Genomic DNA, 115343 nt, shown 5'->3' on the forward strand with positions numbered 1-115343 from the left:
TTAAGTTTGGTAATGCCATCCTTTATTACATTAATCGCGCGGCGCGGTATAGGCGATTCCGATAACGTTCTTAAATTAGCTGGTGTCCGCTTTGGTGATGGCTGGTTACTCCCCTTATTCATCATGATACCGAACGGGAACGGGTAGCTTTCCGTCTGTCGATCAGGTTCGTTCTTTGGTCTTCCTGCTGCCAGCCAGTTAATTAGCCACTGTCTTACACCCAAGTCTTTACCTCCTTTCTGACGCAACAAAAAAGGAGGTCAGGAAATTTTTCCTGCCTCCAGTATTCGTTCATATTTCTATGTCTAAATAATATCATTGGTTTTATTCGGTGTTACTACGGATTATCAGGATTATATTTTTTGTAGAGGAGCAAACCAAGATAATAACCTTTTAATTCTAAAGGGATTTGTAAATTCCACTATGATTTCCTGATCCCTTCCTGATCCCTTAGCGCTTTTAACAATGCCTATCCCCCATTTTTTATGATACACTTGATCATCAACACTGTAGTTCTCATATTCTTTAGTCGTCTTCACTCTAGGGTAGAACGCATACTCTTCAGCCTCTTGCAAAATTTCTTCTTCCGTGTCCTCACCATCAAGACTATTGTTAATTTCAAACTGATTGAAATGTTTGAGGTTTTGAGCTTCTTTTATAGCTTCTTCATCAATTTGTTGATTCAAGAACTTTTGAGCAAATTCAATAAATCTATATGATTCGTACATGTAGAATTTTTGTTTTGTACACTGAGTGAATTCGTCAGTTAATTCTACTCTAGGTCCAATTGTCCTTCCGGACTCTCTTTGCCACCAGTCCTCTTTATTGTCATCAGTAATCAAAATAACTGATTTATTTTTTTGTTCTGCCATGTCTAATATTTGCTTCCAAACAATTAGATCCCCATACTGGCTTTCAATTATTAATCCTTTGTGAAATCTTCGCTGATCTTTCTTCTCACTCATATCTTTGTAACCTGGTGGTCGTTTTATTTTATATCTTTGCTCTCCTTCTTTATAAATTCCACTTAACTCAGTTTCACTATAGGGCGTTCCTATCTTTCCGGCAAAATGTTTATCTATAAAATTTCTTATTTTGTCGTCTTCATTATAGTTTGGATGGTTCAATTCTTGTTCTTCAAGTTCATTAATTACTTCACTTTGTAAGTTTTCAATTTTTGTTGTTATATTTCCTATTTCTATAATAGGATGTCTTTTATGATATTTTTTCAAACCAATACTTAAGCGATCTAACATTTCATCAAACTCTTTACTAACTACATTCTTTACTTGTGCGTAGGCTTCCTTTTGTTCATATATAACTTTTTGCCTATTTGCTTGATATTCGAGAGCCACTTGGTAAGGAATCCATAATCTATCTGAAAGACGATCCATTATGTTCAAAATTAAATCAGATGTTTTTATGGAATATCTGTATAAGTTCAATAAAACATTAGCATCGAAGACAATAATACTTTCTTTCCACATTTCGTTAAACTCTTCCTTATCAGGAGCATAGTACATCGGAAAAATATCTTTCAATTTCATCTCTCCTAAATCAGCTTTAAATGATATAATTCGACATGAAATAAATTAAACCTTTTATTGTTTGCTAATAAGCTAAGCTCCCAAAAGAAAATCCTGATCCAGAGCAAACTTTCGCAAAAGCCAAAACAAAAGCATCAGCACGGTCTGGTGACTGCAAACCCCGTTTTTTCATATCCTCTTTACGTTCTAAGAATATCTTCCCATTACTCCCCATTCGCCATTTCCTAGATGTAAGCTGTGTTATCAGTTTCTCATCATCTGGCAATTGCAGTTCACCTGGCTTGCCGAGCACATAGTTACTCATATTAGCCTCAAGCAATTCTTTGACATGTCCCCACTGTTCAGCCCCTAGATTCCCATAATGACCGTCTTCTGCTGCTGATCCATTGTTAACTGGAATAATGGTGTAACCCAATCCCTTCTCTCCATTAATCTCATTCAATCTATCTGTTACAGCTCCACCTATTCCGCTATCATCAATTCTTATTTCTACTTCATCCACTTCTGAATGTTCGACCTTCACATCATCAACCAGGCGCAATACCCATCCTGTAGTTGTCATAGTGTCCTGCTTGTGGTGGAAATGAGTCTTAACCACCTTGCCGCCCATACGTGCATACATGGTTGTCTCATCATCTCCAAAACGTGCAACGTCAACGCCAACAAATAGCTTTGTTCCAGAAGGTTCAATTTTAACTTCATCTTTGGCAAATTCAGCAGCTTCCAGAGAGATGAATGTATCAGATTCACCACGGGGAAACTCGCCTTCTACACGGACACGCCATACATCGCTTCCCTCTCCATATTTCCGCTTAAGCATAGCGATGTTTTCTTTACTTGTTCTAGGACTGTCCAAACAGGATACCTTACGTGTTTTATAATCGGATCTATCCTTATTGTGCGAATCATAAAAAACACCCGACGTTTTTGTCGGGTTTCCACACATTAGTATTTTATTAAACTCACCAGACAACGTACCTAAAATGGCTTCCATGATTGGATCAGCAACACCCGATGCCTCATCCACAATAAATAACATGTAGTCCTCATGGAAGCCCTGCATGTTCTCAGGCTTGGTTGCTGTCCGAGCTGTTGCGAACCAGCGTTCCTCATAGTTCTTCATGTATATTTTAGTCTTTGTCCACTTAAGAATTCGTTTCAGCACCGGACTTTTAGATTGCCATTTATTAATCTCAGCCCATAACACGTCATGTAGCTGCTGTCTTGTAGGAGCTGTACAAATCACTTTTGGATATGGGAAACAGGACAGAAACCAAAGGGCCGTTGCTGCTTCTAGCCCGGTTTTCCCTACGCCCTGACCTGAACGTACTGAAACGCGCGGATTATTAGCTAAATCCATTAGAGTGCTTGCCTGCCAATCATCAGGATAGAACTTAAGCATCTCTTGGCAAAACAATATTGGATTCTTACGATACTCAGGAATCCGTTTCTTGAATGCTTGCGCCCGCCGTCTCGTTTCCGGTGAATCCTTCGTCTTCATCGCCAACCACCGCCTCTACCCAATCGTCCATTAAATCATCTTCTGTATTGCCTTCTCCCGTGACCTTTGCCTTTTCAAGCTCAAGTTTTTCACGCTGCATCTTGAGTTTTTCGTCTTCAAGCATACGTTTATGTTTGTCTGGAAGCAGATCCATGTATTTAGTCAGCACGTCCAATGCCTTAGTTTTATCGTGTAGTTTAACACTTACGCCATCCTTGCCCTGCTTCACCTCTGAAACAAGCGTGCCGTCAATTTCATCACTGTTCTTGAAAGCAACAAAATTATATCTATATTTCTTCGTGTCTCCAGTGTCTGGATCAAAGACCGGTTCTCCTTCTAATCCAAGAACATCTTCTTCCTTTTGACCAAATTCCACGTAATCTGTAATGTCTGCAAAAGCAATTTTCATGTACTCCATCAGTACGCGCTGAGCATTCAATCCTACCTCATCAATCATAGATTCCTTGTGCTGTCGAATAATGTTTTGAATTTCAACTTTCTTCAACAGAGCGAACCCAATCTGATAGGCAGTTTTCTTGCTGTATCCCGCCGCAATCGCTGACCTGGTAGCATTGAAGTCTCGAAGGTATTCATAAGTGAATATCCTTTGCTTAGGCGTTAATCCGTCCTCATCGGGAATTTCTGGTTCAGGTTCTTCAACAGTCGCTGGAGCGCTCTGTACTTTTTTGGAACGTTCCATACTACTGGAGCGTTCCGATACCTTTTTCGGAGCGTTCCGTATTTCTGGATCAACTTTTATCTCTTTAGCGAGTGCGTCAACTGTAAGCAGGGTAGCATATACCTCTCTTGGCTTATCACCTTTATATGTACCAATGAATTTACGCCGCTCCATTTCATCAATCAGTCGGGCCGCTCTGCTATAACCTATCCTCATTCTTCGCTGCAATAAAGAAACCGAGGCTTGTTTGGCCTCGGCTACAATTTGGACAGCTTTTAGAAAAAGCTCATCAGGATATGATGTTGTATCTTCATCTTCCTTTGGAGGTTCCTTTTTTTGATCAGTTTCACCTTCATCGGAATGTTCCGTATGTTTCACTTCTCCAGCAATTAAACTCTCCCACTTATCTTTTGCCTTCCATCCTCTTACCGTACCTTCAGATACACTAAGTTGAGAGGCTATATCTGTGAGACGTATATTGCCGGAACTGGCTTTGTATAAATCGAATGCTTCGTCCCGTTTCGGATCTCTCTTTCGTCCCATATTTTTCTATTCACCCCTTTTGATAATGTATCTAAAGCTAAGGAAAAGTTTCCTGAACAAGAAATAAGAAGCCGCAAATTCATTGGCCTCTTATTCTATAGATTCAATATATGACTGTTTTGATTAGTTGTTACTGCGGTTTATCCATGCGTTTACATGCATATATCCTAAATGGAACTAATAACTGAGTGTCGTCTAACATAATTGCCATCCGCTCTCTCCATCCCCAGTTATGCTATTTTAGGTAATTGATAAGCTATCGTTAGAATACAAAAAGCCGCATCAATATGGCATTAAAAAGGTTGTTCTTGTCATCTTACAAGTACCCTTGTTTTTGCTGCCCATTTAACCATTCTTCACTACATTTGCAGCACCCGGTGTTCGCCTGGCTCTGCTCGATCAGATCATATATTTAGCGCCTGCGCCGAGAAGCATCCAGCCATTCCGGCGTCCAAGCAGCATCCTGGTCGTCCGTTTTTCTTCCAGGAGGAACGATCACATCTATGGCGTCAAGCAGATCGGGGCTAAGCGTCAAATCAGCTCCGGTTAAATATTGACTCAATTGTTCCGATGTGCGCGGCCCCACGATGATTGAAGTGACGGCTGGATGGCTCCTGGCAAACGCGACAGCCATATGCGCCAGCGTCATACCCGCCTGATCTGCAACTTGCTGCAGCTGATTAATGACCGCAAACTTTTGCGCATTTTCCGGCAATTCCGGATCGAGCATGCGGGCAACAGGCCCTTTTAAAAGCGCCGCGCGCGACCCACTGTCCGCTGCCCGACCGGACGCATACTTGCCCGTCAGCAGCCCGCCTGCCAGCGGGCTGTAAGTCAACAAAGCGAGATCGTGGTGCCGAGCGACTTCAGCAATATCCATCTCGATGCTTCGGTTAAGAATCGAGTACGGAGATTGCTCGCTAACAAACCGCTGCAAATAACGACGTTCGCTCACTGCCTGTGCATCTGCTAGCTGCCAAGCCTGGTGATTGGAAGTGCCGATATAATGGATCTTGCCTTCTTGGACCAGATCGCTCAGCACGCCCAGAATTTCTTCGAAAGCAACGTCCCCAAACGGGCGATGCAGCTGATATAGATCGATATAATCCGTTTGCAACCGCTGCAAGCTTTGTTCGACCGCTTGCCGAACCCAGCGGCGGGAAGCACCGCCTTGATTTCGCCCGCCATTCGGCTCAGCCCCAAATTTCGTTGCCAGGATTACCTCGTCCCGTCTACCCTTGATCGCTTCACCGATGATTCTCTCCGATTCTCCGTCCCCATAACGGTTGGAAGTATCGATCAGATTGATGCCGGCATCCAGCGCCTTCTGAATGATTCGGATCCCCTCTTCTTCACCGGCGAGTGATCCAAATACGCCCCCTCCCAGGGCATATTGACTCACCCTAACGCCCGTGCGCACGAAATCCCGATATTGCATGAATATCCATCTCCTTTTTAATGAACAGGTGTTGATAAGGTTCATGGAATTCATTATAATAAGGCCAATCATTCAGAACAATCAACAATCTAGGCGAATTGTTCAATAAAAAACACGAAAAGAACACTGTCCATGATGTTTAGCTATCGAAAGGAGTACGGATGATGGAGAGAAGTACGGATCTGCGAGCAGTCCGAAGCCGTAAGCTCATCGAGCAGGCGCTGACGGACATCTTGAGCAATCAAGGGATCAAGGAGTTAACCGTTAAAAATCTGGCGCAAAAAGCCGGCATTAACCGCGGCACCTTTTATTTGCATTACAAAGATATTTTCGACCTAGTCGAACAAACCGAGTGGATGCGTGGCTTGCTTGAAATATTCGAGCCCATTCGGCTGGGAGATCTGATGAAGCATTCGGATGAGAAATCTCCTTTCCCGGCTATCGCTGAAGCCTTTCGATATATGCATCGTCATGCTTCTATTTTTAGGGCTGTCTTTCATTCCTCGGCTCCCGTCGAATTCAGAGAGCGGCTGCAGTACCTGGTCGGAACCCGTTTGTACGAAAATCTGAAGCAGGATCAACCCGATTCTAGTTGGTCCGTTCAGCCCGCCGGTTATATCATCGCATATTTAGGTTCTGGTCAGTTCGGATTGATTCAGCATTGGTTCATGACCGGTCGAACACTCTCCCCGGACGAAATTGCCTTGATGCTGACTCGGTTTATCCGTAATTCCCCCTGTCTCTCCCATCATTTTTGGAGTTCTGACAGCAAAAAATCGCGGATCGAAATGACGTAAAAATTGTAACGATAGTGATTGGGGTAGTCATTTACCGTCTCAGTACCACCCCGACAAAGTGCGTCTCTCTTCCGCCACCACGTTCATTAATTACAGAAGTTCTGCTGCAAGCTTTGTAGCGCTGGCGGCGTTGTGATCAACTTACCATCCGCTTTATTGCCTTTGACGTAAGCTTTACCCTCACGGGCATAGAAAACAACGCCTTGGCCTTCAATAACTGGATAGCCGCTTTCATCATCCGTCAATGATGTCGGTACATACTTCCCATGCTGCTTGGCGTGCTCCTCATCGTGGAGATGCAAGATACCATCCGAGCTTAAAAATGCAAAACGTGGTTGTGTAGACATAATTCATGTTCCTCCTAAAATGGGTTTGATTTGTTCCTGAATAAAGTGTAAATCCTTTCTACTCCGTACCTACTACGGATTTTTCTTACCCTACATAACAAATAAAGACTGCAAAGGCTTTTAAGCCCTTACGGTCTAATTTACTTCTGGCATCCTCAGCCCAATTTCTCCTTCTTGGTTTCGTCCCCGACCATAGTCGATGGTGACAAAATCTAATGTACGGTTTGTTTTTAGGCTATTTGCTATGTTAACAATAGCCCTGCGCCGTTTATCTGCAAATGTAGTTGCTGAGATAGGTGGAATGTCCTTGCGATAACCTTTTTCCAGATATTGTTGAGCTTTGAGGTATTTCATACCATCCAAAAATAACAACTTTGCTATCAACCCCTCGTGCTTATCACGCATATTATTTATTGCAAACTTAATGTTATTCGTAAGGAATTGATAGAATTTATAATTTAGATGACGCTGGTCTTTCAATAGAACGGCATTAGCTGTCACATCTGCTGTCAATTCTTGTCCCGAAACTCGTTTAGCAACCGATCCCTCTGCCGAAAGCAAATCATATGCAGCCATACCGTTTTCCAACTGCTGGAGAGAATATTCGTAGTTTTTTATTACATCAATTAAGTCAGTATATTTGTTCAATAGCCACTTTGTTTTTCTAATATCATCCTGTTCGATGTCGTCAAAAAAATTCACTTGAATAATTTTTCGTGTATCGGCAGCATCTTCTATTCTTTCAACGAAGATTACTGTTTGATTGTCCATGACCGTTCAGTCCTCCCGTAACTTAATGTGTCCGGTTCTATATGTTTAATAATAATATGTTGGTCAACCTGCACTACACCTACAAATAACAACACCGCCAATAATATAGACCCAAAGGCGCGTGTCATTTGTCTACACCCCATATCTGTATATAACACTTCTCGCAAACCTTAATTTTGATGCCAGTTATTCGGTTTTTCATGATGAGTACGGGCTTTCCTACTTCGCACAACGAACAATGTGGTTTATCTGTCATTGTTGTTCCTCCCCATCCTCTTCGCCTTCATATTCGTCATCCAAAGATTCTACGTACCGTGTATGATCATCTTCCGATCCGCCTACATACTCGTCGTTAATGTAATAGCTGTACGATGTGTATGGATGGGCTTTGACGCAATCCGTGCAGTATACTTCATCATTAATTTCATAATGCGCCGTTTCTGGGGGCAGGTCTGTTTTACAGTTGTAGCAAACTCTTACCATATCTATATATCCTCCCTCAAAACGGGTATGGTTATTGGCGTCCAATGCGTATGATAATTCGGCCAGTCTGCGTCTAATGGAGTACCGCAATATGGTGGTTCCTCAATCGGGAATTTCCACCAAAGAACGTCTCCATGATCCTCATGCCACTCGTCAAGCGGTCTCGGGGTTTCTGCTAACCGATTATTCCACACCGCAACGGCTGCCTTTTCTCCGTTTTCGATTTGGGTTGTGCACCCGCAACTTCTGCATTTAATACTTGTCCCAGTGGCACTATGCCATCGGTTGATGTATGGTGTTCCTCCACAAAAAGGGCATGCTTTCATCAATATTTCCTCCCAGTTCATTTCGTCGTCTTACTTTTCTTATAAAGGTAGTTCCAACAATTGCTACATACGAACCTCTTATCGCCTGGAATTGGAGACTGTATCAATTCATATCTTTCACGACTACATTTATCGCGTTGACATTTTTGCTTAACCTCATCTGGATGGTTTTTCATCTATATCCTCCCTTAGTGGGTGTAGGTCCTACACCCTGTATTGGTTTAATCCTAGTCAATACGCTCGTAATCAGTGCATTCTGCTTCCATATACTCCGGCGAATCTGTGCTTTGGTCGAATCCATTTGGATTGGTAATCCCATGTGGTTTTAAAGCATAAATAAACTCATCTACTCCACCAAAATGCTGCTCAGCCTTGCTAAGTGCTCTATTAAGCTGTTCGTCTGTCATTTCATCTGGAATCTCAACTTCGATTTCACGTTCATATTTCAATGTCTCCATAACAGTAAGTAATACCTTTTTCATATCTATCATCCTTCCAACGCTCCGTCAGAGTGTAGGAGCGTATTGTATTGGTGGTTACTCCCCTAACTCGTTAGTAAGCCAGGTTATTTTGCGGTCCCTTTCTTCCAGCGCCTTACGTAGTCCAGCTGCCTCGACCACCATTTTATCTATGGTACGATTCCAGTCGTGTACATTATCCTTGTGTATCTCTATGGCAACATTGAGTTGTTCTATTGTCTGGTCCTTCTCTGCCATCTGCTGCTGGAGTGAGTCTACCAGTCCATACACGTCATAGATTGCTTCTACCAGTTTCGGATGATGTGGACCACCTTTGGTCAACAGCTTCAGTGTTTCGTTCAAAGTTGGTGTATTACTCACCTTTACCGCCTCCTTGGGGCTGTAGCAGCTCCGGGTTATCGTGTATGTTGCCGATTACCACAGCATTTTCGTTTTCAAAGTAGAGCAATGTCGTCCCAAACGGATGGTGACCTATCATTTCAGCGTAAAATCCACCTTTCTTGTAGGTCACCTTGTAATGTCGTTTGACTATTTCGCCAGACATAGGGTTTTTGTAGCTACCATCCAAAATATAGTCTTCGTAAATGTCCTCGCCTTCCCGATCAGGCAGACCAGCATATTGACCTACTGTTTCAGGGTCTACCGGATATGATTGCGCTCTATGATCTACAATGTCCACCCTGCCGTTGTGCTGCCAGATATCTCCGAATACCCATTCGCCGTTATCCAGTCGTTTACCACGGAATTTAATATCTCTCATATCTATTCACTCTCCTTCCAATTCTTCCACTTCACATCTACCATCTATTTTTTTGTTCAGCTTGGCGGCTGCGTTTTCGGCACGTTTTCGGCTGGTATATCTTTTTGCTTCGTCCTTGCTTGCGTAAATGGGGAATACGCCGCCCTGGTATATATATGTCTTCCCTGCGTAAAACTCAGAACTGAGCTGATATCCAGAGTGGATGACTATAACAAATGACATGCTTATCGCTCCTTATATAGGGGTATAGGGTAAGAAAACTACTTTCGGTACGCTCTAATGGGTTATATAGAGGCACGTAGACCCCTGGGTAGGGTAAGAGGCTGTTATGCCTCATCCCTCAAATCTATTATTTTGCCCCAGTGACTAACACGTTGAAGATCCTTGACGTTGTTGTCACCGAAAGCGATCAAGACTGACGGCGCGCCCGCATTTGCTGCAGCTCGTTCTCCAGTAACATGATGGAAATACAGTCGCCCTCGGAAGAACAACAACGCATCTGCTTTACCCCAAACGTGTTCAAAGAACATTTCCGTTTCGGTCCGGGCGAATATCAAAGCGATGCCGTTCCCGTGTTCACCAAGCTTATGCAGCCATTCAGCGGCTTCTCGCCCATAAGGAGGATTCAACCACACCCTGCCTTCCCACGGTTGCTGCAAACCATCTTCCAGCGTCGTATAGTGCTTGGATGCTGTCGCCCACGGCCTGCTGATCGGTGAACAAGGGTCGAGATCAAAAGGCCCGAGCTCCTGAACAATTTCTGGTGGTGTGAGCCATTCATCCTTCAACATGCGCGCCGACTGGTGCCCTCCCATTCCGCTCGTCCGTATACTCACGTTATCTCTCCCTTGATATATAGGTAGTAGGGGGTGTATCCCCTTTAAAATAGGGTTAATTGACGATTGTCAAAATTCATTAGCAATAGTTCCTGGGCCGTGTTGTTATTGCCATTGACCACCTGACGTGCAGCCTGAAATGTTTCCCGGCTCCAATCCGGGTACAGCTCGAGTAACAGCGGATCGTCATAGTAAGAGATTATTGCCTTGCCTTTGATATTATTGAGTATCGTGGCCATGTCTCGGTGATCCTGCTCGTTGAATCCTCCGGCATAATACTTTTCTCTGCCAATGTACGGCGGATCAATGTAAAACAGTGTGTCTGGACCGTCATAAACCCGGATAATGTCCCTAAAGTCCCGATTGTCGATCATTACGCTGCTCATACGCTTCGAAAATGCCGGGATAATGTCTGTAGCTGATCGGTACGTCCGGGCCGTATTATGCTCCCTGCTGTGCCGCCATCCGGTATCCGTGGAAAATGCAGAATCAGAATTACCTTTGGCTATGCCGCTACGGTTTACATAGAAGAACCGGACAGCCCGTTCAAAATCATCGTCTGGCGCCTTACTACGTTTCCACTGCTCGTACAGTTGACGGCTATATGGCAAAGCATCACAAGCTTGCTGTAATCTCTCCGGCTCATTGATGGCCACCAGCAGAAAATTCACTACCTCGCCGTCGATATCGTTGTAAACTTCCGAATATACTGGGGGCTTTTGCGCAATCACATGAGCTGCCCCACCGAACGGCTCCACGTAGCACGTATGCGGTGGCATCTTACTAATAATGTGCTGCGCGACCCTGCTCTTGCCCCCGAACCAAATCAATGGGCTGCGTACTCCTTGCATTGTGTCTCTCCCCCTTATGGAGGGCTGTTCCCTCCTTCTTATCCCCTATGGGGCCGTGCTGCTGTTTAATCCTCAAACCGTTCTCCATAACCATATGAAGGAACTGGTTTGCTAAAATTGTTTAAGGCATCAGATATCATGGTGGTAAATACGCTCATCTGTTTAGCGTCCATTGCCTCTAACAATCGAATCTCTTTTACTTTCAAGGAGCGCCCCGCCGCTGAAGCTATTAACTCCACGATCGGCTTTATAGACTCCAAACGTTCCTTCTTCTCAGCTTCTATGCGCTCCATAGCCGCCTGCTTGCGGTTGAACTCTTCCCAATCTTGCTCGTCAAACCAAAATCTAGGACCATGAATCAGAGAGTATGTTGATATCCATCCTTGAAGCTCTTCCTCGTTTGTCTGGATACGATCATGACAGGCATCGCAGACACGCATGGCATTGGTCTTAACACCACGTCCGCTCCGACCTCTCGGCATTACGTGGTGAGTTTGTGTTGCATTTCGTCCGCAGTTGCACTGGCATAACCCATCCGTTTCCTCAATCAGTTCCTTAACAACCTCTGGCGGAAACTCGGCTCGATCAGCCCGGGATGGACGTGACTGGTGGTGAGCAAAGATGTCTTTCTTCCAATCTGGAATCGGTTTTTTGCTTTTCTTTCGCTGTCCAAGGCTGCTAAACGACTTTTTCTCTTTAACTTTTTTCTCCGGTTTCCAGAATGTTTGATGAGACATTCTCCCTCGCCACCTTTCCAACAAGATTGATTCGTAATCCCTTTGCTTATGCTTATATTTTGAGCCTAAACCACTACGGCTCCACTACGGATTTTAGAGGTTCAAGCAGTCCTGCATCCTCTAAAACAGAATAATGTTTAACCTTTCTTCCGTTGTTACACGCATTTTATTTATTGTATGTGATGTGTAGAAGGCTACAGCCTGCTGGACCTCAATCGGCTCGTCTTCGATCTTGTTTAAGTCGAGCTTTTTCACAAGCCCCCCTCCCTTATGCGGCGATTATATTTCTCTTGAAAATCACCCTTTATTTTAGGCGGTAAGGTATCAATTACCTCATCCCATACGTTTAATAATTCACTGTTAAGTGAAGCAATCTTTTGTATATCCACGTAACGTTCCACCAATGCTGTAGTGAACTCATCCATTTCTTGTTCTGTCATACACCATGCCTCCATTACGTTTTTTTGGTTCCAGTACAATGTTGCTCGTTCGGATACAATGTAGAGCGTAGGAAAAGTTTCCTGAGTTGATCATTTGGCTTGTATCAATCTCACCTGAGAATATCGCAATGCTGTGGACTTGATACGTTATTCTATATCGTATATCGAATTGTAGTTCTTGACCTAATAATATACGATATCGAATATAGAGTCAATGCATGTTGCTAATAAATATTCGGTATCGTATAATTCGACTGAGAGGTGAATTGCATTGCTTAAAGTGAAACCGAATTTGACGCCTTTGTTAAAAAAGAAAGGTATCATTCAAATGGAATTGTCTGAAATGACTGGAATTCCACAAGGTTCAATTAGTAGATTTGATAAAAATAGTCGCCATGAAGCCTGGCATTTATTTGCTATCGCTAAAGCGCTAGATGTTACCATTGAAGATTTGTTTATTACTGAGGAGCAAGAGGATTAATTAAGAACCCTCTATGCTCCTTTTGTTTTAGCCTAGATCGGATTAAGAAGTCTTTCGAGCCGCATAACCTCTTTCTGGAGATACTGAATCAAATCAGTTGCCTCCTCCAGCGCCATGAGCTTCCAGTCATAGGCCATATCTGATACCTGGTCTATAGTTGTTCCGTATTTCTTAAGACCTTTCTCATTTTGCTTGTCCAGCAATTCTATGATCCGCTGTGTTACTTCCGGACGTTTAATTTCATTTTGAGAGCGCTTCATTTAATTTCCTCCTCCGTTCTCGGTAGAATAAGCGTACCACCGTAATACTCCATCTCTGCCTGATTAGGATCACTCACCGGACCCCAATGGTTATTGGTTTGCATGATATGAACAATATCAGTGGCATATGGTTCGTCTGTGTTAACTACCAGATACGTATTAAGTGGAGGCTTTCCATCCAGAAGCCGCAGCTCCTGAACCTTCCACAAAATACGAGATAGATCACTTTTCTCACGTTCATCAAGGTATTTATTGATATCCTCATTTTTTAATACGGTGAATTTTACTTGCATTCCGGCTAGTCCTGACATTTTTCCTCTCTCCTTCTGCTTGTTTTAAAAGTTTATTGATAGCTCGTTTCCGATCCGCTTTTTCTTTCTTGAACTGCTTGATCGGAATGAATTCTCCTCGTTTTTTAGTGAGTATATCTATAGGTAAAGTCGGATATTTTGCTTGGAATAATTTCAATTTGACACGGAATGTCGATGTCTCTACACCCTTGATATCTATTACTCGCTGAGTATCGTCCAGATTAGTGACCAGAAAATCAGCAATGTAGGTCACTTTTGGCTTCTCCTGTAGTATAAATACAGGGTGGCACTTGAAGTCTTTGATTTCTCCATACTTGCGCTGACGAAGGAGTTCTTGGCAATACTCTCCCTCTGCTTTGCTATCAAAGAGAGTACCTATCACATCTAGTTCATACCTTTTTACAATCCATTCCTCAAATAACGTTCCGTCCTCCGTGACAATGACCTTTTTGGCATTATATTTACTCATCTTATCCAGCCACCCTATAAGGAAGAACAATGTAGAAACTGGACTCGTCACTCCGAAGAGTGAGAGGCTTTAAAGAACCAGTGTACCCGAGTATAATTACATCGTTTTCTAAGACCTTCAATGCATCCAGCACATATTTTGCATTCAACGTCAGGTTGAAATTTTCTCCGTTGAAACTGATTGGTGTTATGCTTTCTGTTGCCTTACCCGTTTCCTTTCCCTTACCTCGAATGTTAATTTCTTTTTCTGTAACTGAGAATGTAACAGCGTTGTTTTTTTCTTCTTTCGCCAATGTAAAAATAAGCTCCAATGATTCAATCAGTTCTTTCCGATTCACTTGTATTTCGGTAACTGCTTTAATATCCATAGCATGGGTTGTATCAGGGTAAATCCCTTCTAGAACACGAGAATAAAATATAAATCTTTCTGTTCGTGCGAACGCATATATTACTTCTCCGCCAGAAGACTTGGAAAAACCGAATTCTACTTCATCGTTGTCATTTACGATCTTCTGTAATTCAATTATTCCTCTAGCTTCAATAACAGCCGTGCCGATATTTCCTATATCAAATTCTCTTTCGGCATGGGCCAGTCGGTGTCGGTTCGTTGCCACCATTTGAATTTTCCCGGTCTGAAGGATAACGTTTACCCCTGTAATGATAGGCAATGATTTTCCGTCTATATCAGCCGCGAAAACTGTCTTTTTGATCAGATTTTTTAAGTCTTTTCCCTTAATCTCAACAAACTCATTTTCATTTATCTCTGGAGGAGCAGGATATTCTTCTGGAGGCATTCCAGTAATCTCAATCTCCTTATTCCGTGACTTTATGGTGACTTGATCCCCATTTTTAACTTGCAGTTCTATTTTCCCATTGATCTTCTGGAGAATATCCAATAGAACTTTGGGCAGCGCCGCGGAACCAGTCTCTTTGATGTCTATGTTTTCCTCGACAAATGATTGGATAGTTGCTCGGTCATCGGTACCAGTAACGGTTACCCTGTCCTCCGTTGCTTCGATCAAAAAGCAACTCAATATTGGGATTATTACTTTTGTTGAAATCGCCTTACTGGCATCTTCCAATGCCTCAGCTAATAGAGCGCTGTCCACTACTATATTCATAAGCTCTGACCTCCTCTTTTACGACTTCCTTCTTAGCATTTGGGTTGCATTCTGGACATGGCCCCAATGCCATCATGGAGCCGAGAAACTGATACGCTACCTTATTGCCCCCACATGTTCTGCACATATGTTTACCCCCTACGTCTATTCCGTCCGCCTACTGGCAGTATTTTTACAAATGGTTCTATTCGCTCAATGATCCGGGCCGCTTTTTTGTCATTCTGTTTCTGTTCGCTCGGCTTGCTGTCTTTGACATTCGCCAAGTGCTGTTTTAACTCACTCATGGTTAAATTAGATGTGTAGATCGTCGTTAAGCGTTCCATACGCCGCTGAAGTATCGGTCCCAGCACTTCATCCCTTGTCCATGTTGTAAGCGACTCAGCTCCAATATCATCTAAAATTAAGACCGTAGCAGTCCTCAATGCATCCAATTTGCTTTCTACGGTTTCTGTTTTGGAGGCAATGGCATCCTTAACTTCCAGCAGGAAATCAGGCACATAAACCATTAGCACACTAACGTCACGCTTTGCCAGTTCTTGTGCGATGGCTCCCACGATTCTGCTTTTACCTACGCCCATTTGACCGTAAAAGTATAGTCCTGTTGTTGTTTCTCCGGGAATAAATTCATCACAGAAGCTTATTGCCGCTGCAATTGCAGATATCCGCTGCGGGTCAGGTTCAATGTCTTCGAAGGTGGCATTCAGGATGTGAGCCGGGATGTAATGGCTCTTGATCCTCTGACCTATTCCTTGTTCTCTTTCGTGAGCGACCAACAATGGGCATTTCCGAAGTCGGAAGACCAGTTCATCATCTTTGGTCGGGTTAGGCTCCGCAACGCTTGCATGCCCCTTCTGTTCGTTCTGGCAAGCAAGCAACCCTGGACACTCGCTGCATTTATCGCAATAGGATATATGCTGTGACAGATCTCTATATCGTTTTGGTTCGGTCAGATCCTCGGTTCGATCAGGAAATTCACTTTTTAATCGCTTAACCTCAGGATGGTTCGCTAGGCGTTCCAGCACCGCAGCCTGCCTTTTAGCAAAACCAGCGGGTATTAATGCCTTTAGTTCTTTGCCGAAGCTCTCCATGTGGCATCAACCTCCCTGTTTAGCCCTTAGTTTTGCAAGCATGCTTTGAATGTCCGACTCGGTGTATTCGCTTGGTGGCACATCTATTTGTGACTCAGGCTTACAAGGCAAAGCACTTTCGGTACTCTCCCCCTTACCAATATCTTCTCGTAAGGCGTGTAAGGAGAAAATAATAGTCGCACAGTAACTCAAACTCCGTATCCCATCGCGCTTATGCTTAGGTTTAAATTTGTCAAAGGACTGATCAATTCCGTCCAAAGCGGTTTGAAGCGGTACACCAGCGGCTAGCAATTCATCAATGCTCGTTTCGTCAGCTGCTGTAATGTATAATCCCTTCCCCCTGCGCTGTAGGTACTTGTCGGCAACGGCATTGTGATAATCGATATCAGAAGATGATATTTCATCCTGTCCAGAGTCGGCATCTGTTTCAGGAGTGACAGGAACGGCATCCTGTCGGGTGAACGGTATCCCCTCATCTTCGAATTTGATTTCAGTCTCGGGCGTTAAACAACAACTACTTTCTTTTTCTTTAGTCTTACTTCTTACTTCTAAGGGCGTGACATCACCGGGACTGTCCGGGACATTTCCGGGACTAGGTTCAGCAAGCTGTAACTGTTTTCGTTTAGCCCTTTGTTCAGCTTTTCGTTTTCGCTCGTACTCTCGCACCTTTTCAAGAGATTCTGTATTCTGGTGCTTTTCCCAATTCGGAAGGAAGAAAGCTCCTTGTTCAGATATTTCCAACATTCCAAATCTCTCAAAAATAGATAGAGCCATTTTTATGACAGGAAACGGCCTCTTAATCACTGAAATCAACATATCCTCTGTGTAAGGAATGGATTCTGTCAGCATAATATAACCGCCCATATTTGATCGGCCTGTCATAGTCATTAATTTGAGCCATATAACAATGATCGTGTCAGCTTCGGGCATATCTTCGATGATTTTAATTTTTTCGTCGTCAAACATGCCAGTACTGAGCTTGATCCATTTTATTTCTGCCATGTTTCAACCTCTTCTCAGCTTTTGAATCATAAACCTACCTGTTTGCGCTGGCGTTGTTTCCGAACTCCGCTAGCAGAACCTTGAGGCTGTATTTTAAAGAGTTTATTACCTGGTCATTACTTTCCACAGCATTATTCCAGCGGACTTTATCAGCTTCTGCATCTGCTTCTTGAATGCGAAGTTCAATTACCGCCAATTCCGCACGCTGCTCCCTTAGGTTCTTTGCTGCAATATACGCTTCAGCATAAACGCGCTTCCTCTCAGCATATTTCTTCTTATAATCCCTTACGGCCTCAGCTGCCTTGCGTCCCAGGAGAATCTGGACTTCGGTCAGCAATTCAATCTTACGTGCCAGTGTAGCAGGGTAATCATGGCTGCATTGATCCGCAAGACTATAAAGCTCTCCGAGCGTATATTGTTTTTGTAGAGACAATGCAGCCACTCCTTTTTTATACATGCGCTCCTATATGGAGTAATCGTTCTCTAACCTCAGGCCAAAGGTATGCTTGTCCACCTTCGCCATTTCCATCCTGGCAGAACCATTTTGAAATAGTTGGCTTACCGCCTGTGACGTAATCCCGTAAACCTTTAACCCAGGACGATTCTGTACTCGACATAGCCAGTGAACGAGTGTAGAGAGACATAATTCGAGGTGGATCATACTTTTTCTCACCCAGTCTGTGGCCCAAGAAGTATGGGTTCCCTTCGGTTTCCATCAGACCAAGCCGACCATTATCTTTTTTAAAGAACTGAAATTTACGAGAGGTCCAGTTGATTTCATATAAGTAATCCAGCACGCTATTCGCTAGCTTAATTCTTCCGTCTTTCCCAGCTTTTTTAGCTGCTGTATTCCACTCCTTTAAATTAGCCTCACTAGGAATGAATCTGGATTTTGGGTTGTGACGACCCGATCTCTTCGTCAGTTTTCTAAGACTGTTTTCGGGTTTTGTAGCAAGGTCAAACAATTCGAAACTTGCCAGATTGGTATAGTAGTCTTTATTAACTATGACCCACCACATATTATTGATATTGTGGTAGACAGTTCCGCGCATCAACGTTCCTTTTCTGCCTCTGAAATACTTCACCTCGCCGTTATTAATCCGTATCCCATCTTTATCGAGAGCGTTATAATCAGGAAGATTTTCTGAACTCCAGTGTCTGCTTGGCGAATTAAGCTCATGGAATACCTTATCGTATGACGTTTTTAGTACTGGTTCAGAGTCACAAGTAAATCCTTCCTCCAGTAAAAAATGTTCCATATATCTGACTTCAACTAGAAACCGCTTTTGGAGTAGATAAGGCATCTTTTCAAATTTGTTAAAGTCATATCTACCGCCGTTTGGGTTCTCTACATTAATTTCTTGATAGAATTCAAGTTTTGCACCACAATTATATTTTTCACCAACAAACAGAAGTTCTCCCTTGTTGCCAGCAAAACGATCCTTCGAAAGGATAGGATAGTCACGGTCTATTCGTGGATCTGATCCAACGACAAAACCTCTATTTCTCATCATGTCTAACATCCGTAAAAAGGTAGGATGAGATATTTCTTTATCTCCTCTTACGGCTATGCTAGTATTCCAAATGCTAAAATCCTTGTCTCCTCTCACAAGACAGGCCTCCTGTTTTCATTTTCAAAATCTTGTGTTATACTTCCGTTGAATTGTTTCTTAAATGATCGTGTTGGTAGCACGATTGTTTGTCAGGGCTTCTCTGTCTTTTCTTTTGCGGTATAACTTACGGCAATAGTAATTACAGAAAAGTCCTTCTTCGTTTGGAGCAGGGTGTTTCTGACCATCGAATACCTCTTTCTCACAATGATTGCAGCAACCTATTCCTTTACCGGATATCTTGTATCCTGATGCCTTAGGAGCCTCTAGCCCTTCATATTCTTCATTTTTAAATTCCTCAAGTTCACTTAATTCAGTAGTAAGCAAATCTATTTGAGCATGAATTTCGTCAGTCGGCAATCCGAATTTAACAGCGTCAATGCTGTCCTCATATAACTCACGTAATTGCGCTCTAAGCACCCTAGATTGTTTATGCTCGTCCAAGTCCAACTCTCTCAGCTCCATATCTCCGCTTCAAGTTCGGATATTTTAGCTTTCAAACGTCTTTCTTGTTCCTTAAAATGTTTCATCTTCTGAATACAAACGTGATTAGGCCACGGACTATCTGTAATAGCATATTGAGTTTTATAAATGGCCTGAAGCTTTTGTTCAGTAAGTTCTTTTTCCTTTTGAAGAGAAAGCTTTTCCTTATCCTGCTCTGTTAGCTCTAGCATCTCAATATCTACTGAATGTTGACAATTCAACCAGCGATGCATAAGTAATACAGCGGCTATAAGTGAGTCTGCTGGTTGATCTAATGTAAACTTGATGCCTTCATCATCCAAGATTGGAATTGAATAAGTGGTTGAAGTTTGGTAACTCATTTTGCCTTCGCCTCACGCTGGATATTACGAACGATAATGGCGTGCTGCAAAGAATTTTTAGACCACAACTCAGCCAATTCTTTAAGCGTCATAGCCAACACCCCTTTAAATGTAGTCTTCTGGACGAAACTCTTTAACGAAGTAAATGGAATCATCAAAATCTATGCGCCGGATGTGACTGTACTTTGCAACTGAGAACAAAACTTTCAACTTACTCCAAATCATGCGGCGATATTTCCCGACCGTTTCGTTAAATTTTCCATCTGTCTCCTTGTAACGATCTTTTGTGAGAGTGATGGACCTGATTCTTACTGCGTTCTGTAACTGATAGCATTCGGCATCTGTGAGCGTAACACTGTCACGAACCTCCTGGACCATCATCTGGACTTCCTCAACTTTTCCAGTAACATCCTCCTGCATCTTCTTCATTCCGTCCCACAGGCCGCGAATGGCAACTCCTTGAGACTCTGTAAGTTGGAGTTGCTTTTCCACCAGCATCATATAATCCGGTTGTTCATTATTGTTTATCAATGTCATATACTTCTACCACCTTTCTGCCGTTTACGGCTGGTCTAACTTGGTCTATAAAACGTTGCAACATATCAAGGCTTTCCCCCAAGCGCTTTTTCTCCCCCATGTTTGCAGCCCCAATTGCACCTAGCATGAATGAAGTGATTCCGACCGTTTCAAGAAATCTTTTTACATGGGTATTCAGTTGTAAGGCGTTGATATTAGACTCAGAGCGAAGCTTCCTCATTTTCAATTCCGCTTGCTGCTCGTCAAAATCATCTGTCTTCTGCAATTTCATCGCTTCCAACTCTTCTTTTTTCTGTTGGTAGCCTAATTTCAATTGTTCGATTTTCAAACGTTCTTTTTCCAAATCTTCAGTGATTTTGTTTTTCCAGTATTCATCACGTTGTTTAAGCTGCACCTCAGCTTCTTTTTCCTTCTGCCGGATAAATACAGTGGTTTCTTCCTCATGACGCTCTACAGCAGCAGATACTGCATCTTCAAGTTGATCAGCAGGAATGGCATCTTTGTACTGTCTTTGTAACTCAAGCTTGTCCCGCTCTGCCTGTTCTGCTCTTTCCTCTGCCTCACGCACAGCAGCTTCGAGCCTAGCTTTGGTTTCTACAAATGCCTTGTGAGTGCTAATCAAGCCTTCATCAAGCTGCTGAATGATTTCAGGAGTAGCATTTTCCGCAATAAACTTCGCTTTGTCGTACTGCCTGCCAGAGCCAAAGCCTGCCTGATCCGCTACAATATCCCGAACTTGTCCGGTAGGTTGGTCAGGAAAATTTTCCGTACCTCCAGCCATGCGCTCTTTGGCCTTCAAGCGTTCGACCTCTTCAAGTCGCCGCGCCCATTCTACTCGCTCGGAAAAAGTGAACTCCTTACGATGTTCATTCTCGGAAATCTCAAGCTGAAGTTGATGCTCAAAATCCTTGATTTCCATAACTCTTACCGTCACTTCTGAGCGTCCAAGGAACTGATGCGCTCTCAAACGCCGCTCTCCGGCAATAAGCTGATAATCCGGTGTTACTACTATAGGATTAATGAGTCCGTTTTGTTCTATATCCTGGGCCAGTTCTTCGATGCCGCCAAAGTCCTTGCGGATACGATCACTGACTTTGATTTTGTTAATGTCAATTTGCAAGTTAAATCTCCTTTCTAAAGGGTTTTCTTTCTCCATACCGAATTTCAAAGTAATGATAAATTACAATGAGAGGACATGTGATCATGAAGTTAAACAAAGACTGCATAAGAGATTTACTTTTAGCCGTAGAATCTGAACCATTTGGTAACGAAGTAACTAAACATACATTCAATAGCAATCCTTTTACTGAGCCATATTCGTTTGAAGAAATAATTTATACAACTCAAAGATTAATTGAAGCAAATTACATTAACGCCCAAGTTCAGTATGCTGGCGATGAGGTGCATAATTTTTATATCTCAAGCCTGACTTGGGAAGGACACCAATTCTTAGATAACATCCGAGACAATGGTGTTTGGAAAAAATCTAAGGACATTGCTAGCAGGTTCTCCAGCGTTTCAATCTCCATGCTTTCTAGCATTGCTTCAAATGTTATTGCTCAAATTATTAAGAAGCAGATAGGCTATTGATAGTTATCATTCAAAAAATGCTGAAACTTGTTCAAGAACGCCTCATATTTAGCTGGGCTAAAATCATTGCTAGTAAACTCCAATTCAATAGTCAATTTACTTTCGACCATTTTTGATGGAATATCCGACTTGGTTGGTTGGTTGATAGAATATCCCGATACGGTAACATGAATCGCTGCGTTCTCTCTTTTTATAGGGTGATGGTAAAAGGGCATTCAGTTTACCTCCTTTAGTTTCCACTTTGGTTATGCAGTTCTTTTATCTAACGTCGTTCAACTCCCTTCTTGCATATTTAACTCAAAAGAAAAATTGGTTTCTTACCCATTTAGTTGAGCGTATTCTTTGACGTATTCTTTCGCTTGTTCGAGAATGCGATCTGCTTTCAAATACGATACTTTATGCTTGTTGAGTAAACGAAGAATGTCATATGCAAGATCGTCACCTTCTGGAAACTCTTGTGTTGTCATGACCGTAATACGCTTACCCTTGATTACATCTATATTGGGTGTAGTCATACTGTTTCTCCTTTCTTATTGCTGACATTTCTATGTTTCGGACGATTCAAGTGATGGAAGTACTTGTCCAAGAAAGCCTTCATTTCCTGTGCCCTAATCATCCAACGTCCTCCCTCACAACCATTCGTTATTTGAGACATTTCTTGTTTGTAATTTGGATTAAGAAGTATATTTTCAAGCAACCAGTCTCTTTTCCGGCATGTTTCAAACTCAAGGCGTTTCATGTCCCACCAAGACCCGCTTTCAAATCCTTCAAGTGCTTTTTTAATTTCTTTTTCTACAAGTTGGTAAATGAACTCAGGATCGACAACTACCTTGAAAGCTTGGGACTCCATTTTCCTCCTCCTCGACTATTTCAGATTCATGATCAATGTCCGTTGAAAAAAGATATTCAATTTCACATTCAGGAAAAAACCTACTTTTTATCATTTGTGCCTCGTCATAATAAAATCTGAAACGCCCATGCACTTTATCACTTATCGTTCCTCTCCTCATTTTTAAATCACGGGAAATATCCGAAATTGTTACTCCTCTTTTTTTCATTTCTGAACGGAGATTTCTATATAGCATCGCCTACCCTCCTTTTTCGTGAACGATATTTCGTTCGCCTTGCTTTGAACTATAAACGATATTTCGTTCATGGTCAAGTATTTAAAATATTATCCGCACTAAATTTCGTTCAAAGTTTATTTACAACGTTACATTCTTAATGTAATATGTAGTCATGTACGAAATATCGTACAAAAAATACATGGAGGTTAGGGTTACTGTGAAGAGAGCTGAAGTGATATCACGTTTGATTGAGGAAAAAGGGTACAGTAGACGAGCTTTCGCAGAATTAGTAGGCATCCCATCAACCACACTCCAGTCAATGTTAACTCGTGGAGTTGGTGGGGCTGCAATTGATAATGTATTGAAGGTTACTAAAGGACTTGGAATTACAATAGATGAACTTGAGAAACTTGCATCAGGTGAGGGTGAAAATTTGTCCTTGGAGGCAGCTGAAATAGCTGAGTTTGAGGCATTTATTAAGAATCCAGAGCACGGTATATTTTTTAAGGATTACTTAGAAGCGCCAGAGTCACGAAAGCGGGAATTAATGCAGTTTTGGAAATTCATTCAAGAGAAAGAAAAAGACCGCAAACTGGGTGATCGCCAAGAAGAATAGCAATTTCATTCATATAACAAACAATTACCTTGTGGCCTAAGTCGTAAGACTGGCTTCTTTTACTCATACATACGAACGTACATTCCTATTACCTGGAGGAACGACATGATTTCCCATTATCAACCTACATACTTAGAACACTATATTGAAAATATGTATTTAAAAAATGGTATTACTGAACCTCAACATGTAACTACCGAAAGAATTGCAGTTGCTTTGAATATCTGGATTTACTCGTCTGCCCAAAGAAGCAAGGCTTATGAATCAGCGGCCGGTTTACGTAGTGTGCTTTTAGATAATCGGTTGCCCTTAAGGGAACAACGTATTGAGTTGCTTCATGAAGTGGGTCATTTACTAAGGCACGCAGGTAATCAAGCAATTATGCCTAAGGCATTTATAGAACTCCAAGAGGCAGATGCAGATCAATTCGTTCTCTATGCTTCAATGCCTTTTTTTATGCTGTCTAGGCTTAAGCTGCCGAGGTTATTTAACGATGCCCTTTTATATCTATCTGATACATTTGAAGTCCCTATTTATCTAGCTAGAAAAAGATTAAACCAAATAATGCGGAGAAATTATGAAGGACAAATACGGACAAGCATTGAACAGCAATGCAATTCCGCGAAAGGGGTGATGCCTAAGAAATTACCACAGGTTTGTGAACCAACAATTTACGCGTATTACGATCCGTCTTTTACTTATGAGGGTCCATCTCAGCTGATATTTCATGTAGATGAAATTACGCTTTCTCAAAAAAGAGAAATTCCGATTCCTTTGGATGGCCCTTTTAAGCAAATCGAAACTGAGGATCTACTACAGTTTGAAGGGGTGAAAATTCTTCAGCATGACATTGTTTATTTCGAACCTGGAAATATAAAACTCATGCTAGGCCGAATAAGTCGCAGATACGGTGTAGGTGCAAAAACTTTACTACTGCAAATGAAAGACTTAGAAGAAGTTATAAATCGGGGTAGAATTTATTGATTCTTGGAGGTATGTATTATGGCAAGCTTTCAGAGGTACACAACAAAAAAGGACGGAAATATGTGGCTGTATAAGTATTACACTGGTGAAATCAACCCAGTAACAGGGAAGAAAAAACCATCTACCAAACGTGGTTTTAAAACCAAAGCAGAAGCAAAATTGGACGCAGCCCAAACTGAAAAGGAAGTAAAAGACGGTAAGTTCATTATACAAGATAAATCAATTACTTTCGAAGAGGTCTATGAGAAGTGGTATGAAACCAATTATAAAAGATTTAAGCTTCCAACCAGAAAAACAGTTCGCTCATGTTTCAAAGGTCAAATCCTTCCGCACTTCGGTAATATAAAAATAAAAGATATAACTCGTTCATATTGCCAAGATGTGATTAACAAAATTGCAGAAGATATTAAATCAGTGGGAAACATGAAGATGTATGCCAATCAAGTTTTCGAGTTTGCAGTCCTGATGGAAATAATCAAGAGCAATCCAATGGAGGTAGGTGTCATCATACCAAAAAAAGAAAGTGATCAATTAGCGGGGGAACAAAAAATGAGAAATTATTGGGAAAAACACGAAATCAAAAAATTCCTTGGAATAGCCAAGCAAGCATATAGCTATCGTGATCAATTGATGTTTCACCTATTAATTTATACTGGTGCGAGAAAAGGGGAAGTTCTGGCCTTACGTTGGAACGATATAGATTTTAGAGAAAAAACAATTAATCTTGATAAGACATTGTTTTTTGATAAAAAAACTTTCACGCCTTTGACCTCCAAAACGCATGCTTCCAGACGTGTTCTTAGTTTAGATGATACAACCCTTGCCTTACTAAAAAAACACCGTACAGAGCAAAGCAGAGGCATTGTGCAGCCAATAGGTCCTAACGATGACAGAATGGTTTTTACACGTGAGGATGGAACACCAATTCGCTTAGCTTATCCAAACGACAAACTGAATGAAATCATTCGCTCTAACAACTTACACAAAATAACCGTACATGGCTTAAGACACACCCATGCATCACTTTTGTTTGAAGCTGGGGCCAGCATTAAAGAAGTTCAGGAACGTCTTGGACATTCAGATATTAAAATGACTATGAACATTTACACGCATGTAACAAAAGCAGTAAAAGAAAAAACTGCTGATCGGTTTGAAAAATTCATGGAGTTTGAATCTCCAATCGCTGGTTCAGACGTGGTCACGAATGATCAGGAATAATAAAAATGGTCAAAATATGGTCACGGCACTTTCTAACTCAAAATTAAAGCCCCTGACCAGTGAAGGCCAAGGGCTGAAATTCCTTGATACACAAGGGATATTAACGTTTCGAAAACTGTGGTGCACGACGAGCGGCTTTGAAGCCGTATTTTTTAGGGTCAATGATACGCTCCCTCTTTAAATTGTCCCCAATTATATTTATCATACTTCAAATAAAACGCCGCCTCCCATACCTATTTTTTTCATTCTACCACCTTATCTAGAATGGGAAAAGATGTAATTATATAGACGAATGCAACAATCCATGAATTACAATTTTAAAGTTTTTTCAGATCCCCTTTAAAGTTAATGAAGTAAGTAACGATGTAGCAATATATATCCGATCTTTTCCATCTATTTGTTTTAAATATAAGAAACAAACCACTCCAGAAATAAGATACATTCAAGACATGAGTGCAGCCTCCTGATGTGTTATGCGCAAATTATATTCCGAGTACAAAAAATAAGCTCCATATCATTGGAGGTTTAATACAGCGCGTATTTCCATACGAGAAAATGTAATGATCTTTGGGGCACCATTCCAGCCCTCTATGATTACAATATAGAGCGTATATCGCTCTTGTTGTCCCCCTCTTCCAAAGCCAGCAGACGCGCCTTTATGTCCACTACACTGCTACCTGTTTTCAACTCCAGTTCCTTCATGTTGGGCCCACGTCATTGCTCAGTAGAATAACTGTAAAGTATTGGTAGTAGCGTTTTGATATCGGGTAACAAAGCGCTTAACTTCTTTGTTACCTGTCGTTTTCCGTATACTATACAGATCAGAACAATGAACGATAAAAGAGGATACAACTATTGCGCAACAATAGCGGATTAGACGGTTGCCAAAGCGACACTGAACTTTTGCAGAAGTTTACGATGGTGTACGTGAAGCCATGGAAAGAATATGGGGGCGATATTCCTGAGCCAGTAGGATAAGACAAGAACTAGCAGTAAACTTAATGTGTGTATTCCTAAAAGCCTGTGTCATCCAATGTTAAAAAGGGCTGCCGCAAATGTTTCCTTGAACCAGTATTGTCTTTAAAAACCTGAGCAAATGAGAAATTTACAATAAAATCCAGAGTTCACAACTCCGTTAACCCAGCCTAAACAGACGTATCCCAGCTAGTACCAGCCTCAAACAGCAGGTCATTCACCAGATTGATGCCAAGATGCCAAAGGCTGAGGATAGCTGCCACTTCCGTAAAACAGTTTCCAATTAAGCGTACAATCGCAGCACGTTAGATACATTTAAACTAATCAGGAAATTATCCAAGTAGGGGGAAATAACCATGGCATTTGAAGGTTATAGAGAAGACAAACGAGGACATTGGTTTGACTGGCCATTCCCCTTGTCGGTATCAATACTGTATGTAGATGCGGATGTAGACGTAGATGTAGATGAAACAGAAACGAAATGGTACCTCATTGTCGAAGAAGAAAAACATTTGATCCGAATTAGGGATGAAAAGCAAATTGAACTGCTTCATCACTGCATGTATGGAATCTTGTTAAATGACGAGAAGATCAACTGGATTATTGATAAAAATGGCGGTAGATTTACCTATCACGACAGTGTGCAAGATTTCATCAAATTCCAGAAAGAATACCTGGATATATTCTAAAAGCCTTGAACAGTTAAAAGCTCTGCAGACCAATTAAGGTAACAGAGCTTTTCGATTTATTTAAAATATTCACTTACTTCAAACGTTAAGAATACGATCGTATAGCATGTAATCCTTGCGGTTGCTGAATGATCCTTTATTGTTATCGTGCTTATTGATGGCATATGAAGCCGATCCAGATCCAGCCTGCTTGCTTTCGTACCATGTGATAAATTCATTGACCTCTTTCAGCTCAGATCGAATTCTTTCTCCAATCCTGTTGTCATTCCATGAGTGTCGAAGTTAGGGGGAATTTGTCCTGCAAAAAAAGATTCTATCAAACTTTGGCAGATAGGATCTTTTTCCGTTATTTAACAATTAATTAAACAACTGTCAAAAAAGGGTTATGGACATGTAAAGATTAAAGTTCGGAATGAAGGAACATCAAATCTCACTTGGAGTTTGCTTGGAGTTTGCAGGGTAACGGGAGAGAATATGTCTATAAAACTGTTGGCAAAGAAGACACATTAACGTGGACTAGTCTTAATTCATTCCCTAATGGGATGCCTTCAGGGGAATACGTAATTCAATTCAGAGCCAACGGTAACAAAGTTGAAGGCGAAGCTTGGGGTACTACTGGTCAGTACCCAGGAGACATTAACTAACCGTTACTACAAGCAGGGGAGCGTCTTGGAGTTAAATCCAAGGCGCTTTATGTATTCAAGTTGCCTTACTCAGTGTCTAACAAAAGCCCCGCCGACCAATTAAGGTTAGCAGGCCTTTTTGTATACTCTAAATTCAAACTGATTCCGCATATTATACACTCCGGCAATCTTAATCGTATCGGGAGAAAACTTCTACGGATCCTCCATAGTCTATAACCGATACCCAATCCTCGCCCAACGACTGAACAACGTACACCTTTACCTGGCTTAATGCAGCTGCAAATAGTTTTATATCCGACTTTAACACTCTATATGTATGGTTCATGCTGATCACCTCAATAATTTATTCGGTCAAAGGTATGGTAATCCCTTCAACGAAATAAGCTCTGCCAACCAATTAGGTTAGCAGAGCTTTTAGATTGTACGTTAGACAAAATTGTGGTTTCCCGTTTAATTAGTAACTACTATTCCAGTAGATAACTTAGGCATCAAACTGTCTTGCCTGTATAATAAAATTCATATATGCTCCGTACGTGTTACTGACTACTACCGTGTATTTAGTTTGTCTAGTGCTATAACCCGATATAGTTCTTTGCTCCCCGGCTGGTATTTTTTGAGTTGTACTAAGACCACCAGATAATATAAGTATAATATCTGTCGAACCATTATTCACTACATTAATATTAAACGATTCACCATTTGAAGGGACTAGTTCAAATGTAGTTTGATAATCATCATACCCGCGAAAGTTTGTGTATTGTATAGGAACCGAGCTGAAGGGTGTGATAATTGAGTGTGTGTCTCCTGGATTTTCCTCCAATTCACCAACTCCTGTTACCACCTCTGGTTCATTGTCAAAACTTGCCGCAGAAGTTATTGGGCTTAAAGATAAAAAAAGAGTTGCAACCAATCCTAGTCCAATAATTTTTTTCATGATAACTTGCCTCCACTTTTTGTATTTGTATTTACAGTTTATATTATACACCTTATTCCATTATTGGTTTTCTATTGGACAAATAAACTAGTATTTCGACATAAAAATGATTCTGTAGTTCTATTATTTATAGGATTTACCAGAAGATTTTAGTAATATGCTCCGTCCTACCTATACGGTAAGAGGGGTGTTTGCTATTTTATGATAAATTCCACTCGGGTACCATCTTCGTAGTCATCCAACTTGTGACCAACCCACGATCCAGCTCCACGATTATCCTTTGGACTTATGTACTTAATGTCTGCATCCTCTCCACCTTCGGAACACATCGCCATAGGCCATTCATCCCTATCCTTGCCCTTCTTGGTGGGCGCGCCCTTTAGGGACAACTCACGATTATGGTCGGCTCCATCACGGACTATGGTGCATACTGGTGATTTTCCCGCCTGAATGGCTTCCTTAATATGCTGTGCCGTTTCGTGATAACGGTCTTACGGAAATTCCAGCTTAACCGTGTCTGCCGATACCTGTGATATTGGAACGGCTACAGGGTCGCTCTTAGTAGGCTTTACAACATCTTGTTGTACGCTGCAGCCAGCTATTAGGATTGTAATTAGTACGGTGAATATCCATTTAAACATATGTATTCCTCCCCATAACGTAAAAAAACACCCAACCAGCGTGTCCAGTAGAGTATCACCTATACTTTATGGTCATTCTATAGAATAAATTTCGCTCCCTCTAAATATTTTAAAGTTTATCTATAAACTCTTAGGCTAAACGCTTTGAAGTAAATCTAGGACAGCCTACAATATTTATCATTAGCCCTAATACTCCAGATATGATTGCAATCACAACAGAAGCACCTAAATTCTCAAATAAATAGTCACCTATCATCCAGCCCGCTACACCACAAGCTAGACCAAATACAACAGTCATAATTAGACATGTTACAGGAACAAAAAGAAGAAGTAGGCACACGATAAAAACCCAAGCACCAACCCACCATTCTCCCTCTGGCCACCAAGTTCTATTAGCCCATCTACCAGCGACTACAGACACCATCAGGATTTCGCATAGAACAAATATTTCTGCTAAACCCGCAGTTTTGTAATCTCTAATATCCTCCGCTACTTCTCTTCTAATACTCAATACAATCACCCTTACGCATGTTAATATTAAACATACAATATTGCTTTCACACACTTGAAAACACCCCACCAGCTTAGCCAGTAGGGTGTGACATCCTTTTAAGCTACCTTTGTCTAAACCGTTCTGCCTCTCGATCATCTAAATATTTTTCCAGTCTAGACATCACACGTTTATACTTTTCTGCTTCATCTTTCTCTTTTTCAATATTCTCAGAAATTTTGTGCAAATCAACGCTATAAATTACAGATAAGTTAATACCGAGCCTTAAAGATGTAAGAAGCATGTAAAAAACAAATAAGAAGAAAAAAAACAATTTTATAAACTCATTAGTAATCAAAATGGCGAAAAAGGAGTAAAAAACAACAACAAAAGAAGCGATCAATCCAGTAATAATATATTTAATAATCTTTTTCAAAAGATTATCACTCAGTAACGCCATAACTGAATTAGCTTTAATACTACCAAGTACAGATAAAACCGTAATATAGATGCCCACAAAGATTGAAGCAATCGTTGTAATCGTTCCGATATTAGGTTCTATAATCAAGTCATAACTATGATAAAGAAATTTTTCCAGTGAATAAAGCCCATAACTCATATTAAAAAGAATTAATAGCTTGTTACCTAGAAATATCAAAACAAAAAGAGAGCACACTATCCAGATTAGCCCTTTTTCAAGAAACCATCCAATTCGATCGGCCCAACGAGATGTTCTCATTAAAATCAGTTCACTCTCATAGCTTCATAACTAATTATTAAGCTGACTGTTCATCTTCATCTCTTTGACCTTGCTGAATTGGTACAAAATATTTTTCCCCTGGCAAAGGCACCAAAGCAGGCATATTTGCTTCTTCATCATAAGGCATTCTTCGGATTGCGATAGAGCCCTGTCTACCCTTTTCAATATAACGCTCTAAAATTTTATCTCCTATGAATTCCCAGCCATGATTAGCTTTGTCTCCTTCGAGAACTGAATCGCTTTTCACGCCTATATTTTTCAGTTCCAGTTCTTGAGTTTTTTTGCTTTGCGGAGTTTTATACTTTACTTTACAAGATAAGATTGAATCGTTCTCATTGATTTGCAGTAGATCAATGAGCCTTAAAATCTCCACACTATCTAGATCAACTTTTCTTTTACGGCCCTTTCCAAAACTAAGCTCCACTATGGGCGCGTCAGTTTCCTCATTAATTGTACCAGCTAGATTCATTAATCCACCGAACACAGAGCTACTTTGTGATGGATTTTGAGAGCGAAGTAACGTCGCAGCAAAATCTTCATCTTCAGCATTCATTTTTAAAGTTACGCTTTTGATGTCATTAGATCTTCTAATGTCAGCTAAACTAAGTTCAGAGTCAACTGGCAGGAAACTAACCGCCCATTGTTTCCTTGGATTATCCATAGGGAAAAATGAATTAAGATAATCTTCAATATCCTGTACTTTTACTCCAAAATAATTAAACTCTACTAATACAGTCCTTACCAGTGGTATCGTAACCAAAGTAACCATCTCAATGATATCTTTGTCAATCATACTCGCTTGATCAGAATTAATATCACCAGCATATGGTTTAATTGACTGTCTATACTTTCCAATGCAAGCCACTCTGCAGGTCTGATCCAAATCGTGATGTGGCATCTTAACATGAAACAAGGCAGTAGGGTGAAATTTAATCTTTCTAAGACGATTATGCCAATCAATATTCATAACTGCTTCAAGAAAATCAGAAAAATATAAAGTAGTTGCGGTTCCGTTTAGTGTTATTACGACATTATAATAATGAAACTTTCTTGCCATCTTCAATTGCCTCCGTCCTGTAACCTAGGAAATTTATACTATTTTCATAGTTCTATGATCCCTGATTATGGAACGTTTGGCAATTGGAACAAATGTTCTTCAGTAGAACGTATGTTCCCTATATATTATTATATATAATATACCTATATAAATCTAGTCATTTATTCCACTGCTAAACCCGTTACAGTCGCCCGTTCTGCTGGAGCGGTTTCTTGCAACGACTTAGGCACCGCGCTTTCCGTCACTTCTGGTCCTGTAGCCTGTGTAAGTATCTCCGTTACCTTTGCTGCCAAAGAAGATACAGCTTCCTTAGCAGCCGCTTGAGTAGCTTCTTCACTCTGCTGTGCTTCGGTAGCAAACATTGTTTTTGTCTTAGCCTTATACTCTAGATATGCCTTTTCAATCGCGGACCTTAGCTCTACTTGGGATACTACGATACCTTGACTAGAAAGAGTAAGTGAAACATACTGCAAAGCCTCCTGAAGCTTTCGTTCACCGTCAGCCTGCTTGACAGCTGTTTGAGCAAAGGCAAAGCCCTCTCCAGCAATCTTATGGATTACTTCTCTCTGTGCCGCCGTAGTACGCGCCTCAAGCCATGCGTTTGCTTTACCTTTAACTGTGTTCAGTCCAGCCAAAACGAATGTCGTGAGTATACCTATGGCGGCTGTAGCAATAGTGGTCACATACGGTTGTACACCTTCGATTAATGTTTGCATGATTATTTATCTCCTTTCGTCTTCAGACCAGCAATTCTATTCTTAGAATCCCATGAAACTTCGGCTCCATAAGATTCTGCGATTGGCCGAAGTTGAACGTAAGCGATACCTTCCACAAGCTGCACAGATTGCAATTTACGATTATTTAAATATGCCACCTTTTTAGAATTGTCCCAACGTAAAGGGATACCAAGAGCATTCGCCAGCACGCGCAACGGAACGTGAGTCTTTCCATCAAACAGCAGAGCTTTACCCACATTCTCTCCGTTGATCTGGAATGATCCATCCGCAACAGTCGCAGGCTCTTCTTTGGGTACGGATGTCTTCTTCCTAAACCGTGTCCGAAGCTCATCTGCCGTACCGTCAAATTCATTCAAATCGACCGGACCCGCTATGCCAGCCACCTTACGTGTGCCGGACGGCAATGTGCCACCAGCCGAGCCGTCGCTATACTGCCAGAAATCCCAGCGTGACCAACCAGATGCGCCAGCCGGGACCTGTGTGGCGCTGTACCGGGCAATCCACAATGGGTAATCTGATAAACCGCTGAAATTACCGATGAACGAAGGATATGTGTACACGATTGGTCGTACTCCAGTAAGCCGCTCAACTTCCGCCAGAAATGTCTTGGCTACGGCTGTAAGAGCCGCTTTGCTTAAGCCGGACTTATTGGACTCATAATCCATTACTGGTGGTAGATCGAAAGCCGTGATGCCTCCGGCTGAATCAATGGCGCTCACGAAGTTTGCAGCTTCCTTTCGGGCATCCTCTGGCGTTTTCGCAGAGTCGTCTACATAGTGATAAGCTCCTACTAGGACTCCGACAGCTCGTGTAGCCTGTGCATTACCGATGAATGTTTTGTCGCGGTATGACTTCCCTTGACTAGCCTTGGTGAAGGCAAACGATAAACCGTCTTCCTTCACTGCCTTCCAATCAATCTTTCGTTGATATCGGGATACGTCAATCCCTTGAGCATTACGGCTGTTCGTTGTTGCATCCTCTTTCTCTCCTTCCTTACCACTTTTACTTTTCAAAACTTCTACGGCCTGTCGGATCACAGGCGGGATAGGGGCTCCGAGTCTGCCGCCATTCTCCAAAATGGACAGCAGCTCATTTGCCATATAAAAATAGGCGACCGCATCCCGGAATAGGTGCGAATCGCCTAAGATTCCATCAATTAGATGGGATACTGCTACCATTGCAAAAATAAATACCTTTCGAGCGATACCGATGAGACCAATCTTGCTTTTTAAACCGGGTCCAGTTCCCTTCTTACCTTCTGCGCCAGCAGCAAATAATCCGGTCACATAATCAATTATGACCAGCGCAAGTAACACCCCCAATACTCCCGACCACCCACCGTAAAAATACGTCACAGCGCTACTACCTAAAGCTGCGCTGAACTTAAAAATCTCCCACTTATCCAACCTTCTTTCCCCCGTCTCTCCGTTCAGGAAACTTTTCCTGAGCTATCATTGTCTGTTTTCTGATCTTCTTGCGCCTGTATCTCTGCTAATGTATCTCCTATTGCTATATCCAATCCTTTAAGTATTTCTTTCCGGCGCGCTGGTTGCGTAGAAATGACAGCAGAAATGACCTCAGTCAATTCTTCAACTGGCCTTGTTAGATCTATTTGTATATCCAATGCGGATTTTATTTTTGCCACGGGTTTCATCACCTCCTTGGACAACAAAAAAGACATCTTTAACTTATAGATGCCCTTGATTGTTCCTTATTATAAATTTTCAAAAGCCATTCACGACCTAACTGAGTAAATCTACGGTGATAGATCACTTTTCCGTTATCAAGAACTTCTTGTTTGATTTCAACATAACCACAATCTGCGTATCTGCTGTACAGTAGCCATGTATCATTCTGTCTGAATTGAATCTTTCGATTGCCTAAATCATGGTTAAGAGCAATTGCTGACTTAAATCCGAGTTCCTTGGCAATCTCCGTAGCCGTATACGTTTTGTTTACATGCATTAGGATTGCATTTGTCCTTTCCGCCTGTACTCTGGCAGCGCGTTCTTCCTTGAGCTTAGTCAGTAGTTCAATTCCAAAGTCAGGATTATTAAGGATATTATCAATCACATTGTCCGTAGCATATATTCCATGCTTCCTGATTGACGGCAGTATTTCATCAGCTACCTTGGCCTGAAATGCTTCAGCTACTTCGTTTCTTGCCTTCATCGCCAAGCGGTAAAAGATGTTTTCAGGAATATAATCCCCTTTCCCAGCTTGTTGGGAAGAATCAGCGTCCCCACTTGAGCGGATGAACCTAAATTCCGACAAGTGTTTATTTACTCTCTCCCAGCGCACAACCTCATTTCCACTCGCAGCTCTTTGAGTAAAACCCAACCCGCGAGAAACATCTTCTAAATTCAATTGCGCCGTGCCGTTACCATCAATAAATCCTCTTACTCCGTGAATTGTAAGTATATCCATTACTGATCTCACCTTTCTTTGTACGCAAAATAAGCCCCTGAGTTATCAGAGGCTTCTATACTTATATCTTAAATTGGTACTGTTGCTGTAACGCTGCGGATTTTAAAGGGAAACATTGTTCAGTGAAAATAAAGTTGTAAACAGACCATACGTTTCCAAGCTAACAGGCAGTACAGTTCCAATTATGGTAATATGGGGGATAATCTTTTATTTGAGTTAGGAGCGAGTTACCCATGGATCTACTCATAATTATTTTAGTGATCGGTTTTATAATCATAGTAAGTTATCTCAGGGCAATTCATATTTCTCTTCAGCGAATTATAGAATATAAGCGTAAAGAAAATGAATAGCTATTTTGGGTGTGCCAAAGTGTTGGGTGACATAGTTAAACCAACATAGAGATGATTGTTACATACGTGTTGGCTTAATCAACGACATATGGAGGTTAATTAGGCAATGGATAACTGGAATGATAAAAATACTTGGGAACAGAGTGAGATTCATATTGACCAACTAACAGGCGAAATTGATCAGATTCTACACGAGATAATTAACGGGCTAGGGGATCTAGGTATAGCATGCGGTATCATTAGGGAATTTAGTTATAATCCTGAGGAACACGAACCTGGACTATTAGTATTGAGAACTCTATAACCGTGCTCACCTTGGATATCTTATTCCAATATATGAGACAGTATAGAAAAATCAAGGATGCGTTGAATCATTTTACGCGTGATCACTTTCCATACATTACTTAATCAGGCATCAATGGTGAAGGTTATTCACAGATAGGTTAGACTCAATATGTTGTAATATATTGGTGTATAGCTACATTATAACTATTCGACTTTCTTAGCTTAGGAGGTTCTAAAGAATGCCTTATCCAATGGTCCATTTTGCTATAGCTTTAGAACTTTGCTCACGTACTCCATCTTCTAATTTCTTAATTGGGAGTATTGCTCCAGATGCTGTCCATGTAAGGGGAGATGTGACAAGAAGCGAAAAGGGTATTACACATTTTGTTTGTGAAGATAGATTCCCTAGTAGTGAGGTGCTTAAGGAAAGATGCCAGTATTATTTAAATCTTAATGTTGAGACTAACTGGACAGATTACATACTAGGGTATTTTGCTCATATCTATGCGGACATAAGATGGACGGAAACAGTCTATTCGAATTTTGAACGTGAGTACCAAGGAGAAAAAGATGAAATAAGAAAAATCTATAATATGGAGGCAAACCAGGTAGAATTTAATTTAATCAAAAGAGAAGAATGGGCAGAAGATGTTCTCAACAAGCTCTATGTAGGAAATGCCTATAGTATTGAACCATTGTTAACACAAATTGAAGTAAGTCAGTACCGAGATATAAAACTACAATGGCTACGTAATAAGGACAATGAACCCCAGATAACCCCAATTTATTTAAAAGAAGATGTGGTTAAGGGGTTTGTTACAAAGACATCGCATGAGCTTAACGACTTATATAAAAAATGGGGAATCGAGTCTCTCTAAGTAAGACTTGTTTAAGCTATCGGGACACGGCAGTTTAATATCGCCCATTGTTGAGCAGACACATAAGTCTGCTCTTTGGGTATTAGCGCTAATTTGACTATTTTTAAAATTGAGTTGTTTATCATTTTAAAGCATTATAAGATGGTTTCAGACATCGATGTACTTTAAAAGAAAGAGAAGAAAATATGAAGGCTGAAATTGAAAAAATACCGTCTTGTAGAATTGCATACATGAGACAGATTGGTCCTTATGGGATTACAAATTCACAACTAATGGATAAATTTAAATGTTGGGTTAAATCGAATAATTTATTTAATAATACGTCTATTATCCTTGGTATTGCTCAAGATAATCCTGCATTTGTGAAGCCGGTAAATTGTCGCTACGATGCATGTTTGGTTCTTCCTGATGATTACTGTGTTAATACTGATGAAGTAAGTCTAAGCAACATTAGTGGAGGAAGATACGCGGTTTTTAAGATAAATCATACAGCAGAAGCTGTTCAAAAGGCTTGGTCTGAAATATTCCTGGAGTTGGAAAATCAAAGGTTCAGCTTAGATGAAACCAAACCCATTTTGGAGCGATATACAGTTGAACTTATTAATAATCATTATTGCGAAATTTGCGTTCCGATTCAATAGACCTATTAAGATATAGTTTGTTTCTTTATTGAAAACAGTCTAAAAACCTTCCCTTATATAAGAGTAAAAGCCCTCTGTTTAAGAGGGCTTTTCAGAGTGTCGAGAAAGTCCAGAGGACTTTTCGACAATTCTATTTTTATATGGGGAGACGCATCTTTTAAAACAAAAATCGATTTAAAACGATCTGAGGACCCTAGTTTTTAGACCACTAAGACAGTTTTAAACCCCCTGCAAAAAAACAGGGGGTTTCTCGACAGCCTGAAAAGCCCTCTGTTTAAGAGGGCTTTTGTGTATACAGTATATAATTTTTGTTTGCTACTAGATTACTACATATTTATTTAGTAGCTAATGCTGCTTTAAGTTGTTCTAGCTCTTTTTTATGCTCTAATAAACTGTCTTTGGATTCTTGTAATTCCTTTTTTGTCTTAGTGGCGCTTTTTTTCAATGCGCTCAATAAGTCTTTGATCGTCGCCTGCCGCACCTATTTTTCTATCGATGTCAGTCAATGACTTTTCATATTTTTTAATATTATTATTAAGTATTTCGATCAATTCTTCCACTGTTCCAATGTGCTTTACAATTAGTTCCTTGGACCAATTGGTATATGGGTTATCTTTCAAAGCTATTGCTTGTGACTGCTCTTTAACAACCACATTAGAAGAAGGAGTTCCTGTTGCAATTTCAATAGTTCTCCCCTTCACCGCTAAGTTCGCCCCCAAAGATTCTGAGATCGAGTGCAAAGGTACATACGCTGTACCATCGACGGCAATAGCGTTTTCAGACAATGTTGTTCCATATACTCTCACATTGTATTCCCCTGCAACAGTCTTCCCAACTAGTGATTTCACTTGATCTGCCGCAGCTCCACCAGAAGTAGCTAGCAGTACTCCAAGTAAAGCACCTATAAACATATACATCTTTTTATTCATCTAATGCCTCCGCTAATGGTCTATTCGTTCTCATATTACCATTGGAAGATATTGTCGTAAACATTTATGTTGAACATGAACTGCTACTCCCACCTACAGGACTTCTACGACCCAAGAGCATTAAGCTACCACCCGAACCTCTTCGACCTAAAGAAATGGTCTCTTGTCCTGTTAAGGCATAAGCCACAGGTCCGAATGAATCAACCTTAATTCTTCGACCTGTCTTACCTGTAAGATGATTTCAACTGCCAGACAAAACTATTAGGCCCTGGTGGAGGTATATATCCCGGAGAAAATTGTAATTTCTAATCAAGCCGAGGTAGTTAGGAACTTTGTTGAAACCACTTATTATAGTTACAAGAAGAAAATTATTCTACGTTACGATTAAATCTTTCCATAGAGGACTTTGCGTATTGAGCAAAATGAATCTGTTCATTTATAAGCACATACATGTATGCCAGTAAGATCAATGAAAAAAGTAAAATCAATCCGCTTATATGGAAACCACATACGGATAAAATAGCGAGTGCTGGCAGCAGTGATATCAATAAAAAAACTCCGATTCGTTTCATCATATTATTTCCTTTTCTCATGTCATTTTCGCAATCTGAGATATACATATATTAGGCTTGCACTGGCCCCCAATTGGCTCCTTTCATTCGTACAAAAGTAAAAACCTCTCCAAGTGTGATATGTTCCTCTCATAGTAGACAGAAAAGAGCAAGCCATCTAATCTGTCTATTATGGAGGGGATTTTTCTATGGGAGAAAGTTGATCTGTACCTCAAAAAGGGAATCGGATATAAAAACGTGGCACGAGAAATGGAGATTGACGCTTCGCTGGTTCGCCGATGGGCGAGACACTTCAAAGCCGAGGGAATGAAAGATCTAGAGGAAAACGATACATAGCAAAAGGGCCTGGCATCGGCAGACCTCGAACACGACCCCCGAAGATCCGGAGGTCAAGCTGAAACGCCTCGAAGCAGAAAATGAAATGCTAAAAAAGCTCTTGCAGATGTCAAAGGAGGAATGAAGGCTGTACCCAAGAGTAAAAAGTTTGCGGTGATCCAAGAATTGCTTAGTAAGGGACATAGCTTCGTACTACTATGTAAACTGGACCGAGTGTCCAAAAGTGGTTTTTATAAGTGGATAACATGGAAGATGTTGTTTCACCCAAACAGCGGGAAGATGAAGCTATGAAGCTAAAAATCATGGCATGTGACGAGGAACTGAAGGGAATACACGGTTACCGCAGGATAAAGGTTTAATTGAATCAAATCTACAGCATACATATGAATCATAAGCGCGTACGGAGACTTATAAGTGAACTGGGGATCAAGGCGATCATTCGTAGGAAAAGACCCTACTATGCCAAGAAAGAACCCTAGGTCATTTCTGGCAATCATCTGAACTGGGAGTTTAAGGCTGACCTGCCGAATAAGAAGTGGGTAATAGACATCATTTACCTCATGTTCAATGGACAGAGACTCTACCCTTCCGCGATTCAGGATCTTTTTAACAACGTAATTGTTGCCTAACAGATCAGCCGCAGAAACGATTTGAGCCTGGTGTTAGATACGGTGAAAAAGGCAAGGAAGCGACAGGATGCTCGAGGTGTTCTACTGTATAGCGACCAAGGATTTCAATATACCTCTCGCCAATATACCAACCTGCTCAAGCGAGACGGAATACAGGCCGACATGTCCCGAAAAAGAAACTGCAGGGACAAGGCATGTATAGAGAACTTCTTCAGTCATTTTAAAACCGAGTGTTTCTATCTCCACTCCTTCCATTAGCTCAACAGGTGGAGCATGCCGTTCAAAAGTATATTCATTTCTACAACCAGGAACGCTTTCAAGAGAAACTAAACAACCTGACTCCTTCTCAGGCTGCTTAATTATTGCTTTTTGATAGCTGTTTTCTTGACAGGGGTCACTTCATGTTTGCGGATGCTTCTCAATTTACTTTGCGAAGAAACCAAGATCAGATAGCGACTTGACCTTCTTCGGCTTTTTATTTTCCACCTTACCACCGTGGAGAATGATTTCGAATTCCCGGTTTCTGTTCTTGGTCTTCATGAGCGCTCTAATCTTTGGAATGGTCATATTAGTCCATTCTGAATCAGAAATACCATTACTCACGCATAGAGCCAAAGTTCTATCCAGTTTATTTTCCGATCATCCTCAGGAACCTCTTGGTCTTCTTCGTCGAAGGTTCATAAACTTCATCAGGTGGAAACAACTCCTTATAGAAATCGTTCTAAGAGGCCGTCCAACTGCGTAATCCCCTCTTCGTCTACTTTCTCATATTCTTCCTCTGTCAATCCTTCACCAACACAAAATTAAAGCCTTCCTTATGAAATGCCTCAACTTTAGGCCAATCGACCTCGACCCGTTCTTCTGTAGCTTCCCATTTTTCGCGACTAATCAAAAAGAAAATTTATATTGATTGCAGCTCATGAGTTGTCGTACCTGACATATCAAAGCAATAGTTCCGATTTGTCACAACAAAAAAGAAGGTGGGAAAAGTTTCCCGACCTTCTTAGCATTCATATTTCTATGTCTGAATAATATCATCTTTTTTACAAAGTTATCCATTTCAACTTTGAAGATAGGCTTTGGAGTAGTGGTAGTGTTTAATGGATCTTATTACTGCCACTACGTTCTCTTGCCATGCTACACAATCTCCTCATAAATGCGTCTGCTTACTATGAGTGTAATTAGACAAACTGACGATGGAAATCGTACAGTCTTTTCTAAGGCGGCTACATATAATGTTCCATATATCATTAAGAATGGCTTAAACAGTCAACTTTAATATAGTAAGAGTGGTATTGGTAAAGTTATGAAGTTGGGCTGGGGTTGCATTTGCATTTACCAATTGAATAGTTGTAGGAACGACCCCTACAGTAATAATGACTTCTGCCGAAATTGGTCCGCCACCGTTACCCGTGAAGGGAACAGGGGTAACAGGGATTCCATTTACGGTAAGGTTAAAGTTAGCATCACCTTGGTTATGAATTGTAAAATCTATTAGATAGCTCCCCGTTTCATTGATTGTTATCGTTGTAGATGGAGGAGTGAAAGTAAATGCACCACCAACATTAGCTAAAACTCCTGTAAAGGTAATTGGTGAGTTACCCGGAACTGTGTCAGTTCCCGTACCAGGATCTGCTCGGAAAACACTTAAGAAGTCTGTTATCCCGGCGCCTGCAGGCCCTGCCGCCCCCGTTGCTCCTGCTGGTCCTGCTGGTCCTGCTGGACCTACCGCTCCTGCCGGCCCCACTGGTCCTGCTGGACCTACCGCTCCTGCCGGCCCCACTGGTCCTGCTGGCCCTACTGCTCCTGCTGGTCCTGTTGGTCCGAGAATTCCTTGAAAACCTTGTAGCCCTTGCTGGCCTTGAGCGCCTGGAACTCCCTGTGGACCCGGCAGTCCCTGAGGTCCTTGAGGTCCTTGAGGTCCTTGAGGTCCTTGAGGTCCTTGAGGTCCTTGAGGTCCTTGAGGTCCTCGGATCCCTTTAACAATAACTTTCGGTAACACTTTGACTTTTTTAACTACACATCTTCTAAATTTTCTCCGATGCATATTCTTCTGCCAACAATAATGTCGAAACATAATTAATGGTCACCTCCAAAGTCTAGTCAAAGTAGCATATTGTGCAATTAACCAAAAAGATTGGGCTGTTGACTTCATCTCGGGAAAATAGGCATAGGTCTGACCCTATCGTGTTAGCATTATTACAGCTCATCCTTCTGAAGCTTAATATCCAGTTCAATCAACCGGTCCAAATCCTACACTGTCAGTATTTTTATATTTCCAGCTTGCAAATCCTTTACCCAAAAAGGGAGATGAGATAATGACTAGATTGTTAGATGCTCGAACATCACAAAACGCAAGTTACGGTAATACAATCTCTATTCCCTTGCCAGCCAATACACCCGTTGCCATTGCTGAGCTTGGCTTAGATGTAACGGGCGCAGGGGAAAACATGCGTGTACAATTATCCGGGATAGCTGAGCTTGCATTTCCTACCCCTCCACCATTCGACTCCGTTATTTCTTTTTCCATTGTTAGAGGCAATTTCGATTCGCTTGTTGCTTACGCCCTTTACTCTGTAAGTGTCTCCGAAGCAAACCCAAACGCTGTACAGGTCGTCACCATAGATGCTTCCGATTACAATATCCCTCTACCACCTTCAAATGAATTGGTGTATACCTTATATCTATTTTGCACAGCAGATGCTACCCGAATAGGAATAGAAAGTTTTAATGCTGTTGCCTACTCAGATTAAAATTGAACCATCCCATGGAGGGCAAAGCCCTCTTATTTTTCTTCTATCTGTCCTTGAGAGACGATGCTTTCCATCTGTCGTTCTTTTTTGGTATAGTTTACTTAAAGGGGCTGATCAAATGGGATTCATGCTTATTTTTATTGCGATTATTTTTTTCTCACTTGGTATTTTAAGTAAACGAAATCCCACTTGGGGATGGCGTGCAAACGAAGCCTGGAAGATCAAAGGTGACTCTGAACCAAGTGATGCTTACATTGATGACATGAAATTTAGAGGCTCTGTTTCGATACTCTTTGGGTTCTTCTTTTTAACATGTGGACTTTTAGTTATATTCCTGTAAATTCTACTATCTGTTTTCAATCCTCAAAATACCCTTATCCAAAAGACACTTGCTGTTTAGCTGAAGCTCCTAAAATATCATTTAGCATATTTTCAAAAACAGAAATCTGTCTCTTATCCATAGTTTCCACTAATCGAACTTCCTTAATCTTAGACCGGCCTGCCGCTGTAATAAGTAGTAAAGATCATTTTTCTCCCATTGTATTTACTCATCTAACCAGTCACCCTATAAGGAAGAACAATGCAGAAACTCGACTCGTCACTCTTTTCACAGCCGACACTTATCCACACACCTCCAAAAAAATAGAGATGAATAGCATGGAGAACTATGAGTCTGTTACTGAAAATTTATTCTGATAATAAAATTTTTGGGGGCAACTAGGGGGCAATTATAAATAAACTTAATAATTTTTTTTACCTACCACAAATAAAAAAATCCCTCAACGCTTAGAGCGCTAAGGGATTTCCCATTTTAGTAAAGAGTTAGATATTGATCGCGTTCCCATTGATGTACTTGGGTGCGATACATATCCCATTCAATTTCCTTAAGCTCATAGAAGTAGGCCAGAGCATGGTCGCCCAGTGCGTCAGAGATAACTTCGCTCCGAATAAGCTCAGACAAAGCTTCTTTCAAGTCTGCTGGCAGACTTGGAATGCCTTCTTCAATCCGCTCTTCCTCAGACATTACGTAAATGTTACGATCAATCGGAGCTGGCAGAGCTAACTGACGTTTGATACCATCCAAACCTGCTCTCAGCATCACTGCCAAGGCCAAATAAGGATTCGCTGCCGGGTCAGGGTTACGAACTTCGACGCGAGTGCTCAGACCACGGGACGCGGGAATCCGAATCATTGGACTGCGATTGCTTGCAGACCAAGCCACATAACAAGGCGCTTCATAACCTGGTACGAGACGTTTGTAGGAATTTACCGTTGGATTCGTGATCGCTGCCATTGCACGTGCATGTTTAAGAATACCAGCCATGTAGTGGCGGGCCGTCTGGCTTAATCCGAGTTCGTCCGTTTCATCATAAAATACGTTTTCATTGTCCTTAAACAACGATTGATTGCAGTGCATACCGGAGCCATTTACACCAAACAAAGGTTTTGGCATAAAGGTAGCATGCAAACCATGCTGACGAGCAATCGTCTTAACAACGAGCTTGAACGTTTGAATCTGGTCGGCAGCTTTAATCGCATCTGCATATTTAAAGTCAATTTCATGCTGACCAGGTGCAACTTCATGATGAGATGCTTCAATTTCGAAGCCCATCTCTTCAAGCTTAAGTACAATTTCACGACGGCAGTTTTCACCCAGATCCATCGGAGCCAGGTCAAAATACCCGCCTTGGTCATTCAGTTCTGTAGTTGGCTCGCCTTTTTCATCCGTTTTGAACAAGAAGAATTCAGGCTCTGGTCCGACATTCATCGAAGTGTATCCCAACTCTTCTGCTTCCTTAAGTACACGTTTCAAGATGCCCCGCGGGTCACCTGCAAACGGAACTCCATCCGGCTTATAAATATCGCAGATTAAACGAGCTACACGATCCGAGGTTACCCAAGGGAATACCACCCAAGTGTCCAAATCCGGATATAAATACATGTCAGATTCTTCAATACGCACATAACCTTCTATGGAAGAACCGTCAAACATCATTTTATTATCCAATGCCTTTTCCAGTTGACTAACCGGAATTTCAACGTTCTTAATAGTGCCCAGCAAATCTGTAAATTGCAAACGAATAAAGCGTACATTTTCTTCTTTCGCAATCCGAAGGATATCTTCTCTGCTATAACTCACTCTAACCTCTCCCTTTCTGTAACGACTATATACGAATCAGTTGTTCTATAAATTACTTAAATGATGAGACCTGGTTTTAAAGTAAGGCGACCTTATACCAAGAGGTAAGTCAAAGCATTATCTCTTATTGAAGAACCGTGATAATTCGCCTTGGATTAGGGAGACCTGTCCTGGTCTTTTGCCTGCAACAAGTTGTTGTTTCAGTAAGCGGTGAAGCTGAGTATCGGACATTTCACGGCGTTTGACTTCCGTATCTGCAGTAATAACCGTAGCTTCCTCCGATTCCTTGGTAACCGGATTCATGACTTGTTTAATTCCCGCAATGTTAACACCCTTCTCGATCAACGCCTTAATTTCAAGCAGACGCTCTACGTCATTAAAAGAAAAAAGACGTTGGTTTCCCGATGTACGGGCAGGAACTATCAAGTTATGCTGTTCATAATAACGAATCTGACGTGCTGACAAGTCCGTTAGCTTCATGACAATACCTATTGGAAATAAGGCCATATTTCTGCGAATTTCGTCGCCCATTTGTCATCAACCTTCCAGTGATCTATTATTCACCTTATTGTACATTTAGCTGATGCAAAGTGTCAATGACATGTTAGAAAAACTCACAATAATTTACGTTCTTTCATCGTTTGCAGAGCCATAAGCACTCCAAATTTAACATGAGAGTAGGTTAAGCCCCCTTGCATGTAACCAATATAAGGCTCACGAATCGGAGCATCTGCAGATAGTTCCAAACTTCCCCCTTGTATGAACGTACCTGCTGCCATGATAACTGGATGCTCATAACCCGGCATATCCCACGGCTCCGGCACCACATGGCTATCCACGGCAGCCGCACGCTGAATGCCCTGTACAAAAGCAATTAGATGCTCTGGTCCGCTAAAAGAAATAGCCTGAATCAAATCCGTACGCTCTTCATGCCAGGCAGGTTTGGTCTCAAATCCCATCTCCTCAAAGACCGCAGCTGCGAATACACTCCCTTTAACCGCTTGCCCAACCAGTGTTGGAGCAAGGAATAGTCCCTGAAATATGCCTCGTGTAGTACCTAACATGGCACCTACTTCTCCACCGATTCCAGGTGCAGTTAATCGGTAGGATGCCAGTTCTACATACTTTTGTTTGCCGCAGATATATCCACCCGTTTCTGCAATGCCACCACCGGGATTTTTAATCAACGAACCTGCCATCAAATCGACACCGACCTGAGTAGGTTCCAACTTCTCGGTAAATTCACCGTAGCAATTGTCAACAAAGACAATGACGTCAGGTTTTATTTCCTTCACACGTGCTGTCATTTCTTCAATATCTGCTACACTAAACGAAGCTCTCCAATCATAACCGCGTGAACGCTGAATACCGATTACTTTGGTATTGGCATGGATCGCAGCCTCCACCGCTTCCCAGTCCACTTTACCTTCCGCTGTCAGTGCGGTTTCTCCATAAGTAACGCCAAAATCTTGCAATGATCCTGTCCCGTCGCCGGGCTTACCAATCACTTTGTGCAGGGTATCATAAGGCCTCCCGGTAATGTATAACAGTTCATCCCCTGGACGCAGCACACCAAATAAAGCAGTGGCAATTGTATGAGTACCCGAGGCAAAATGCGGACGCACCAATGCTGCCTCCGCACCGAGCACATCCGCATAGACTTCTTCCAGCACCTCACGTCCCCGGTCATTGTAAGCATATCCCGTAGAACCCGCAAAATGAAAATCACTCACTTGCTTCCGCTGGAATGCCTGAATTACCTTCCACTGATTTGAATCTACAATATGATCTATGTGCTGTATACGTTCTTGTATTTTATGTTCTGCCGTTTCCTGAATTTGCTGAATTTCTGGACTAAAAACTACCATTTACCTTCTTGACCCTCTCTCTTACGCAGCCTTAGGCTATTCATGTTATATTATTGTTCACTTTGAACGATGAGTATTATCATTTTATTGACCCAAAAACATCATTACATGTTAACCTTCTGTGAACTCGCTGAGTGCATGACCATACTTTTCGTACTCGCCTCTTTGAATTTCAACCTCATAAATGACATCATTTCCATCATACTCTGTCAGCAGTACATCTCCGATTCGATAAAGCACCGAGGTTAAATCCCCTCGTTCCGCAGGAATGCGGAATCTCAGCGTATCACCGCTCAAATGCTCTTGAATCAGTTCACGAATGCGCAGCAAATCGCCTTCATCAAAAGCGCTAATTTTCAAATAGCCCTCCCCAGAAGGAAGCATTTCCAGTTGCTCAGGGGTACAGGCATCTTTTTTGTTAAATAATACGATCTGAGGCTTGTCCGCAGCCCCTAGCTGTTGTAAGATCGTCTCTACAACTTTCATCTGTTCGTCTCGCATATCCGAAGACGCGTCTACGACATGCAAAATGAGATGAGCCTCATTCGCCTCCTCCAAAGTAGCACGGAAGGAAGCAACCAAATCATGAGGGAGATTTTGGATAAAACCGACCGTATCCGTAAGAATAACTTCTTTTCCACTCGGTAGCTCCATTGTTCTGGAAGTAGGATCCAGCGTCGCAAACAGTTGATTCTCAATATATACATCGGCTGCGGTCAGTTGCTTCAACAGCGTCGATTTACCCGCATTGGTATAGCCAACAAGTGCCACCTGAACAATGCCGCTCTTTTGCCTGCGCTCCCTGTGCAAATACCGGTGGCGGGTCACTTCCTCCAGTTGGCGTTTCAGATCACTGATTCGATCACGAATATGACGGCGGTCTGTCTCCAGCTTGCTTTCACCAGGACCACGTGTCCCGATTCCACCACCGAGACGCGAGAGATTTTTGCCATGTCCAGACAAACGTGGGAGTAAATATGACAACTGCGCCAGTTCAACCTGAATAATACCTTCCCGTGTTTTTGCACGTTGTGCAAAAATGTCCAGAATCAATTGTGTGCGGTCAATAATTTTGAGATCCAGACTTTCTTCCAGATTACGTACTTGGGCCCCCGAGAGCTCCTGATCAAAAATAGCTGTATTCGCTCCCAATTCTTCAGCAACTGCGCGCAATTCCTCTACTTTTCCTTTACCAATAAACCATTTTGAATCCTTAGCTTCCTTATTCTGTGTCAGGACGCTCAGTACTTCAACTCCCGCTGTCTCAGCCAGTTTCACCAGCTCATCCAACGAGTATTCCGTATTGATGCCAGATCGTTTGACTTCATCCGTAATTAGACTGACCAGTACCGCCTTGTCCTGCATTTCGGTTTGTGTATCATGAGTGGAGTTCGCCATATTGTTTGCTCCTTTATTTTCATGTCAACTCTCGAACAGAGACCGACCTGATGTTCAGGCCGGCCCCCGCTCGATGTCATACCATTCGATGTGATTCAGATTCCTATTATCGCCTATCTTTTGTCCATTTTCAAATCCTCTGGACGCAGCGTCATCAATTCCTGTTTGCCAGGTTGCCCGCTCCGGTACTGATTGAGCAACCTGACAGCTTGGTGCCGAATCGCTTTTTCAATCACGTTACGAACATATCGTGCATTACTAAATGCATGAAGACTGTCATTACGCTCGTTTAGCAAATGCTCCTTCATTTTAATTATGGACTGAGGCATGAGAATATAATCCCGCTCCTTGGCCATCATCTCGGAAATTTGGATAAGCTGATCCACAGTATAATCAGGAAAATCCAACTGGATTGGAAAGCGAGAAGGAAGACCAGGATTTGTTCGTAGAAAAAAGTCCATTTCCCCCGAGTATCCAGCGAGAATCAGAATAAATTGATTTTTTTGGTCTTCCATGGACTTTACCAAGGTATCAATCGCTTCTTTTCCAAAATCCTTTTCCCCTCCGCGTGCCAAACTGTAAGCCTCATCAATGAACAACACGCCGCCAAGAGATTTCTTTACCAGATCTCGCGTTTTTTGTGCCGTATGGCCAATATACTCACCGACCAGATCAGCCCTCTCTACCTCAATCAGATGACCTTTGCTCAGTACACCCATTTTTTGCAGCATTTTAGCGATAATGCGGGCTACTGTCGTTTTCCCTGTACCTGGATTTCCTTTGAAAATCATGTGATATACGTGTGCATTGCTCAATAATCCCGCATCCGTGCGCATATGGGCGATTTGCAAAAAGGCATATACCTCAAATACCAGGTCTTTGATGTTATCCAAGCCGACGAGATGATCGAGTTCTTTCTGAATTTCCTGATAAAGACTGAGATACTGCGGTAGCGCCTGTGACTTGGTTGAAGCCACTGCTTCCGTCTCGTCCACAGTCACCGAAGCTATCGGCTCCGGGCTACGCAGCACGACATTAATTTGTCTGGAAGGTCTCTCCTCCGACCGCTTGCCCGCGGCGATTCCCCGTCCGTTCATGCATCCATCACCTCAACATTTCTTCAGGCACAGCTTACCCTATTAATGTATTCGGTCTGGCATGTCCTTATTAGCATAAAAGCACCGTGAACGTGCACAAAGCCTTTTCTTTAATTCAGGCAACCCAAGTTTGAACGCTGATCCACCACCGTTGCAGCGTCCATTTAGCGTATGCCAATACTTCTCTTGATTGATGAATTGGCATATTCAGCACTTTGGATTCCGTCAGTGCCATCTGAGGATGATCAAATTTCAAGAATTGAGCAATCTCCATCGCCCGAGGGCCATGATAGCTATGTGTGATGATCACGGTGGAGGTCCATCCATATTCATTCATGATGCGCTGGCTATAGAGCAGATTTTCGTAAGTACTGGTCGCATGGTTTTCCAACACAATATGCTGTACAGGGACCCCCCTATCTACTAAATAGCGTTGCATGCCCTCAGCCTCCGTATACGGAAAATCTGGTTTATCCAGTCCCCCACTTACAATTAGACGCTGTACCGTCCCGTTGCGGTATAAGCGCAATGCTTCTTCCAGCCTTTCCTTCAATCCAGGACTGGGCACAGCCCCCCACATAGAAGCACCTAGTACGATTCCAATTTGCACTTGCTTGAGCGGAGTGGTAGAGGCGGCTGTATTCATGTCCCACACTCGGATACCTGCCCATACCAATCCGACCAAAATGAAAATCATCAAACAAAGTACAAGACGCTTGGATACCATAGATATCTTCTTAAGGCGACTCTGCCCGCTTTTCAACTCAGGGCGTTTGGGCCTAGTGTCTTTAATCCACTGCAAAACTTTCACCGTTCTCTCTTGAAATCACCGTTGTGAAACCATTCTGCCCGGTGTTTCAGCGACATTTTAAAATAGGGGAACACGTGGGCATCTATCTGATGTAACACATCAGCCGCTGTACGGTTAGCCAATTCTGCCTCTTGCGTTGAGATATGCCCCCGTTGTAACGCCTCCTCCAATTCATCCTCATCCACTAGGAAGATTTCACCGTTTTTAAGCACCACAACATCCAAATACAAATCGTCAAACCATGGGACTCCTTGATCGGTCACACCCTGATTTCGGCAGGTATCAATGTACCATTCAACGATTTGCTCCCGGTTGTCAAACATAGCAGTCACCACATAGTGCTCACCTTTTGGATAATATTGTAGCCAGGAATATCCTTTATCCGCTATGCAAAACGTATGACCACCGTAACTTTTCCATAACGGCTCCTTGAGACTCAAAATTGTATACAGGGTCACATATCCTGTAAACGCGTCACTTTCTACATACCGGCAAGCAAACTTGCGATTGGTGATTCTGCGCCAGTTGGCCCGGTCTCCGAATTTGCGCTTCATAAATGATGTTCCTCTCCAACATTGGTAAAACCAGCTTACCATATTTAAACTGTACACTCAAAAAGAACCCCTTTACCAAAGCAAAAAAAGGTATTCTCAGACCGTGAAACGGTCCGAAAATACCTTTGATTTGAAGCAAATTCAACTTACATAAAGCATTACTTGCTAATCCCGATTGTGACGTCCACGATTGGAGTTCGAATGACCGTTGGAATTGCCTTCTTGAGTTCCATCCGTTGTGACTTCAGTCGTAGATGCATCCGTATTTTCTGGATTTACCATAGTATCTTCATCAGAAATACCTGCATCCGGTGTAGTAGTCTGACCATTTCCCTGATTTGTATCGTTTCCATTGCCGGAATTGCTATTATTGTTACCTGTGCCTCCAGCACCATTCCCACTAGTATCTCCAGGAGATGCCGGAACCTGACCTGAGCCATTATTGTTGTCGATACCGCCAGGAGCTGTATTTCCCTGATCTGTACCATTTTGTCCGTCTGTAGCCCCGCCATTATCCGGTAAGGTTCCATTCTCGTTTGGATCAGTCCCTTGTTGTGGATCAACCGGAGTAGTCTCTGCCGGAATTTCCACACGGATCGTATTAGAAGCCTCGGATTCTTTACCATCCGCTCCATAAGCCACTACATAATATTCATACGTGTTTCCAGCTATAGGAGACGTATCTTCACCACTCGTGCCCTTCATGGCCTCCATGATTGTTGCAAAGCCTGCATCAGAAGTCCCTTTGCGATACACACGGTATTGTACATTATCCCCCGTCGCCGCAGTCCAGGACAACGATACAATTTGGGTGTCCTGACTATAAGACCCGCTCAGCCCGCTTGGAGCGGTAGCCTGAACCGGCTCTTCTGGCTTCTGCTCAACTGGTGGTTCATATCCCTTCGGCTCGCTGAATTGCGTAACCGGATGCCCCTTGAGAGCTTCACCCATGACCCTTCCGAAAAAGGCTGCCGACTGCCCACTGTAGTTTCTGAGCATATGTTTGCTGTCCGGCTTATCATAACCCATCCATACTGCTCCGGTATATTCTGGCGTATAGCCGACAAACCAGATGTCCCGGTTACCACTGTTACCGCTAATTCCACTTTGGGTCGTACCCGTTTTACCAGCTACAGGCCAGTCAATACGTGCTTTGCGACCTGTGCCGCTATTGACTACATTTTGCATCATTTGTGTCATTTCATAAGCCGTTTTTTCACTCATTACAGATTTAGTATCCTCTTCATGAGTATAAACAACTTGATCATCACTATTGTTAATTTGCTTAATAGAATAAGCTTTTTGGAATTGTCCTTTATTGGCAAAAGCGCTGTAGGCCTGCGCCATTTCAAGGGTATTCGTTCCTTTGCTTAATCCACCCAATGCGATAGCAAGTGAGTGATCATTTTTGTCCATCGGAATGCCTACGCTCTCGGCAAATTGAACCCCTTTTTCCACACCGATTTGGTTCAGCAACCATACAGGCGGAATATTTTCAGACTTCGTAATGGCATCGAGCATGCTAATGGTTGATGAGTAACCATGCAAGTTTTTCGGACTGTATCCGTTAAAACTCTGGCGTTCGTTACTCAAAGGGGTATCCATCGTAAATTTACCGGATTCAAGAGCTGGCGCATAGGCTACAATCGGCTTGAAAGCCGATCCTGGCTGTCTGCGGCTCTGTGTCGCACGATTGAAGGTTCCCTTTTTATAATCTCGTCCGGGTGCCATTGCGGCAATTCCACCTGTTTGGTTGTTAATAATGACCATCGAGGCTTGAACAGGCTGATCGTCAGGACTTTTTTCGAACATGTCATCATCTGCCATCGCCTGATCCAGCGCATTTTGGGCCTGGGCATCCATTGTCGTATGAATCTTATAACCACCAATAATCAAATCATTGCCGCTAACTCCTGGCAGTGCATCCTCTGCCTCATCCATGACGTATTCCATAAAATTTTGATACTTTTGAACTTTTTCTGGTTGTTTGTAATCGTAATTTACAGCCTTGGCCTCTTCCATCTCTTGCTTTCCAATCATCCCCTGCTCAAACATCAGCTGGAGAACCACCGCACGTCGTGCCTTCGAGTTTTCCGGGTTACTGATTGGATTATACTTGGATGGCCCTTTCGGAATAGCTGCCAGTGTAGCGACCTGCCACAACTTTAAGTCATTTAAATTTGTCACTCCAAAATAGCCTTCCGATGCTGCTTTAATACCGGAATATGAACGTCCAAACCAAATCCGGTTCAGATATAGCGTAATAATTTGATCTTTATTCAAATTTCGCTCCAAGGCCATTGCAATGGATACCTCAGTCGCCTTACGGAAAAAGGTTTTGTCACGTGTCAAAAACAAGTTTTTGGCCAGCTGCTGAGTCAGCGTACTGCCGCCCTCCACTGCCGAACGAGCTATAATATCCTTAACAGCCGCCCGACCGATAGACCAAATATCAACACCCTGATGCTCATAAAACCGTTTATCCTCTGTTGCCACAAAAGCTTTTTTCAGCAGATCTGGTATTTCTTCGCTTTTAACAGGATCGCTTTTTTGCACAGACAACTCACCCATGAGCACACCGTTGCGGTCATAAACCTTCGATGTCTCGTTCACTGTAATTTTGTCTTTGTTGGCTTTGTAAATTTTTTCGCCATTAACCATGACAAATAAATATCCACCAAGTGCACAGAATATGGCTAAGGCCGCTGTAATAAATAGCGTCCACCCCACTCGCTTACCTGTTATTTTCTTTTTCTTGCCCTTCGGCTTCTCTTTAGATGTGTTTCTATTGCGATTGCCGGATCTGGACAATGAATCGTTTGGCATTCCCCTGACTCCCTTTCGCGAATAATCATATGATACCTAACATAAGCTTAAAGCTTGCTGTCGGCAGCATGAAAGTAAACGGAATGAAAAGAACAACCCTGATCAGGTTGCTCCCGGTCACATTCCTATACAGTTAGACGAGACGGACGCCTGAAAAGTTTCATGAACCCGGACGACCGTCAAGCCGTAATCAGTTATCGCTAGCGTTATCCTGTTGCTGTACAAGCGATACATTGCGTTGCGGTGTAAAGGTGGAGATGGCATGCTTGTAAATCAGCTGTTGCTTTCCATCCGAGTCGATAACAATCGTAAAATTGTCAAATGCTTTAATCGTCCCTCGCACCTGAAATCCATTGATGAGGTATACCGTTACAGGTATAGAATCCTTGCGCAATTGATTCAGAAACGTATCTTGGATATTAATGGACTTGTTCATTTTAGCCGTACCCCCAATAATCATTTGGATTGTTTTGAAGTATATTCAAGGTCTGTCCGGAACTTTCCTGCTATAATTTCGTGTATTCGGGCTGCATGAGCAGAAAAATTTCCGAAATCAGTGACATCTACCCACTGGATATCCTTCATATGGCGAAACCACGAGAGCTGTCGCTTCGCAAAATGACGCGTATCCCGTTTTAGCCAAGTCACCGCCTCTTCCAAAGACACCTCTCCCCGCAGGTAGGAGGATATCTCTTTATAGCCTAGACCTTGCATGGAGATGGCATCGCTTCGCACTCCCCGTTCCATTAAGGAGGTTACCTCAGCAACAAGCCCTTGATCGAGCATCCCGTCAATTCGGTCTTCAATACGTTTATATAGCATTTGCCTATCCATTGTCAAACCTACGATGCAGAGTTGGTAGGGAGATTCCTTTTTTTGACTGGCAAGTTGAGAGCTAAGTGTCGTTCCGCTAACATGGTAAATTTCCAGTGCCCGAACGACACGACGACGATCATTAGGATGCAGACGAAGTGCACTTTCGGGATCAACCGCCTGTAGTCGCGCATGAAGCGCGTCAGCTCCAAACTGTTCGGCATAGTCAAGCTGTTCCTGACGAAAAGCTTCGTCAGCCCCCACCTCGGAAAACTGGTATTCATAGCAGACTGATTCTACATATAAACCTGTTCCGCCTACGATAAACGGTAGCTTTCCTCTAGATTGAATATCAGGTATGAGACGACGACAGTCTTCCTGAAATTGAGCTACTGAATATGGGTATTCAGGCTCATGAATATCAATTAAATGGTGCTTGATTCCTTCCATTTCCTGTTCGGAAATTTTGGCAGTTCCAACGTCCATATGACGGTATACCTGCATGGAATCCCCGGAAATAATTTCCGCGTCAAATTGTCGAGCCATCTCGATGCTTAGTTTCGTCTTGCCAACCGCAGTCGGGCCAACAAGAACAAGTAATTTAGGCTTAGGTGCCACTGTCAATATCAATCACTCCGTACACTGTTTTCGTTGTGCCCCGCTGCTCCACACGGAAGCCGAGGCGGGCAAATTCCCCGCTACCCCGTTTTTCTTTTAATACAATTGTTTTTCGTGCAATCCGTTTCGCATGAATAATACTTTCCTCACTCAACGCGTCTGGGTTAGCCAACCCTCTCAATGGACCGATTGCGCTGGAATCGAGTAATGGATCACGGAACATAGGGTCAAAGTAAATAATATCTATACTGCGATCCGGCAAACTACGCAAATAGTCCAAATGATGACCAAAACGAACATCAATGTTGGAAAAGGCCTGATCTACTTCAGCGTTGCCGGAACGGTAATGCCTCATTCCATCCTTGATTAAAGCATAGACGGGGAAAGAACTCTCCACAGCCGTGACTTGTCCAGAGCTTCCCGTTCCAATTGAAAATAGAAGAGAATCCGTACCAAGTCCTGCGGTGCAATCCAGCACAGTATCACCCGGGACGATCCGGGCAGCCGTCAACATCGGGTCAGGTTCACCCTTTAATACCCGTTTGGCGCGAATGAAGCCCATACTCGGGTGAAAAACCATCGGTGATTGTTCTGGACTAATCAGCCTCACTCCGCCCTGCACCAGAACCAATGCTTGGCGGACTCTGTGAGCCGCGATTAGCTTAGCTACCGATATGCCACGACGAGGGGCATACAACACCTCTAACTCGGCTGCAAGCAGCTTCGCTCGCTCCACAACCTCAGCCGAGGGGGAATCCCCTGTCGTGACCAGTAATTCGACTTTCTTCTCCCGTAGCCTCGACCGCTCTTCTTCATGGTTTTCCCGATCCTGCAACATATATATACTCCCTTACATTACTCTTTTAAACAGCTTCTCTAAATCATATGTGGAAAAGGAAACCACAATAGGTCGCCCATGAGGGCAAGTATATGGTTGTTTGCACGCTGCCAAACGCTCTAGCAGCACGCTAGCCTGTCGGTCAGTCAGCTTCTGGTTTGCCTTAATCGAAGCCCGGCAGGAGCACATGATCGAGGCTGCTTCCCGCAGCTTTGCAAGATCAATGGCTCTTTCCTCGAGCACCCATCCGGCCATTTCCTCAATAACATCCGCTTCTTCCCCTTGGGGAAGCCAGTACGGGTAAGAGCTGACACGGAAAGTTTGACCGCCAAAATGCTCCAAATACACCCCCGCCTGCTCAAACCAGTGCAGCCTTGTTTTCAACTTTTCTGTCTCGGAAGGCGTAAAATCCAGTGTAATTGGCAGTAGCAATTCCTGCGATACTGACTCGGGATTACCGAATTTTTCATAATAAAATTCATAATTGACTCGTTCATGTGCGGCATGTTGATCAATTAAATACAAGCCCTGGTCGTTCTGTGCAATCAGATATGTCCCGTGGTGCTGACCGATTAAATTCAGTTCAGGAAAAGTGGGCAGCTCTGGAACTTCTCCCGACACCGCTGCCAATTGCTCTGCATTCAGACGTTGCTGGCGAGGCTTCTGATCCGCGAAATGACGGGAATCCGTAGCGTGTCCTGCAATCGGCGGCACAGAAGATGGGTAAGCAGCAGAAGCAGCCGTTTCCTTTATCCCTCCACTGTATAAAGAAGATGTGCCTATTGCAGCATTATCTCCTTCGGACGACTGTACAGTCGCTCCATCAGGGAGCGGCACGTCCCCTCTAACTTCACTCCCGTTGTTTTCTTCCACAAAATCTGCATCCAGTTCATCATCACTAATACTTTTACCTGAAAGGTTGTTTGCCCGTCCAATGGCTGAGAGGCTATCCCTGCTCGGACGTTGCTCACGCTCCTGGCTACCTCTGTTATTCTCTTCGTTTCTGTTCAAGTGATTGGATTGGCCCGGTACCTGGTTCTCCGGCGAGGTCACGGAAAGTGGCAGTGCTCCCCCCCGGTCTTTGTCGGAAGGAGCATCCCCTTCCGCACCATTTCCCTTCGAGAAGTGAAACTGCTCCTGCACAAACGAGCCACTGTCCTTGCCACCGATCTCGCGCTTGACTGCCTTCGGAATCAGCACTTGCTGCCCTAAAACAGCTTTTACCGAATCCTCGACCAACTGAAACAGTTCAGCTTCCTTGCTAAATCTTACCTCCAGCTTGGCAGGATGAACGTTAACATCCACCAAAGAAGGATGCATTTCCAGTTGGATCACAGCCAGCGGAAAACGATTGATCGGCAATAAGGTATGATACGCCTTGAGCAACGCCTGATTAAGCCCGTAGCTACGCACAAAACGTCCATTCACTACCGTCGATATCGCATTCCGATTCGATCTGGTCCACTCTGGGCGGCTGATATAGCCGCTAATTCGGTAATCGAGGCTCTCTCCTTCCAGCAGCAGCATGGACTTCGCCGCAGAAGTTCCATAAATAGCGGCAATCACCTGGAGCAAATCACCATTACCCAGCGTTTGCAACAATGTATTGCCATTATGCCGCAATGTGAAGGCAACCTCAGGGTGCGAAAGCGCCATTCGGTACAATACATCCGAAATGTGTCCCAGCTCGGTCTGGATTGTTTTCATATATTTCAGCCGTGCAGGTGTATTATAGAACAGCTCCCGTACGGTAAAATCCGTCCCTTGCCTACTAGCGGCATCCTCGTGAAGCACCAGCTTACCGCCCTCAATCACCAATTTACGGGCACGCCCGTCATCTCCGGCTGCTGTAAGCAACTCTACTTTCGATACAGCCGCTATACTTGGCAACGCCTCTCCCCGAAAGCCGAGACTTGTGATCTGAAACAGGTCGCGACCATGTCCAATTTTGCTTGTCGCGTGCCGATAGAATGCCGTCTCCACATCCTCAGGCTCAATGCCACTTCCATTATCCGTCACCCGGATACTTTGCAGACCGCCTTCTTCTACCCATACGTCCACCCGCGTACCGCCTGCATCAATCGCATTTTCCACCAGCTCCTTCACGACGGAGGCTGGACGTTCCACGACCTCACCGGCAGCAATCTGGTTCGCAATATGTTCATCCAGTACCCGAATTTTAGACATCCTTTTAACCTCCTCCTGACTTCAAAGTGTGATGAAAAATAGGAATAAATGTCACTTATTTTAACTACAGGCCATTGGCCTTGTTTTTAAGATCATTTAACAGCTGCATTGCCTGTAAAGGAGTCATATTCATGACATCAGCATTTTTCACCTTGCGCAAAATTTGGCGCACAATCGGATTAGCCTCTACTGTCTCTGCATGGGGCTTGGAGGCGGCAAGCTCCTGCTCTCCGAAAATGGACAGCTGTACCACTTCGGTTGCTCCTTGCTCCAACTTGCTGGAATCCTCCACAGTCTGTAGAGTATCTTCTTTTACCAGGGTGGCCTGCTGTGATAAAGACTGAGTTGATGATGCAGTTTCTCCGCTTTCTCGCAATGTCTGGCCTGAATTATATTCGGTCAAAGAAGAAATATCTTCCGTCCCTGAAACTGTACGAAGATCAGTCCCTTCCTTCCCTCCTACTACTATCTCGGTACCTGCCGTTACTTGAGCTGCTGCCTGTTCAAAACCATTCAGCAGTCCATTCGCTCGCTCAATAATGTTATTGGGCAAGCCTGCAAGCCGAGCACAATAAATGCCATAGCTACTGCTAGCCGCTCCCGGTATGAGCTTGCGGAGGAAATTCACCTTGTCGCCGCTTTCCTGCACGGCCATAGAGTAATTTCGCAGCGAAGACAGGCCTTGCTCCAAATGCGCCAGCTCATGGAAATGCGTGGATACCAGCGCCTTACAGCCGATCGTGTCATGGACAAATTCGATGACTGCCTGTGCAATTGCCATCCCTTCACTAGTGGACGTACCTCGTCCCAGTTCATCAATAATGATCAAGCTTCGCGGAGTTGCCTTGTCCGTCATTACTTGGATATCTGCCATTTCGACCATAAACGTACTCTGCCCGCCGATGAGATCATCCGCCGCGCCGATCCGTGTAAAAATGCGATCCAGCATCGGCACCTTGGCACGTGCAGCTGGGACAAAGCAGCCAATTTGAGCCATAATTGCAATAAGCGCAACCTGACGCATATACGTACTTTTCCCAGCCATGTTCGGCCCGGTGATAAGTAGAATATGCGCATCGCCTTCCTCCAACACCGTGCTGTTGGCGATAAAACCGCCATCTTTCATTACAGCTTCCACCACGGGATGGCGCCCCTGCTCCACTACGAAATCATATCCTGTAGTCAGCTCAGGTTTCACGAATCCCCGTTCCGCACTAACCGATGCCAGCGACTGATACACGTCAATTTCAGCCACTTGCTCTGCCAGCTTTTGCAAACGGGGAATTTCAGCGTTCAGTTTACTGCGAAGCTCTGTAAAAAGCGTGTACTCCAGATCAACCATTTTATCCTCGGCTTCCAGAATTAGAGATTCCTTTTCCTTCAACTCCGGTGTGATATACCGTTCCGCATTCGCCAACGTCTGTTTGCGTTCATATCGACCTTCTGGTAATGAAGCCAAATTGGATTTGGTCACCTCGATATAATAACCAAATACTTTGTTGTATCCAATTTTAAGTGACCGAATGCCGGTTGCTGCACGTTCCTTGGCCTCTAGCTCAGCGATCCAACGTTTACCGTTCACACTCGCCTCGCGCAGTTCGTCCAGACGCTGATGGTAGCCTTCCTTAATAAGACCTCCATCCCTTACGGAAATTGGCGGTTCATCCGCCACCGCTTCCTCAATCAACGCACACAGGTCTGTACAGCTATCCAGCGTTTGTGCAATCCGTCTCAGCGTCTTCGAAGGAGATTCAGCGCACAGCTCGCGTAAAGAAGGAATTTGGGCCAGCGACAGCTTGAGGGCGATCAGATCACGTGCATTAGCACTACCAAAGGCGATCCGCCCAACTAGACGCTCCAGATCGTAAATCTCTTTAAGCTGAGCACGTACATCCTCTCGGAAAATAAACTGGTGGTATAGCTTGTCCACCGCCTCCAAGCGTTCCTCAATAAGACTGCTGCTCAACAGTGGCTTGTCAATCCAACGACGCAACAGACGGGCTCCCATGGAAGTCTCTGTGCGGTCCAACAGCCACAGCAACGAGCCTTTCTTGGAGCGTTCCCGTACCGTCTCCACCAGTTCCAGATTCCTGCGGGTAAATGGATCCAGAATCATAAAATGGTTTGGCTCATATACCGAGATTTGGGTCAATTGGCCTAACGATCTTTTTTGCGTTTCATTCAAATAGGAAATCAAGCGCGATACGCACCGTCTGCGTTCCTCCGTAAGCCTTGCCCACGTGGCTTCCCCAAATTGATCCCGAACCAAATCATCCTTGGATTTGTCCCAGGCTGTATACACAACACGCCGTCCAACGGGGGACATACGGGATGTCACAAAATCCAGCAGATGACCATCTCCCAACATTTCGGAAGGCTCATAAATGTTAATTTCATCTAGTAGCCATTCTTTCGAATCAGGCACAGAGGTCACATACAATTCACCTGTTGACAAGTCGCACGCCGCAAGCGCCAGCATCCCGTCCGTCTCTGTGACACATACCATGTAGTTGTTGGATTTGTCACCCAGCACCTTGCCTTCCATTACCGTTCCCGGGGTCACAACGCGGACAATATCCCGCCGCACCATCCCCTTCGTAGCTGAGGCTTCCTCCATTTGCTCACAGATGGCCACCTTATAACCCTTCTCAATGAGGCGCTGTATGTAATTTTCAGCTGAATGATAAGGCACGCCGCACATCGGAATTTTTTCCGTGGCGCCACCCTCACGACCCGTAAGTGTAATTTCCAGCTCCTTGGATGCAAGAATTGCATCATCGAAAAACATTTCGTAAAAATCTCCCAGACGGAAAAACAAAAATGCATCTTTAGCCTGCTCTTTTATGGATAAATACTGCTCAATCATCGGTGTATATTTGGACATACCGTTCACTAACCCCCACACTTTGTTCCGTTTAAACTTATAATTATCTCTCATTATATCAAAAATGACAGTCGATAACATGAAACCGTTCCTGGTGTCGACACTTGATTTTACGTAAGCTTCCAATACGGCCGCAAATCCCGTGATTCATCCCACTGTTTCTCCTTGCGGAGGCTGTCCAGCAATGGGCTTATATAAGCCTCATATTGCGAGTATATTTCCAGTGAAACCATGTCCAAAATAAGAGGTTCCATATACTCCTTAAGCACAGATTGATTTCCTTCATAAAAGGCTCTGTGAGCCTCCTCCTGACCCAGCGGCCTACGTTGCAAACGCGGATATTGAGAAGCAATGAGAAACGCCATTCCAATCACACCTTTCGCCAGCTGTGGCGAAATAAGAAAACTGGGCAGTGTACGATATTCAAAGCCTCCATACGACTGACGGCGAAAATCACCCAAATTGCCATAATGCGGTCTGCGCCGGGCCGCACGCTTGTCTTCCAGTAGCGCCAAAGGCAGTGCCAAATAGTTATCCAGTGCCCGGAGCAAGGCACCGTTTAGCGAAACCCCGCTAAAATGCAGATGTCCGCCCAGCGGAAAACCCGGTTGCGGCATCCCCCCCGCCTGCCAGATGAGTGTGCGGTCAGCAATGCGCCGGGCTGCGGTTGCAAAAGCTTGACGCAGATGCTTCAGCAGACGGGCCGGATCTCCACTTGGCGCAGGACGAAGCTCAGCGACTGGATACAGTGTTCGTCCTCGACGAGTAACAGCATCGCAGCCGGCTATGCCGAGACGACCCAAATATCTTGAGGCCGGAATGACCCGTCCCTCTGGCATACGAACCAGCACAAATTCGGGGTCCATTCCGATGAGTAGTCGATCTCTCCCTCGTTCCACTGAAAGATTCTCACCCTCAATATCCCCTTCACGCGCAGCAATTTCATATAACGTGGCCAAACGTCTATCGTTCAGCCATGGCTGTGCCGAGACTTCGCGCACCTGACAGCTGCGCTCCCCCAGCGGCGTCAGTACCACCTCACCACTGTCCAAACCCAGTGTGTACAACGCACGTACAGCCAGCCGCTCCATCCGGACATAGAGCAGTGAACGTTGATCCAGCTCAGATAGATCGTGTGCGCGGACTTTGGAAGGTCCCTCGATGGCACGTCTACGAATTTCCAGCACTCGCAGTTGATGGATTTGCACCGCGTAGCCTATCGCAAAATCTGCAAGGCTGCTATCCATCCACTGCACCGCTATGCCTGAACGCTCCAGTCTACGCTTTTTTTCATCATTTGGCATCTGTCTGAAGCGTATGAGCGCCTGTCCCGGCTGCTGCATCATATTCCCCCCTACGGACTACGTACGGATTTCACCCCAATTTCAACCCAAACAATAAAAAAGGAGGGCCTTTGCCCCCTGCGCAGAATCAGCCGGCGCAAAGAGTAAAGCGGCCCTCTTTTTGGTTACTTCTGTCAGAGCTCGTCGTCAATGAGGTCGGGGTCGAGCTCCTCATAGTCCCCCTCTTCCGCTCCAAAATCAAAGTCTTTTTCAAAATCATCGCTGCTACCATTCGGGAATACTTCTACAACAATCTTCGTTTCCGCCACCAGCTCCACCGCAAATTCCCGCTCGACCCGGATCATTACGCTGCCACCTCCAGAAGACACACTGGCCTCGACGCAACTCGGCTCCTGTGTAGCTTCGGCGGATACTTCCACTGTAGACGCCCGGTGCTTCGGATCAAGATACGAGAGCGGCACATTTTCTACGTACGACACCGTTTCCTTGGCCACATCGGTCTGCGAGTTTTTATCGTATGAGTACCAAATATTGATATCATACGTCCCGACGACCTCAATGCCGTCCCCCGCCGCCACAGCTTCATACTGGTGGTTAATAATCCATGCCCCTAAAATGCTCGTTGGATTATTCGGCGGAGTTACGGTATGGGTTACGGTAGAGAATCTGCGACCTTTACCACAGATCGCTTTGGTAATAATCTCTCTACGATTTTTATGACTTAATGCCATTCTTGAACCTCCTCCATACAATCAATCATTCCATACATATGTATGCAGGTTGTGGGCGAATGTTGAGTGAATAGGCGAAAAGGAAAAAATATTATTTGTATAAGCATATGCCGCGATGGCTTGAACTCATGCACGCCAATGTGTTACATGCTGCTCAACGATCTGTAAAAATTCGCTAAGAGCCGGAGATTTCCACTTTTTCGTGTGATAAGCGACCTGAGTAGCCACCTGCTGTTCACTGTCATCCCAGGCTAAACGCGCCATTTTACCTTCTCGCAGCTCATTTTGTACCGTTACCAGCGGAAGCAGCGCAATACCCAATCCAGCCATGACACACTGCTTGATGGCTTCAATACTCCAAAATTCCAGGCTAGGGTCTGAAAAAATACCGTGTTTATTCAAATACTGCTCAAAAAGGATACGGTACGTACATCCTGCCTCCGTATGCAAAATGGTTTCATCCTTCAAGTCGGCAGGCTCTACCCGGGTATGGGTAACCAGCGAATGCTTAAGTGGAGCAACCAAGGCCATCGGCTCATGAATAAGCGTGGTGACATTCAGTTCTCTATCCTCCGTCTCAGGCTGAAGCAAAAAAGCCAAATCCAACTCACCCGAACGAATCAGATCACGTAATTCCCAGCATTCGCCGGGTTTAAGTACAATTTTAACCTTCGGATACCGTTCCCTGTACTCACGGATCAGACTCGGTAGACGAAAAGCGGCCAGAGACTCTGGTGCTCCTATTTTCAGCGTGCCCGCCAATTCTGTTTCTGAACGAAGTGCATCCTTAGCCATAGCATGCATCTTGGAAATTTCCTGCGCATAGGGCAGCAGACGTCGTCCGGCATCCGTCAGCATGATTTTTTTGCCAATGCGATCAAAAAGCGGCGTACCCAACTCTGTCTCTAGCGCTTGAATTTGAGCAGTGATACTCGACTGTGCATAATCCAGTATACGCGCTGCTCGCGTAAAACTGCCTGCCTCAACTACATTTAAAAAGGTAAACAAATGCCGCGATTCCATAATCCGCTCCTTCAATCGGTTTTTCCGATGCAAGCAATCGTTATATTCCGTTTTTCCGATAGATTGATTATCTGATAAGCTGAAGAAAATAACAAGAGAAAGAAGGCTTTTCTGCATGACAAATGAAAATAAACTTCAATCCACCATTGGTCTTCCACAGGCCATTGCACTCTATATCGGAGCTGTACTGGGTTCGGGGATATTGATTGTGCCTGGTCTTGCTGCCCAAATGGCGGGGCCGGCATCGCTGCTGGCATGGGGTTTTATGACCCTGCTCATCCTGCCAATGGCACTTTCCATGGGGCTTCTATCTGCCAAATTCCCGAATGCGGGAGGGGTATCGCACTTTGTCACGTTGGCCTTTTCCCCACGTGCCGGTGCTTATATCGGGTGGTTTTTTCTCATGTCGGTTCCGATCGGAGCACCTGTTGCCGCACTCACTGGAGCCGGCTATATGACCACAGCCATGGGCTGGGGAGAGGAAAGCCGCATAATGTTAGCCATTGCTATGCTGGCGGTGGGCCTGATCATCAACTGGATCGGCATGAAGGTCGCGGGACGTATTCAGATCGCAGTCGTCATAGCTATCGTTGCCGTCCTTATATTCGCCATTGCCGCAGCACTTCCTCAGATGAAAACAGTCCACTTCACCCCGTTTGTTCCACATGGCTGGCTCTCTATCGGTCAATCGGCCGCGATTCTGTTTTGGTGCTTTATCGGTTGGGAGGCCGTGTCCCATATGTCAGAGGAATTCACCAATCCTCAGCGGGCGGCCGTTAGAGGTGTGACCATTGCAGCCGTCATTGTCGGTTTACTTTATTTCTTAACTGCGCTGGCTACTGTGGGCACACAAAGTTACCTTGCAGGGGATTCGGATGCTTCGCTCGTATGGGTAATTAGTCGAGCTATCGGGCCATGGGGCGCGATAATTGCAGGCTTGACGGGTATCTTTATTTGTACCGCTACTATTATTGCTTATGTTGGTGCCGCTTCACGTGTGGCTTATGCTTTATCCCGGCAAGGACAGGCCTTTCGCTGGATGGGCAGGTTATCGCAACGTTTCCATACCCCTATCGGAGGCATTGCTTTTCTTAGCGTCTGCTTCGTGATCATTATGGTGTTGTACGGTAGTGGCGCTGTTTCACTCACTAACCTGATCCAGTTCCCGAACGCCACCTTTATTCTGACCTATCTAGGAGGTTGTGCAGCAGGAATTAAGCTTCTGCGTGGTAGTCGCTGGGGCGTTTCCATTAGTTGGATATCGTTCATTTCTACGGCGATCGTTTTCCCCTTTGTCGGATGGGCTATGCTGTACCCTTGCCTGATCACCGCTGTCTTATGGATCACAGACCGAATTCGGCACAAACGGACTTTGAATCTTCCGACTTCTACCATTACTGAACAAGAAAAGGCTACTGTCCGTCATGGATAGTAGCCGCTCAAGGCCTTTACTCTAGTTTTTCACCGGAGTAGGGGCCTTGTCCTTTTTCGCAATTTTCAAATACTGATGAAGCTCATGTGTGAGCTGCAATAATGCCGAGCGAATCTCGAATTCCTCCCGGGTTGCGGGAAGCTCCATGGCTTTAAATTCTTCACGAACCTGCTCTAGCAGCTTCTCGGTCTGTCCCGTATAATGTCCAGCCAAAACGTCATTGCTAAGCTGGTCGAACAGCTCGGCCAGAAGCTTGGCCTGCGGCATATGCTGATACATTTGTGCGATCAACTGCATCATGTTTTGGATCGAATCCAGCTGTTCTTTTCGCATATAAAAATACACATTCCAGCCCTCTTGGGGACGAAGCATCTGATTTTCCAAGGAACGCCCCGCCTCAGTAACCCCTTTGGCTATCACGCTGTTCGCTTCAATAACTTCCTTGCCATCCCATATGTATGCTGGACTACGCAGCGTATTGGCCATATTTCTGAATATAACAGAAAATGTCCGATCCACCTCCTGCCGAATTTGTTGCATTGTATTATCAGAACCCGGCATATAGGCTAAATTGACAATCATCGCGGAACCCAGTCCAATCACTAGCAGAGCTAGCTGGGTCAGCAGTACCTCCATATCAATCACGCCGCCGCTGAATACGCGAAAAACTACGACCGAACCGGTGACGATCCCTTCTTTAAACCCCACCCGTACAATGACTGGAAACGCCGTTAAAATATATAATGCCAGTACCCAATCATGGAACCCGAATACCACAAACAAAACACAAGCAAAAAGAAGCCCCACGACGGATGCAAAAAATCTCGCCGAAATGGTACGGAGACTTCTCTTGCGTGTGACATCCACCCCCAAAATCGCTAAAAGCCCTGCTGAGGTGGCTCCATGAATGCCAAAACCCTCCGCAATAAGTACGGCCATTAATGCGGCAATAGCCGTTTTAATCGTACGAAAGCCCATGAAAAATTTCTGTCCTCTCTAGATGAAATCTGTTTCAGCATTTTGCATAATTCGAAATTTATGCATAATGCTCATTTTCATAAATTTTAAGTATTTTCATTTTTCATGGTACTTTATTTTCACGCTTTACACAAATGTTCAGAAATTTTATTATTACCGATGAGGACGACCCGAAAGCAGACGATGCTCCACATACACAACCGCCTGATACATCAGTGTAGCTACGACAGCAATGATCAACAGACTGGACATAACCAGCGTGAAATTGAACACCTGAAAACCATAGATAATCAAATAGCCTAAGCCGTTTTTAGCCACCAGAAATTCACCAACTATCACGCCAACCCATGCCATACCGACATTCACTTTCAGCGTAGAGACGATTGCAGGAAAGGATGCAGGTAAAATCACCTTTTGAAACGTATCACGGCGTGATCCGCCAAACGTGCGAACCACTTTGATCAGATTCGAATCGACTTCCTGAAAGCTGTTGTATACGACTAGTGTCGTAATGATAACGGTAATGGAGAGGGTTGTCATTAGGATAGCAGTAAATCCCGCCCCAAACATGACGATAAAAATTGGACCTAGCGCCACCTTAGGCATACTGTTGAACACGACCATATAGGGATCAAGCACCCTCGACAAAAACGGTGACCACCAAATAAGTACAGCCAGCAACGTACCTAACAGTGTACCGAGTAAAAACCCCGCCATCGTCTCTCCCACGGTGACACCTACATGTCCCCATAATTCACCACTGACCGCATCCTTACCGATCTGGGTAAAAATTTTGCTCGGATAGCTGAACAGTAGTACATCAATCCACTTCAAACGGCCTGCAATTTCCCATAGCACAAACAAAAGCAGTAAAATAGCTGTCTGCACACCTGTCACTAACCATCGTTGCGAACGCCTGCTGCGTAAATACGCCTGATGTAGTCCTTGAATCCAACGTTGCTCAAGCTGATCCGCTTCGTCCTTCATACGTTAACTCACTCCTTTGCTCCCGAAGCCTCCAGTTCACCCCATATTTCATGAAAAAGCTCATTAAAACCCGGCTGCTCGCGTGCATAAAAAGGCTGAGCTTCTCGGATGCAATCCGGAATCTCGAAGGTACGTCGGATATGACCCGGATTTCGACCCATCACTATAATCCGGTCACTGACCGCAATGGCCTCGGCCAAATCATGTGTGACTAAAATAGCCGTCTTCCTCCGCTCGCGCAAGGTTTCCGCAATCAGATCTTCCAGCTGTAGCTTGGTTTGATAATCCAGCGCGGAGAACGGTTCATCCAGCAGCAGCAGTCCCGGATTGGTCGCCAGCGTCCGTACCAGCGCCACGCGCTGGCGCATTCCCCCAGACAACTGGGATGGATGCAGATGCTCCTTCCCTCCCAGACCCATGCCTTCCAGTAACAGCCGTGTCCGCTCACGCGCAGCTTCATCTACTCTGTTGCCTAGCTCCAGACCCAACAATGCGTTATCCATTATCGTCCGCCACGGGAACAGATAATCCTGCTGCAACATGTAACCGACCTCTGGACTCGGACCACTTACCGGCTGACCTTGCAACATAACTTGGCCTGCCGCTGGACGCAGTAGCCCCGCGATCATGGACAGGATCGTCGTTTTGCCGCAGCCGCTTGGACCAACCAAGCTGACAAATTCCCCTGTCTCTACGGAAAAATCAATATTCTCAACCGCCAGCGAAGCTTCACGATCCGTTACATAGACATGCGTCACTTGCTCCAGTCTCACCATCGGGATGGTCGCGTCCAAAGTTAGGCCACTCCGTTCCTCCATCATGACGAACCTCCAGCACCGACACCTGCATCCGTAGATTCAGTTGTGCTCTTTTTCACAGGCGGTTCAGTATTCCCGGTAGAGCTTGACGAAATCGCTTGTTGTGCAAAGCTTGGGTTCACTAGCTTATCTAGTGCAACCGAACTTTTAAGCTCCCCTGCCGAGGTCATGACATCCTGTAAGTTCTTCCATTCCTTTTCCTCAATCATCGGGTTCAAAGCATAGGTACTCTGTTCCTTATATCGCTTGATACTACTCGTTAAAACAGCTAAATCTGTATCTTTAAAATAGGGCGTGATTGCTTCGGCAATCTGTGCAGGTGAATGCGTAGCAATCCACTGTTGTGCCCGATATACAGCATTTGTGAATTTCTGTGCAGCCTCGCTATTTTTGTTCAGGTAGCTTTGCTTAGCCATATATACTGTATACGGCAACTCGCCGCTCTCCACACCGATAGAGGCAACAACCCGCCCACGACCTTCCTTTTCAAAAATAGATGCCTGCGGTTCAAACAGCTGCACATAATCCCCTGTACCGGAGCCGAAAGCAGAGGCAACATTAGCAAAATCAATATTTTGAATCAGCTTCAGATCCTTGTGAGGATCAATGCCGTGTTTGCGAAGCGTAAATTCAAGTGACATTTGCGGCATTCCACCCTTGCGTTGCCCCAAAAAATTTTGTCCTCTCAGCTTTTCCCATTCAAAGCTATCCTGCGTTTGACGGGCAAACAAAAAGGTTCCATCCGTCTGTGTCAGTTGGGCAAAATTAATGATAGGGTCTTCTGCTCCTTGCTGATACACATAAATAGATGTTTCCGCGCCGATGAGCGCGATATCCGCCTGATTGGACAACAACGCCGTCATTGCCTTGTCACCCCCGGGAATCGTTGCCAGCTGGACATCCAGTCCCTCCTGAGCAAACATACCCTGGCTCAAGGCTACATACTGCGGTGCATAAAAGACCGTACGGGCTACCTCGCCTAATCTGATCTCAATCGTCTGCTCCCCTCCTTTGGGGGTGCACCCACTGAGCAACAGTAATCCGAGTAGTGCCGCAGCCACCACAGCTTTGAAACGAGCGCCGTTTTTCATCCTTATTCCCTCCCCACCTTTTTACATCGGTTGACTTCATATATTGTTATGCCATTGTCGATATATTGGTTAATTGCAAAAAAAAAACCCACGTTCGCCCGGGAACGCGGGGTAGATGCTATATGATTTACAGCTTGTATATGGAGGTATATTTCTCTTCCAGATAGTCGGCGAGATAATCCGGGTTCAGATCCTCACCTGTAATGGCTACAATCAACTCGGACGGCGTCCGACTCTTGCCGTAACGGTAAATACGTTCGGTCAGCCATTGCTTGATCGGCTCAAGCTCTCCAGCAGCAATTAATTCATCTAGATTTGGCAACTCTTTGCGTAATGTCGCCAAAATTTGCGCTGCATACATATTGCCAAGCGAGTAGGAAGCAAAATAACCAAAATCACCGCCGGACCAGTGAACGTCTTGAAGTACGCCCAGTCCGTCATTCGGTGGAACAAGTCCCAAGTATTCCTTATATTTCGCATTCCACACCTCGGGGAGACGCTTCACATCCAGCTTTTCATTAAACAGCATTTTTTCAATTTCATAACGGATAATGATATGTAAATTATATGTTAGCTCATCCGCTTCAATACGAATCAGTGAATTTTCCACACGGTTGACTGCCCGGTAGAATTGCTCTGCCGTAACCTTTGCCAAACGATCAGGAAAATGCTTTTGCAAATCATCGTAATACCGATCCCAGAAAGCACGACTGCGTCCGATTTTATTCTCCCACAAGCGGGACTGGGATTCATGAATCCCCATAGAGGTTCCTCCAGACAGTAGTGATCCTGCCAGCTCTGGAGCAATATTTTGTTCGTACAGCGCATGACCTCCTTCATGCAACGAACTGAAAATAGCACTGGCTACATCATCTTGCAGATAATGAGTTGTTATACGCACATCACCTGGATTTAATCCTGTTGCGAAAGGATGTACACTCTCATCCAAACGACCTGCGTCAAAGTCATACCCCATCTGTCCTAAAATGAATAGGCTGAACTTCTCCTGCTGCTTCACATCAAACACACCATCTAAAAAGCTCTTATCCGGCTGGTTCGATGAAGCCTGAATTTTAGACAATAGGGGCACAAGGCGCTTCTTGAGACGATCAAACACAGCATCCAGCTTTTCAACCGTCATCCCCGGCTCATATTGATCCAAAAGTGTGTCATACTCTGTATCCTTAACACCCCAGTAGCCGATAAACTCACGCTTCATGTCTACGATTTTAGACAAGTACGGTTCAAATCCGGCAAAATCGCTATGTTCCTTTGCGTCCTCCCACTTGCTCTCTGCCTGTGCTGCAAGAATGCTATAATCCCGGTATCGGTCTGCCGGAACTGAACGATTCAGTTCATAATTTTTACGGCATTCCTCCACCAATCTGCGATCATTGTCCTCCAGTTGCTTCAGCTTGTCTTCTACGGCAAAAAATTGCAGCAATTGTCCCATTTCATCCGAGATCATCAGCTTGAACATTTCAGTGGACAGCATACCCAACGTCTCCGACCGAATATCAACGCCCTTGCGCGGAGCGCCAGTCCGTAAATCCCAGTGCAGCAGACCTACTGCTTCGCCATAACTACTAATTTTGTGTGCAAGCCCCTTTAAAGCCGTCAATTGATCCAACGTCTGTTGCGTCATATTTGAGGTCACCTCTTTAACTTAAAATGGTTAAAACTTTACAATACCTATACTTGATGATACTTATATTAAAAAGTATAATCAACACACAACATGTACGACCAGCTCCTAAGACCTAAAACAAACGTTGGACTGTACATATCAAACTTTATTAGAATCTGGAGGGAACAATCGTGGATCACATCAAAGAAATTTTAGAGTACAATCGTGTTTTCGTAGAAAACAAAGAATACGAGGCCTATAGAACGGGCAAGTTCCCCAATAAAAAAATGGTCATTATCACCTGTATGGATACACGGCTAACGGAATTACTCCCAAAAGCTATGAACCTGCGCAACGGTGATGTGAAAATCATCAAAAATGCGGGTGCGATTATTTCACAGCCCTTTGGAAGCGTAATGCGCAGTGTGCTAGTCGCCCTGTATGAGCTGGGAGCAGACGAAGTCGTCGTCGTAGGCCATTATGAATGCGGTATGGCTGCATTAAATGCAGATCACATGGTCAATGAAATGCTCGATCGCGGAATTTCTCAGGAAGTGCTGAACACATTAGAAAATTCAGGCATTAAGCTAAATAAATGGTTAAAAGGTTTTGATAACATTGAAGAAGGGGTAAGAACTACCGTGAAGCTTATTAAGAATCACCCGCTTCTCCCCCCTAATGCCCCCGTTCACGGCATGGTTATTCATCCAGATACAGGAGCGTTAACGCTTGTCGTTGACGGGAATGAACAGTAAACAGGATACGCTTCGGCAGAAAGTTACCAGGGTAGTTTAAGCTCGTACATACGAGCCTAAACTACCCTTTTTTATGAAAAAAAGCGCATATACGTGGAGAATGACAAGAGCCAATTTTGGCTAACCTGTGAACGACCTGTCTGAAAGTTGTCAAACCATACAGTTTCAGTGTACACTTTTCATGAAGCAGCAGAATACCTGCCGCAGTGCTGTTACAACCGTTACTATGATGGATGAAGGAGATAAGATCTATGAATTTACTATCGTATGGTCTGTTGGGGCTTCTCGCAAGAGAGGAATCCTCCGGCTATGATCTGATGTTGCGTATTCAGCCTTTTTGGCAGGCTAAGCACAGTCAGATCTATCCGCTACTGGCCCGTATGGAGAGCAAGGAACTGCTAGCCTCTCGTTGGATTCAGCAGTCCGACAAGCCTGATAAGAAAATGTATACCATTACCGACAAGGGAATCCATATGCTTCAGCAATGGTCCCAGGAAGCGTTAGCTGCTCCGGTTACACGGGATGAATTAAGTCTTCGACTGTTCTGTCTTTGGTTGACGGACAAAAGTAGTGCCAATCGTATGCTGGAGGAACGCAAACGTCATTTTATTCAGAAAATCCAGCATCTTGAGGATATACTGAACGACATTCCCGCAGAGAATTTACATTTTGGCAGTAAGAACTTTGGTGACTATATTTTAGTACAAAAAGGACTTTTGAATGCTAAAGCAGGTCTGGAATGGTGCCAAATGGTTCTGCGTATGCTGCTTGCCGGTGATGTCAGTACGGATACTAATCCGTTTTTACTTAAGCCGCAAAGCTGAATGCTTTTACCAATCCATGCATAGGATTTATGGGACGTTATTATTTAATTTTTAAAAATTAAAATTCTTTGAAACCCTTTTCCATGCCATTCGTATTACTGGTTAGCGGTTGTTTGACCTATAAAAAAAATTTACTAAGGGGGATATATTTACATGAAAAAAACATTCACTTTGAAAAATATGATGATGCTGATGATGGCTTTTACCCTACTCATTGCTATGATCGCACCATCTACAGCTGATGCAAGGCGAGGCGGCGGGTTTAAATCCGGGCCTAAATCATACCAATCTACACCAAGCAAGGCAAATGACAGCAGTGGCGTCAATAAGTCAGATAGCGGAACCAAGTCAGGGGCAACTGCCGGTAATACAAGCAGAACTGGTGGATTCCTTGGCGGTGGCGGCGGATTCCTGAAAGGTATGATGCTGGGCGGTTTGGCAGGTATGCTCTTCGGCGGATTGTTCGGCAACATGGGCGCATTGGGTAGCTTGCTTGGTCTGGCCGTTAACGTTCTCGCCATTTACGTCCTGATCATGGCCGGAGTAGGTATCTACCGTGCTATTAAAAATCGTCGGAGACCAGATGATTCCCGCGGAGGACGTTACTAAGCTATGATTTTGAGTATGGATGAGATTGTCAACGCTATTTGCTTGCATATGGCTGAACGCAAAGGTGTCCAGCCCACTGATGTAACAGTAGAATTAAGCTGGGAAGAGGATACAGGTTATTCCGCAGAAGTCCATGTACAGGGCCGCAGTCAATATCTGGTGGAAGCCAATATGATTGAAGCAATTCTGAGATACCTGTATTCCGAATACAATATTCGTGCCTATCGCGAACAAATCAGATTGGATCTAGATGAAGAAATTACTGCTATTGTCCAAACTTGATTATTTCATAAGAAGAACCGACCTTCGCTTGATGGCAAGGGTCGGTTTTTTTGCTCGTTTTCTAATAGATTATTAGGGTTGCTATAGCATTACATTTAGACGTGGACGTACCTTGACCTTGTTATATGGATTCATTTGCTCTATGAATAGCCTGTCTGCTAAATGATGGAGCCGGAGATAGCTGTACCTGCGGCACCCTTTCGAGTAAGCCACTACCGTACATTTCCCGAAACGGCTGCTCCTCCATATGAATATAGCCGATATAGCAGCCGCATTCTTTCATCCGGCACGGACGTTTGCCACTCAGACCCTCAAGACCATCCCTGTATAAGTGTCCTAGCACCCGTCGATCCTGATAGCAGTGTTTTACTCTTCCGTCACCCTGGACATAAAATACATCTTCACCAGCGCGACATGCCCGCCCCTGACTGCTATAATCCTTTAAATTCCATTGAAAATAGGGGTCTATCGTAGTTAATTCAGCAACCTCAGCATCTGTATAATAATGTGGTCGATCCTTGTAGGCGTTGATCCACAAATAAACATCCCTTGGAAGTTGCGATCGCAAGGAACGAATAGCCGGAAATGCCTGTCTTAACCCGACGGTACCGACACTATAGGAAATGCCAAGTTCATATAGCTTCATAGCCTGCGATATAAAAACTTGCTCTTTCGTCTCTCCAGGGTGATATGTAGCCCACAGCGCAGCAGTCTCCGGGTTCAGTTCTTGCGTCCAATCCAGCTTAGTCGATAGATTCGTCTGTACCGCCACTTTTTCCACATGCGCCATGTGGGAAAACTCAATCATGGTCTTGCGATACCAGGAATGAATCAAGGCTTCTCCATACGGATTAAAAAAAATAGAGAGACGATGCCCCAGAGCGCCCTGTTCTCGAACCCAATCGGCAAAACGTTCCAACTGGGCCCGATCCTTGTTCAATGTTTCCCGACTATCAACGTTTTTACTGAACGGGCAATAAGGGCAAGCATAGTTGCACGAGGTCAACGAACCACGATAATATAAGGTCGCTCTCATGCGCCTACATATCCTTCCATGCGCTCACGTACTGATGTGGAGATCATCCAGTCCCCAATCGCATCGGAATAGGCCATTCCTTCCTCTGTAAGTCGCAGCCTACCCTCCTCGACGACAGCCATACCGGATTCCAGGAGCAATGACATTCCCGTAAAATCGTCCGACAGGGATACATCGAAACGCTCTGCATAGGCCGATAGCTCCAAACCTTCCCGATGAAGAAGCGCCTTTAAGATAAAGCGTCGCTTACTCTCATCCACATTTAAAATAAAGCCGTAGTCAGCCAGATCATGACGTTCCGCAGCAACATAATCTGCGATAATACTACGCGTAGCTGCTGCACTAACACCGTACCGGCTGGCATAGTGAACATTACGTGTATAGGATCGCGCACCACACCCCAGACCAGCCATACCTTCCTCCTGACAACTGTAGGGCAAAAGCGCTTTGCTGGATATACCATCATTTTTTGCAAAACGGCGCATGGAATATTGTACATATCCTGCCCGTTTGAGCCGTTCGCGCGCCACTTCATACAAGCTAAGACGAATATCATGTTCCAGCCCGGTATAGCCTGGCTTTAAAATCGTATTTTCTCGAATATATAGCGGATAAAGAAAAATTTCTCCTGGCGAGTAAGACAGTGCTTCCTCTAAAGAATACAGCCAGGTTTCCACCGTTTGACCAGGCAGGCCATAGATCAGATCCACGTTCAGCAATGGAAAGTTGTATTCCACCAGCCGCTCAAGTGCTTCTCTAACAAGTTTGGGCTTCTGAGGTCGGTAAATGGCGGCACTTTCTGATTCCACAAAGCTCTGAATTCCCATGCTGACACGATCTGTCTCGCGGCGCTTGAGCACCTCCAACCTATCCTCAGTCACAGTATCGGGAGAGGTTTCCACCGAAATAGAAGCTCGTTTAGGGTCCAGTCCCATTATATTTTCCGCTATGTCAAACAAACGCTCCACCAAAGGAGCCTCCAGTAAGGTTGGTGTACCGCCGCCGATCGCAAAACGCGAAAAAGGCCGACGGCCCATAATGGGTGCCCATTGCTTGGCTTGTCTTTCTAGCGCATCCACATACTCCTTATGTACATCCAGACGCTTGTCCGGCAAAGTGAAGAGGTTACAAAATCCACAGCGAGCCGCGCAAAACGGAATATGCATATACAAAAAATAGCTTTCTAACTCCTCCTTCTCCCACAGCTCCTGCAATGAGAGCGGTGTATCAAACGAACGATAGGCCGTTTTATGCGGGTAAGAGTACAGATAGGAGCGGTAGGGAGCTTCACGGATCGTGCGTGCCCATTCAGCAGGAGTTTCAGGCCACTGAAACCTAGAGGGTGCTAAGTTTGTGTCTATCTCCGGGGCTACCGCACCCGTTGGATGTGAGTGATTCAGATTCATGGCTTTCATTTCTGCTCCTTCCTCGCGCTGGATTGATTTCTTGATATTTTACTAGTGCAATCTATATTTCTATTTGCTTTATAATATAAATTCGCGGTAAGGCACATTCCAGACTACCTCATGCGCCAGACGATGTCCTTCATAGCCGTCTTCCCCATAAGCTGTACCATGATCGGAAAAAACCATGCAAAACGTCTTGCCCCGATTTCGTAAAGCATCAAACAAACGTCCAAGCTCACCATCCACATACCGCAAGGCTGCTCGTTGAGACTCCACTGAATCTTTAGCTGAGCCCTTCACAAAATAATGATTAGGCCCATGGATCGCTGATACATTCAGAAACAAAAACAAGCGCTGCGACGGGTCTGTATTCCCCAACAGTTTCAGAGCATGATTCACCTGATGCTCCGTCGAACGGGGGTTGGTAACGCCAAAGTTCATACGCCAGTAGCTTTCTTGGAAATACCCTGGCAGCACTTTGGCAAGCTTATTTTTCTTCGTGAAAAAAATAACGCCGCCGATACAGATGGTCCGATAACCTTCACCCTCTAGCCCGGACACAATATCCGGGGCATCGAACAGCCAGGTATGTGGATGCGTACGCAGTCCCGTATCCTTTGTGTGAAACAGACGGATATGTGAAGTCTTATCCGTATTCGCTGGAGTCGGCAAAAATCCGCCAAAAAAGGCATGATGTGCAGCATAGGTAAAGCTACCCGGTGTATGACGCTTTTCCCACGACCCGGAGCCGCACAAATTCGGACAGTTCTCTTCCTCCAGCTTTGCTACATCATAACGCAGAGTATCAAGCGTAATCATGACAATATCATGAGAGCCGACAATTTGGTTCATATCAATCATATCTGTCTTTCCTTTCCGTACCCACGCTCCTATTAGCGAGGTGCTGCATTTCCCATTCATACGGATTCCAACCCTGATGCTCAACCCGGTACAGCAAATCACCGAACGGATTAACATCCAATACATAGGGACGACCGCCATGAGCCGGAACCAGCACATCCAGTCCAGCAACCATGGAGGCTGGAAAAACACTCATAGCGGCTATCGCCGTAAGCTGGATCGATTCCACCGTATTCTGTGGTAATCCGGCTTCCTTCAGCGTGAGCCGCTCATTACGCAAATGCAAATTCGTAATGGGGCTGTGGCTCAAACGTAAAACCGCATGGCAAGCTTCTGATCCGCACACGAGTTGGCGCACATCATAAACACGCCCGTTCAGGGTCGCTTTGGGAATCCAGCGCTCTACATGTACCCCTTCCAGGCATAGCCAGTTAAGGATAGCATGAATGTCCTGCTTATCCGTATAACGACGCAGTCGTCCGGCATTATAATACACGCGCTGTCCGCGTATGATTTCCGTTCCAATCGTGGTCACCGCCAGTTCCGCGTGTGTATGGGGATGTACCTGATAGGCCATGACACCAGAAGCACCAGACCCACAAAATATTTTCACAAATACGCGGTGAAACCCGCTCTCCTTTATTGCCGCGTGCAGATCGACAACATCATGAAATGCACCACCTGAAGATGCAAGCACTGGCGGGACTCTTATATCTGCCTTGCCTAAATCGGCGCTACAACGCCGTTTGTCGAACATCACGGCCACTTCCGCCGGATCGTTCATCCAGTATGACGAGGGCCAGAGCAGAGCCACTTCATCCCGCAGCCAGGCCAGCAGACGGCAATAGCCCCGGAACCATTGTGCCGGGTGCCAAATACGACCGTGCTGCTCCTGCAGACGTCGCGCTTCTGCCGCCGATATACTTGTGCCTTGTGTCCATTCGGGCCATGGTAACAGAGAATCGTCTCCCTCACCATCCGAGGCGCCAAGAGCAATCAACTCACGCTCTACCTCAAAGCTTTCGCCCGGTGCATCCAGACGAAGCAGCGGACCACTGTTCATCTGCCCCGCCAGTAACTGATCAATGCTCTCTTGCAGAAAGGAACTGCCATTCACGCTATCATGCGTAGCTCGCGCAGCTATTCGCGCCATCAGCTCTCTCAGACCTTGTTTCTGCCGAATAGCTTCCAGCACATTCTTATAGGAAACCTCCAGAGCGGGTGGAAGCATTAATCTGCTTCGCGCCTCCTGCAGCCCGGTAGTTCGACGATTCCCCGGATTACCGAACAAGATAAACGGCTCGCTGACATTACAGTCTGACATCTTAACCATAGAGCCGCCTCACTTTAGATCATTTTAATTTTGAAAACAGTCCGTTTTAAGTCCATTTGTACAAATTACTCAGTCAGTGATGGATAACGCCAATCATCTTCCTCATCCGCTTCTTGTTGATCTTCCACGTTCACAGATAGACCCGAGCTTTTCCAACGTTGCATCATTTCACTAGACATATAATGATAGCTCAAATCCAGATGCTTCAGCCCTTTTATACTTTCACTAGCCAGCAGCGCTTCTGCACCTTTATCAGACAATGTACCTTGTGAGAGATCCAGCACTTCCAGTTGTCCAATCACAAGGGCATTAGCTGCTGCAATTGCAATTTCATCCTGTATTTCACTATCTTTCAGTCCCAAGTATGTAAGTTTGGGGAAAGGATTGCTATTCAAAAACGGCAAAACATCTTTCAGGTTACCATCAAAACCATAGTTATCGACACCCAAATACAGTTCCAGCTTGCGCAGTTCAGGCAGTTCTGCATTGTGTATTTGCTGAAGAACGCTCACTGGCAGGCCGCCACAAATAATAACCAATTCCTGAAGGTTGTTATGACGAAGTGGTTCCAGACTCAGGTCCTGGCTTCCTTTGATATGAAAGGACTCCAACGCTGGAAACGCTTCTAATAACGGGGATAGATTCGTCTGGTTAATCCATGAAACCTCACACTCATCATATTCCATATCACCAATAAACAGCTTGCGTAACTTAGGGAAATGATCTTTAAGCTTCACTAACACTGGGATGAAATCATCTGGTGAGCTCTCATAGGCTCCACCCCAATCTCCAATGATCAGATCCGTAACTTCCGCGCTCTCCGGCTTGGCTGCCAGTTCCTCAAGCAATTTAGCCATCGTTTGGCCATTCTCATAAGCTTCAAAATCCACTACCAATTTTACTTCCATCTTACAATTCCTCCGATCATTTATCTGAGAATGTAATAAAGCTTGAAAACTATCTATTTCCAATTTAGTCTATCCTATTCTACCAATGTTCGTCAAAAATAGTCCTATATCGACATCAATCCTATGTAAAATGTGCTCAATGAAATCAAAACAAGACAGCCCACTAAGCAGGCTGTCTTGCGCATATGTCTATAATAAACTTCTACTATTATATAGTAGTAATTCTAGAACCAAATTATTGGCTAATTGTAATCGGTGAGTTATCGGACAGCAATGCCAGATTATTCACGATCACATTCTCCTCATTGCCCAAGCCACTGGTAACGAGTGTTTGTGAACCTGCCGTCTGAACAGTCTTCACTTCCTTACGTTTCGCATGGTCTCCGTTTACAACATATACATATTCTTTACCTTGATCCTTTTGAACTGCCGCAGTAGGAACCACAATGCCTTCTTGTGCATTGGCAGCGACAAAGCTGATATCAGCCAACATGCCGGATTTCAATTTTGTGTCTGGATTCGCAACTGAGATTTTTACAGGATAGCCTTTTCCACTTGCATCCAACGGGCTTACATTTTTAACTGTACCTGTTGTTACAATGTTGGACGCTGCAACACGAACCTGTACCTTGTCACCTACTTTTACATTGTTGATCTGTTCCGCTGGAACATAGATTAATGTATTGACCGTACTCAGATTCGCAATGACCAGCGCAGGAGATTGAGCGGATACCATTTCGCCCACTTCTGCATTTTTCGTACCCACAATACCATTAATCGGTGATGTAACAACGGTGTCATCCAATGCATCCTGAGCAATGTTTACATTCAGCTGAGCCTGCTTAAGAGATTGTTGGCTGGACTCGATGACCGCAGTATTTTGAGACACTTTGAGTTGGTTTTGCGCATTGCTGTAGCCACTATTGGCATTACTGTAGCTATTTTTTGCTGAATCATAGCTGTTGCGAGCTGTAGTCAAGGCCTTCTGCGCAGCTACCAACTGATCTTGTGCATTAGCCTGCGCATTTTGTGCATTATTGTAAGCCGCTTCCGCATTCACAACTGCTGTTTTGGCTTGTTCTAATTGTGCTTGAGTGCTCGCACCTGCATCAAATAGACTTTGTGTACGTGTTACATTCTTCTGTGCATCTGCCAAAGCTTGCTGCGTTTGTTTTACCGTATTGGCTGCCGAGGAGACACCATGTGTTGCTTGTTCTACGGCTGTAGTGGCTTGATTAATAGCCCCCTGTGCCTGATTGATTGCGCTTTGGGATTGAATCACGCCGCTCTTGGACTGCACTAAGCCCGAGTTTGCTTGAACCATCGTAGATTCGTGGGATGCTTGAGCGGTACTTACTCCGGCTGCTGCCGCAGCTGCTGCGGCGCGAGCTTTCGCAACATTATTCCGCATGTCTTTATCATCAAGCTTGAACAGTACTTGACCCTTTTTAACCTCGGAGCCAATATCCACAGGCAGCTCAACCACTTTACCGCCCACTTTAGGCACAATGTTCACCGTCTCCGAAGGTGTTACCGTTCCTGTATAAATATTTCCCTGTCCGATGATGCCTTGCTGTGCTTGGCTGATTTTAACCGGAACGACCATGTCCTGAGCCGCCCCGCTATTACTGGAGCAGCCTGCCAGCACTGCGCCGCCGAGCACTAAAGCCGCTAATGTACTTTCTACTCTCAATATTTTCATGATAATTCCCTTTCTTTCTGTCCGTGGAAATAATGTAAGTCATCCAGTCGATATTTTGTACTTCACTTATTAAGCTTCCGGCTGTGTCTTTGCTTTCTTCCTCTGAATAAACAAAAAGATGAGTGGAATTGTGCAAAACAGCGGTATGGATGAAATGAGGAACGTATCCCCAATTCCTCTTGATGTAGCATCCAGTGTAATTAAACTACTTATGGATGACATCCATGAGCTGCCCAATGTCGCTTGAAGCGCATGAGCCGAGTCTGGTGTAATGGACTCCGAAATTTGCTGGGCATGAGCAGCCGAACGGCTTTGCATAATGGCGGTTAACACCGCAATCGCCATAGATGCAGCCACAGTACGTACCAGATTGGACGCTGTAGACGCATTGGCTACCTTGCTCGGATGAACGGCATTCATGCCGACCGTGGACAATGGCATCATACAAATACCAATTCCCAGACCCCGTAATGCCATTACGGTTTCCAACCAGGCATGCGAAGTATCTGGCGTAAGCTGGTGAAGATGATAGGTCATAAAGCTGGTTAGCGTCAGGCCCACAAGTCCCAAAGGCACAATGCCGAACTTATCGAATAGCTTCCCGGCAATAGGCATCATAGCCGCCATGGCAATGGCCTGTGGAATGAGGATAATACCGGTATCAATCGGTGACACACGCTGGATATTTTGCAAAAACAACGGTGTTAGGAACGTTCCTCCGTACATCCCCATCATGACCAGACTAGAGGCAATAACACTAATCGTATACTTTGAATTCTTGAATAATGAGATTTCAATTACAGCATTATCCTTGCCGCTTTCTACATAGATCAGAAAAACAAGTGCCCAGAAAGCAATAAACAGCAGGGATACAATTCCAAAAGAAGTCCAGCCATCACGCTGGCCGTTTGTCAATGCGTACAAGAGTGTTCCGGCACAAGTTGCCGCCAGCAAAAACCCCGGTAGATCAAACGGCTTCGGCTCGACTTTAGGCGGTTCTTTGATTAGAAGAATAACCATTAAAATAGCAAATAAAGCAACTGGCACACTGACAATAAACAAGAATCGCCAGTTAAACCACTCAATTAAATATCCGCTTAGCGTAGGCCCTACAGCCGGCGCTGCCATTGCGGCGATCCCCCATATACCAAGGGACATACCGATTTGTTCACGCGGCATAATTTTGTAAATAATCGTCATACTCAGCGGCATAATAACACCACCGCCCAGACCAGCCAGCACCCGTGCTGCGATCAGGGAAGAATCACTCCATGCAAAAATACATATTCCCGTTCCCAGCGAAAATACGCTGAGCGCAAGAATCAAAAACTTTTTGTATCCGAGGCGCTGCTCCATATATCCGGTAATCGGTACGATTACACCAGATGCAAGCGTGTAACCTGTAATAACCCACTGAATACGTGTCGTCGTAGATCCTAAATCTGTCGTCAATCTAGGAATGGCGACATTGATCAGACTGTTGTTCAGAATGGCGACAAAGGCGCCTAAAACGATAGCAAAAAAGGCAAGCCAGCGTTCTTTGGAAGAATCTGTCGAAGGAGCAGCAGCAATATCATTGGCAGCCACATGGACCCCTCCTTTTTAAGGTGTATGAATTTTTACTTCCACGTTCGTTCCAGGAATAAGCTTCAGATCCTTCGGCTTGTTCACAGCAATCTCTACAGGCACACGCTGAGTCACCTTGTTAAAGTTACCACTTGTGTTCACTGCAGGAACGAGTGAGAATACGGCGTTGGAGGCTTCGCCCACTTTACGAACTTTCCCCTGAATCACCTGGTCACCTGCTGCATCAAGCGTAATATCAACAAGCTGTCCTGGTTTAATACGGTTAATATCAGTTTCTTCAATATTCGTAGATACGTACAAGCTGTTCATATCCACCATTGTTGCAACAGCACTACCCGGCGATCCGATTTCATGCTCTTTCGAATAAATCTTAATGACGGTTCCGTTGATCGGCGCGCGCAGTACGGACTTGCTGATCATGCTCGCATCCAACCCCGATACATCCTGCTCGGCAATCGGTTCATTACGCTGAACAACATCTCCTTCTTCCACATCAATGTGACTAATTTCTCCAGAGATTTGCGGCATTACCTTATATTGATCGGCTTGAATGCGCGCATCGTCACTTTTAACAAAGTGTGTTGCTTGATACCAATAATAGTAGCCAATAGCTCCACCGCTCAGAATGAGCAGTACAATGAGGATTGGCAATACAGTTTTCTTACTCACTTCTTCCACCCCTGTTGTCCAAAAAATTTTTATTATTCAACGCTAATATTTTAAAATTGAAATATTAGGCCATTAAACCAAATAGAGAACGTAAATAAACACATGGCAACATTCCATGCAAAAGACAGGACTATCTTATGTACATAGGACAATTTGATCCATGGTCCACAAACCGCTTTTTATATTTAAATATTTTCATATAACTATTGTACATTGAAATATTATAGATATATTTATCTATTCAGGCAACATAAATTTTCAGTTTTTTCATAATTTTTTTTCATAAAAAAGAACCTTGTTTCCAAGGCTCTTTCACGAAAAGGGATAGTTTACAATTAAAGGGTTACACAGTAACGTTAAGAGAAAGGCGTAGGTACAGCTGATCGTTGTTTGCAGTTTTTCGCCTCCTGCCCTTCCTTCGTGTTCTTATTCATTCTGTTTCCCTGAGAAACTTGCTCCCCTATGCACCCCCCGCAACGGCAGCGTTCTGCCGTCCCATGTACATCCTCTTTGGAATCCCGTAATAGCCGTACGTAATCCAGAGATTGCTGTAAAGAAGCAGGTCCCGGAATGAAGCGAACCTTTTTGCCTTCCAGCAGACAGTATACCTCAATAAGCTGAGGAAGAGCTCCAAATGCATAATAACAAAATACATTTGTCATATGTTGGAATGTACTGACAACGTTAGGATTATAGTCAACGATGTACTTTTGAATGAGCAGGGAATCTGCTTCTGCTGATAGTTGCCAAGCAGCCTGAACAATAAGCGAAATATTGACCTCTAACTCAGGCACAGACGTACAAAATTGTTCATACAGCATCACAGGCACCATCAAGTCATTATTTAAGCCACAAATTTTTGACAACTCACCTGACACTTTATTTTTGACATCCCAATAATGGAACAAAGATTCAAAGCTATCTGACTGCTTGGGCCACCATTTCTCCAGCACATACTGGACAGGGACTTCCCGCCGTACCTTTACTTCCATTCCAAAGTATTCGTTAAGCGCATGCCCTACTGCATATTGAACCCGTTGCCGCCAATTCCAGCCCTCACGTCCTCTTTTCCTCTGTGATTGACGGATTGGCTGTGGAGTTCTCCACATCTCCTCCAGCTGATAGTCGTGCAGAAGAGGAAAGCCGCTTAAGCTATCGCTATTGCGCATACCTATCCCTCACTCTCTTCTCAGGACACTTCAATACCAGCCTGTGCAAATTGTCTTCCGTAAGCTCGGCAATTCTCCTTGTCATCATCCAATGGATTGAATTCAATCTTCAGACTCTCTTGAATGACCAATGCACCGCGTTCTTTGACTTTTTCCTCTACCAAGTCCACTGCGCCACAGAATTGCGTATAAGATGTATCTCCACTGCCAAATACTGCGGTCTTTTTACCAGACAAATCAAGTTCGTCTAGTTCCTCGTAAAAATCCAAAAATTCATCAGGAAGCTCACCATCTCCCCATGTATATACACCCAGTAGGAACCCGTCATATGCGAGCAGTTCTTGCGCGCTGCAATCATACGAAGCCTTCAACTCCGCCTCATGCCCTGCCTGACGAACGCCCTCGGCGATCAATTCCGCAATTTCCTCTGTATTACCGGTCAAACTGGCATAAGCAATCATGATTTTACCCAAGTTCATCCCTCACCTTTATTTGAAATATGGGATGCTTTCATTCCCTGTTACTCAAATAATATTTGATAATGATTCTCATTGTCAAATATTAATTTCAAAAACTAGCTTTAATCTTGGGGAGATATACGCAAAACAGCCGCATTACATGCGACTGTTGGCTGATAAACTCTATGGATAAGCACATTAAATTAGAGGCTTGTTTAATTAAGTAGAATTTCAGCTGTGTTGATAAAAAATATTATGTACGTACAATCCAATCCGTTTTTCATTATTATAATAAAAAACGGATTGTTGTACGTACAAGTGGGATTGATTTCATTCTAATATGGAAGCGCTATAATTACAAGTACATCCAAGAAAAAATATTTTAGACCATTTGACTACTTACTTATTTATGTAATCATTCGATTGTTGCTGAGGTTTGTTGTACAATAGACTCCATATGGGGATTTCTGTGCAGCTTGCTGCCTGAATCCTGAATTGACTGCTGAAGGATGGATTGTACATGTATGTAGCACAAGAATGGAAAGACTATGAAGTAATGGATACAGGCGGTGGTGAAAAACTGGAACGTTGGGGTGATATTGTCCTGCGTCGTCCCGATCCGCAAATCATATGGCCTTTGGCCCAGGAAACAGCCGAATGGCGTAATGTTCATGGGCATTATCACCGTAGTTCCTCCGGTGGCGGCAACTGGGATATGAAAAAACCTATCCCCGAGCGCTGGACAATTAGCTATGGACCGCTTAAATTCCACATTAAACCGACCAGCTTCAAGCATACCGGTCTTTTTCCGGAGCAAGCAGCGAACTGGAGCTGGATGATGGATAAAATCAAAGGCGCAGGCAGACCGATTTCCGTACTCAACCTGTTTGCATACACGGGAGGAGCCACTACTGCTGCTGCGTATGCTGGAGCCAGTGTAGTTCACGTGGATGCCGCCAAAGGCATGGTACAGTGGGCAAAGGAAAACGTTCAATTGTCCGGTCTGGCTGACCGTCCGGTACGCTTCATTACGGATGACGTATTCAAGTTCGTGCAACGAGAACAACGTCGGGGCAACCGTTATGATGCCATTATCATGGACCCTCCTTCTTACGGACGCGGACCGAACGGAGAAACTTGGAAGCTTGAAGAAAGCTTATACCCGTTTCTCGAATCCTGCATGAGCATCATTTCGGATCAACCGCTGTTCATGCTGATTAACTCCTATACTACAGGTATTTCGCCTACTGTATTGCGCAACATGCTGAGCATGACCATGCAACAAAAGTACGGCGGACAAATTAGCGCTGGTGAAATCGGATTGCCGATCACACGCTCGGGATTGAATTTGCCTTGTGGTATTCTCGGACGCTGGGAGGCTTAAATTCCTCTTATGACTCAAAATGAACTTACCCGGCATGAGCATGCACAGCCGAACATTCCTGTCCTATATGAGGACAATCATGTTTTGGCAGTTGTAAAGCCTGTCAATGTTCCAACGCAAGAGGATGCCAGTGGTGATCCTGATCTGTTGTCTTTACTCAAGGAAGATCTAAAAATCAGACACAATAAGCCTGGTAACGTTTTTTTGGGCTTAGTTCACAGACTGGATCGGCCTGTAGGTGGGGCCATGATTTTTGCTAAGACGTCCAAAGCTGCTTCTCGCCTGTCAGAGTCGGTACGAAGTCGTCATTTTCACAAACTGTATACCGCAGTTCTGAATGGCGTTCCGACGGACCCACAGGGCCGGCTAACCCATTACTTGCTAAAGGATAGCCGAACCAACACGGTTCAAGCGGTTCGACCTGGCACAGCTGGTGCGAAAGAAGCCATTTTGGAATACTACGTGATCGGACAAGCAGATGGACTCAGTCTCGTACAGATTAAGTTGCACACCGGACGCTCACACCAAATTCGTGTGCAAATGCAGGCGATCGGCTGTCCCCTCTACGGTGACCAAAAATATGGCGGTCATCTGAGCCGACCCGGTCAACAGCTGGCGCTCTGGTCCTTACTCGCTGGAGCACCGCATCCGGTTAGCAAGGACGATATGAGATTTCACTCGTTACCCCCTGTCCAATTTCCATGGAATGAATGGCCAAGGTCGCTTTATGAGAATATGATTACGTCTGAAATTTGAATCGGAAAGCCCTGCTCTATCTGAATATCGATCTTCAACCCCATTTGCACAAAGAACCTGCAACGCATGTGAACAACCATGCATTGCAGGTTCTTTGTTGCAGAAAATTAAATTAATGGTCATCTCATCCTTTTATGACGAGGAAGCCACGGACTGCCCCTTCTTGCTGTTTACCAGCTGTTGACGGGGATGGGCGTTTTGTGCATTCGTATTTTTGATGAAAAATGCTAAAAGCAGAGCGGCCACACTCAACGCTGTTGCAATGATAAAAGCCGAGTTAATCCCATAAATCGTAGCTTGATTACCTGCAGCCAGCATCCCCGCTTTATCCGTCACGCTTATTCCCTCAGATGTAACAATCGATGTCAAACGATTGCTGCTTTGTGTGGACATCACTGTCACCAGAATTGCCGTCCCAATCGAGCCGGAAATCATACGCAGCGTATTACTCATCGCCGTACCATGTGCATTCAATCGTTGCGGAAGCTGATTCAACCCGGCCGTTTGGATCGGCATCATCAGCAACGACATCCCGAACATCCGCACCGTATAATTAATTAACAGTGTCATATAGGTGGTTGTTTCGGTCAACCGCGTAAATTCCCAAGTCGTTATAACCATAATCAGCAAGCCAATTACAGACAACCAGCGTGCTCCAATTCGGTCAAAAATAGCCCCCGTTACAGGAGACATGAGCCCCATTAGAATCGCTCCTGGTAACATCAGCATACCGGACTGGAGCGGTGTAAAACCCCGAATATTTTGCAAATAAATCGGAAGCAATATCATACCGGCGTACAAAGCCATCGTCACAATCACATTAATGATTGTCGTCAAGCTGTACACATCGTATTTAAAGATACGGAACTCCAGCATAGGCTCATCTGCCTTCAGTTGGCGAACAATAAACAAAATAAGCGCAATTGTCCCAACGATAAGCGTAGACAGGACTGGAATACTTCCCCAACCTGATGTTCCTGCATCACTAAAGCCGTATAACAGTCCACCGAAACCGAGCGTAGACAAAATGATGCCTGGAATGTCCAGCTTTGGCTTGGACTGCTCCGTTACATTTTTCAGAAAAATAAATCCGATCACAATTGAAATTACTGATATCGGCAGGATGATCCAGAACAATACCCGCCAGTCATAATGCTGTACTATATAACCGGATAAGGTTGGCCCAATGGCTGGAGCAAAACCCATCGCAATCCCCAGGGTTCCCATCGCCCGGCCACGACGCTCTATTGGGTAGATGTTCAAGATAACGACCATCATTAAGGGCATCATGATACCTGCCCCCGCGGCCTGAATAAGCCGACCGATCAGCAATATGCTGAAGCTTGGGGCTATAGCACATAACAGCGTCCCGATTGAAAAAATAGTCATCGCGCTAATAAACAATTTACGAGTGGAGAAACGGGCAATCAAGAACGCGGTCACCGGGATCAATACCCCATTCACGAGCATAAAGCCCGTGCTGAGCCACTGAGCTATATTGGCATCTATATTCAGATCACTCATCATTTTCGGTAAAGCCACACTGATCAACGTCTGATTTAATATCGCTACAATCGCGCCAATCAACAGAGCGGCCACAATGGGTGCTCTGCGTACATTACCTGGTAGTGTCATTTGAGGACTGCTCAAGTTGATTCATTCCCTTCGGTGTTAATTTCATGATCATTTGTTTATGGATATCCAGGACCATCTCTAGCTGGTCCTTCGGGATGTCCAGAATGGGCAAGACGCGCTCCATCCACATGGCGTCTACTTTTTGCATGATATCTTTCCCTTCCGGCGTAAGCGTCAACACTAAGGATCTACGGTCATGCTCATGCCGTCCGCGAGCAATATATCCCGCCTTGGTCAAGCGGTCAACCACTCCACTCATAGAGCTGCTTCCCACATGCGCTATATCTGCCAACTCGGATAATCCGATGTTGGGGCGTTTATTCAGAATTGCCAAAGCCATATGCTGAATGGCCGTCAGATCCAAATGCTGCTCCTCATTCCAGAAGGCATAAAATATCGTTTTGTTAACCTCCCTTACCGATTGAATAATCCGGTACACCTCAAGTCTGTCTTCCTCTCTGTCACTCACTGAAACCATCCTTCTTTCTAATACCCAATTCACAATCCATATAACATAAACAAGCAACTATTTGTACACGAATTGTTATTTATTAATAACTATTATTTTATCATCTCTTATGTAAATGTCAACATTCACCCAAATATCACCTATACTTCAACACAAAAAAGCGCGGTATGAATACCACGATAGGTATTTACATCCGCGCACTCCTATTTGCCTTAAAATGATAATCTGCTGCGTACAGCTACTTTTCATGCAGCCACCATTCTAGTTATTCTGCTCGCTCTATTGGTTCCTTTACTCCCTCAGTCTCACTTGCCGATACTGAAGTCTTCGCCTTCGTTGTAATTTTCCCCAACAAATAAACCAGCAAATTTTGATTGTGCTGAGAAATTCGGTTTAGTGCAGAACCCAGAAAATCATCCCGTATTCGTAATCCACGCTCTACTTCTTCTCTCCCTTGATCCGAAATGACAATCCATACAATTCTACGGTCTTTTACGTCTCTGAAACGGGTGACCAGTCGATTCCGTTCCATCCGATCCAGCAGCATCGTAACCGCGGCTGGTGTGGTGGCGAGATATGGGATTAGTTGAGACGGTTTCATACGGCCGTATTCGTTCAAAACCTCCAGCACCGTAAGTTGAGCTTCGGTTAGTGATGGAGCCAGTTGCTGCTCCATATGAACCTTATAATCCTTAGCCATTCTGGACCAGATTTTCGCAAATTCGGTCGTTTGCATTTTGCCTCACTCCTTTAAATAACAGGGTCAGTAAAAGCATCAAAGTTACCGTATGGGCCACCGTCCGGATTGTATTTCATCACATTAAATTTTCGCCATTCAGCCCTGGTTTCCTGCCGTTTTTGGAGCATCAAATGAAAAGGGGAAGGAAGTCTCACCTCGGTTTTGAAGGCTGGTCAGGGTTCGACAGCATGACGGCAAAAAGGTCCTCATTCGTGCCGGAATGGCACGAGAGGACCTCTCTTTTTCGAGCTAATAAGCGCTTGACTTTCCTATTATTCTATGGACTGAGAAGCTTGCGGCTCACTACGCAACAGCACATTCACAATTTCGTCCTTCTTCTCCACTGGAGCCAGCAGCTTGCCTGTATCCTTTCGGTCGGTCAAAGGAGCCTTTTCCGAAAGGAAGGACATCGTTTGTCCTTCTGCTGTGATTGCAAATAATTGAACAGCTTCACGGCAATAGAAGGCAGCCACGATTCGAGTTCCATTCGAACGTACTCGTTTGCCTTCCTTGAACTCAAAGGTAGTGATACCTTTGCCGCCTCTTCCCTGTGTAGGATAATCCAGCAGAAGCGTACGCTTACCATAACCAGACTCGGTCAGCACCAACACTTCTCCTTCATCCTCTTCTACCCATAACGCCGCGATAATTTCATCGCCTTCCGCTAGCTGTATACCTTTGACACCAGCCGAGACGCGACCCATCGCATTAACCTCTTGCTCCTTGAAGCGTATACTCATACCCGCGCGGGTAATCAGCATAATATCCCGGGTACCCTCGCTTAACGTTACCGATAATACCTCATCGTCCCCTGCTACTTTGCAGGCGGCTACGGCACTAGAACGTTTTGTAGCATATTCTTTTAATTCTGTACGCTTTACTTGGCCCTTCTTTGTTACAAATACTAGGCTTTTTCCTATTTCCTCGATGTTTTTGAGCGGGATAACACTTACGATACGATCTTCCTTCGATAACGGAATAACGTTGACAATGGGTGTGCCCGGCTCTTTCCACTTATACTCTGGCACCTGATGAACAGGTAATAAAAAGTATTGTCCGCGCTGGGTGAAGACGAGCAATATGTCCAGCGTATTCACATCAAGCAATTGGGTAACGTAATCCCCTTCTTTAACACCGGAACTTGAACGTTCCCCGCCTGAACGAGTGAATGACAACATACTTGTACGTTTCACATAGCCATCTTTTGAGAGTGTCAGTAACACATCCTCTGCTCCCACCATGACTTCCAGGTTCACCTTAATCTCTTCTACCTCGCCCTGGATATCTGAACGACGGTCAATGCCGTACTTTTCACGAATTTCCAAAAGTTCCTTGCGAATCAGGCTGATCAGCTTGCGATCACTTTCCAGAATAGAACGATATTGCGCGATTTTTTTCTGGATGTCACCCAGTTCTTTTTCAAGAGTGGTGATTTCCAGATTGGTGAGACGGTACAACTGCAAGGTCAAAATAGAATCTGCCTGCCGTTCGCTAAAACCAAACATCCATTGCAAATTATTTTGCGCGTCCTGGCGATTTTTGGAAGCTTTAATGGCTGCGATGACCTCATCCAGAATGTTCAGTGCTTTGACCAAACCTTCCAGCACATGGGCACGATCCTCTGCCTTTTCCAGTTCATACTGGATACGGTGAGTGACAACTTCGCGTTGATGGGCGATATACGCTTCCAATATAGATTTCAGCCCAAGCTGATGTGGCGCCTTGTTCACAATGGCTACCATGTTGAAGTTATATGCCACCTGTAGGTCGGTTTTTTTCAGCAAATAAGCTAAAATCCCTTCCGCATCGGCTTCCTTCTTCAGCTCCACAACAATGCGCAAACCATTTCGTCCACTTTCGTCACGAACCTCGGCAATCCCTTCCACCTTTTTCTCCAGACGGATATTTTCCATGGCGGTTACGAGCCTTGATTTGACGATCTGGTATGGGATTTCGGTAATGACCAGCTGCTGCTTGCCTCCGCGCAAGGACTGAATTTCCGTTTTGGAACGAATATAAATGCGTCCTTTTCCCGTGCGGTAAGCGTCCTTGATGCCTTCGCCACCCATAATGAGTCCGCCCGTCGGGAAATCAGGACCTTTGATAAAGGTCATAATCTCTTCCAGCTCAATCTCCGGCTTTTCCATCACCGCAATGCTGGCATCAATAACTTCGCGTAAACTATGTGTAGGGATCTCTGTCGCAAATCCTGCCGAGATACCACTGGAACCGTTCACCAACAAATTTGGATAACGAGACGGCAACACAACAGGCTCTTTGGCCGAGTTATCAAAATTGTCCTTGAACAAAACCGTACGCTTTTCAATATCGCGCAGCATTTCCATTGCGATCGGAGACAAGCGAGCCTCCGTATAACGCATAGCTGCCGCCGGATCATCATCCTGGGAGCCCCAGTTACCGTGACCATCCACCAGCACGTGACTCATTTTCCAAGGCTGCGCCATCCGTACCATGCCGTCGTAAATCGACGAGTCACCGTGGGGGTGGTAATTACCCATAACGTCCCCAACGGTTTTGGCTGATTTACGATATGCTTTATCCGGCGTATTGCCCGAATCGTACATTGCATACAGAATACGACGTTGTACGGGTTTTAATCCGTCCCGTACGTCGGGTATCGCCCGATCCTGAATAATATATTTGGAATATCGGCCAAAGCGGTCACCGACCACTTCCTCCAGAAAAGCTGGCAAAAACTGCTCCGATAAGCTCATGTATACACCTCTTTTGATAGCACTACTCTACGTATTCCGTGAAATCTACGTTTTCCACGATCCAGCGCTTGCGCGGATCCACCTTATCACCCATCAAAGTGGACACCCTGCGTTCAGCCTTGGCTGCATCCTCTATCTGAACGCGTAACAAGGTGCGTGAATCGGGATTCATCGTTGTTTCCCATAACTGATCAGGGTTCATTTCCCCAAGTCCTTTATAGCGCTGAAGCTCAAAATTTCGTCCAAATTCTTTTAAATAATTATCAAGTTGCTCGTCAGTCCAAGCATAACGCACCGTTTCGAGCTTACCCGACTTTCGAGTTATTTTATACAATGGCGGTTGAGCAATAAATATGCGTCCTGCATCAATAAGCTCTTTCATGTACCGATAAAAGAACGTCAACAACAGCACTTGAATGTGCGCACCATCTGTATCTGCATCGGTCATAATGATGATTTTGGAATAATTGCTGTCTTCCAGCGAAAACTCTGTTCCTACCCCCGCACCAATAGCTGCTGTAATAGCACGGTACTCATCATTCTTCATAATATCCGCCAGTTTGGATTTTTCCGGATTCATCGGCTTGCCCTTTAGCGGCAATATGGCCTGAATTTTGGAATCCCGTCCCTGCTTGGCTGATCCTCCAGCCGAATCGCCTTCCACAATAAACAACTCATTACGTGTAAAATCCTTGGACTGCGCAGGCGACAGTTTACCATTCAAATTGGAACTTTCACTGCGCTTTTTACCGGAACGCATCTCATCTCGAGCTTTACGTGCAGCTTCACGCGCTCTGGATGCTTGAACTGCCTTCTTGATCAAAGTTTGTGCTATCTGCGGATTTTCTTCCAAAAAACGCTGCATCTGCTCAGATACGATGGCATCCACTGTACTCCGTGCCGAAGCGCTACCCAGCTGATCCTTTGTCTGGCCGACAAATTCAACTTCAGCCATTTTGACACTGATTACAGCCATCATGCCCTCACGTAGATCGTTGCCCTCCAAGTTTTTATCCTTTTCTTTCAACATCACCGTTTTGCGCGCATAGTCGTTCATGACACGAGTGTAGGCGGTTTTGAATCCCGTTTCATGCGTACCTCCGCCACGTGTCGGAATGGAGTTAACGAACGAAGCAATCGTCTCTGTATAACCCGCATTGTACTGGATGGCAATCTCTACTTCAATGTCTTCTTTCTCGGCATTAAAGTGAATAACGTCATGCAGCACATCCTTGCCCTCATTCAGAAAAGCAACAAACTGACTCGCGCCACCCTCATAAAAATACTCATCTGACTTTCCGCTGCGTTCGTCTTTAAGTTGAATACGAAGGCCCGAATTTAGAAAAGCAATTTCCTGAAGGCGCTCAGCCAACGTATCGTAGTTAAAATGAATGCCTGCCTGAAAAACACGAATATCCGGTTTAAATGTAATTTTCGAGCCCGTCTTGTTAGTATTGCCCAGCACTTCAAGGCCTGTGGTCGGTTCTCCGACATGCTCCACGCCCTTCTTGTCCTGCCAATATTCAAACCGCTGACGGTGAATCTTGCCGTCCCGGTAAATTTCTACTTCAAGCCATTCCGAAAGAGCGTTCGTTACAGACGCACCTACACCGTGCAGACCCCCGGACTTTTTATATCCCGAACCGCCAAACTTACCTCCGGCGTGCAAAATGGTGAATACAACCTGAGGCGTAGGAATTCCCGTTTTGTGCATTCCTGTAGGAATACCGCGCCCGTTGTCTGATACTGTAACGGAACCGTCCTTATGCATTGTAATATCAATGCGAGAGCAAAACTTGGCGAGATGTTCATCCACCGCGTTGTCTACAATTTCCCATACCAAATGATGCAGTCCCGAAGAACTGGTGCTCCCGATGTACATGCCCGGCCGTTTGCGAACTGCCACAAGCCCTTCGAGCACTTGAATGTCGTCCGCGCCATATTCTGAAGCTCCGCTTTGTGTGCCGGATACTCCCGCAGACAAGTCGATTTTGTCGACCATTCATGCTCCCCCTTTGTCTAATCGTAACCGTGTTTTGCCTTATTCTTGATGATTTTCACCAAAAATGCAAACAGATGTTTTCTTTTACCTTGTCCATTTTAATTCAATATATCCCGTTTCGTAAAGACGGCGAATGAAACAATCAATGCCGCAGCCCCCCAAATGCACAGTACAGCTAAAGAAAAGGGTAAGGTCATTCCCTCAATCGGGGCGGGGCTTCCAGATAAATAATCGGTTAATTCGAGGTTAACCATAAATAAATATTTAGCACTCTGCCAAGATGAAGCCATGTTTGTCAAAATAGTGCCCGAAATAAGCGCAGCCATCATGACCACGATACTTGCCGCCGTACTTCGTACCAGGACAGATACCATAAAGGCTAACGAAGCTACCACAAGACTGACAAACCAGATCAATCCGGCTTGCAGCATCAGATAATGCCATTGTGGAATCGCATGTACAGCAGACAAATCCACCGTCGATCCAACAATTTGAAATCCGGTAAATACCGGAACATTAAAACCGCGAAAACCAAAAAACAAGCCTGATATGAGATAGCTAATTATAAATACAGCCAAAATGATGAGCGAGACGAACATATACAATGTCAACAGCTTGCTCAGCAGTATTTTCCACCGCCTGACTGGGCGAGTCAGCAACATTTTTATCGTGCCTGTCGTCCGTTCTCCAGAAACCAAGTCGGAGGCAATGGCCATAATCAACAGCGGAACGAACAGATTTATGGAATTATCCATAAACTCTCTGGTAAAGGTGACGCCACTCGGCTCATTAGGATTCACGTCATTTTCCAGATAATATTGCATTTGCTGCACAAAAACCCGACGATAGGTCTTCCATTCCTCGGGAACCCGGTCACTGCCCAGCGAGTTCTGGTTATCGGTAATGGCCTGACGTAGTTCGAGCCGCCAATCATTGCCGAATTTTTCGCGATTGTTTTCTGCCACTTTCATCTGAGCGTACGTAAAAATCGGCACAAGCACAAGTAAAACAAGTAAAATGACATAAAATCGTTTCTTCTTGATAATTTTGAGCGTTTCATTTTGTACGAGCGGTAAAATGTTATTCAAGTATCTCACCTTCCGTCATTTTCAGGAATAGCTGCTCCAGTGTAGGATTGATTTTGGTTACACCTTTAACGGAAATACCGGAAGCCGTCATTTGTGTCACCAGCTCCGCAATATGCTCTTCATCCATTTCTGTAAAAATTGCATCGGCTCCGCTGCCTGCAACAATGCTGTCATCAATTAATTCATCGGCATTCGTAATCATTTGCACATGCGGAGAATTTTGCAATATGGCAAGACCCTGATCACGAGGCTCCAGTTGCCACACGGCCATGTGCGAATGCGTCTCAACCAGTTCCCGTACACCACCTACAGCTAGCACCTTTCCCCGACTTATAATTGCCACCCGATCACATAGCAGCTGGATTTCGCTGAGCAAATGGCTGGAAACAAATACAGCCATGCCTTCTGCCGCTAGCAAACGGATAAAAGCTCTCATTTCCTTGATCCCCTTGGGGTCTAACCCGTTCGTCGGTTCATCCAAAATGAGTAATTTCGGTCTACCTAGCAAGGCTTGGGCTATACCAAGGCGCTGGCGCATTCCGAGAGAATACGTACTTACTTTATCATGGATACGGCGATCGAGCCGAACCAGCTCAACGACTTCGCGGATACGCTGCTCGTCTACACCAGGCTGCATACGGGCAAAATGCTCTAAATTCTCCCACCCTGTCAGGTAGCTGTACACCTCTGGATTTTCCACAATAGAACCAATATGCCGTAAAGCCTGCTCAGGGTCACGATTTACATTATGACCACAGACGGTAATCGTCCCTTCCGTAGGCTTAATTAAATCGACCAGCATACGAATAGTCGTCGTTTTTCCAGCCCCATTAGGACCAAGAAATCCGAAAATTTCACCCGCACGAACGTCGAATGTGACATCATGAATGATCATTTTGCGTTTGATACGTTTCTTAACGTGCTGAACAGAGAGAACTGTTTCGGTATTGCTTCTGTCTCTGCCTCCGCTGCCAACCTGATTGGCGGAATGGAAACTGGACAATGCATCCCTTGATGTCGAATTTTCGGTACTTCCAGCCCCGGTCTTGTCAGCAGATTGGATGCTCATTGCTTGTTTCCTCCCTTTTTCACTTCAGCGGGTTGGCTACTTGTAGACTGTTGTTCATTATCCACTTTATCGGCATCCTTCGTGTTTGCAACTGCAAACCCTTGCGCGATACGTTCAGCGATTGCCTGATAGCCCTGTCCGTTTGGATGAAAATGATCGGATGATAAATAGACGGGCAAATTTTGCTGGAATAAATCGAAAGTTGGAACCAGAGTCATATTGCTGTTTTGGTTGGTAATTGCCATGGCAGCCAGATTCCATTCTGTTACTACAAGATTACCGGGAATTTTCATTTCCTGCAGATCACTGAATGGATTATATAATCCGACATAGATAATTTTAGCATTCGGATTGATTTTCCCGACCTTTGTCAGCACTTTTTGCAGACGTTTGGCGGCATCAGGCACAGCTTTACGCAAACCACTGAGTGTAGGCGGCTCTTTGCCGGTTTGGGCAGCCTGAGCCCCCTGAAATAAATCATTTCCGCCAATCGAGACAATAATGACGTTAGCCTTTTTCAACACATAAGAAACACCAGGCTCATCCAGCTTGGTCAATAGTCCTTGAGTCGTCAGTCCATTAATCCCCAGATTATTTATGAGCTGAGCCTTATGGCCTTCCTGATTATTTAACAAGCTCACCGACCGACGCACAAAACCACTTCCGGAGTCATCTCCCGTGCCTTTGGCTAGCGAATCTCCAATGGCAGCTACCCGAAACTCTCCCGTCTGATTAGTAGCGGATGGCACAGTTTGTGTCTGCGATGAACCAGAATGTACAGGTTGAGTGCTAACCATTGGCTCTGGAGCCGTGATACTTTGTACTGCTGTAAAAAATCCGTACAATAATAGCAATGTGGCGGCAATGGAAACGGAACCGACAGACCGCCAAATCCATTTTGATGAATTCACTCGTGTTCCCTCCTGATAGCTTAGTGAAATAAACATAAAGCTTCTCATATCATTTTGCAAATAAACCGTTCGGATTAAAAGCGCAATACATGCTTAGTGTCACATATAATTTCCCATGAACATGCAAAAAAAGGATGGCAAATGACCATCCTTATATTATACTTTCTTGTGCGAACGGTTTATCCTCTCATCTCTAATCAGACGAATCAAACTATTTGCTATCAGGGATAAAACTTTTGATCCATTGTCCAAAACTGCCCGGATTTCGACTTTGAATCAGTACCGTTCCTTCACCGCGAAAGCGGCATACAAGTGCTTCTCCACTCGTTACGCTGGACAACCAGCCTTTAGATGCTTTTTCAATTTTATAATCCATATAATCCGGCCATGCCACCAGATGAGCATTATCAATAATACGCTCCTCTCCTGGCGCAATATAAATGGGATGAATGGCTCCATAAGAGGACAGGAATACCGTACCTCGACCACTGATTTCTACGATAAAAAAACCTTCACCGGAGAATAAACCTTTCATCAGGTTTTGCATTTTGGTGCTAACCTCAATCCCTTCTGTGCAAGCCAGAAAACCGTCCTTTTGGACGAATAGCCTATACGTGCCATCCAGTTCCACCGCTTGTACATCACCTATACTAGCAGGGGCTAACAACACCTCAGCCGGTCCCCGGGCTGCCCTCAGTTCTTGAAAAAAGAATTTTTCTCCGCTCAGCATTCTGCCTAAGCCACGTAACAGTCCACCGTCTACCGTCCCCTTTATATCTACACTGGAAGACATGGAAACCATCGCTCCCATTTCTGCTTTAATCATTTCCCCGGGTTTCAACTGCACCTTGAGCATAGCAAAGGCACCTTCATGCACGATTTCGTAGCTCATTTGTTCACCTGGCTTTCCATAAGTAGTCTGATATCTATTCAACTTGCTGCTATCATACTATAAATACGTCCCTTATGTCTTTTCTGGTATAAAGCAGTGGTTATGCCACTGGAGGATGAAGAGACACCAAAAGACCCGCTGAACGTGTCAGCGGGTCTCTAGATTAACGTCACGTCACTATCTTTTCGTAGCAGCGATATAACGTTGGGAACATATTTACTATCAACTTAGTTACGTGTGAACTCTTGTACCCAATACCCATTGTAGTAAGCCACACCGATTTGTGTAAACTCTGCCTTCAAAATATTCTCACGATGTCCCTGACTGTTCATCCAGGCTTTCATCACTTCTTGTGGTGTTTGTTGTCCCATAGCAATGTTCTCACCCGCATACGTATAAGTTACACCGAATTTTTTCATCATATCAAATGGTGAACCATAGGTCGGAGATGTATGGGAAAAGTAATTGTTCGTACTCATATCCTTCGCCTTGACTAAGGCTACTTCTGTAAGCTTCGCATTCGATGCGAGGGGCTTGAGACCTTTTTGGCTGCGCTCGTTATTTACAAGCTTTACAACCTCAGCTGCAAATTGGGACTTGCTGAGTTGTGCATTCGTACCTGCAGACTGACCCGCGCCTGAGTTTGTGTTTTGTTTTTGAGTCTGTTGCTTGGTACCAGACTGCGAAGCCTTTTGGCCACCCTGTTTGGTTGTTGTTTGTTTGCCGGATGAAGGATTTGCTGTTTTGTTTTTAGCCTTGTCCTTTTCAGAAACATCCTTAATTACGGTCTTTGTTATCGTAGTCGTCCCGTTGGACATATTGACGGTATATCCGTTATTTTGAAACCATTGTTGTAGTTGGGCAGTCAAATCGTCAGCTGGTGAAGCTGATGCCGGAACGATGAATCCTGCGGATAAAATGGCGCTAAGACTTCCCATCACCAGTGTTTTTTTCAACATATTCTTCATTTCGTCATCTCCTTGTTGTATAAATGCCTTGGTGTGAACGCTTCTGGTTACAACTTTGTAATCTTTACTCTAGCAGTATATCATGTTTTATAGCAGGATCAATGGTATAAAAGTTGGAAAAAAAATAGCCCCGCTCGGAATTGACCCATGCGGAACTAAGTTAAAAGTAGTGAGGCTTTAAGTATTAGATTGTCTTGTTATAGGCTGATTATCTAAGCTTTTTGCTGAAACGGTAGCCTTGCTTTTCAAAGCCGATTCGGTTGTAGAAAGCTCGGGCCTCTACTTGTTTGATGCGGTTATTCGCTCCGGTAATGAATAAATGATAGCATCCTTGCGCACGTCCCCACTCCTCACCACAAGCCACCAGGCGCTTGCCAATGCCCTCGCCGCGATACTCCCCGCTCACGACCAGCATGGTGATTTGTACGGCAGGATCAGGATAAGCCAAGCTTTGAGCCGTATGCATGCCGATTACTCCGACAACACGACCATCCATTTCTGCAACCATCATATTCGCTTGACTGTCCTCCCGCGCTGTTCCCATAACTTCTTTCATTACACCACAAGTCATCGGGTATCCGACTTCTCTTAGTAGTCCAGTTACGGCTTCGCAATCGCCAAGCTCTACGGAACGAATTGTCAGTACTGGAATCATCACATTGTTAGACATGATTTACCTCCACTTTCAGCATATTAGCAGCTTCTTTGGCCGTCTTCCGTGCTGTTTCCACATCTTCTGCAGCGCTAAGCGCTACAGCCATCCGGCGTCCCGGCTTGGTTTCAGGCTTCCCGAACACTCGCACCTGTGTCCGGGGTAGCAATAATGCATCATGCAGACCGCTTATTACAAAATCCCGCGTAGTCACTTCTGCCTTCAAAGTAGCTGAAGCTCCTGGTGTAAGCAGCGTGACGGATGGCACCGGGAATCCGAGAATGGCCCGCACGTGAAGCGCAAATTCCGACAAATCCTGCGTAATCATGGTCACCATTCCTGTATCATGCGGACGAGGGGATACTTCACTGAATATGACGCCATCAGCTGTTAAAAATAGCTCTACGCCAAACAATCCGTAACCACCCAGTTCATCCGTTATCCTACGGGCAATGTCTTCCGCTTCCGAAAGCTGCTTGTCCGTCATACCATGAGGCTGCCAGGATTCGACATAATCCCCATCTTTCTGAATGTGGCCAATCGGTGGGCAAAAAGTCGTACCCAAAACCGATCTGACGGTCAATAAGGTAATTTCGCTCTCAAACGGGACAAAAGCTTCAACAATGACACGTGTTGTTTTGGCACGCGCGCCTTCCAGCGCCGTATTCCAGCAGGATTCTGCATCTTCGATTGCCCGGCATACAGACTGCCCTTTACCCGACGAACTCATCAAGGGCTTGACCACGCATGGCGTGCCCAGCTCATGAACCGCCGACCGCAACTGCTCAAAGTTATCTGCAAAACGATAGGCAGCAGTCGGAAGCTCTAATTTCTCGGCAGCCAGCCTGCGGATACCTTCCCGGTCCATCGTAAGACGGGCGGCACGGGCCGTTGGTACTACGTGAAATCCTTCTTGCTCTAATTCTTCCAAAGCACCCGTAGCAATAGCTTCGATTTCAGGTACAATTATGTCGGGCTTTTCCTTACGAATTAGTGCCTTCAACGCCTCAGCATCCTGCATATCCAGACAGTGAGAGCGATGGGCCACCTGCATTGCTGGAGCCAGTTCATAGCGATCTACAGCAATACATTCCACGCCAAGCCGCTGAGCTTCAATAATGACTTCTTTTCCCAATTCGCCGCTACCCAGCAGCAGCATCTTCTTAGCCTTGGCAGAAAAAGGAGCACCCCACATCTTGAACTCTTCCCCCTCTGACGAAATTGCTCTGATCTCTTTTCATCTTTATTTTCAGGGTTTAGCTCCAAGAATGCAATAGTGCTCGGCATTAAAATTTACAAAAAACGCGATTTTTTGATCTTTTTTTTACAAAAATCTGAACTGTGCTTCCACCAGCCCCCGATATATTCCATGTTTTTTCATCAATTGTTCATGATTACCACTTTCTTGGATTTCCCCATGATCCAGTACAACGATATGATCAGCATTACGGATGGTGGACAAACGGTGAGCGACCATAAAAGAAGTTCTGCCTTCTAGTAAAACCTGAAGAGCCTCCTGAATTTTCAACTCCGTTTCTGTATCAATACTAGCTGTGGCCTCATCTAGGATAAGAATTCGCGGATTAGCCAGCAAGGCACGAGCAAAGGATAAGAGCTGTCGCTGGCCCATGGACAGCATTCCCCCCCGCTCCTCTACCTCTGTTTCATAGCCAGCTGGCAAGTGAACAATGAATTCATGAGCATTGACCGCCTTCGCAGCCGCTTCAATTTCCTCATCCGTTGCATCCAAACGACCAAATCGAATATTATCACGGATCGTCCCCGAAAAAATAAATGTATCCTGAAGTACGATGCTAATCTGGCTTCGCAAGCTCTCCACCGTGACATCACGCACATCATGACCGTCAATCGTAAGCCGCCCTGACGTAATGTCATAAAAACGGCTTAGCAGATTAATAATTGTACTTTTACCTGATCCGGTATGACCCACAAGCGCTATAGATTGACCCGCCTCGACAGAAAGATTAATACCTTTAAGCGCCTGACGTCCCTTTTCATACTCAAAAATGACCTTTTCAAATTGGATGTCTCCCCGAATGGGCGGCAAGGCTATTGCTCCCGGTTTGTTTGCAATATTCGGCTGTTCATCCATAAACTCAAAAATTCGTTCTGACGAAGCCATCGCAACCAGTAACTGATTATACATTTGGCCCAGCCGATTAATCGGCTCCCAAAAGTTCCCAACATAGTTGGCAAACGCAACCAGTAGTCCCACCGTAAGTTGGTCTGTCTGAATTAAATGCGCTCCAAACCAGAACAGCACAAGCGTACCAAATCCTCCGGTAATATCAATAAGTGGGCCAAAGACCTGATTCATGGCAGAAGCCTTATCCCACGACTTTTTGCTAGAGCTGTTCATGTCGTCGAAATAAGCCATGTTTTCCTGCTCCTGCGTATATGCTTGTGTCACACGAATCCCCTGAATAGACTCATTCAAATGAGAGTTGATACGCGAGTTCTTCATACGCACTTCTTGCCAAGCGCGGCGGATGCGTACGCGCAGCTTGGTCGAGATCAAAAACATGATCGGAACAGTGACAATTACCGCTAAACCGAGCTTCCAGTTAATAAGCAGCAAAATGACAATAATTCCGATAAGCTGTACGCAGTCAATCAGGACATTCACTGCACCGTTCGTAAATAGATCCTGTAGCGAGTTAATGTCATTCGTCACGCGCACTAATACAGAACCTGCCGGTCTCTTATCAAAAAAGTTAAAAGATAGCTTTTGAATATGCTTGAACAAATCTTCACGCAAATCGTAAATAACCCGTTGACCGATAATATTGGTGAATTTAATGCGGTACGTGCTGGCTGCCCATTGAATTAAATATAACAAGAGCACGGCACCCGTGATGAGCAACAGCAACTTTACGCTGGGCAGTGCAGGCCATGCGGGAGCAATTGCTTTATCAATGGCCAGACTGATCAAATAAGGAACGGTCAGCTTGGTAATGGTGCCGAGAATCATCATGACCAGAAGGATCGGCAAAATCTGACGGGCATAAGGCTTCATGTATGCCAACAAACGTTTGAATTCTGACCAGTTAAACGGTTTGTCAATGACATCATCATCTTGATAGACAAAGCGCTCATTCGTTGGTTTTTTTAACGGTTTGACTTTTTCTGCGGGTATATTCATGGTCTCACCTGCCCTTCGGATACACCGTCTGGAGCCTGAGCTATGTAATCGGCGTATTGAATATGATACACATCCTGATATGGACCTGGAGTAGCAATGAGCTGTTCATGTGTTCCACGCTGAACAATTCGTCCTTCCTCAAGCACCACAATTTCATTAGCATGACGAAGCGAAGAGATTCGATGAGCGATTATGAATGTTGTTCGACCACGCATAACCTCTTGAAAACCGGTCTGTATTTCATGCTCTGTTTCCATATCGACCGCACTGGTAGCATCATCCAGAACCAGAATCTTCGGATTTTTGAGTAGTGCGCGCGCGATGGCGATCCGTTGTTTCTGTCCTCCGGACAGTCCCAATCCACGTTCTCCGACGACAGTGTCATAACCCAGCGGTAGTTCAGTTATGAATTCATGCGCCTGAGCCAGTTTGGAAACGCGTATGATGTCATCCATACTGACATGACTTAAACCATATGAAATATTGTTGCGTATAGAGGACGAAAACAAAAACGTCTCCTGAAACACGGAAGAAATTTGAGCACGCAAATCGCGAATCTTTAAGTGACGTATATCCTTGCCATCCAACTTGATACTTCCTGCATTCACATTATAAGCGCGCATGAGTAATTGAATAATGGTAGACTTCCCTGACCCCGTTCCTCCTAAAATTCCAATGACTGATCCTGGCGGTGCGTCTAAATTGATGTCAACAACAGCAGGAAGCTTATTTCCGTAAGCAAAGGTAACATGTTCAAACGTAACATGTCCTTCCACCTGATCAGCATTGAGTGTAAGTGCTCCAGCTTCATCGGTTACATCTATGGACTGATTTAGCAGTTCCAAGACCCTTTCACCAGAAGCTTTGGACTGCGTATAGTTATTGATATGAAAGCCAATGCTCCAGATGGGGCCGATAATATACCAAATTAAGCTAAAGAAAGCGACGAGCTGCCCCAAGGTCATTGACTTCTGAATAACCAGATACCCCCCCATGCCCAACAGAAGGACCACACTGACAGAAGCAATCAGTTCCATAGCGGGGAAAAACCGACTCCATAAGGAAGCAGCCTGAATTTGATTACTCTTGTATTGTTCATTACGTACTGAAAATTTCTCAACTTCATAGGATTCGCGGGCAAAAGATTTGACGGTTCGCACACCTGTTATATTTTCTTGAACCGCTGTCGTCAAGGCGCTAAGGGCAATCCGCATTTCCTGAAAGGTGGGATGAATCCGGGATTCAAACTTGAATGTGACGAAGAGCAGCAATGGCATGCTGATCATCGTAATGAGGGTGAGCTGCCAGTTAATATACAGCATCATCATAGAGCCGAATACGACCATCAGTAGCACATTGAGGAGTTGGGCAAAACCAAACCCAATAAAGTTACGAATTGCCTCCAAATCACCAGTCAGTCGGGACATGAGATCACCCGTTTTGGCAGTGTCATAATATCTGAAGGACAGAAATTGCAGCTTTTCGTAACAAGCATTGCGGAGTCGGTACGCCAGATAGTTACCTAGCCGTCCACCAAAAAAACCATGTAAAAATTGCATGAACCCTTTGATGATGACTACTCCCAGCACAGTCAGAGCCAGCGCCGGGACTTTCCCGAAGTCACCTGGAATGATAGCGTTATCAATGAGCCTTTGGAGCAGGTTCGGATACACCAGTCCCAGAGCCGTAGCTATCGCAAGGCATAAAATAGAAAGAAACAGATAGTGTCTCCTCTCGCGAAAAAAAACTTGCAGTTGCCTGAGCACTTCCATGTCAATGTCCCTCCATTAGTTGCACGACGTTGTTATATGGCTTAGTGAAGTTTACCATTCGCGTTCCAAGGCGGCAAAGAGGATAACGAGCCGTATTCAGGCAGGTTATCAATTGGTGGGTGATTAGACAAATTAAATCGCTTTCTTATTATTGAATATGGCTATTTACTCAGTATTGCTTTCTTTTTGGAGCATGCATAAAACACCGGGTTGTCCCACAACCCGGTGTCCTGAACTTAAATAAATGGTGTACTTATTTATCTTTACTCCAAAGCCGCAATCTTGCCAGCAAGTTCTTCCCAAACCTGTGGCTGCTCACCGCCCATAAGCGCATGCTCCATGCCACGAGTCGTCTCCAGCATTTGCTCTCGAAGTTGAGCTTTCTGCCACATTTGCTCCTCCTGCATCAGCATAACATAAAAAGAAGACATTCGTTCTCGTTGCTGATCCACAGCTTCCCCGATTTGCTCGCGTAATATCGGCTCCAGTTTGGTTTGTAGTTTCGCTCGACCAGTTCCTTCAAAGAATAGCTTTGGATTTTTAAAGCTATTCCAATAATCCTTCCAATGAATGGACTCCTGCAGGGAAATTTCATTCAGCTCGGGAACAGCCCATTTTCTGGATTCAGGAATTGTGCAATCTAGTCCTGGCAACTGATGGTTCATGTGTTCTACGCACTGTTGTGTAACCTTGTGCACCAAAATTTGTCCCGTTTTTTCCAGCCGGAGTGTGGTTGCCAGTAATTCCTGAGACAGCTCCAGTTCGATCAAGCGCATCAGCTCACGACCACAAGATGCAAAAGCCGAACGGAGATCACCTACTCCTTCACGCAGAACAGATGGATGAAACGCCTCTGCCATAAATTCTCCAGTCCGATAGGACAGCCTTTGACGGACATGATACAGCAGTTCATCGGTTTCGCCCGATAACACAGATGCACCGTTGCTGTCAGTCAGGTCTAGGAGCGTATGCTCCAATTCCCCACGGATGCGAGTTAATCGCTCGAATCGGATCTCACGTTCTTCTACGCTATACCGGGCATCGGCTGCATGTTGCTCTATGCGGTTCCGCAGCCGGCTCAGTTCCTGCATAGCAGAAGCAATGGACAGACCTGCCAGCTCTTCGGCTGCAAATGCCGAGAAATCATCTTCAAATGCATCAAAACGTGAAGCTGAACGCAATGAAGCCTCTCCCTGTTCGGCAGCTTCCAACGCCAGCATACTGGAAAGCGGATAAATGCGTGGCTTTCGGATTCCATTCGCCTGTAGTTGTTCCTGTACATGCCGGGTAACAGAATGAAGTTCTTCTTCAGAAGAAGCTAGATCTGATGCATTCACAATAAAAAACGTCTGATCGAGCGCCAAGGTCTCTTTAACTCGACCTAGTTGGTTCAGGAACTGTCGGTCGCCTTGCGTAAACGCATGGTTATAATAGGTGACAAATACAAGAGCGTCCGCATGCTTCATATAGTTGAAGGTCACGCCTGTGTGCCGTGCATTCACAGAATCCGCCCCAGGCGTATCCACTAGCACGATGCCCTGACGGGTCAGAGCGCAATCATAATAAAGGTCGATATGCTCCACAAAGCATGATTTGTGCTCAGACGCAACAAAATCCCGATACTGCTCTAAATCCACCTGAAGCTGTTGTCCCAGCAAGCTTTCAGCTTCTTCCCATCCCGCTGCGGCAGCCTTCAAAAAACTATAATGAGGCCTACCCGCAGGATGGATGCCTTCCGGAGATAAAGCATGAACGGCTTCTTGCCAGCCCGCTGCCGCTGGTTCCCCCAATCCTAATAGCCGAAATGAGTATTTAAGATCTTCCCGCAACGCGTCCACTGATTTCATATGGACGTCAGCCGTGGCATGGCGCTCAGCACTTGCAGGCGCCATTATGCGGTTAATCGCCGCTGTCGTCGGATGCGGCGATACGGGCAACACAGCTTCACCCAGCAAAGCGTTGGCGAAGCTGGATTTCCCAGCGCTGAACGCTCCGAACAGCGCCAGCGTAAACTGCCCACCCTCCAGCGCAGCGGCGCGGGCATGTAAATCCCGTACCGCCGTTTGCATGGCAGGGTATGGGCTTACCAGGGCAGCGGCAGCCTTCAATCGGGCCGCTACTGCATCCAGCCGCGTGCGGCGGCCTCCGGCGGCAGGCTGTGCTGCCGCCGTTCCTGCTAGCGGCTGCGCCGATGCGTTCCGCGAGCCAGCGATACCAGGACGCGCAACGCCCGTTGGCGTCGCAGCTGGCGAGGCAGCAGCGGAGGTATCAGACGCAGGTGCAGGCGCGTCCGCACGGGGCAACCCGCTTGGCGCGGAAGCCTGCGGCAGCAAGCTGCGCAGCAGGCTGGCGTGCGAAGCCGAAGCTTGCACGCGGGTGCTGTAGCGGCTCGCCGCCTCCGCCTGCGCCAGCAGCGCAGTGCGCGCATCCGCGAGAGCCGCGCGGCGGGCTTCGGCTCGCACTGCAAGCTGGGCCAGCAGGCGGTCTACTAGCGTAAGCGCCTTGCGGCGGCAATCGGCGGTCACAGCAGCACGTAGATCCTTGCAATAGTTCAACGTATACTCCGGCGACAACACATTTTCCTTCACCGTCTGCTCTACCAGTTGCCGATCCGTTACAGGGCGGATGTCATCCAGCTCCTGCTCCATCGCAGCGGACCACAAACCCTGACCGTCACCCCAAGACCTCAGTAACTCCCGCACATGAGGAAGCAATTGTCCCTCCACCTGATCAGTCAGCATTCCTGTCAGCCGTTCCAAACGGCTTTCCTTTTCTCGCTCAGTCTTTCCTCCTGCAAACCATAGTCCTGTTTTGAAGCCCGGCTTGCGGCTCTCTAAGTATTCGCTTGCCGCTTCACGTAGCTCCGCTGGCGTCAAATGTGCGTGTTCCAGTAGATGATCCAGCTCTTGACGCAGTCGTTTACGCTCCTGCTCCGGAAGCATCTTCCAGTGTTCATCTTCTTGCTGCAAGGTTTTCTGCTCTATATCCAGGCGCAAAATGGCTTCTTCTCCACCTGCTTCTTTTAGCAGTGTGTTCAGTTCCTCTTCTTCAGCTGCCTGCACAGTCTCCACATGTTGCTCTACCAAATGGTGCATAGAGGACACTAAACTGTATGCTAAAAGCTCTGTTTTTCGCTCCAGCAATTTCGGGATCAGGTGCGTCAACTGTTTCCACTGGTTCCATGGATGATTCTGCTCCTTCAAGGAAGTAAAGAGGATATCCGTATAATGAACCTGCCAGGCATGAAAGCTAGTCTCCACCTCATTACGATAACGTGTAAATGAAAGCTCTCGCTCCCGGTGTTTATCGATTTGATTGATGATCAAATATAACGGCTTGCCCCAATCCGACAAACTTTTGGCAAAGGACAAATTATTTTCAGATTGGACATGGTTGTAATCCATCACATAAAAAACAATATCTGCCCAATGTAAAGCAGAATGTGTCGCCAGCGCATGTCCGTGGTCTGTGGAATCTACGCCTGGTGTATCCAGCAACACTCCTCCGCTAGATAATATGGGAACATCCTCCCACACTTGAACCGATTCATAGGCTCCACCATTTTTACAATACTCAGCAAGCTCGGACAGGGAGGCCTCCACGATTTCCGGCTCTGGATTTTCCGCTGATTTGGCTGGATGAATGAGCGCTCTCGGACGCCCATAACGGATGGACACTACATTAGCGCTCGTAGGCACCGGTCCAGATGGCAGCACGGTTTTACCACATAGGCTGTTAATCAAGCTCGATTTACCCGCTGAAAAATGTCCACAAAAGGCAATGGTCAGCTCCTGCACATATGCTTTTTCCAGCAGATCACCTATCGCCTTCGCTCCCGCTTCGTCCCCGGCTTTACGCAATGTATTCTGTATCTGTTCTATCGTATCCAACCACTTTCCCGCATCTCCTGTTATCGTTTGCATCATAAGCTACGGTTCCACTCCTTATCACTTGTCTGCACCAAATAGCTATATTGTAGCATTCCTAAGCCGTTGTGAGAATCATCACATCAAAAAAACTAAACAGCGCTCCCCGCCAGTACCTGGCTTTAGGGAACGCTGTTTTTGTACATGATAATAATAAGTTCATTTTATTCTGTCCAAAACGGATCATTAGGAATAAGTATTTTGGCAACCGAATGCATTTCATCAAAGCCCCCTTAAAGGACAACGACGAAGTAAGATATGTATACAACGGGTGAGCCTACTCATCACGTACATTAACCTTTTGGAACCTGGGGAACGCGATACCATAATTCAAGGTGCAAAATGTATGCACACTTCATTGGAATAGGCTCTAGCCATATCAGGATGGTCTGCAAGGTTCATGTATAATGCGCCTTCGGGCTGGATAAACCAGCCGAGCCGCCTACACCGGAACATGCAACGCATGTCGTCCGCTAATTGAACTTAATTGGCTGCAGTCTCAAGCACTGGCAGCAAAATTTCAAATACTTGACCATGCTGTAAAATCGTAATCCCACGGGATTTGTCCTTCATTACGACCACTTCTGGCTTTTGTGACATACGCTCCAGATAATGCTCAGGTACATCACCGGAATGACTAACCGTGATTCCCTCAAGCTCGCGTTCTTCGTTTTCAGCAAATTCTGTTGTTACAATTTGCTCAAAAATATCAGAGAACGCTTCAAAATTGTCTGTATATACCGAAATGCACTTCATACTCTTCATCCTTTTCTACACATAAATGGTTAAACCCTTTGTTACCTCTGTGGGTCTTTAAGCTCTACGTTCCTTATCTTTTCTGATAAGAGACGTTTTCATACGTTTCTTGCCTTCCCTGCACACATCAAGCAACGGACATACCTGACATTGAGGATTTTGAGCTTTGCAATGGTAGCGTCCAAAAAAAATAAGCCTGTGGTGGGTCAAAGACCATTCATCCCTAGGTACCCTCTTCATCAGCTTTTTTTCCACCTCAAGCACTGAATCATCCCACCCTGCAAAACCGAGCCGTTTGGAAATACGCTCTACATGCGTATCTACCGCAATAGCTGGTACATTAAAAGCAGTAGATACTACGACGTTAGCCGTCTTGCGGCCGACACCGGGTAGCTTAACCAGTTGATCGTGCTCTGAAGGTATCTCTCCCCCGTACTGGTCTATTAAAATACGACAGAGGTTATGAATATGCTTGGCCTTGTTTCGGTACAAGCCGATTCTGCGAATATCCTGCTCCAGTTCCTCAAGAGGAACAGCCAAATAATCCTCAGGTGACTTGTATTTTTGAAACAGGTCTGCCGTTACTTTATTGACCATCTGATCGGAGCATTGAGCAGACAATAACACGGCGATCGTTAATTCAAAAGCATTGTCATGGTTCAACTCACAATGGGCATCCGGAAACATCGTACCGATGGTGTCCAATATATGACGTGCGGTTGCTGCATTCACGGAAATCCTACCTCCTACCAAAAAAAACGTCTTGATACGGGATAGCCCGCATCAAGACGGTCACTCTAAATAATCATCCGGAAAGAAACGAATACTATTTGTGCATGACTGCCTGCATAGGCGAGAAATACACTCCTATATTATCATTATCTGTCACAGATTGCACGTGAAAAGTGTGTAAATCCACAAGAAATTTTCATACCGTCTGATCGGTTAGCGACTCATGGGATGATCCAAATCTACATGTCCCATTAAGGACTCCAGAGATTGCCCATCTACGAGCAAATCCAGCGTTTTGACTTCCTTGAATTGGAACATCGTTTTCTTCAAGGCATCGATAGCCAATTCCTCGCCGCCAGCTCCCAATCGAGCCTCGTCCGGCAGGGAAATATCAAAAGTCAATGCACCGTTATCCAATTTGATCTTATGCACGGAAATTTTCTCGGACCACAACGGGATTAGAGCAGAATCCCCACTCTTTTGCAGAGCTTCAAACGCTTTTTGCAATTTTTCCAGCTCGCTTGGATAGGTAATTTCCTTTTTCTGTTCTTTCAAGCCGTTCTCTTGTGTATCCGTATAGTACACCGTAATCTGCTGTGTTTGTCGATCTCCTGAATTTTCCGTGTCCGTCTTGGTCTTTGTAGGCTCTGTTGACGGAGATGCAGGTGTTTGACTCGCCCCGTTATTCTCAGCAGACTGAGCCGATGGATCAGGGGTCGTCTGTTCGGGTGTACTATTTTGTGCATTAGAAGTTTGTGTTTCCTGAGATGGAGTCGCAGGAGCCGATGTTTGCTTAGAGGCACACCCTGCACCTGCAATGGCGAACAATGCCAGCAGGCCTGCAATTACGATTTTCTTGTTCATATGTCCCCCTCCTTGCTTGACGTTGACAAGCGATTTGTTGAAGATTTATTTTACGTCGAGATACTCTGTGATTCCATCTGCAATCCCTTGAGCTACCCGATTTTGAAAATCTTCATCAAACAGTGTGGCTTCCTCTTTTGCATTACTCAGATATCCTACTTCAAGCAATACGGCTGGCATAGTCGTTTCCCGAATTACATGGAAATTGCCATAACGAATGCCTCGGTCTGTCAGACCCGTCGCAGGAGCAAAGTACTTATGCATAACGTTAGCGAACGCTTTGCTTGCACTACGCTGGTAATACGTCTCTGTACCGTTGGAAGCTGAGCTACCGCTGCTGTTAGCATGAATGGACACGAACACGTTAGCATTAAGGTTTTCAGCTACTTTTACGCGCTGTTTAAGCTCCAAGAATGTATCATCACTGCGTGTCAGCACAACCTCAAGATTGGGGTTCTGCTTTAATATGCTTTCTACTTTCAGAGCCATAGCCAGGTTGAAGGTCTTTTCATAATTTTTTCTCGAAACACCAACTGCACCTGAATCTTTTGCTCCATGACCAGCATCAATAACAACGACCTTTTTACCATTGCTGTTAGTTGGTGATGTCTGCGTGTCATCCGGCAGTGAGCCATCTGGTAACGTTGCGTCTGGCGTGGTATTCACTGAATCCTTGGAAGCCAAATCGACGATAACACGATTCGATCCATCATTATATGCGGTATAATTCATGGCATGTTTCAAATCAATAACAACGCGCACCGTTGAAGGTTCCTTTTGGAACAAAGCATACCGGATACCGGACACATCCGCTTCATTCTCAATGTCCAGCGAACCATTTAAGTTGCTATCCAGCTTTTGCTGGTCTCCAAAATTGTCAGCAAACGCAGTCGCCGGCAAATCCACCACTACCCGATCAGGGCCTGTCATCGTAAACGCTTTCGGCTTGACGGCACTGGCTGTGGTGATGGTTAAACGGTTTTGGCTGAAACTGACTCCCTGCACCTGTGTAACACCTGAGTTCGCATTATTCGTTGGCGCAGTAACACTTCCAGTACCTGTACTGTTATTTCCAGACTTGGGAGGTGTAAATTCCCCGTTTCCAGACCCGCTACTGCGGGTATATAATTTTACGGACTTGGAGCTGCTGTCCCATTTTACGTCCAGTCCCATTTGCTCGCCGATAAAACGAAGCGGTACAAGGGCATAATTGGAACGCAGCAGAGGCGAAGCATCCAGACTAATGTCGCTTCCATTGACAGTCGCCGTCTTACTTCCGATTATCATTCGGATCGAGGTACTGTCCTTCTCAATCGTTATGGTTCGCGCCTGCTGCTTCCATGTCACGTCATATCCCAAATTTTCAGAAATTACGCGTAGCGGGACCATTGTACTTCCGCCAATTACTTGTGCCTTAGCACCACTAGGGACACTTAACTGTTGATCGTCGAGATAGATTTGTGTTCCACTCGAAGCCGCATGTCCATAACCCGGAACCGCCCACATGAAGACAAATAATAACAACAAAAAACCAAATTTCTTCATTCGTCACCCTTCCATTCATAATTTTTTTGCCACATGCTCCGGTGCGGCGACCTGATATACGCGCTTATGTAATATCAGACAACCTTTTAGACGTTATCTCACACCAAAAGTTGCGAATATATTCCATCATAACAGAAATATACGTGCCAAAGAACTATTTTTGTCGAATTTTGACTAAAAATATAGATCATTTGTTTCCCATCCAAAGTCACAGCTAAAAAACTAAAAAAGCTACTTTTCACCCCCATGAATTTTCATTAAAAGGTGGAAAGTAGCTTTTATTGCTAACATCCTTAGTTAAGTGATTCAGTAGCTCCTGTGCTCGTTCCAAGATACTCCTTCAACCCATCGACAATACCTTCGGCAATCTTCTCCTGTGTTTCTTCTGTAAACATGGCTGCTTCATTGGATAGATTACTAAGGTAGCCACATTCCAGCAATACAGCAGGCATTTGTGATTTTCTCGTCACTGCATGGTTTGCCACCCTGATGCCATTATCCTTAAATCCGGTAGCTGCTACAAGATATTTATGCATCGTCTTTGCCAGTGCCAAACTGTCCTGACGTGCATAATAGGTTTCAGAGCCATTGGTTTTTCCTTTATCTGAAGCTTGCATACTATTACCATGAATAGATACAAACACGCTTGCCTGCTGACTATTAGCGAGTTGTGGTCGTTCATCCAACGTGGGATACGTATCTCCATTGCGAGTCAATACGATTTGAATGTCAGGATCATTTTGCAGAAGCTGCTCGACTTTTAACGCTACCGCCAATGTAAATTCCTTTTCATGTCGCCCAGCCACACTACCTGCTCCAGGGTCTTTGCCACCATGTCCGGGATCAATGACGACGATTCGCCGTCCTTCGACATTCGTTGGTGTTACCACTACTGGATTCACATTATGCTCACGCAATTGAAGGGTGATATCGCCTAGGCCATTGGTTGATAGATCGTAATCACGTGCTTGATTTAAAGCAATGACAATGCGTACGCCCCCATTCGGTCCATCTGTCGGAGCAAATCTAATTTCCTGCACATCCTCACTGTTACTATTCGTCAGCGCCCGCGTACCATCGCTACGAATCGGGAATGGCTGAAGAAAATCAGTCGTAATTGAAGCTTCTGGTAAATCTACAACAATACGATCATTCCCCGTCATTTTGGATACTTTAGGGGTAACATCTTTGTTCAAAGAAATCTTTAACGTTTCACCCTCAAAAGTAATATTTTGTACAAGCAACGCATTCGCTGCGGTCTGTTCTGTATTCTGCTGCTTGGATGGTGAAGATGTAGCTTCAGTATGCTTGTCTGCTTCAACTGGGGTTATTGTCGTCGCTGTTGCTGAAGACGTTTTATTGGTGCTAGTTGTACTCTGTGTTGACGTTTGCGACGATGGTTGGGATTGAGACTGTTTATTCGCTTGTTGAGTTGCAGCCTTTTGACTGAGATTTACGGATTTACTTTTATTATTCCAATCTACTTTCAGCCCCATTTGCTCCCCAACAAAACGCAATGGAACCATGGTCGAATTGCCCCGAAGTACAGGAGGCGCATCCAGACTTACTGTTTTTCCATTCACATCAGCCGATGTACGGCCTACATACATAGACATATCGGTACTGTTTTTTTGGATTGAGATTTTATAGGCTTGTGGTTCCCACTTGAACTGATATCCAAGCTGCTCCCCAACCACCCGGAGCGGTACCATGATTTTTCCATTGACCATTTCAGGTTTGGCATCTGCAGGCGCTTCCACTCTTTTGCCATCCAAAAACAAATCTGCTCCAGCCGCATTCACATGAGGGGAGGACGGCCACAACCAAATCAAGATAGCCGCTAGTATCACCCAACCATATTTCTTCATCCTCATTCCCCTAACTTATATATGTATTTTTTGGTATTTCTCACAGACACAGTCCTTCAACCAATTTACATTTACAATACCATGCTGAGTCGAACCGTCAACCCCTTATTTTCCAATTTATTGTTTGAGCATAATAAAAGCCCGCAGGCAAAAGAATTGCCAGTACGGGCTTTCTGTCTAACAAATGAGCAAGCTATATGGCTTCGTATTGATACTGAACTGGGAAATATGATTATGCGCCTTGTTTCGCAGCGCGTCTTTGTTCATACGCCAGAATTTCAGATTCATGCTGGAGTGTCAGGCCAATATCGTCCAAGCCTTGCAGCAGGAACTGGCGGCGATGTTCATCCAGATCGAATTCAATTCGCAGACCATAATCGTCAGTGATCGTTTTATCATTCAGGTCGATGTTTAATTGGTAGTTATCATGCTTGGCCGTGCGCTGAAACAATTCCTCTACTTGCTCTTCAGATAGCTTGATCGGCAATATACCGTTTTTAAAACAGTTATTATAGAAGATATCCGCATAAGACGGCGCAATTACACAACGAAACCCATAGTCCATAATCGCCCACGGCGCATGCTCACGTGAGGAGCCGCAGCCAAAGTTAGCGCGAGAGATCAGCACAGACGCTCCTGCATAACGAGGCTTGTTGGGTTCAAATTCAGGATTGATATTGCCCGCTTCATCAAACCGCCACTCGTAGAACAGAAACTGTCCAAAGCCCGTACGTTCAATTCGTTTCAGAAACTGCTTAGGAATGATAGCATCTGTGTCCACGTTCACCCGATCCACAGGGGCTACAATTCCTTTTAATGTTGTGAAAGCTTCCATCGTAATTCCTCCTCTGTATCCTAGCGGACTACTTCTTCCTGCTTGAATTTCCAATCCCGTACATCAACAAAATGTCCATGAATCGCCGCAGCGGCTGCCATTGCTGGAGATACCAGATGAGTCCGTCCTCCGCGTCCCTGACGACCTTCAAAGTTACGATTAGAAGTCGAAGCACAACGCTGTCCCGGTTGCAGTACGTCTGGATTCATCGCAAGACACATACTGCATCCCGCTTCACGCCACTCAAATCCTGCTTCTTTAAAAATGACGTCCAGTCCTTCTTCTTCAGCCTGAATTTTCACACGACCCGAACCTGGTACGACGATGGCCGTTACTTTGTCAGAAACCTTGTAACCTTTGGCAACCTCAGCGGCTGCACGCAAATCTTCAATTCGCCCGTTGGTGCAGGAGCCGATAAACACATAATCAATCGCAATATCCGTGATCGGAGTACCTGGCTTCAAATCCATATATTCAAGCGCTTTTTCAGCCGCTTTACGTTCGTTTTCGGTTGGCAGT

Annotated in this window: 124 protein-coding genes and 3 pseudogenes (2 of these 127 cut by a window edge); 24 read left to right on the forward strand and 103 right to left on the reverse strand. The window is 44.7% G+C overall.

From position 1 onward, the window contains the following. From NLX78_RS04165 to NLX78_RS04195, 5 genes are all read right to left on the reverse strand, one after another. A protein-coding gene (locus tag NLX78_RS04165; protein WP_254349689.1) for a phage portal protein crosses the window boundary here: on the reverse strand, positions 1-224 show its 5' end (the start). 1132 nt of this gene lie to the left of the window's left edge; 224 of the gene's 1356 nt are visible here — the first part of the coding sequence; it begins with the start codon at positions 222-224; its stop codon lies off the left edge, out of view. 129 nt (positions 225-353) lie between these two features. Further along, positions 354-1541 (reverse strand): PIN-like domain-containing protein, encoded by a 1188-nt coding sequence (locus tag NLX78_RS04170; RefSeq protein WP_220029708.1) that lies wholly within the window; start codon positions 1539-1541, stop codon positions 354-356. 70 nt (positions 1542-1611) lie between these two features. Further along, positions 1612-3048, reverse strand: a complete 1437-nt coding sequence (locus NLX78_RS04175) for a DEAD/DEAH box helicase family protein (RefSeq protein WP_254349690.1) — start codon at positions 3046-3048, stop codon at positions 1612-1614. Further along, positions 2984-4270: a terminase small subunit gene (locus NLX78_RS26440; protein ID WP_302057261.1), complete on the reverse strand. Its 1287-nt coding sequence runs from the start codon at positions 4268-4270 to the stop codon at positions 2984-2986. Before NLX78_RS26440 ends, NLX78_RS04175 begins: the two co-directional genes overlap by 65 nt. A gap of 412 nt (positions 4271-4682) precedes the next feature. Beyond that, positions 4683-5753 (reverse strand): aldo/keto reductase, encoded by a 1071-nt coding sequence (locus NLX78_RS04195; protein ID WP_254349691.1) that lies wholly within the window; start codon positions 5751-5753, stop codon positions 4683-4685. Positions 5754-5869: 116 nt separating this feature from the next. Here NLX78_RS04195 and NLX78_RS04200 point away from each other — a divergent pair, with 116 nt between their 5' ends. Then, the gene (locus NLX78_RS04200) at positions 5870-6505 is read left to right on the forward strand and encodes a TetR/AcrR family transcriptional regulator (RefSeq protein WP_254349692.1); all 636 of its coding nucleotides are present in this window, start codon (positions 5870-5872) and stop codon (positions 6503-6505) included. 86 nt (positions 6506-6591) lie between these two features. On the opposite strand, the gene NLX78_RS04205 is transcribed toward NLX78_RS04200, so the two are convergent. The 13 genes from NLX78_RS04205 to NLX78_RS04260 form a co-directional block, all read right to left on the reverse strand. Then, positions 6592-6852, reverse strand: a complete 261-nt coding sequence (locus NLX78_RS04205; protein WP_254349693.1) for a hypothetical protein — start codon at positions 6850-6852, stop codon at positions 6592-6594. 135 nt (positions 6853-6987) lie between these two features. Next, positions 6988-7623 (reverse strand): hypothetical protein, encoded by a 636-nt coding sequence (locus NLX78_RS04210; RefSeq protein ID WP_254349694.1) that lies wholly within the window; start codon positions 7621-7623, stop codon positions 6988-6990. 252 nt (positions 7624-7875) lie between these two features. Next, positions 7876-8106, reverse strand: coding sequence for a hypothetical protein (locus NLX78_RS04215; RefSeq protein WP_254349695.1), 231 nt, complete (start codon positions 8104-8106; stop codon positions 7876-7878). A gap of 2 nt (positions 8107-8108) precedes the next feature. Then, positions 8109-8453, reverse strand: a complete 345-nt coding sequence (locus tag NLX78_RS26660; protein ID WP_367987665.1) for a Lar family restriction alleviation protein — start codon at positions 8451-8453, stop codon at positions 8109-8111. A gap of 206 nt (positions 8454-8659) precedes the next feature. After that, the gene (locus NLX78_RS04225) at positions 8660-8890 is read right to left on the reverse strand and encodes a hypothetical protein (protein ID WP_254349697.1); all 231 of its coding nucleotides are present in this window, start codon (positions 8888-8890) and stop codon (positions 8660-8662) included. A gap of 78 nt (positions 8891-8968) precedes the next feature. Further along, the gene (locus NLX78_RS04230) at positions 8969-9271 is read right to left on the reverse strand and encodes a hypothetical protein (RefSeq protein WP_254349698.1); all 303 of its coding nucleotides are present in this window, start codon (positions 9269-9271) and stop codon (positions 8969-8971) included. Next, the gene (locus NLX78_RS04235; protein ID WP_254349699.1) at positions 9264-9671 is read right to left on the reverse strand and encodes a YopX family protein; all 408 of its coding nucleotides are present in this window, start codon (positions 9669-9671) and stop codon (positions 9264-9266) included. The genes NLX78_RS04230 and NLX78_RS04235 overlap by 8 nt, the downstream gene beginning before the upstream one ends. A 6-nt stretch (positions 9672-9677) precedes the next feature. Continuing rightward, positions 9678-9893, reverse strand: a complete 216-nt coding sequence (locus NLX78_RS04240) for a hypothetical protein (protein ID WP_254349700.1) — start codon at positions 9891-9893, stop codon at positions 9678-9680. A 104-nt stretch (positions 9894-9997) separates the two neighbouring features. Further along, entirely contained in the window at positions 9998-10507 is a 510-nt protein-coding gene (locus tag NLX78_RS04245) for a phage N-6-adenine-methyltransferase (RefSeq protein ID WP_254349701.1), read from the reverse strand. Positions 10508-10551: 44 nt separating this feature from the next. Beyond that, positions 10552-11358, reverse strand: a complete 807-nt coding sequence (locus NLX78_RS04250) for a DNA adenine methylase (RefSeq protein ID WP_254349702.1) — start codon at positions 11356-11358, stop codon at positions 10552-10554. 65 nt (positions 11359-11423) lie between these two features. After that, complete coding sequence (locus NLX78_RS04255; protein ID WP_254349703.1) at positions 11424-12095, reverse strand: HNH endonuclease; 672 nt, start codon at positions 12093-12095, stop codon at positions 11424-11426. A 120-nt stretch (positions 12096-12215) separates the two neighbouring features. Beyond that, on the reverse strand, positions 12216-12350 hold the full coding sequence (locus tag NLX78_RS26445) for a hypothetical protein (protein WP_302057262.1): 135 nt from the start codon (positions 12348-12350) through the stop codon (positions 12216-12218). After that, positions 12347-12535: a hypothetical protein gene (locus NLX78_RS04260; protein WP_254349704.1), complete on the reverse strand. Its 189-nt coding sequence runs from the start codon at positions 12533-12535 to the stop codon at positions 12347-12349. Before NLX78_RS04260 ends, NLX78_RS26445 begins: the two co-directional genes overlap by 4 nt. A 271-nt stretch (positions 12536-12806) precedes the next feature. Here NLX78_RS04260 and NLX78_RS04265 point away from each other — a divergent pair, with 271 nt between their 5' ends. Further along, entirely contained in the window at positions 12807-13016 is a 210-nt protein-coding gene (locus NLX78_RS04265; protein WP_061829347.1) for a helix-turn-helix domain-containing protein, read from the forward strand. Positions 13017-13048: 32 nt separating this feature from the next. Here the strand turns inward: NLX78_RS04265 and NLX78_RS04270 are convergent, their stop codons facing one another. The 13 genes from NLX78_RS04270 to NLX78_RS04330 form a co-directional block, all read right to left on the reverse strand. Beyond that, a complete protein-coding gene (locus NLX78_RS04270) occupies positions 13049-13276 on the reverse strand; it encodes a hypothetical protein (RefSeq protein WP_254349705.1) in 228 nt (75 codons plus the stop codon). Next, the gene (locus NLX78_RS04275) at positions 13273-13569 is read right to left on the reverse strand and encodes a hypothetical protein (RefSeq protein ID WP_254349706.1); all 297 of its coding nucleotides are present in this window, start codon (positions 13567-13569) and stop codon (positions 13273-13275) included. Before NLX78_RS04275 ends, NLX78_RS04270 begins: the two co-directional genes overlap by 4 nt. Beyond that, positions 13538-14056 (reverse strand): DUF1064 domain-containing protein, encoded by a 519-nt coding sequence (locus tag NLX78_RS04280; RefSeq protein ID WP_016822077.1) that lies wholly within the window; start codon positions 14054-14056, stop codon positions 13538-13540. The genes NLX78_RS04275 and NLX78_RS04280 overlap by 32 nt, the downstream gene beginning before the upstream one ends. A 1-nt stretch (position 14057) precedes the next feature. Next, the gene (dnaN, locus tag NLX78_RS04285) at positions 14058-15176 is read right to left on the reverse strand and encodes a DNA polymerase III subunit beta (protein WP_254349707.1); all 1119 of its coding nucleotides are present in this window, start codon (positions 15174-15176) and stop codon (positions 14058-14060) included. After that, the gene (locus NLX78_RS04290; RefSeq protein WP_254349708.1) at positions 15142-15303 is read right to left on the reverse strand and encodes a hypothetical protein; all 162 of its coding nucleotides are present in this window, start codon (positions 15301-15303) and stop codon (positions 15142-15144) included. Before NLX78_RS04290 ends, dnaN begins: the two co-directional genes overlap by 35 nt. A 4-nt stretch (positions 15304-15307) precedes the next feature. Then, complete coding sequence (dnaI, locus tag NLX78_RS04295) at positions 15308-16264, reverse strand: primosomal protein DnaI (RefSeq protein WP_254349709.1); 957 nt, start codon at positions 16262-16264, stop codon at positions 15308-15310. A 6-nt stretch (positions 16265-16270) separates the two neighbouring features. Further along, a complete protein-coding gene (locus tag NLX78_RS04300) occupies positions 16271-17266 on the reverse strand; it encodes a phage replisome organizer N-terminal domain-containing protein (protein ID WP_254349710.1) in 996 nt (331 codons plus the stop codon). A 34-nt stretch (positions 17267-17300) separates the two neighbouring features. Beyond that, a complete protein-coding gene (locus tag NLX78_RS04305) occupies positions 17301-17723 on the reverse strand; it encodes a hypothetical protein (RefSeq protein ID WP_254349711.1) in 423 nt (140 codons plus the stop codon). Continuing rightward, positions 17716-18876 carry a hypothetical protein gene (locus NLX78_RS04310; RefSeq protein ID WP_254349712.1) on the reverse strand — a complete coding sequence of 387 codons (1161 nt, stop codon included), beginning with the start codon at positions 18874-18876 and terminating at the stop codon, positions 17716-17718. The genes NLX78_RS04305 and NLX78_RS04310 overlap by 8 nt, the downstream gene beginning before the upstream one ends. Positions 18877-18936: 60 nt before the next feature. Beyond that, complete coding sequence (locus tag NLX78_RS04315) at positions 18937-19320, reverse strand: hypothetical protein (protein ID WP_254349713.1); 384 nt, start codon at positions 19318-19320, stop codon at positions 18937-18939. An 11-nt stretch (positions 19321-19331) separates the two neighbouring features. Beyond that, positions 19332-19700, reverse strand: coding sequence for a hypothetical protein (locus tag NLX78_RS04320; protein WP_254349714.1), 369 nt, complete (start codon positions 19698-19700; stop codon positions 19332-19334). A 105-nt stretch (positions 19701-19805) separates the two neighbouring features. Beyond that, positions 19806-20237, reverse strand: a complete 432-nt coding sequence (locus NLX78_RS04325) for an ORF6C domain-containing protein (RefSeq protein ID WP_254349715.1) — start codon at positions 20235-20237, stop codon at positions 19806-19808. Further along, positions 20218-21357, reverse strand: a complete 1140-nt coding sequence (locus NLX78_RS04330; protein WP_254349716.1) for a ParB N-terminal domain-containing protein — start codon at positions 21355-21357, stop codon at positions 20218-20220. Before NLX78_RS04330 ends, NLX78_RS04325 begins: the two co-directional genes overlap by 20 nt. Before the next feature lie 83 nt (positions 21358-21440). On the opposite strand from NLX78_RS04330, the gene NLX78_RS04335 reads away from it, so the two are divergent. Beyond that, positions 21441-21827 carry a DUF2513 domain-containing protein gene (locus NLX78_RS04335; protein WP_250268648.1) on the forward strand — a complete coding sequence of 129 codons (387 nt, stop codon included), beginning with the start codon at positions 21441-21443 and terminating at the stop codon, positions 21825-21827. Here NLX78_RS04335 and NLX78_RS04340 read toward each other — a convergent pair. The 4 genes from NLX78_RS04340 to NLX78_RS04355 form a co-directional block, all read right to left on the reverse strand. Continuing rightward, on the reverse strand, positions 21821-22042 hold the full coding sequence (locus NLX78_RS04340; protein WP_250268649.1) for a hypothetical protein: 222 nt from the start codon (positions 22040-22042) through the stop codon (positions 21821-21823). The genes NLX78_RS04335 and NLX78_RS04340 overlap by 7 nt on opposite strands. A gap of 102 nt (positions 22043-22144) precedes the next feature. After that, positions 22145-22342 (reverse strand): hypothetical protein, encoded by a 198-nt coding sequence (locus NLX78_RS04345; RefSeq protein WP_250268650.1) that lies wholly within the window; start codon positions 22340-22342, stop codon positions 22145-22147. After that, positions 22339-22677 carry a DUF771 domain-containing protein gene (locus tag NLX78_RS04350; protein WP_250268651.1) on the reverse strand — a complete coding sequence of 113 codons (339 nt, stop codon included), beginning with the start codon at positions 22675-22677 and terminating at the stop codon, positions 22339-22341. Before NLX78_RS04350 ends, NLX78_RS04345 begins: the two co-directional genes overlap by 4 nt. Further along, entirely contained in the window at positions 22640-22885 is a 246-nt protein-coding gene (locus NLX78_RS04355) for an XRE family transcriptional regulator (RefSeq protein WP_254349717.1), read from the reverse strand. The genes NLX78_RS04350 and NLX78_RS04355 overlap by 38 nt, the downstream gene beginning before the upstream one ends. Before the next feature lie 226 nt (positions 22886-23111). On the opposite strand from NLX78_RS04355, the gene NLX78_RS26855 reads away from it, so the two are divergent. The 5 genes from NLX78_RS26855 to NLX78_RS04375 all read left to right on the forward strand — a co-directional run bounded on the left by NLX78_RS26855 (position 23112) and on the right by NLX78_RS04375 (position 27376). Further along, complete coding sequence (locus NLX78_RS26855) at positions 23112-23510, forward strand: helix-turn-helix domain-containing protein (RefSeq protein WP_250268653.1); 399 nt, start codon at positions 23112-23114, stop codon at positions 23508-23510. Between the two features lie 105 nt (positions 23511-23615). Further along, positions 23616-24494 (forward strand): ImmA/IrrE family metallo-endopeptidase, encoded by an 879-nt coding sequence (locus NLX78_RS04365; RefSeq protein WP_250268654.1) that lies wholly within the window; start codon positions 23616-23618, stop codon positions 24492-24494. 18 nt (positions 24495-24512) lie between these two features. Further along, positions 24513-25712, forward strand: coding sequence for a site-specific integrase (locus NLX78_RS04370; protein ID WP_254349718.1), 1200 nt, complete (start codon positions 24513-24515; stop codon positions 25710-25712). Between the two features lie 855 nt (positions 25713-26567). Beyond that, a complete protein-coding gene (locus NLX78_RS26450; protein WP_257785362.1) occupies positions 26568-26690 on the forward strand; it encodes a hypothetical protein in 123 nt (40 codons plus the stop codon). 353 nt (positions 26691-27043) lie between these two features. Further along, positions 27044-27376, forward strand: coding sequence for a hypothetical protein (locus tag NLX78_RS04375; RefSeq protein WP_235309660.1), 333 nt, complete (start codon positions 27044-27046; stop codon positions 27374-27376). Between the two features lie 56 nt (positions 27377-27432). Here the strand turns inward: NLX78_RS04375 and NLX78_RS04380 are convergent. The 12 genes and pseudogenes from NLX78_RS04380 to NLX78_RS04435 all read right to left on the reverse strand — a co-directional run. Then, a pseudogene (locus NLX78_RS04380) lies at positions 27433-27642 on the reverse strand (fibronectin type III domain-containing protein); the annotation flags it as partial. 483 nt (positions 27643-28125) lie between these two features. Further along, positions 28126-28345: pseudogene (locus NLX78_RS04385) on the reverse strand (hypothetical protein). A 156-nt stretch (positions 28346-28501) separates the two neighbouring features. After that, the gene (locus tag NLX78_RS04390; protein WP_254349719.1) at positions 28502-28954 is read right to left on the reverse strand and encodes a hypothetical protein; all 453 of its coding nucleotides are present in this window, start codon (positions 28952-28954) and stop codon (positions 28502-28504) included. A 194-nt stretch (positions 28955-29148) separates the two neighbouring features. Then, positions 29149-29442: pseudogene (locus NLX78_RS04395) on the reverse strand (NucA/NucB deoxyribonuclease domain-containing protein); the annotation flags it as partial. Between the two features lie 3 nt (positions 29443-29445). Next, positions 29446-29595 (reverse strand): hypothetical protein, encoded by a 150-nt coding sequence (locus tag NLX78_RS26860; RefSeq protein WP_459700252.1) that lies wholly within the window; start codon positions 29593-29595, stop codon positions 29446-29448. A 130-nt stretch (positions 29596-29725) separates the two neighbouring features. Further along, a complete protein-coding gene (locus tag NLX78_RS04400; RefSeq protein ID WP_254349720.1) occupies positions 29726-30106 on the reverse strand; it encodes a hypothetical protein in 381 nt (126 codons plus the stop codon). A gap of 103 nt (positions 30107-30209) precedes the next feature. After that, the gene (locus NLX78_RS04405) at positions 30210-30824 is read right to left on the reverse strand and encodes a hypothetical protein (protein WP_254349721.1); all 615 of its coding nucleotides are present in this window, start codon (positions 30822-30824) and stop codon (positions 30210-30212) included. A 37-nt stretch (positions 30825-30861) separates the two neighbouring features. After that, on the reverse strand, positions 30862-31902 hold the full coding sequence (locus NLX78_RS04410; RefSeq protein ID WP_254349722.1) for a hypothetical protein: 1041 nt from the start codon (positions 31900-31902) through the stop codon (positions 30862-30864). 161 nt (positions 31903-32063) lie between these two features. Further along, entirely contained in the window at positions 32064-32618 is a 555-nt protein-coding gene (locus NLX78_RS04415; protein WP_254349723.1) for a phage holin, LLH family, read from the reverse strand. A gap of 2 nt (positions 32619-32620) precedes the next feature. Then, positions 32621-34045 carry a GH25 family lysozyme gene (locus NLX78_RS04420; RefSeq protein ID WP_367987674.1) on the reverse strand — a complete coding sequence of 475 codons (1425 nt, stop codon included), beginning with the start codon at positions 34043-34045 and terminating at the stop codon, positions 32621-32623. 23 nt (positions 34046-34068) lie between these two features. Further along, a complete protein-coding gene (locus NLX78_RS04430; protein WP_254349724.1) occupies positions 34069-34284 on the reverse strand; it encodes a hypothetical protein in 216 nt (71 codons plus the stop codon). A 38-nt stretch (positions 34285-34322) separates the two neighbouring features. Beyond that, positions 34323-35066: a phage antirepressor KilAC domain-containing protein gene (locus NLX78_RS04435; protein ID WP_254349725.1), complete on the reverse strand. Its 744-nt coding sequence runs from the start codon at positions 35064-35066 to the stop codon at positions 34323-34325. An 874-nt stretch (positions 35067-35940) separates the two neighbouring features. Between NLX78_RS04435 and NLX78_RS04440 the strand changes: the two genes are divergently transcribed. Together NLX78_RS04440 and NLX78_RS04445 are read left to right on the forward strand one after the other, a co-directional pair. Next, positions 35941-36579, forward strand: a complete 639-nt coding sequence (locus tag NLX78_RS04440; protein WP_254349726.1) for a zinc dependent phospholipase C family protein — start codon at positions 35941-35943, stop codon at positions 36577-36579. A 185-nt stretch (positions 36580-36764) separates the two neighbouring features. Next, the gene (locus tag NLX78_RS04445; protein WP_254349727.1) at positions 36765-37220 is read left to right on the forward strand and encodes an AraC family transcriptional regulator; all 456 of its coding nucleotides are present in this window, start codon (positions 36765-36767) and stop codon (positions 37218-37220) included. Positions 37221-37645: 425 nt separating this feature from the next. Here NLX78_RS04445 and NLX78_RS04450 read toward each other — a convergent pair whose 3' ends face one another. Further along, a complete protein-coding gene (locus NLX78_RS04450) occupies positions 37646-38149 on the reverse strand; it encodes a 2,' 3'-cyclic nucleotide 2'-phosphodiesterase (protein ID WP_254349728.1) in 504 nt (167 codons plus the stop codon). A gap of 743 nt (positions 38150-38892) precedes the next feature. Here NLX78_RS04450 and NLX78_RS04455 point away from each other — a divergent pair. The 5 genes from NLX78_RS04455 (at position 38893) to NLX78_RS26680 (ending at position 40045) form a co-directional block, all read left to right on the forward strand. Continuing rightward, a complete protein-coding gene (locus tag NLX78_RS04455) occupies positions 38893-39057 on the forward strand; it encodes a transposase (RefSeq protein ID WP_254349729.1) in 165 nt (54 codons plus the stop codon). A 236-nt stretch (positions 39058-39293) separates the two neighbouring features. Next, entirely contained in the window at positions 39294-39416 is a 123-nt protein-coding gene (locus NLX78_RS26455) for a hypothetical protein (RefSeq protein ID WP_302055263.1), read from the forward strand. Further along, on the forward strand, positions 39417-39536 hold the full coding sequence (locus tag NLX78_RS26670) for an IS3 family transposase (protein WP_367987678.1): 120 nt from the start codon (positions 39417-39419) through the stop codon (positions 39534-39536). It abuts the gene before it with no gap. 192 nt (positions 39537-39728) lie between these two features. Further along, a complete protein-coding gene (locus NLX78_RS26675) occupies positions 39729-39944 on the forward strand; it encodes a hypothetical protein (RefSeq protein WP_367987680.1) in 216 nt (71 codons plus the stop codon). A gap of 8 nt (positions 39945-39952) precedes the next feature. Beyond that, a complete protein-coding gene (locus NLX78_RS26680; protein ID WP_367987707.1) occupies positions 39953-40045 on the forward strand; it encodes an IS3 family transposase in 93 nt (30 codons plus the stop codon). A 902-nt stretch (positions 40046-40947) separates the two neighbouring features. Here NLX78_RS26680 and NLX78_RS26865 read toward each other — a convergent pair. Together NLX78_RS26865 and NLX78_RS26870 are read right to left on the reverse strand one after the other, a co-directional pair. Further along, positions 40948-41469, reverse strand: coding sequence for a BclA C-terminal domain-containing protein (locus NLX78_RS26865; RefSeq protein WP_483311669.1), 522 nt, complete (start codon positions 41467-41469; stop codon positions 40948-40950). Between the two features lie 14 nt (positions 41470-41483). Beyond that, complete coding sequence (locus NLX78_RS26870) at positions 41484-41672, reverse strand: hypothetical protein (RefSeq protein ID WP_483311670.1); 189 nt, start codon at positions 41670-41672, stop codon at positions 41484-41486. A 332-nt stretch (positions 41673-42004) separates the two neighbouring features. On the opposite strand from NLX78_RS26870, the gene NLX78_RS04470 reads away from it, so the two are divergent. Next, positions 42005-42439 carry a hypothetical protein gene (locus NLX78_RS04470; protein ID WP_254349731.1) on the forward strand — a complete coding sequence of 145 codons (435 nt, stop codon included), beginning with the start codon at positions 42005-42007 and terminating at the stop codon, positions 42437-42439. A 118-nt stretch (positions 42440-42557) separates the two neighbouring features. Continuing rightward, positions 42558-42779: a DUF6199 family natural product biosynthesis protein gene (locus NLX78_RS04475; protein ID WP_043882525.1), complete on the forward strand. Its 222-nt coding sequence runs from the start codon at positions 42558-42560 to the stop codon at positions 42777-42779. Between the two features lie 471 nt (positions 42780-43250). Here NLX78_RS04475 and glnA read toward each other — a convergent pair whose 3' ends face one another. The 16 genes from glnA to NLX78_RS04555 form a co-directional block, all read right to left on the reverse strand. Beyond that, entirely contained in the window at positions 43251-44579 is a 1329-nt protein-coding gene (gene glnA, locus NLX78_RS04480; RefSeq protein WP_013310575.1) for a type I glutamate--ammonia ligase, read from the reverse strand. A gap of 117 nt (positions 44580-44696) precedes the next feature. Continuing rightward, positions 44697-45110, reverse strand: a complete 414-nt coding sequence (locus tag NLX78_RS04485) for a MerR family transcriptional regulator (protein ID WP_007430683.1) — start codon at positions 45108-45110, stop codon at positions 44697-44699. Positions 45111-45193: 83 nt separating this feature from the next. Further along, the gene (locus NLX78_RS04490; RefSeq protein WP_254349732.1) at positions 45194-46447 is read right to left on the reverse strand and encodes a methionine gamma-lyase family protein; all 1254 of its coding nucleotides are present in this window, start codon (positions 46445-46447) and stop codon (positions 45194-45196) included. A gap of 111 nt (positions 46448-46558) precedes the next feature. Then, positions 46559-47845 (reverse strand): GTPase HflX, encoded by a 1287-nt coding sequence (hflX, locus tag NLX78_RS04495; RefSeq protein ID WP_013310577.1) that lies wholly within the window; start codon positions 47843-47845, stop codon positions 46559-46561. A 113-nt stretch (positions 47846-47958) separates the two neighbouring features. Further along, complete coding sequence (locus NLX78_RS04500; RefSeq protein ID WP_025718768.1) at positions 47959-48942, reverse strand: AAA family ATPase; 984 nt, start codon at positions 48940-48942, stop codon at positions 47959-47961. 115 nt (positions 48943-49057) lie between these two features. Beyond that, positions 49058-49753 (reverse strand): YdcF family protein, encoded by a 696-nt coding sequence (locus NLX78_RS04505; protein ID WP_254349733.1) that lies wholly within the window; start codon positions 49751-49753, stop codon positions 49058-49060. Continuing rightward, positions 49750-50307 (reverse strand): ribonuclease FAU-1 family protein, encoded by a 558-nt coding sequence (locus tag NLX78_RS04510; RefSeq protein ID WP_013310580.1) that lies wholly within the window; start codon positions 50305-50307, stop codon positions 49750-49752. Before NLX78_RS04510 ends, NLX78_RS04505 begins: the two co-directional genes overlap by 4 nt. Before the next feature lie 165 nt (positions 50308-50472). Further along, positions 50473-53133 carry a PBP1A family penicillin-binding protein gene (locus NLX78_RS04515; RefSeq protein ID WP_254349734.1) on the reverse strand — a complete coding sequence of 887 codons (2661 nt, stop codon included), beginning with the start codon at positions 53131-53133 and terminating at the stop codon, positions 50473-50475. 190 nt (positions 53134-53323) lie between these two features. Beyond that, entirely contained in the window at positions 53324-53569 is a 246-nt protein-coding gene (gene hfq, locus NLX78_RS04520; RefSeq protein ID WP_023989043.1) for an RNA chaperone Hfq, read from the reverse strand. A gap of 20 nt (positions 53570-53589) precedes the next feature. Then, positions 53590-54570 carry a tRNA (adenosine(37)-N6)-dimethylallyltransferase MiaA gene (gene miaA, locus NLX78_RS04525; RefSeq protein ID WP_069289755.1) on the reverse strand — a complete coding sequence of 327 codons (981 nt, stop codon included), beginning with the start codon at positions 54568-54570 and terminating at the stop codon, positions 53590-53592. After that, positions 54554-55402 (reverse strand): class I SAM-dependent methyltransferase, encoded by an 849-nt coding sequence (locus NLX78_RS04530; protein WP_254349735.1) that lies wholly within the window; start codon positions 55400-55402, stop codon positions 54554-54556. The genes miaA and NLX78_RS04530 overlap by 17 nt, the downstream gene beginning before the upstream one ends. A gap of 12 nt (positions 55403-55414) precedes the next feature. Further along, entirely contained in the window at positions 55415-57589 is a 2175-nt protein-coding gene (gene mutL / locus NLX78_RS04535; protein WP_254349736.1) for a DNA mismatch repair endonuclease MutL, read from the reverse strand. 64 nt (positions 57590-57653) lie between these two features. Continuing rightward, positions 57654-60473, reverse strand: a complete 2820-nt coding sequence (gene mutS, locus NLX78_RS04540; protein WP_254349737.1) for a DNA mismatch repair protein MutS — start codon at positions 60471-60473, stop codon at positions 57654-57656. Positions 60474-60583: 110 nt separating this feature from the next. Beyond that, positions 60584-61819, reverse strand: a complete 1236-nt coding sequence (locus NLX78_RS04545; RefSeq protein WP_254349738.1) for a putative amidoligase domain-containing protein — start codon at positions 61817-61819, stop codon at positions 60584-60586. 131 nt (positions 61820-61950) lie between these two features. Then, a complete protein-coding gene (locus tag NLX78_RS04550) occupies positions 61951-62508 on the reverse strand; it encodes an outer spore coat protein CotE (protein WP_061831597.1) in 558 nt (185 codons plus the stop codon). A 126-nt stretch (positions 62509-62634) separates the two neighbouring features. Continuing rightward, positions 62635-63531: a LysR family transcriptional regulator gene (locus tag NLX78_RS04555; RefSeq protein WP_254349761.1), complete on the reverse strand. Its 897-nt coding sequence runs from the start codon at positions 63529-63531 to the stop codon at positions 62635-62637. A 115-nt stretch (positions 63532-63646) separates the two neighbouring features. Between NLX78_RS04555 and NLX78_RS04560 the strand changes: the two genes are divergently transcribed. Beyond that, complete coding sequence (locus NLX78_RS04560) at positions 63647-64963, forward strand: amino acid permease (protein WP_250261169.1); 1317 nt, start codon at positions 63647-63649, stop codon at positions 64961-64963. Positions 64964-64984: 21 nt separating this feature from the next. Here the strand turns inward: NLX78_RS04560 and NLX78_RS04565 are convergent, their stop codons facing one another. The 5 genes from NLX78_RS04565 to NLX78_RS04585 form a co-directional block, all read right to left on the reverse strand. Further along, complete coding sequence (locus NLX78_RS04565; protein WP_023989050.1) at positions 64985-65941, reverse strand: aromatic acid exporter family protein; 957 nt, start codon at positions 65939-65941, stop codon at positions 64985-64987. A gap of 153 nt (positions 65942-66094) precedes the next feature. Further along, the gene (locus tag NLX78_RS04570) at positions 66095-66928 is read right to left on the reverse strand and encodes an ABC transporter permease (protein WP_013310592.1); all 834 of its coding nucleotides are present in this window, start codon (positions 66926-66928) and stop codon (positions 66095-66097) included. An 8-nt stretch (positions 66929-66936) separates the two neighbouring features. Then, positions 66937-67749, reverse strand: a complete 813-nt coding sequence (locus tag NLX78_RS04575; RefSeq protein WP_250261168.1) for an ABC transporter ATP-binding protein — start codon at positions 67747-67749, stop codon at positions 66937-66939. Further along, positions 67746-68837, reverse strand: coding sequence for an ABC transporter substrate-binding protein (locus NLX78_RS04580; RefSeq protein WP_061831594.1), 1092 nt, complete (start codon positions 68835-68837; stop codon positions 67746-67748). Before NLX78_RS04580 ends, NLX78_RS04575 begins: the two co-directional genes overlap by 4 nt. Positions 68838-68964: 127 nt before the next feature. Then, on the reverse strand, positions 68965-70482 hold the full coding sequence (locus tag NLX78_RS04585) for a carboxypeptidase M32 (RefSeq protein WP_254349739.1): 1518 nt from the start codon (positions 70480-70482) through the stop codon (positions 68965-68967). A gap of 173 nt (positions 70483-70655) precedes the next feature. Here NLX78_RS04585 and NLX78_RS04590 point away from each other — a divergent pair, with 173 nt between their 5' ends. The 4 genes from NLX78_RS04590 (at position 70656) to NLX78_RS04605 (ending at position 72934) form a co-directional block, all read left to right on the forward strand. Next, positions 70656-71219, forward strand: a complete 564-nt coding sequence (locus NLX78_RS04590) for a beta-class carbonic anhydrase (protein WP_061831592.1) — start codon at positions 70656-70658, stop codon at positions 71217-71219. Positions 71220-71470: 251 nt separating this feature from the next. Continuing rightward, positions 71471-72043 (forward strand): PadR family transcriptional regulator, encoded by a 573-nt coding sequence (locus NLX78_RS04595; RefSeq protein WP_061831591.1) that lies wholly within the window; start codon positions 71471-71473, stop codon positions 72041-72043. A gap of 153 nt (positions 72044-72196) precedes the next feature. Beyond that, positions 72197-72652: a hypothetical protein gene (locus tag NLX78_RS04600; protein WP_254349740.1), complete on the forward strand. Its 456-nt coding sequence runs from the start codon at positions 72197-72199 to the stop codon at positions 72650-72652. A gap of 3 nt (positions 72653-72655) precedes the next feature. Beyond that, positions 72656-72934 carry a YxcD family protein gene (locus tag NLX78_RS04605; RefSeq protein ID WP_013310599.1) on the forward strand — a complete coding sequence of 93 codons (279 nt, stop codon included), beginning with the start codon at positions 72656-72658 and terminating at the stop codon, positions 72932-72934. A gap of 121 nt (positions 72935-73055) precedes the next feature. Here NLX78_RS04605 and NLX78_RS04610 read toward each other — a convergent pair whose 3' ends face one another. From NLX78_RS04610 to NLX78_RS04655, 10 genes are all read right to left on the reverse strand, one after another. After that, positions 73056-73970: an STM4011 family radical SAM protein gene (locus NLX78_RS04610; protein WP_254349741.1), complete on the reverse strand. Its 915-nt coding sequence runs from the start codon at positions 73968-73970 to the stop codon at positions 73056-73058. Beyond that, complete coding sequence (locus tag NLX78_RS04615) at positions 73967-75385, reverse strand: STM4012 family radical SAM protein (RefSeq protein WP_250268676.1); 1419 nt, start codon at positions 75383-75385, stop codon at positions 73967-73969. The genes NLX78_RS04610 and NLX78_RS04615 overlap by 4 nt, the downstream gene beginning before the upstream one ends. A 69-nt stretch (positions 75386-75454) precedes the next feature. Further along, positions 75455-76237 carry an STM4013/SEN3800 family hydrolase gene (locus NLX78_RS04620; RefSeq protein WP_061831587.1) on the reverse strand — a complete coding sequence of 261 codons (783 nt, stop codon included), beginning with the start codon at positions 76235-76237 and terminating at the stop codon, positions 75455-75457. After that, entirely contained in the window at positions 76230-77570 is a 1341-nt protein-coding gene (locus tag NLX78_RS04625; protein WP_254349742.1) for an STM4014 family protein, read from the reverse strand. The genes NLX78_RS04620 and NLX78_RS04625 overlap by 8 nt, the downstream gene beginning before the upstream one ends. 65 nt (positions 77571-77635) lie before the next feature. After that, entirely contained in the window at positions 77636-78478 is an 843-nt protein-coding gene (locus tag NLX78_RS04630) for an STM4015 family protein (RefSeq protein WP_250261162.1), read from the reverse strand. A gap of 235 nt (positions 78479-78713) precedes the next feature. Beyond that, the gene (locus NLX78_RS04635) at positions 78714-80180 is read right to left on the reverse strand and encodes an efflux RND transporter periplasmic adaptor subunit (protein ID WP_165177104.1); all 1467 of its coding nucleotides are present in this window, start codon (positions 80178-80180) and stop codon (positions 78714-78716) included. Between the two features lie 69 nt (positions 80181-80249). Beyond that, on the reverse strand, positions 80250-81767 hold the full coding sequence (locus NLX78_RS04640; RefSeq protein WP_235309639.1) for a DHA2 family efflux MFS transporter permease subunit: 1518 nt from the start codon (positions 81765-81767) through the stop codon (positions 80250-80252). A 15-nt stretch (positions 81768-81782) separates the two neighbouring features. After that, on the reverse strand, positions 81783-82436 hold the full coding sequence (locus tag NLX78_RS04645; RefSeq protein WP_061831582.1) for an HlyD family secretion protein: 654 nt from the start codon (positions 82434-82436) through the stop codon (positions 81783-81785). A gap of 356 nt (positions 82437-82792) precedes the next feature. Continuing rightward, positions 82793-83605: a hypothetical protein gene (locus NLX78_RS04650; RefSeq protein WP_254349743.1), complete on the reverse strand. Its 813-nt coding sequence runs from the start codon at positions 83603-83605 to the stop codon at positions 82793-82795. A 20-nt stretch (positions 83606-83625) separates the two neighbouring features. Continuing rightward, on the reverse strand, positions 83626-84084 hold the full coding sequence (locus NLX78_RS04655) for a flavodoxin (protein WP_254349744.1): 459 nt from the start codon (positions 84082-84084) through the stop codon (positions 83626-83628). Positions 84085-84583: 499 nt separating this feature from the next. Between NLX78_RS04655 and NLX78_RS04660 the strand changes: the two genes are divergently transcribed. Beyond that, a complete protein-coding gene (locus tag NLX78_RS04660; protein ID WP_028540694.1) occupies positions 84584-85447 on the forward strand; it encodes a class I SAM-dependent methyltransferase in 864 nt (287 codons plus the stop codon). A gap of 9 nt (positions 85448-85456) precedes the next feature. Beyond that, the gene (locus tag NLX78_RS04665) at positions 85457-86203 is read left to right on the forward strand and encodes an RluA family pseudouridine synthase (RefSeq protein ID WP_254349745.1); all 747 of its coding nucleotides are present in this window, start codon (positions 85457-85459) and stop codon (positions 86201-86203) included. A gap of 132 nt (positions 86204-86335) precedes the next feature. Here the strand turns inward: NLX78_RS04665 and NLX78_RS04670 are convergent, their stop codons facing one another. The 22 genes from NLX78_RS04670 to leuC form a co-directional block, all read right to left on the reverse strand. Beyond that, the gene (locus NLX78_RS04670; RefSeq protein ID WP_254349746.1) at positions 86336-87838 is read right to left on the reverse strand and encodes a DHA2 family efflux MFS transporter permease subunit; all 1503 of its coding nucleotides are present in this window, start codon (positions 87836-87838) and stop codon (positions 86336-86338) included. Continuing rightward, positions 87822-88307, reverse strand: a complete 486-nt coding sequence (locus tag NLX78_RS04675; protein ID WP_250261159.1) for a MarR family winged helix-turn-helix transcriptional regulator — start codon at positions 88305-88307, stop codon at positions 87822-87824. The genes NLX78_RS04670 and NLX78_RS04675 overlap by 17 nt, the downstream gene beginning before the upstream one ends. Before the next feature lie 265 nt (positions 88308-88572). After that, entirely contained in the window at positions 88573-89043 is a 471-nt protein-coding gene (locus tag NLX78_RS04680) for a MarR family winged helix-turn-helix transcriptional regulator (RefSeq protein ID WP_061831576.1), read from the reverse strand. A gap of 275 nt (positions 89044-89318) precedes the next feature. Further along, positions 89319-91781, reverse strand: a complete 2463-nt coding sequence (gene gyrA / locus NLX78_RS04685) for a DNA gyrase subunit A (protein WP_013310616.1) — start codon at positions 91779-91781, stop codon at positions 89319-89321. Between the two features lie 22 nt (positions 91782-91803). After that, entirely contained in the window at positions 91804-93783 is a 1980-nt protein-coding gene (gene parE, locus NLX78_RS04690) for a DNA topoisomerase IV subunit B (protein ID WP_028540692.1), read from the reverse strand. 98 nt (positions 93784-93881) lie between these two features. Beyond that, complete coding sequence (locus tag NLX78_RS04695) at positions 93882-94871, reverse strand: ABC transporter permease (protein WP_235309635.1); 990 nt, start codon at positions 94869-94871, stop codon at positions 93882-93884. Then, a complete protein-coding gene (locus NLX78_RS04700; RefSeq protein WP_061831573.1) occupies positions 94864-95940 on the reverse strand; it encodes an ABC transporter ATP-binding protein in 1077 nt (358 codons plus the stop codon). Before NLX78_RS04700 ends, NLX78_RS04695 begins: the two co-directional genes overlap by 8 nt. After that, the gene (locus NLX78_RS04705) at positions 95937-96887 is read right to left on the reverse strand and encodes a GDSL-type esterase/lipase family protein (RefSeq protein ID WP_061831572.1); all 951 of its coding nucleotides are present in this window, start codon (positions 96885-96887) and stop codon (positions 95937-95939) included. Before NLX78_RS04705 ends, NLX78_RS04700 begins: the two co-directional genes overlap by 4 nt. 175 nt (positions 96888-97062) lie before the next feature. Next, positions 97063-97743 (reverse strand): TIGR00266 family protein, encoded by a 681-nt coding sequence (locus tag NLX78_RS04710; protein ID WP_061831571.1) that lies wholly within the window; start codon positions 97741-97743, stop codon positions 97063-97065. 227 nt (positions 97744-97970) lie between these two features. After that, positions 97971-98711, reverse strand: a complete 741-nt coding sequence (locus tag NLX78_RS04715) for a CAP domain-containing protein (RefSeq protein WP_069289777.1) — start codon at positions 98709-98711, stop codon at positions 97971-97973. Between the two features lie 208 nt (positions 98712-98919). After that, complete coding sequence (locus NLX78_RS04720) at positions 98920-99381, reverse strand: GNAT family N-acetyltransferase (RefSeq protein ID WP_061831569.1); 462 nt, start codon at positions 99379-99381, stop codon at positions 98920-98922. Beyond that, positions 99374-100558, reverse strand: coding sequence for a formate-dependent phosphoribosylglycinamide formyltransferase (gene purT / locus NLX78_RS04725; protein ID WP_254325443.1), 1185 nt, complete (start codon positions 100556-100558; stop codon positions 99374-99376). The genes NLX78_RS04720 and purT overlap by 8 nt, the downstream gene beginning before the upstream one ends. 129 nt (positions 100559-100687) lie before the next feature. Continuing rightward, positions 100688-102526: an ABC transporter ATP-binding protein gene (locus tag NLX78_RS04730; RefSeq protein WP_061831567.1), complete on the reverse strand. Its 1839-nt coding sequence runs from the start codon at positions 102524-102526 to the stop codon at positions 100688-100690. Beyond that, the gene (locus NLX78_RS04735) at positions 102523-104298 is read right to left on the reverse strand and encodes an ABC transporter ATP-binding protein (RefSeq protein ID WP_061831566.1); all 1776 of its coding nucleotides are present in this window, start codon (positions 104296-104298) and stop codon (positions 102523-102525) included. The genes NLX78_RS04730 and NLX78_RS04735 overlap by 4 nt, the downstream gene beginning before the upstream one ends. Before the next feature lie 263 nt (positions 104299-104561). Continuing rightward, positions 104562-108224: a dynamin family protein gene (locus NLX78_RS04740; RefSeq protein ID WP_254349747.1), complete on the reverse strand. Its 3663-nt coding sequence runs from the start codon at positions 108222-108224 to the stop codon at positions 104562-104564. A 483-nt stretch (positions 108225-108707) separates the two neighbouring features. After that, entirely contained in the window at positions 108708-108980 is a 273-nt protein-coding gene (locus tag NLX78_RS04745; RefSeq protein ID WP_013310628.1) for a hypothetical protein, read from the reverse strand. Between the two features lie 57 nt (positions 108981-109037). Next, positions 109038-109712, reverse strand: a complete 675-nt coding sequence (gene nth, locus NLX78_RS04750; RefSeq protein WP_023989081.1) for an endonuclease III — start codon at positions 109710-109712, stop codon at positions 109038-109040. Positions 109713-109925: 213 nt separating this feature from the next. Beyond that, the gene (locus NLX78_RS04755; RefSeq protein WP_069289781.1) at positions 109926-110576 is read right to left on the reverse strand and encodes a GerMN domain-containing protein; all 651 of its coding nucleotides are present in this window, start codon (positions 110574-110576) and stop codon (positions 109926-109928) included. A gap of 45 nt (positions 110577-110621) precedes the next feature. Continuing rightward, positions 110622-112121, reverse strand: coding sequence for an N-acetylmuramoyl-L-alanine amidase family protein (locus NLX78_RS04760; protein ID WP_235309628.1), 1500 nt, complete (start codon positions 112119-112121; stop codon positions 110622-110624). A 293-nt stretch (positions 112122-112414) separates the two neighbouring features. Further along, entirely contained in the window at positions 112415-113989 is a 1575-nt protein-coding gene (locus NLX78_RS04765) for an N-acetylmuramoyl-L-alanine amidase (RefSeq protein ID WP_254349748.1), read from the reverse strand. A 232-nt stretch (positions 113990-114221) separates the two neighbouring features. Continuing rightward, positions 114222-114824 (reverse strand): 3-isopropylmalate dehydratase small subunit, encoded by a 603-nt coding sequence (gene leuD / locus NLX78_RS04770; RefSeq protein ID WP_254349749.1) that lies wholly within the window; start codon positions 114822-114824, stop codon positions 114222-114224. 20 nt (positions 114825-114844) lie between these two features. Next, on the reverse strand, positions 114845-115343 hold the 3' end of the coding sequence (gene leuC / locus NLX78_RS04775) for a 3-isopropylmalate dehydratase large subunit (protein WP_254349762.1). It continues 926 nt past the right edge of the window; only the last 499 of its 1425 coding nucleotides appear in the window; its start codon lies beyond the right edge, outside the window; its stop codon occupies positions 114845-114847.

The organism is Paenibacillus sp. Lou8.1 (genome assembly GCF_024213565.1).
Taxonomy (GTDB): Bacteria; Bacillota; Bacilli; order Paenibacillales; family Paenibacillaceae; genus Paenibacillus; species Paenibacillus polymyxa_B.

Coding starts and splice junctions, on each gene's coding strand:
- NLX78_RS04545 (WP_254349738.1), bottom strand. CDS start 61,819: ATGATGCAGCAGCCGGGACAGGCGCTCATACGCTTCAGACAGATGCCA.
- NLX78_RS04600 (WP_254349740.1), top strand. CDS start 72,197: ATGAAAAAAACATTCACTTTGAAAAATATGATGATGCTGATGATGGCT.
- dnaI (WP_254349709.1), bottom strand. CDS start 16,264: ATGGAGAGCTTCGGCAAAGAACTAAAGGCATTAATACCCGCTGGTTTT.
- NLX78_RS04250 (WP_254349702.1), bottom strand. CDS start 11,358: ATGCAAGGAGTACGCAGCCCATTGATTTGGTTCGGGGGCAAGAGCAGG.
- NLX78_RS04570 (WP_013310592.1), bottom strand. CDS start 66,928: ATGAAGGACGAAGCGGATCAGCTTGAGCAACGTTGGATTCAAGGACTA.
- NLX78_RS04415 (WP_254349723.1), bottom strand. CDS start 32,618: ATGCAAACATTAATCGAAGGTGTACAACCGTATGTGACCACTATTGCT.
- NLX78_RS04625 (WP_254349742.1), bottom strand. CDS start 77,570: ATGGTTAAGATGTCAGACTGTAATGTCAGCGAGCCGTTTATCTTGTTC.
- NLX78_RS04440 (WP_254349726.1), top strand. CDS start 35,941: ATGCCTTATCCAATGGTCCATTTTGCTATAGCTTTAGAACTTTGCTCA.
- NLX78_RS04705 (WP_061831572.1), bottom strand. CDS start 96,887: ATGTTTATTTCACTAAGCTATCAGGAGGGAACACGAGTGAATTCATCA.
- NLX78_RS04620 (WP_061831587.1), bottom strand. CDS start 76,237: ATGATTGATATGAACCAAATTGTCGGCTCTCATGATATTGTCATGATT.
- NLX78_RS04290 (WP_254349708.1), bottom strand. CDS start 15,303: ATGTGCAGAACATGTGGGGGCAATAAGGTAGCGTATCAGTTTCTCGGC.
- NLX78_RS04475 (WP_043882525.1), top strand. CDS start 42,558: ATGGGATTCATGCTTATTTTTATTGCGATTATTTTTTTCTCACTTGGT.
- NLX78_RS04355 (WP_254349717.1), bottom strand. CDS start 22,885: ATGAAAAAAAGAGGAGTAACAATTTCGGATATTTCCCGTGATTTAAAA.
- NLX78_RS04720 (WP_061831569.1), bottom strand. CDS start 99,381: ATGTCTAACAATGTGATGATTCCAGTACTGACAATTCGTTCCGTAGAG.
- NLX78_RS04715 (WP_069289777.1), bottom strand. CDS start 98,711: ATGAAGAATATGTTGAAAAAAACACTGGTGATGGGAAGTCTTAGCGCC.
- NLX78_RS04470 (WP_254349731.1), top strand. CDS start 42,005: ATGACTAGATTGTTAGATGCTCGAACATCACAAAACGCAAGTTACGGT.
- NLX78_RS04735 (WP_061831566.1), bottom strand. CDS start 104,298: ATGGAAGTGCTCAGGCAACTGCAAGTTTTTTTTCGCGAGAGGAGACAC.
- NLX78_RS26440 (WP_302057261.1), bottom strand. CDS start 4,270: ATGGGACGAAAGAGAGATCCGAAACGGGACGAAGCATTCGATTTATAC.
- NLX78_RS04240 (WP_254349700.1), bottom strand. CDS start 9,893: ATGTCATTTGTTATAGTCATCCACTCTGGATATCAGCTCAGTTCTGAG.
- NLX78_RS04580 (WP_061831594.1), bottom strand. CDS start 68,837: ATGAAAAACGGCGCTCGTTTCAAAGCTGTGGTGGCTGCGGCACTACTC.
- NLX78_RS04390 (WP_254349719.1), bottom strand. CDS start 28,954: ATGAAAAAAATTATTGGACTAGGATTGGTTGCAACTCTTTTTTTATCT.
- NLX78_RS04630 (WP_250261162.1), bottom strand. CDS start 78,478: ATGGAAGTAAAATTGGTAGTGGATTTTGAAGCTTATGAGAATGGCCAA.
- NLX78_RS04175 (WP_254349690.1), bottom strand. CDS start 3,048: ATGAAGACGAAGGATTCACCGGAAACGAGACGGCGGGCGCAAGCATTC.
- NLX78_RS04665 (WP_254349745.1), top strand. CDS start 85,457: ATGACTCAAAATGAACTTACCCGGCATGAGCATGCACAGCCGAACATT.
- NLX78_RS04260 (WP_254349704.1), bottom strand. CDS start 12,535: ATGACAGAACAAGAAATGGATGAGTTCACTACAGCATTGGTGGAACGT.
- NLX78_RS04560 (WP_250261169.1), top strand. CDS start 63,647: ATGACAAATGAAAATAAACTTCAATCCACCATTGGTCTTCCACAGGCC.
- NLX78_RS04325 (WP_254349715.1), bottom strand. CDS start 20,237: ATGACATTGATAAACAATAATGAACAACCGGATTATATGATGCTGGTG.
- hflX (WP_013310577.1), bottom strand. CDS start 47,845: ATGGCGAACTCCACTCATGATACACAAACCGAAATGCAGGACAAGGCG.
- NLX78_RS04370 (WP_254349718.1), top strand. CDS start 24,513: ATGGCAAGCTTTCAGAGGTACACAACAAAAAAGGACGGAAATATGTGG.
- NLX78_RS04275 (WP_254349706.1), bottom strand. CDS start 13,569: ATGCAAGTAAAATTCACCGTATTAAAAAATGAGGATATCAATAAATAC.
- NLX78_RS04375 (WP_235309660.1), top strand. CDS start 27,044: ATGGCATTTGAAGGTTATAGAGAAGACAAACGAGGACATTGGTTTGAC.
- NLX78_RS04700 (WP_061831573.1), bottom strand. CDS start 95,940: ATGAGCATCCAATCTGCTGACAAGACCGGGGCTGGAAGTACCGAAAAT.
- NLX78_RS04710 (WP_061831571.1), bottom strand. CDS start 97,743: ATGAGCTACGAAATCGTGCATGAAGGTGCCTTTGCTATGCTCAAGGTG.
- NLX78_RS04305 (WP_254349711.1), bottom strand. CDS start 17,723: ATGTATAAAAAAGGAGTGGCTGCATTGTCTCTACAAAAACAATATACG.
- NLX78_RS04455 (WP_254349729.1), top strand. CDS start 38,893: ATGGAGGGGATTTTTCTATGGGAGAAAGTTGATCTGTACCTCAAAAAG.
- NLX78_RS04435 (WP_254349725.1), bottom strand. CDS start 35,066: ATGGATATACTTACAATTCACGGAGTAAGAGGATTTATTGATGGTAAC.
- NLX78_RS04340 (WP_250268649.1), bottom strand. CDS start 22,042: ATGCCCTTTTACCATCACCCTATAAAAAGAGAGAACGCAGCGATTCAT.
- NLX78_RS04350 (WP_250268651.1), bottom strand. CDS start 22,677: ATGGAGTCCCAAGCTTTCAAGGTAGTTGTCGATCCTGAGTTCATTTAC.
- dnaN (WP_254349707.1), bottom strand. CDS start 15,176: ATGAATATAGTAGTGGACAGCGCTCTATTAGCTGAGGCATTGGAAGAT.
- NLX78_RS04660 (WP_028540694.1), top strand. CDS start 84,584: ATGTATGTAGCACAAGAATGGAAAGACTATGAAGTAATGGATACAGGC.
- NLX78_RS04585 (WP_254349739.1), bottom strand. CDS start 70,482: ATGACGCAACAGACGTTGGATCAATTGACGGCTTTAAAGGGGCTTGCA.
- NLX78_RS04345 (WP_250268650.1), bottom strand. CDS start 22,342: ATGACTACACCCAATATAGATGTAATCAAGGGTAAGCGTATTACGGTC.
- gyrA (WP_013310616.1), bottom strand. CDS start 91,781: ATGAGCTTATCGGAGCAGTTTTTGCCAGCTTTTCTGGAGGAAGTGGTC.
- NLX78_RS04205 (WP_254349693.1), bottom strand. CDS start 6,852: ATGTCTACACAACCACGTTTTGCATTTTTAAGCTCGGATGGTATCTTG.
- NLX78_RS04280 (WP_016822077.1), bottom strand. CDS start 14,056: ATGAGTAAATATAATGCCAAAAAGGTCATTGTCACGGAGGACGGAACG.
- NLX78_RS04510 (WP_013310580.1), bottom strand. CDS start 50,307: ATGAAGCGCAAATTCGGAGACCGGGCCAACTGGCGCAGAATCACCAAT.
- NLX78_RS04320 (WP_254349714.1), bottom strand. CDS start 19,700: ATGAGTTACCAAACTTCAACCACTTATTCAATTCCAATCTTGGATGAT.
- NLX78_RS04225 (WP_254349697.1), bottom strand. CDS start 8,890: ATGGAGACATTGAAATATGAACGTGAAATCGAAGTTGAGATTCCAGAT.
- NLX78_RS04200 (WP_254349692.1), top strand. CDS start 5,870: ATGATGGAGAGAAGTACGGATCTGCGAGCAGTCCGAAGCCGTAAGCTC.
- parE (WP_028540692.1), bottom strand. CDS start 93,783: ATGGTCGACAAAATCGACTTGTCTGCGGGAGTATCCGGCACACAAAGC.
- NLX78_RS04195 (WP_254349691.1), bottom strand. CDS start 5,753: ATGAACCTTATCAACACCTGTTCATTAAAAAGGAGATGGATATTCATG.
- NLX78_RS04410 (WP_254349722.1), bottom strand. CDS start 31,902: ATGGCAAGAAAGTTTCATTATTATAATGTCGTAATAACACTAAACGGA.
- NLX78_RS04605 (WP_013310599.1), top strand. CDS start 72,656: ATGATTTTGAGTATGGATGAGATTGTCAACGCTATTTGCTTGCATATG.
- NLX78_RS04765 (WP_254349748.1), bottom strand. CDS start 113,989: ATGAAGAAATATGGTTGGGTGATACTAGCGGCTATCTTGATTTGGTTG.
- NLX78_RS04210 (WP_254349694.1), bottom strand. CDS start 7,623: ATGGACAATCAAACAGTAATCTTCGTTGAAAGAATAGAAGATGCTGCC.
- NLX78_RS04555 (WP_254349761.1), bottom strand. CDS start 63,531: ATGGAATCGCGGCATTTGTTTACCTTTTTAAATGTAGTTGAGGCAGGC.
- NLX78_RS04610 (WP_254349741.1), bottom strand. CDS start 73,970: ATGAGAGCGACCTTATATTATCGTGGTTCGTTGACCTCGTGCAACTAT.
- hfq (WP_023989043.1), bottom strand. CDS start 53,569: ATGAACAAGTCCATTAATATCCAAGATACGTTTCTGAATCAATTGCGC.
- NLX78_RS04670 (WP_254349746.1), bottom strand. CDS start 87,838: ATGACACTACCAGGTAATGTACGCAGAGCACCCATTGTGGCCGCTCTG.
- NLX78_RS04515 (WP_254349734.1), bottom strand. CDS start 53,133: ATGCCAAACGATTCATTGTCCAGATCCGGCAATCGCAATAGAAACACA.
- NLX78_RS04300 (WP_254349710.1), bottom strand. CDS start 17,266: ATGGCAGAAATAAAATGGATCAAGCTCAGTACTGGCATGTTTGACGAC.
- NLX78_RS04550 (WP_061831597.1), bottom strand. CDS start 62,508: ATGGCATTAAGTCATAAAAATCGTAGAGAGATTATTACCAAAGCGATC.
- NLX78_RS26860 (WP_459700252.1), bottom strand. CDS start 29,595: ATGTTTAAATGGATATTCACCGTACTAATTACAATCCTAATAGCTGGC.
- purT (WP_254325443.1), bottom strand. CDS start 100,558: ATGTGGGGTGCTCCTTTTTCTGCCAAGGCTAAGAAGATGCTGCTGCTG.
- NLX78_RS04615 (WP_250268676.1), bottom strand. CDS start 75,385: ATGAAAGCCATGAATCTGAATCACTCACATCCAACGGGTGCGGTAGCC.
- NLX78_RS04730 (WP_061831567.1), bottom strand. CDS start 102,526: ATGAATATACCCGCAGAAAAAGTCAAACCGTTAAAAAAACCAACGAAT.
- NLX78_RS04565 (WP_023989050.1), bottom strand. CDS start 65,941: ATGGGCTTTCGTACGATTAAAACGGCTATTGCCGCATTAATGGCCGTA.
- leuD (WP_254349749.1), bottom strand. CDS start 114,824: ATGGAAGCTTTCACAACATTAAAAGGAATTGTAGCCCCTGTGGATCGG.
- NLX78_RS04450 (WP_254349728.1), bottom strand. CDS start 38,149: ATGAATAAAAAGATGTATATGTTTATAGGTGCTTTACTTGGAGTACTG.
- NLX78_RS04445 (WP_254349727.1), top strand. CDS start 36,765: ATGAAGGCTGAAATTGAAAAAATACCGTCTTGTAGAATTGCATACATG.
- NLX78_RS26660 (WP_367987665.1), bottom strand. CDS start 8,453: ATGAACTGGGAGGAAATATTGATGAAAGCATGCCCTTTTTGTGGAGGA.
- NLX78_RS04635 (WP_165177104.1), bottom strand. CDS start 80,180: ATGAAAATATTGAGAGTAGAAAGTACATTAGCGGCTTTAGTGCTCGGC.
- NLX78_RS04490 (WP_254349732.1), bottom strand. CDS start 46,447: ATGGTAGTTTTTAGTCCAGAAATTCAGCAAATTCAGGAAACGGCAGAA.
- NLX78_RS04595 (WP_061831591.1), top strand. CDS start 71,471: ATGAATTTACTATCGTATGGTCTGTTGGGGCTTCTCGCAAGAGAGGAA.
- NLX78_RS04760 (WP_235309628.1), bottom strand. CDS start 112,121: ATGAAGAAATTTGGTTTTTTGTTGTTATTATTTGTCTTCATGTGGGCG.
- NLX78_RS04335 (WP_250268648.1), top strand. CDS start 21,441: ATGAAGTTAAACAAAGACTGCATAAGAGATTTACTTTTAGCCGTAGAA.
- NLX78_RS04740 (WP_254349747.1), bottom strand. CDS start 108,224: ATGATGCAAACGATAACAGGAGATGCGGGAAAGTGGTTGGATACGATA.
- mutS (WP_254349737.1), bottom strand. CDS start 60,473: ATGTCCAAATATACACCGATGATTGAGCAGTATTTATCCATAAAAGAG.
- NLX78_RS04530 (WP_254349735.1), bottom strand. CDS start 55,402: ATGTTGCAGGATCGGGAAAACCATGAAGAAGAGCGGTCGAGGCTACGG.
- NLX78_RS04680 (WP_061831576.1), bottom strand. CDS start 89,043: ATGCAAACGACCGAATTTGCGAAAATCTGGTCCAGAATGGCTAAGGAT.
- mutL (WP_254349736.1), bottom strand. CDS start 57,589: ATGTCTAAAATTCGGGTACTGGATGAACATATTGCGAACCAGATTGCT.
- NLX78_RS04575 (WP_250261168.1), bottom strand. CDS start 67,749: ATGATGGAGGAACGGAGTGGCCTAACTTTGGACGCGACCATCCCGATG.
- NLX78_RS04405 (WP_254349721.1), bottom strand. CDS start 30,824: ATGAGAACATCTCGTTGGGCCGATCGAATTGGATGGTTTCTTGAAAAA.
- NLX78_RS04365 (WP_250268654.1), top strand. CDS start 23,616: ATGATTTCCCATTATCAACCTACATACTTAGAACACTATATTGAAAAT.
- NLX78_RS04500 (WP_025718768.1), bottom strand. CDS start 48,942: ATGAACGGACGGGGAATCGCCGCGGGCAAGCGGTCGGAGGAGAGACCT.
- NLX78_RS04215 (WP_254349695.1), bottom strand. CDS start 8,106: ATGGTAAGAGTTTGCTACAACTGTAAAACAGACCTGCCCCCAGAAACG.
- NLX78_RS04655 (WP_254349744.1), bottom strand. CDS start 84,084: ATGAACTTGGGTAAAATCATGATTGCTTATGCCAGTTTGACCGGTAAT.
- NLX78_RS04755 (WP_069289781.1), bottom strand. CDS start 110,576: ATGAACAAGAAAATCGTAATTGCAGGCCTGCTGGCATTGTTCGCCATT.
- NLX78_RS04745 (WP_013310628.1), bottom strand. CDS start 108,980: ATGAAGTGCATTTCGGTATATACAGACAATTTTGAAGCGTTCTCTGAT.
- NLX78_RS04255 (WP_254349703.1), bottom strand. CDS start 12,095: ATGTCTCATCAAACATTCTGGAAACCGGAGAAAAAAGTTAAAGAGAAA.
- NLX78_RS04235 (WP_254349699.1), bottom strand. CDS start 9,671: ATGAGAGATATTAAATTCCGTGGTAAACGACTGGATAACGGCGAATGG.
- NLX78_RS04650 (WP_254349743.1), bottom strand. CDS start 83,605: ATGCGCAATAGCGATAGCTTAAGCGGCTTTCCTCTTCTGCACGACTAT.
- NLX78_RS04270 (WP_254349705.1), bottom strand. CDS start 13,276: ATGAAGCGCTCTCAAAATGAAATTAAACGTCCGGAAGTAACACAGCGG.
- NLX78_RS04485 (WP_007430683.1), bottom strand. CDS start 45,110: ATGGGCGACGAAATTCGCAGAAATATGGCCTTATTTCCAATAGGTATT.